Below are 115,343 nucleotides of genomic sequence, written 5' to 3' on the forward strand. Positions count from 1 at the left end.
TGGTGATCAGCCGGCGGCCGACGCCCCGGTTCTGGTGGTCGGGGTGGACGTGCAGCTCGGTGATGACGAAGGAGTCGTCCAGCCAGAACTCGTTCCGCCCGGCGCGCAGGTAGGGCTCCACGACGGTGGACCACCAGTGGCCGCGGGAGTTGGGCATGCCGTAGACGAAACCCACCAGGTGGCCCTGCGCGGTCGTCGCCCCCAGGGCCCGGGCGCCCGGGTACTGCATGTGGCGCTGGACGATCTGACGGCGTACGGCGACCTCCTCCGGGCCCAGCCCGAAGGCGAGGGCCTGGACGGACAGGGCCTCGTCGACGTGGGCTGCGAGGTCCAGGGGGCCGATCACGAGGTCCATGCCGGGAGGGTACAGGGGCCTCAGAAGAGGATGCTCATGAAGGCGCCCACCTCTTGGAAGCCCACCCGGCGGTACGTGCGCCGGGCCGCGGTGTTGAAGTCGTTCACGTAGAGGCTGACCACGGGCGCCACGTCGGCCAGGGCGTAGCGCAGCACCGCCGCCATGCCGGGCGCCGCCAGGCCCCGGCCCCGGTACTCGGGGGCGACCCACACACCCTGGATCTGGCAGGCCTGGGGGGTCGCCGCGCCGATCTCCGCCTTGAAGACGACGTTGCCGTGCTCGTCGAGGCGGGCGAAGGAGCGGCCGGAGCCGACCAGCTCGGCCACCCGGGCCTGGTACAGCAGGCCGCCGTCCCCGGCCAGCGGGGACACCCCCACCTCCTCGGTGAACATCGCCACGCACGCCGGCATGATCGTCTCCATCTCGTCCTTGCGGATGCGACGGACGTAGGGGTCCGGGGCGATGTCCTCGGGCATGCGGTCGGTGACCATCAGGGGCTGCTGGGCGCGGACCTCGCGGGCCGGGCCCCAGTTCGGTTCGAGCAGGCGCCAGAGCTGGGCGGTGGGGTCGGCGGGTCCCACGATGGAGGAGCAGCGGCGGCCGGCCCTGCGGGCACGGTCGGCGAAGGCGCGCACGGCGCGCGGGGTGGCGCAGATGGGGACGAGGTTGGCCCCGGCGTAGCAGAGGGACGTGAGCATGCCGTCCTCGTACCAGCCCCACATCTCGCCGCCGAGCCGCCACGGGTCGAGGCCCGCGACCTGCACCCGGGAGGTGACGAAGGCGTTCGCGACCGGCTCGCGGTGGAGAACGGCGAGCGCGGCGTCAAGGTCGCTCGGTTCGAGCACCCGGGAGGTGGTCTGGGTCAACACGGGCGGGGCCTCACGCTGGGGTTCTGCTGATCTCCGCACTGTACCTGCGGATTCCTGGCCGCGCCGCCCCCCGGTACCGGGCCCGGGCGGGCAGGGTCCGGGCGGGCAGGGTCCGGGCGGCGGCACGCCGTCGCGGGACACGGAGCGGCCCGCGGGCGAGGGCGGAGATGTCACAGGCAGCCGGCTTCCGGACGGCGGCGGCACCCGTTGGGCGCGGTTCCGGAACGCGGTGCCGTGACGGGGGAGGCGGCGGGGCGGGCCGCACGGGCGCCCGCGCCTCGCTCTCCGGCCCGGTGGCCTCCGAACCGGCCGGCCCCGCCGGGGCCGGGCCCGCGTCCGGTCGTGGTGGGAGTCCGCGGGGTCCCGGGGGCGGGGCAGGTCGGGGCTGCCCCGGTGCCCCGCCGCCTTCGCGCCGCCCGGGCAGCCGGACGCTCCGGGCCGGTCCCGCCCCGGAGGCGTCCGGCGGGACGTTCCGGCGCGGAGACCGGCGCGGGGCGTGCGGGAGGAGCGAGCGGACCGGCGCTCTCCGGGCCGGCCGGCGTGGGGTTCAGCCCGCCACCGAGATCTCGGGCTCGCCGGAGGCCACGCCGTCGGCCTCCATGGCCTCGGCGAGCTTCATGGCCTCCTCGATGAGGGTCTCCACGATCTTGGACTCCGGGACGGTCTTGATGACCTCGCCCTTGACGAAGATCTGGCCCTTGCCGTTGCCGGAGGCGACGCCGAGGTCGGCCTCGCGGGCCTCGCCGGGGCCGTTGACGACGCAGCCCATGACGGCGACGCGGAGCGGGACCTCCATGCCGGTCAGTCCGGCGGTGACCTCTTCGGCGAGCTTGTAGACGTCGACCTGGGCGCGGCCGCAGGACGGGCAGGAGACGATCTCCAGGCCGCGCTGCTTGAGGTTCAGGGACTCCAGGATCTGGTTGCCGACCTTGACCTCCTCCACCGGGGGCGCGGACAGCGAGACGCGGATGGTGTCGCCGATGCCCTGGGACAGCAGGGCACCGAACGCCACGGCCGACTTGATCGTGCCCTGGAAGGCCGGGCCCGCCTCGGTGACACCGAGGTGCAGCGGGTAGTCGCACTGGGCGGCGAGCTGCTTGTAGGCCTCGATCATCACGACCGGGTCGTTGTGCTTGACCGAGATCTTGATGTCGCGGAAGTCGTGCTCCTCGAACAGGGACGCCTCCCACAGCGCGCTCTCGACCAGCGCCTCCGGGGTGGCCTTGCCGTACTTCTGCAGCAGCCGCCGGTCCAGCGAGCCCGCGTTGACGCCGATCCGGATCGGGGTGCCGTGGTCCTTCGCGGCCCGCGCGATCTCCTTGACCTTGTCGTCGAACTGCTTGATGTTGCCGGGGTTGACACGGACCGCGGCGCAGCCCGCCTCGATGGCGGCGAAGACGTACTTGGGCTGGAAGTGGATGTCCGCGATCACCGGGATCTGCGACTTGCGGGCGATGGTCGCCAGGGCGTCGGCGTCGTCCTGCGTGGGGCAGGCGACCCGGACGATCTGGCAGCCGGACGCGGTCAGCTCGGCGATCTGCTGCAGGGTCGCACCCACGTCGGACGTACGGGTCGTGGTCATCGACTGGACCGAGACGGGCGCGTCTCCGCCGACCGCCACGCTGCCGACCTGGATCTGCCGGCTCTTCCGGCGCTCGGCGAGCTTGGTCGGAACGGACGGCATGCCGAGAGAAATCGCAGTCATCTGCTGTGCAACCCCAAGTCGTGGATCAACATCCGGTCCCGTGATCGGCGGGCTCCAGACTTCGAGATTACGGCACGGGCGCGGGCACGAGCACCTCCCACCCGGCAAACACGCTCAATGGGACGCGGCCCGGAACACGGTGTCCCGGGCCGCCCTCCGGCGTCCGGTGGCCGGGGCCGCGCCGGCCGGGGCCGCCCCGTCGCAAGCCCTCGACCGACGCGGCCCCGGTGCCGTGACGGGCACGGGTTCACCGGCTCGCGGCGCTAGGAGATCTTCACCGGGTTCACGACGTCCGCGATCAAGACCAGGATCGTGAAGCAGACGAAGATGCCCGCCACCACGTACGCCACGGGCATCAGCTTCGCCACGTCGAAGGGGCCCGGGTCCGGGCGGCGCAGCACACGGGCCACGCCGCGCCGCAGCGACTCCCACAGGGCGCCCGCGATGTGCCCGCCGTCGAGCGGCAGCAGCGGCAGCATGTTGAACAGGAACAGGGAGAGGTTGAACCCGGCGACCACGAACACGGCCATGGCGAGCTGCTGCGAGGCCGGGATGTCCAGCGTGGCGATCTCGCCGGTGACCCGGGCCGCGCCGACGATGCCCATCGGGGAGTCCGGTTCGCGGGGGCCGTCGCCGAAGGCGGCGTCCCACAGGGCGGGGATCTTGCCGGGCAGGGCGACGAGCGAGTCGACGGCGTCGCCCACGCGGTCGGTCATCCAGGTCACGGACTGGCCGAAGTCCTGTTTGACGACGCCGGTGGCGGAGCTGAAGCCGAGGAAGCCCGCCTTGACGTACTCGCCCTGGACGTAGGTGCCGCTGGAGTCCTTCCTGGCGACCTGGTTCGTGGCGATCTTCGCGTGCAGGGTGAGCTGCCGGCCGTCGCGGTCGACGACGATCGCGACGTCCTTGCCGGCGCTGTCCCGGATGAGGTCGGACAGCGTGTTCCAGTCCCTGGTCGGCGTGCCGGCGAAGGTGACGATGCGGTCGCCGTTCTTCATGCCGGCGGCCGCCGCCGGGGAGGCGGGGTCGGACTTCTTGCAGGTGTCGCGGTTCTCGCTCTGCGCGATGACGCAGGGTGAGACGGAGGCGACGGTGGTGGTCTGCTGCTGGATGCCGAAGCCCATCAGCACGGTGAGGAACAGCCCGATCGCGAGCACCAGGTTCATGAACGGGCCCGCGAACATGACGATGACGCGCTTCCACGGCTTGCGCGTGTAGAACATGCGCGTCTCGTCGCCCTCCTTCAGTTCCTCGAAGGCGGCGGAGCGGGCGTCCTCGATCATGCCGCGCCACGGGGACGTGGAGCGGGCCGAGACCCGGCCGGCGTCGTCGGGCGGGAACATGCCGATCATGCGGATGTAGCCGCCGAGCGGGACGGCCTTGATGCCGTACTCGGTCTCGCCCTTGGTACGCGACCAGATGGTCGGGCCGAATCCGACCATGTACTGCGGGACACGGATGCCGAAGAGCTTGGCCGTGGACAGGTGCCCCAGCTCGTGCCACGCGATGGAGACGAGCAGGCCGACCGCGAAGACCACTATGCCGAGGATGAACATCAAGGTCGTCATGCACGCGCCTCCGCGGTCCGGTCTGTCAGTTCGCGGGCCCGGGCCCGGGCCCAGGTCTCCGCTTCGAGGACGTCCGACACGGTCAGTGAGGTTCCCGTGACCGGGGTGCCGTGCTCCTCCACCACCCGGGTGACGGTCTCCATGATCCCGTTGAAGGGCAGTGCGCCGCTGCGGAAGGCCTCGACGCATTCCTCGTTGGCGGCATTGAACACCGCCGGGGCGGTGCCCGCGAGCCGCCCCACGTGGCGGGCGAGGTTCACCGAGGGGAAGGCCTCGTTGTCGAGCGGGAAGAACTCCCACGTGGAGGCCTTGCTCCAGTCGAAGGCGGGCGCCGCGTCCGGGACGCGTTCGGGCCAGCCCAGACCGATGGCGATGGGCCCGCGCATGTCGGGGGGCGTCGCCTGGGCGATCGTGGATCCGTCGGTGAACTCGACCATCGAATGAACATACGACTGCGGATGCACGACGACCTCAATGAGGTCGAAGGGAATGTCGTAGAGCAGGTGCGCCTCGATGACTTCGAGGCCCTTGTTGACGAGGGTCGCCGAGTTGATCGTGATCACCGGGCCCATCGCCCAGGTGGGGTGCGCGAGGGCGTCCTCGACGGTGACGTTCGCCAACTCCGCCCTCGTCCGGCCGCGGAACGGGCCGCCGGACGCGGTCACGACGAGCTTGCGCACGTCGGCTCGGGTACCGGAGGCGAGGGCCTGGAAGAGGGCGGCGTGCTCGGAGTCGACCGGGATGATCTGCCCGGGCTTGGCGAGCGCCTTGACCAGCGGGCCCCCGACGATCAGCGACTCCTTGTTGGCGAGCGCGAGGGTGCGGCCCGCCTCCAGGGCGGCCAGGGTGGGCGCGAGGCCGATGGAGCCGGTGATGCCGTTCAGCACGGTGTGGCAGTCGGAGGCGGCGACGTGGGTGGCCGCGTCCGGTCCGGCGAGGATCTCGGGCAGCGGCTCCGAGGCGCCGTAGAGCCCGGTCAGCGCCTCACGCAGGGCCGGCACCGCGGCCTGGCGGGCGACCGCGACGGTCCGCGCCCGCAGGCGGTGCGCCTGCTCCGCGAGCAGCGCCGGGCGGGCGCCGTTCGCGGAGAGGGCGGTGACCCGGAAGCGGTCGGGATGGCGCAGCACGAGGTCGATGGCCTGGGTTCCGATGGACCCGGTGGAGCCGAGGATCACCACGTCCTTGGGGCCGTCTCCCGCGAGCGGGTCGTACACGAGGTGCGGGTCGGCGAGGGGCGCGGGGCTGGCGGGACTGTCGGTCATCCCCCCATTGTCGCCGCAAGCCGCGGCCGTCCCGACAGGGCTCCCCCTCGAAAGTCCGCGTCACCGGTTTTCGTCGGCGGATGGGCCGGTCAGTCCCCCTCGCGTCCTCGCGTCTCCTTGTCCTCGCGTCTCCTTGTCCTCGCGTCTCCTTGTCCCCGTGCCCCTGGTGCGGGGCCGGCGTGCGGGGCGTGCGTGCCGGGAACGTCAACGGCGCGCCCGCGGGCACCGCCGGACCGGGTGAACCGGGGGGGGCGCGGCCACGGCCGAGGCGCGGGGCGGCGGGGCCGCCGAGGACACGACCAGCACGCCGCCCGGGTGCACCACGGCGTTCAGGGGAGGGCCGGCCCCGGGCCGCGGGTGACCGCCCGCCGTTCGCCCCCACGAGGCGGGGTTCACCCCGAAGGACACGGGCTGGAACCGCGTCCCGGACCGGGCACCTGGGCTCGGGAGCCCGGGCGGCCGGTCCGGGACGGTTGTGTTCAGGCGCCGTAGGGGCGCCGCTCGTTCGGCCGCGCGGACGGTCCGGGGGTCGCGTCGGCGATCCACGGGCCGTCCCCGGACGGGTCGATGACCCCCTCCTCGAGCCAGGTGTAGGCGCCGCCGAGGACCCCCTTGACCACCTTGTGGTCGAGGTCGTCGGTGTTGGCCCACAGGCGGCCGAAGAGTTCCTCGACCCGGATGCGGGCCTGCCGGCAGAAGGCGTCGGCGAGCTGGTAGGCCTCGCGGCCGTGCTCGCCCTCGCCGCGCAGCCGCTCGGCGCGGACGCAGGCCGCGCTCATCGCGAACAGTTCGGCGCCGATGTCCACGATCCGGCCGAGGAAGCCCTGCTTGGTCTCCATCCGGCCCTGCCAGCGGGACATGGCGTAGAAGGTGGAGCGGGCCAGCTTGCGGGCGTGCCGCTCGACGTAGCGCAGATGGCCGGAGAGGTCGACCTCGCGCTTGAACTCGCCGTACGAGGACGGGAGCTGTCCGGGGCCGGCGACCAGCCTCGGCAGCCACTTGGCGTAGAAGACACCGGCGTTCGCGCCGGCCTTCGCCTTGTCCGAGAGGGTCTTCTCGGGGTCGATGAGGTCACCCGCGACCGAGAGGTGGGCGTCGACGGCCTCACGGGCGATCAGCAGGTGCATGATCTCCGTGGAGCCCTCGAAGATGCGGTTGATGCGCAGGTCGCGCAGCATCTGCTCGGCGGGGACGGCCCGCTCGCCGCGCGCCTTCAGGGACTCGGCGGTCTCGTAGCCGCGCCCGCCGCGGATCTGGACCAGTTCGTCGGCCATCAGCCAGGCCATCTCGGAGCCGTAGAGCTTGGCGAGGGCGGCCTCGATGCGGATGTCGTTGCGGTCCTCGTCGGCCATCTGCGAGGACAGGTCGAGCACGGCCTCCAGGGCGAAGGTGGTGGCCGCGATGAAGCTGATCTTGGAGCCGACGGCCTCGTGCAGCGCGACCGGCTTGCCCCACTGCTCCCGCTCCGCCGCCCACTCCCGGGCGATCTTCAGGCACCACTTGCCCGCCCCGGCGCACATCGCGGGCAGCGACAGCCGGCCGGTGTTGAGGGTGGTGAGCGCGATCTTGAGGCCCGCGCCCTCCGGCCCGATGCGGTTGGCGGCGGGCACCCGGACCCGGTGGAAGCGGGTGACACCGTTCTCGATGCCGCGCAGCCCCATGAAGGCGTTGCGGTTCTCCACGGTGACGCCCTCGGCCGTGGCCTCCACCACGAAGGCGGTGATGCCGCCCTTGCGGCCCTCGGACTTCGGCACCCGGGCCATGACGACGAGCAGGTCGGCGACGACTCCGTTGGTGGTCCACAGCTTGACCCCGTCGATGACGTAGTCGTCGCCGTCGGGCACGGCCGTGGTGGCCAGGCGTGCCGGGTCGGAGCCGACGTCCGGCTCGGTGAGCAGGAAGGCGGAGATGTCGGTGCGGGCGCAGCGGGGCAGGAAGGCGTCCTTCTGCTCCTGGGTGCCGAAGATCTTCAGCGGCTGCGGTACGCCGATCGACTGGTGGGCGGAGAGCAGGGCGCCGACCGCGGGGCTGGCGGAGCCGGCCAGGGCCAGCGCCTTGTTGTAGTAGAGCTGGGTCAGACCGAGACCGCCGTACTTCGGGTCGATCTTCATGCCCAGGGCGCCGATCTCCTTCAGGCCCGTGATGACCTCGTCGGGGATGCGGGCCTCGCGTTCGATGCGGGCGGAGTCGACCGTCGACTCGCAGAAGGCGCGCAGTTCATCCAGGAACTCCTCGCCCCGTCGCACGGACTCGGCGTCGGGGAGCGGATGGGGGTGGATGAGGTCGAGCCGGAAGCGGCCGAGGAACAGTTCCTTGGCGAAACTCGGCTTGTGCCAGTCCTGTTCCCGCGCGGCCTCCGCCACCTGGCGGGCCTCGCGTTCGGTGACGTTGGTTCGTTGGGTGGTGGGGGCGGACATTGAGGCTCACCTCGCCGCGAAGAGGGATCATTGGGGGTCGTCCGTTACCGACCGGTGCTACTGGATCGTTGGTACCCGAAACGGGCCGACCCCACCACCCCTCGCGCGCCGTTCAGGTGGAACGGCCGCCGCGGGCCGGTGACGGCGAGAGCGACGGCCCGCGGGAGCCGGCCGGGCCGTGCGTTCCGTGCGGCCCGCTCCCCGCGGCCCTGGCGGGCGCTCCGCCGGAGACCACCGGGGGCCGTGCCCGGAGGGAGGGAGCGTCGCGACCCCGCGAGGCCGGTCCGGTCCGAACGGGGGGGTCCAGGAGAAGTGAGCCGGCCGGAGCCCTCGCACACTGGCACCCGCCGTGCCCCGCCGACCTGCCAAAACGCCGTGACCTGCGCGGACTGCCGCGCGTTCCGCCGTGCCTCCGCGAACTCCGCCGTCCGGCCACGCGGACCGCGTTCGTGTGGTGGCCGCCGCACCGGTGGAGCACCTCGGTCGGCCTCCGGCGAGAGGCCCGTGGGAGACCGGGCCCGGTCTGTTGCTGCTCCGCGCCGCGACTCGCCGCGACTCGCCGGGCCGGGCAGAGCGGAGCCTGCGGTGCGTGGGGACGTCGCGGTGTCGACGGGGCCGAGGACGGTGCCCGGGTCCACGGGCTCGGCCATCCCGGACCGGGCAGGGCGGCGGGCGAGCCGGATCGGGCGCGGACAGGCCGACGGCAGTACGCCTCCCGTCGATCGGGAGGCGTACGAGCAGCGCGACACCGTCGGGAGGCGCAGGAGGCGCATGGCCCCTTTGAGGCCGTGGCGCGGCATCGTCACCCGCTACGCGAGGACCGGGGCCCCATCCAGTTGACCGGACCCCGTGTCGTGGGAGGCTTCCGCCGGCCCGCCCGCTGATTCAACGAAACCGCCGGAGCACCCGTTGCGTTCGGCGCGCCGCGCGGTGGCTGCTGCCGCTCAGGCGCACTCGGACGAGCTGCTGCCGACGTAGAAGACGTATCCGCCCGACCAGTTGACGAGGTTCGACGTACCGGCCTCGTTCTTCATGAGCGCGGAGATGCCGACACAGCGTCCGCCGACCGCCTGGGTGCTGCTGTACACGGGGCCCGCGTATTGCGAGAAGGTGCCGTGGTCCCGGTCACCAGCCGCCTTGTTGTCGCCCGGCCAGATCCGCAGATCCATGTAGTTGGCCGCGCCACCCGTGTTGTTGTCGAGAATCGCGCAGGCACTGTCGCCCTTCATGTAGAAGAAGAGCGTCGCATAGCGCTTGCTGGCGCTGGGCAGGGCCTTGGCGTCGGCGAACTCGTAGCCGCTGCCGCACACGGTCGCGGATGCGGCGGCCGCCGGCGTGCTGGGTACTGCGACACCCATGGCCGCGACGGCCGAAGCCGCGACGCCGAGGCGCATCAAGTTCTTGCCAAGCGAAGACATATATCCCCCAGGATTTGATTGTTGTGCGTGGTCGACTGCACAAATGCACCATGACTCTAGTCACCGGGATTCCCCGCGGCCAACGGATACGGTCCGCGGCGGTCGGGGCGGGAGCGCAAAGAGTGATCAGCCGATCCGTGCGCTCGCGATTTTTCCTCGAAACCCCGTTATGCACCCTTTTTGGCAGCAACTCTCCGTGGCAATCCGGGATTGTGCTGTGCGCCACAGTCGTGCGGTCTCCGCTCCGCACAAACGACTGAAACCCTTAAATGCCCCGAAAATGGCCGGTACGCGATAATCGCAGACCGCATGGATTCGGGCTCGGCAGGTCGGTGGCCGCCTGGGGGGGGGGACGGCGTGGCCTGCTGGGTCCCGACGGGCGGCAGAACGGCCGGAGCCCCCGCACAGTGGGCTCCGGCCGTCTGGCCGACCTGTCCGTCCCAGGTCGGTCAGAGCGCGAGGCCGGTGAGGACCAGCACCCGCTCGTAGGTGTAGTCGTCCATCGCGAACCGCACGCCCTCGCGGCCCACACCGGACTGCTTGGCGCCGCCGTACGGCATCTGGTCGGCGCGGTACGACGGCACGTCGCCGATCACGACGCCGCCGACCTCGAGGGCGCGGTGGGCGCGGAAGGCGACCTGCAGGTCGTGCGTGAACACACCCGCCTGGAGGCCGTACTTGGAGCTGTTGACGGCGGCGAAGGCCTCGGCCTCGCCGTCCACCTTCTGCACCGTGAGGACCGGACCGAAGACCTCCTCGCAGGAGATCGTGGTGTCGGCGGGCACCTCGGTGAGGACGGTCGGCGCGTAGGAGGCGCCGTCGCGGCGGCCGCCCGTGAGGAGCTTCGCCCCGGCGGCGACGGCCTCGTCCACCCAGGACTCGACGCGCTTGGCGGCGTCCTCGCTGACCAGCGGACCGACATCGGTCTTCGCGTCGCTCGGGTCACCGGTGACCTGGGCCTCGACGGCGGCGACGACGCGCGGCAGCAGACGGTCGTACACGGAGGCGTCCGCGACGACCCGCTGCACGGAGATGCAGGACTGGCCGCCCTGGTAGTTGGAGAAGGTCGCGATGCGGGTCGCGGCCCAGTCCAGGTCCTCGTCGCTCGCGAAGTCGCCGAGCACGACGGCCGCGCCGTTGCCGCCCAGCTCCAGGGTGCAGTGCTTGCGCGGCACCGAGTCCATGATCGCGTAGCCGACCTTCTCCGAACCGGTGAAGGAGATCACCGGCAGGCGCTCGTCCTGGACCAGGGCCGGCATGCGGTCGTTGGCGACCGGCAGGATCGACCAGGAACCGGCGGGCAGTTCGGTCTCGGCGAGCAGGTCACCGATGATGAGGCCGGACAGCGGCGTGGCCGGGGCCGGCTTGAGGATGATCGGGGCGCCGGCGGCGATGGCCGGGGCGATCTTGTGGGCGCACAGGTTCAGCGGGAAGTTGAACGGCGCGATGCCGAGGACGACGCCCTTGGGGAAGCGGCGGGTCAGCGCCAGCCGGCCCTGGCCGCCGGCGTCGGTGTCCAGGCGCTGGGCCTCGCCGCCGTTGAAGCGGCGGGCCTCCTCGGCGGCGAACCGGAAGACGGAGACGGCACGGCCGACCTCGCCCCGGGCCCACTTGATCGGCTTGCCGTTCTCGGCGGAGATCAGCTGGGCGATCTCCTCGGTGCGCTCGACCAGACGCCTGCTGACGTGGTCGAGGGCGGCGGCGCGGACATGGGCCGGGGTGGCGGCGAAGTCCTCGCGGACGGCGTACGCGGCGGCCACGGCCTCCTCGACCTGGGCCTCGGTCGGCACGCTGACCTTGCCGACGAGACGGCCGTCCCACGGGGAGGTGACGTCGAAGGTGTCCTCGCCGGCGGCCTGGCGGCCGGCGAGCCAGAAGGCGTGGGTGGAAGTCATGTGAGTCGTCCCGGCCCTTCCGCGTTGTGGGTGTGCGTTCGGTTCGTGGTCCACGGTAGGGCGGGGGCGGGCGGGGGTCGCTTGTCCGAGTCGTAGCAGTAGCGGAGCGGGGTGCGCCCATTTGGCGCGGTGGGGCCGGTCACTGGGTCGACGTGGCCTTCAGGGCCAGCCACAGCTCCATGCGGACGTCGGGGTCGTCCAGGCTGCGGCCCAGGATCTCCTCGACGCGCCGCATCCGGTACCGCAGTGTGTGCCGGTGGACGCCCAGGTCAGCCGCCGCCGCGTCCCACTGGCCGTGCCGGGACAGCCAGGCACGCAGCGAGGCGACCAGGTCCCCGCGGCCCGTGGCGTCATGCTCGTACAGGGGCCGCAGCAGCCCGTCGGCGAAGGCCCGCACCGCGTCGTCGGCCAGCAGCGGCAGTACCGAGCCCACGGCCAGTTGGTCGTGCTCGACGAGCATCCGACCGCGCCGCCGGGCCACCGAGAGCGCCTGCTCGGCCTGCTTGTAGGCGGCGGCCGCCGCGGTCGGGCCGGCCGGCGCCGAAAGGCCGACGACCAGGTCGTCCTCCTGCGTCGCCCCCGGCTCGGGCACGGCCCGCGCGCCCTCCAGCGCCGACGCGTACCCGGTGCACGCGGCCACCGCCGCGCCCCCGTCGGCGACCAGCACCACCAGCCGCTCCCCCTCCGGAACCACCAGCACCGCCTCGCCGGAGCGCGCCGCCGCGGCCTCGACCGTCTCCGCGAGCGTGCCCAGTGGGTCACCGCCGGACACCGACTCGGCGACGACCATCCGGAACGGTGCGTCGAGCAGCCCGCCGTACAGGTCCCCGGCGACCGCCCGGGCGTGGTCGGGCTCGCCGGCGAGGAGCATGCGCAGCACGGCCGCTCCGATCCGCTGTTCGGCCGCGCGCAGCGAACGGGAGCGCTCGGTGGTGAGGGTGAGCAGCGCGATCGCGGAGTGCAGGGCGTAGCGCTCGGCGGTGCCCAGCGCGGCGGCCGTCCCGACGGCGAGCGCGTCCCGCGGACGCTTCCCCGTCCCCAGGGAGTGCAGCTCCACCCGGTCCTCGTTCTCCGGTCCGCCCACCACCGACGACGCCGGAGCGGGCCGTTCCCGCAACCGCTCCACCTCGGTGGTGAGCCGGGCGGCGCGGCGGCCCGCCCACTCGGGCGCGGCGGCGACGACGGCGCCCGAGGCGTCGTACAGCGCCGCCCAGCCGTCGATCTGCCCGGCGAGCGCGGCGAGCAGTCCCTCGGGGCCCGCGCTCAGCGCCTGCCGGGTCAGCTCGCGCTGGGCGGCGAAGCCGGCCGTGACGGCCCGGTACTGGTCGGCGGCGATCGCGGCGGAGACGGCCTTGCTGATGGCGAGGAAGGGTGTGCGGCGGGGCACCTCCAGCAGCGGCAGCCCCTCCTCCTCGGCGGCGTCGACGAGGGCCGCGGGGATCTCCTCGTAGTTGACGCCGACCGCGAAGCCCAGCCCCACCACGCCCGCGCCGGCCAGCCGGCGCACGTACCGGCGCATGGCCTGCGGGTCCTCCGCGTCCAGCTTGAGGGCGGTGATCAGCAGCAGCTCACCGCCCTCCATGTAGGGGACGGGGTCGGCCAGCTCGCTCACGTGTGCCCACCGCACGGGCACGTCCAGGCGGTCCTCGCCCGCGCGCACGGTCAGCTTGAGCGCGGAGTGGTGGACGAGCGAGGCGAGGGTCGGGGGCATGAGGCCTTCAGGTCGTGGTGCACCGGTCGGACAGGACGGCGTTGCGGTGACGGCCGGATCGGGGTCATTTGGCCGCCACGTATGAACAGCCTATGCCGATTCTGCCGCACCGTACGGTCCGCCGGTGGCCGTTCGGCAGGCCTCAGCCCCGCAGGTCCACCAGCAGCGGCGGCGCGTGCTCACCCCGCACGGTCGTCAGCGACAGCACCGCGTGCCCGGGCGGTACCCCGTGCGCCAGCTCGGAGGCGGACCAGCGCTCGCGCTCCACCTGGCGGACGGTGACGGCCCGGGCGGTGGGCGCCTGCCCGGTGATGACCCGGCGCAGCATGTGCACGGCCTTGCCGGCCGGGGTCTCGGCGATGATCTGCCGGTCGGTGACGTCCCTGGTCTCGGTCCACTCCTTGCCCCACACCTCGGCGAAGTCCTGCCCGTCCCAGGGGGTGAGCCCGGACAGCGCCATCCGGCATCCGGTGGAGCCGAGCAGCGGGCCGCGCAGCGGCCGGGGCACGTCGTCCAGGGTGCGCAGCGTCAGCACGGCACCCGCGCCCGCCGACCGCAGCCGCTGGATACCGCGGACCGCCTCGGGCGTGACCACGCCGGAGGCGTCGTCCAGCAGCAGGCAGGCGAAGAGCGACCGGTCCTCCCGCGCCGTCACACCCGCCGTGAACTGGGCGAGCACCAGGCGGGCCAGGATCCGGGAGGCGTCGGCGTGGCCGCGCTGCGGCAGGTCGATGCGGACCCGCACGGGGTGGTCGAGGGCCTGCAGCGAGAACGGCCGGGACTCCCCGGAGGTGTCGAAGAACGCGGCGAAGGCGGGCCGGTCGAGCAGGGCGACCCGGTCGGCGAGCACCGCCCCGACATCGCCGGGGTGGGCCATCTGCCGCTCGCGGGCGTCCAGTTCGCGCAGCAGCGAGGCATGCCCGCTGTCGGTGAGCGCCTTGCGCAGGGCGGCCAGCGGGCCGGGGGTGCCGTCGAGGAGCTGGCGCAGCTCGGGGACCGAGGGGAAGCGTCCGTGGACGGCCCGGAAGGGGCCGAGGAGCTGGCCGAGGACGGTGGTGGAGCGGCGGGTGTCGCTGCCCGGGTGCGGGTCCGCGAGGTCACCGACGAGGGCCTCGGCCAGTATGGCGGCGGCCTCGTCCGGGTCGGTGGTGCCGCCGTACAGGTCGAGGTCGTAGACGGAGTCGGGGTGCCCGACCCGCACGACGACGTCGTAGGACTCGGCCGGCCCGAGACCGGCGCCGGCGGCGCCGACGACCACGAGCGCGGCCTGCCCGGCGAGCGCGTGCAGGCACAGCGACTCGGCGAGCGGCCGGATCACGGAGCCCGTCTTGCCGGAGCCGGCCGGGCCGACGGCGAGCAGGGAGGTGCCGAGCAGCTCGGGTCCGAGGGCGAGTCCGGCGCCCCGGTACTGGTAGGGGTTGCGCGGGTCGTCGGCGGTGGTGCCGAGCCGCACCTGCCCCGTGACCAGGTCGTGCCGGGCCTGCCGGGCGGGCAGGTCACGCTCGCCGGAGGGGTGCGGGCAGGCGGCTGCGCCGTCCCTGAGCACGGCCCCGGTGAAGGCGGCGAGGCCGTGCGCGCCGGACCGCACGCCTTGCCAGGCCCGGCTGATCCGGGCGTGGTCGACGTCCCGCATCAGCCCGGCCCGTGCGTCGGCGGCCAGCCGCGCGGCGGCCTCGTGCGCGCCGGAGGCCCGGAGCTGCGGCCACTCGGCGGGGTCCTGCTCGGGCGCGGGGGGCGGTGGGGTCAGGGGCGCGGCCGGACGCCAGGCGGGCGGGCCGTAGCGCCGCCAGACCTCGCCCCAGCGGCCGAGCCGGCCGACGACGACCATGATGACGAGGGCGATGAGCGTGTAGTACGAGTACCAGAGGACGGCGTTGCCGAGGCGGCTGTTGCCCTGGCGCCAGGAGTCCGGGGTGAACAGCTCGAGCGGCAGCACCCACCAGCCGCCGAGGTAGCCGTTCCACAACAGGGACCACACCAGCCAGCCCACCAGGAACGCGATCAGCGCGCCGCTCAGCAGTTGCCGGGCGGGGATCGGCTCGGGTTCCTGCTCGGGCCGCGGCCGGTGCCCGAACCGCCACACGCCGGGCGCCGCCTGCGGCCTGGACGCCCGCAGCCAGGCGAGGAAGGCCGATCCGTCCGGCCGCGGGGGCGCGCCCGGCGGAACCGGGGGCATGGGCGGCAGGGCGGCGCCCTCCGGGGGCACCGCCGGGCGCGGCACCGGATTCGCATGCGCGGCGCGCGCGTCCCGCGTCCCGTCGCTGTCCATGGCCCTTTCCCCCCGACCTGCCGTTCCGTCCACCGTCAGCGAGCCAATCTAATGCCCCGGGAAGGGGAGTTCACCGCTTACGCGCCCGGGCGGACGGCCGGTCCCAGTGCGCCCGTCACCCACTGCTATGTCCACCACGGACAACGGGCCGCCCCGACAACGCCCACATGGAGCATGCCCACCCACCTTTCCCGGCCCTAGCCTGCGAAGAAGGAGACAAGCGTCCGAAAAACGCACCGTCCGAAACCCCCGGGAACACCCGGTACGCAAGATCACAGGGAGCCCCCATGACCGCACTTCCGCAGGAGCGCCGCCTCGCCACCGCCATCCCCGGCCCGAAGTCGCAGGAGCTGCAGGCCCGCCGCACCGCCGTGGTCGCGCAGGGCGTGGGCTCCACGCTGCCGGTCTTCGTCGCCCGCGCCGGCGGCGGCATCATCGAGGACGTCGACGGCAACCGCCTGATCGACTTCGGCTCCGGCATCGCCGTGACCTCGGTCGGCGCCTCCGCCGAGGCCGTCGTGCGGCGCGCGGGCGCCCAGCTCGCCGACTTCACCCACACCTGCTTCATGGTGACCCCCTACGAGGGCTACGTGGCGGTGGCCGAGGCCCTCGCCGAGCTGACCCCGGGCGACCACGCCAAGAAGTCGGCGCTGTTCAACTCCGGCGCCGAGGCGGTCGAGAACGCCGTCAAGATCGCGCGTGCCCACACCAAGCGCCAGGCGGTCGTCGTGTTCGACCACGGCTACCACGGCCGCACGAACCTGACCATGGCGCTGACCGCGAAGAACATGCCGTACAAGCACGGCTTCGGCCCGTTCGCCCCCGAGGTCTACCGCGTCCCGGTCGCCTACGGCTACCGCTGGCCGACCGGCCCGGAGAACGCCGGCCCCGAGGCCGCCAAGCAGGCCATCGACCAGATCACCAAGCAGGTCGGCCCGGACAACGTGGCCGCGATCATCATCGAGCCGCTGCTCGGCGAGGGCGGCTTCATCGAGCCGGCCAAGGGCTTCCTGCCCGCGATCCGCCAGTTCGCCGCCGACAACGGCATCGTCTTCGTCGCGGACGAGATCCAGTCCGGCTTCTGCCGTACCGGCCAGTGGTTCGCCTGCGAGGACGAGGGCATCGTCCCCGACCTGATCACCACCGCCAAGGGCATCGCCGGCGGTCTGCCGCTGGCCGCCGTCACCGGACGCGCCGAGATCATGGACGCCGCGCACGCGGGCGGCCTCGGCGGCACCTACGGCGGCAACCCGGTGGCCTGCGCCGGCGCGCTCGGCGCCATCGAGACGATGAAGGAGCAGGACCTCAACGCCCGGGCGCGGAACATCGAGGCGGTCATGAAGGCGCGCCTGGGTGCCATGGCCGAGAAGTTCGACATCATCGGCGAGGTCCGCGGCCGCGGCGCGATGATCGCCATCGAGCTGGTCAAGGACCGCGCCGGCAAGGAGCCGAACCCGGAGGCGACCGCGGCGCTCGCCAAGGCCTGCCACGCCGAGGGCCTGCTGGTGCTGACCTGCGGCACCTACGGCAACGTGCTGCGCTTCCTGCCGCCGCTGGTGATCGGCGAGGACCTGCTGAACGAGGGCCTCGACATCATCGAGCAGGCCTTCTCGCGCATCTGAGCGACTTCGTCGCACCTGTGAACCGTTCCTGCGGCAGGCCGTGTGAAGAAGGTGTGCGGGGTGGATGGCGGGACGCGTTTCCGTCTGCCCAAGCGCTCCGGCCTGCCGTAGGTTCTACCCAGATGAGAGATACACCCCGCCCACAGGGGACTGTGGGCGATCTCAGGCCGGGGCCTCCCCAGCTTCGACCTGGTCGTGCCCTCGCGCACACAACCGGGGCCTGACGGCTCCGGGATCTCCTCACCGATCGGACGGTCGCCGCCCCAAACCCCCCGGGGCGAGCGACGTTCCGGTCCGGACGGCCGCCCCGGAACCACCCCCCCCTGTTCCTGGGCGGCCGACCTCCTTCCCTGCCGAAACCTGCCAGTCTGTCCCTCATGGCTGTGTTCCTGGGGCTGTTCCTTCTCCTTCTTGTCCTCCTCTTCGCGGTGATCACCTGGCAGGTGGTCGCCGGCGGTCCGCTGACGGGTGTGGACGAACGGCTCAGCCAGGCCCTGGTGCACCCGGACCGGTTCTCCTCAGGCCTCTCCGACCTCGGCAACGTCGAGGTCGCTCTCCCCGTGCTGCTCCTGGTCGCCGGGTACGTCGCCTGGCGCGGCCGCGCCGCGGGCACGGACCTGTGGTGGCTGCGGCCGGCCGTCGCGGCCGCCCTGATGGCGCTGGTCCCGGCGATCGTGGTCCCGCTGAAGGAGTGGACCGCCCGCCCGGGAACACCCGTGGTGCCCCCGGGGACGGGCTACTACCCGTCCGGCCACACGGCCACGGCGGCGATCGCGTACGGCTCCGCGACCCTGCTGCTGCTTCCCTGGCTCCGCACCCCTGCCGCCCGCCGGGTCCTCGCCGGCGGCTGCGCGGTCCTCGTGCTCGGCGTCTCCTACGGTCTGGTCCGGCGGGGCTGGCACTGGCCGCTGGACGTGGTGGCGAGCTGGTGCCTGAGCACCGTGCTGCTGACCACCCTGTTCCTCGTACCCCGTGCCGTGCTCGGCCGAAGTACGCGTCGAAGCTTCTCCGGCACTCCCGGTTCGCGTAGCGGTCCCGGTTCACCGGCCACGCCGTCGGACCCCGCAGGGCGGGCCGGGTCCCGTGAGTCGCCTACGAACCGCAGTCCGTCCTCTTCGTGAGGCAGCCGGCGGCCTCGGCGACCTCGGTTCGTCGCGTCCGACGCGGTCCACGAGAGCCCCCAAGGCGTGGCGAGTCGGAGGGGCGGAGCGCCCTCGACCCGGTCCGGACCGATCCTGTCGTCAGGTTCCCGGGCCGCCGTCCGCTCCTCCCCCGCCCCGGGCCAGCTCCGCCGCCGCCTCGTGCATCGCCAGTTCCAGCAGCGCGGGGTCGGTCAGCGTCCCCGAGCCGTCGGGCGGCACCAGCCAGCGCACGGTCCGGGTCGCCCGGCCCGGGTACGGCACCACGATCCAGGTGCCGGATCCGGCGGTACGGATGCCGGTGCCCAGCCAGCGGGCCGCGGTGCCGGGCGGCACGAAGAAGCCGACCCGGCTGTCGCCGAAGTCGACGAGCACCGGCCCGGGCCGGTCGAGGACCCGGGTGAGCACGTCGAGGGTGGGATACCCCAGTTCCCCCGGCAGGATCAGCACGTCCCAGACCCGGCCGGCGGGCAGCAGCGTGACCCCGAGCGGATTGCGCTCCCAGGCCCAGCGGCAGGCCTCGGGATCCGGCGCCACGGCCACCAGCCATTCGATCGCCGTCTTGGCCGCACTCATCAAGAGGACCTCCTTCTTCCTTCTGGACGCGAGCGCGTCCAGAAGGAAGAAGGAGGTCGTCCGGGGTGCATTACGCGGGTTGCCGCCCCTCTTTCGAGTGAGCCGGGTCACCCGGTACCAGGTTCAGCTGTCGAAGCCGAGGCCCAGCCGGTCCATCGTGCGCAGCCACAGGTTGCGCCGGCCGCCGTGCGCGTCCGCGCGGGCCAGCGACCACTTGGTCAGGGCGATCCCGGTCCAGGCGAAGGGCTCCGGCGGGAAGGGCAGCGGCTTGCGGCGCACCATCTCCAGCTCGGTCCGTTCGGTGCGCTCCCCGTCCAGCAGGTCCAGCATCACGTCGGCGCCGAAGCGGGTGGCTCCGACACCGAGGCCGGTGTAGCCCGCCGCGTACGCCACCCTTCCCTGGTGCGCGGTGCCGAAGAACGCGGAGAAGCGCGAGCACGTGTCGATGGCGCCGCCCCAGGCGTGCGTGAAGCGGACGCCCTCCAACTGGGGGAAGCACGTGAAGAAGTGCCCGGCGAGCTTCGCGTAGGTCTCGGGGCGGTCGTCGTACTCGGCGCGCACCCGGCCGCCGTAGTGGTGGACCGCGTCGTAGCCGCCCCACAGGATCCGGTTGTCGGCGGACAGCCGGAAGTAGTGGAACTGGTTCGCCGAGTCACCGAGGCCCTGGCGGTTCTTCCAGCCGATGGAGTCCAGTTGGCCGGCGCTCAGCGGCTCGGTCATCAGCGCGTAGTCGTACACCGGGACGGTGTAGGAGCGCACGCGCCGCAGCAGGCTCGGGAAGACGTTCGTGCCGAGCGCGACCCCGCGGGCGCGGACCGAGCCGTACGGGGTGCGCACGGCCATGCCGGCGCCGTACTGCCTCAGGGTGAGCGCGGGCGTGTGCTCGTAGACGCGCACCCCGAGCTCGATGCACGCCCGCTTCAGGCCCCAGGCCAGCTTGGCCGGGTGCAGCATGGCCACACCCCTGCGGTCCCACAGGCCCGCCTCGAAGGTGGGCGAGTCGACCTGCCCGCGCACCGCGTCGGCGTCCAGGAACTCGATGCCGTCGGCGAGGCCCTTGGCCTCCAGTTCCCGGTGCCAGTCGCGCAGTTCCCGGGCCTGGTAGGTCTCGGTGGCCACGTCGATCTCACCGGTGCGCTCGAAGTCGCAGTCGATGCCGTACCGGGCGACGGCGGCCTCGATGCCGTCGAGGTTGCGCCGGCCCAGTTCCTCCAGCCGGTGGATCTCGTCCGGCCAGCGGGTCAGGCCGTTGGGCAGGCCGTGGGTGAGGGACGCGGCGCAGAAGCCGCCGTTGCGGCCGGAGGCGGCCCAGCCCACCTCACGGCCCTCCAGCAGGACCACGTCCCGCCGCGGATCGCGCTCCTTCGCGTTGAGCGCGGTCCACAGCCCGCTGTACCCGCCGCCGACGACCAGCAGGTCACAGGTCTCGGTGCCGGTGAGCGCGGGCTCCGGGTGGGGCTTGCCCGGGTCCTCCAGCCAGTACGGGACCGGCTGGGCCTCGGAGAGGGCGGCGATCCAGTTGTCCTTGCCACGACTCATGGCGCTCGGGGCCATGATTTCAACTCCCTACGGGGCTGCTACGCCTTCTGGCTGTTACGGCGGTTGGTGATGAGCATCGAGACCAGGACGAACAGCACGGCGACGAGGAACATGGCCGTGCCGATGACGTTGATCTGCACCGGCGTTCCACGTTGCGCCGAACCCCACACGAACATGGGGAAGGTGACGGTCGAACCGGCGTTGAAGTTGGTGATGATGAAGTCGTCGAAGGAGAGCGCGAACGACAGCAGCGCTCCCGCCGCGATGCCGGGGGCCGCGATCGGCAGGGTCACCCGCAGGAACGTCTGCACCGGCCCCGCGTACAGGTCCCGGGCCGCCTCCTCCAGGCGCGGATCCATCGACATCACGCGCGCCTTCACGGCGACGACGACGAAGCTGAGGCAGAACATGATGTGCGCGATCAGGATCGTCCAGAAGCCGAGCCGGGCGCCCATGTTGAGGAACAGGGTGAGCAGCGAGGCCGCCATGACGACCTCGGGCATGGCCATCGGCAGGAAGATCAGCGAGTTCACGGCGGACCGCGCGCGGAAGCGGTAGCGGACCAGGGCGAAGGCGATCATGGTGCCGAGGAGGGTGGCCCCGACCGTCGCCCAGAAGGCTATCTGCAGGCTGAGGGACAGCGAGCCGCACATGTCGGCGACGCCGCAGGGGTCCTTCCACGCGTCCGTGGAGAACTGCTGCCACTGGTAGTTGAAGCGCCCCTTCGGTTTGTTGAAGGAGAACACGGTGACGACGATGTTCGGCAGCAGCAGATAGGCGAGCGTGAACAGCCCGGCGATGACTACGAGATGGCGCTTGAGCCAGGTGACGAAGGGCATTTAGACCAGATCCTCCGTCCCGGACCGGCGGATGTAGACCGTGACCATGAGCAGGATCGCGGCCATGAGGATGAAGGACAGCGCCGCGGCGGTCGGATAGTCCAGGATCCGCAGGAACTGGGTCTGGATGACGTTTCCGATCATGCGGGTGTCGGTGGAGCCGAGGAGTTCGGCGTTGACGTAGTCACCGGCCGCGGGGATGAAGGTGAGCAGCGTGCCGGAGACCACGCCCGGCATCGACAGCGGGAAGGTCACCTTGCGGAAGGTGGTCGACGGCTTCGCGTACAGGTCGCCGGCCGCCTCGTGCAGGCGCCCGTCGATCCGCTCCAGCGACGTGTACAGCGGAAGGATCATGAAGGGCAGGAAGTTGTACGTGAGACCGCACACCACCGCCAGCGGGGTGGCGAGCACGCGGTCGCCGGACGTCCAGCCGATCCAGCTGGTCAGGTCCAGGACGTGCAGCGAGTTCAGCGCGTGCACGACCGGGCCGCTGTCGGCGAGGATCGTCTTCCAGGCCAGGGTGCGGATCAGGAAGCTGGTGAAGAACGGCGCGATCACCAGCACCATGATCAGGTTGCGCCAGCGGCCCGCCCGGAAGGCGATGAGGTAGGCCAGCGGGTACCCCAGCAGCAGGCACAGCACGGTCGCGGCGGCCGCGTAGAGGACCGAGCGCAGGAACTGCGGCCAGTACTCGACCAGGGCGTCCCAGTAGGTGGCGAAGTGCCAGGTGACCTTGTAGCCGTCCTCCAGGGAGCCCGTCTGCACGGACGTCGAGGCCTGGTAGATCATCGGCAGCGCGAAGAACACGACCAGCCACAGCAGGCCGGGCAGCAGCAGCCAGTACGGGGTGAGCCGGCCGCGCCCGCGCGGGGACTTCTTCGCGGGTTCGGCGGTGGCGAGGGGCGGTGGCGCCTCCTGGAGCGTCGACATGGTCAGGCGGCCTCTTCCTCGACGGTCTCCACACCTGCGTCGATGTCCTGGGTGGCGTCCAGGCCGAAGGTGTGCGCCGGGCTCCAGTGCAGGACGACCTCGGCGCCGGGGACCAGCCGGCCGTCGCGCTCGACGTTCTGGACGTAGACCGCCAGTTCGTCGCAGACGGGGCTGTCGATGACGTACTGCGTGGAGACGCCGATGAAACTGGCGTCGGCGATCCGGCCGGTGAGGCGGTTGCGGCCCTCGGGGATGGTGCCGGCGTCGTCGGCGTGGGTGAGGGCGATCTTCTCGGGACGGATGCCGACCAGCACCTTGCCGCCGGCGGTCGCCGGGGCGGAGCACCGCGCCCGGGGCAGTATCAGCTTGCCGCCGCCGGCCTTGAGCACGAGGTCGTCCCCGTTCCCGGTGCCGACCTCGGCCTCGATGAGGTTGGAGGTGCCGAGGAAGTTCGCCACGAAGGTCGTGCGCGGGTTCTCGTACAGGTCGCTGGGTGCGCCGAGCTGCTCGACCCGGCCGGCGTTCATCACCGCGACCGTGTCGGCCATCGTCATGGCCTCCTCCTGGTCGTGGGTGACGTGCACGAAGGTGATGCCGACCTCGGTCTGGATGCGCTTGAGCTCGAGCTGCATCTGACGGCGCAGCTTGAGGTCGAGCGCGCCGAGGGGCTCGTCGAGGAGGAGCACCTTCGGATGGTTGATCAGCGCGCGGGCCACCGCGACCCGCTGCTGCTGGCCGCCGGAGAGCTGGTGCGGTTTCTTGCGCGCCTGCTCGCCGAGCTGGACCAGCTCCAGCATCTCCTCCACCTGCTTCTTCACGCTCTTGATGCCGCGCCGGCGCAGGCCGAAGGCGACGTTCTCGAAGATGTCGAGGTGCGGGAAGAGGGCGTAGGACTGGAAGACCGTGTTCACCGGGCGCTTGTAGGGCGGCAGAAGGGTGACGTCCTGGTCGCCGAGGTGCACGGTGCCGGTGGAGGGTTCCTCCAGGCCGGCGATCATGCGCAGGGTGGTCGTCTTGCCGCAGCCGGAGGCACCGAGCAGGGCGAAGAAGGAGCCCTGCGGGACGGTCAGGTCGAGCGGGTGCACGGCGGTGAAGCCGTTGTCGTAGGTCTTGCTGATACCGGAGAGGCGGACGTCGCCGCTGTTGTCTGTCGTCATGGTCGTCACGCCCCTGTGAGCTTCGCGAACTTCTCTTCGTAGGCCGTCTCTTCCTTCTGGCTCAGCGAGCGGAAGGAGTGCGACCTGGCCTGCATGGCCTTGTCGGGGACGATCAGCGGGTTGTTCGCCGCGTCCTTGTCGATCTTCGCCAGGTAGGGCTTCACACCGTCGACGGGAGTCGCGTAGTTGATGTACGCGGCGAGCTCGGCGGCCTGCTCCGGCTCGTAGTAGAAGTCGATCAGCCGCTCGGCGTTCGTCTTGTGACGCGCCTTGTTGGGCACCAGCAGGTTGTCGGTCGACGTCATGTAGCCGCTGTCCGGGATGACGAAGTCGACGTCCGGGCTGTCCGCCTTGAGCTGGACCACGTCACCGGCCCAGGCCACGCAGGCGGCGATGTCGCCCTTGGTCAGGTCCGAGGTGTAGTCGTTGCCGGTGAAGCGGCGGATCTGGCCCTTGTCCACCGCCTTCTGCAGCCGGGCCACGACCGCGTCGAAGTCGTCGTCGGTGAACTTCGCCGGATCCTTGCCCATGTCGAGCAGCGTCATGCCGATGCTGTCGCGCATCTCGGAGAGGAAGGAGACACGGCCCTTGAGCTTCGGGTTGTCGAGCAGGTCGGAGACCGACCTCACCTCGACGCCGTCGAGCGCCTTCTTGTTGTAGGCGATGACCGTCGGGATGCCCTGCCAGGGGTACGAGTAGGCGCGGCCGGGGTCCCAGTCGGGATCGCGGAACTGCGACGACAGGTTGGTGTAGGCGTGCCGCAGGTTGGACGGGTCCAGCTTCTGGACCCAGCCCAGGCGGATCACCCGGGCGGCCAGCCAGTCGGTGAGGACCATCAGGTCGCGGCCGGTGGCCTGACCCGCGGCGAGCTGCGGCTTGATCTTGCCGAAGAACTCGTTGTTGTCGTTGATGTCCTCGGTGTACTTGACCGTGATGCCGGTCCGCCTGCGGAACGTCTCGAGCGTGGGGTGGTGCTTTCCGCTGTCGTCGACGTCGATGTACTCGGTCCAGTTGGAGAAGTTCACGACCTTCTCCTGCGCCGAGTGGTCCTGGGCGGACGTACCGCCCTGGGTCTTGCCGGCCGCGGGGATGCCGCAGCCGGTCAGTGCGCCGAGACCGCCGACCGTGAGCGCGCCGCCCGCGGAGGCGCGCAGCAGCGATCGGCGGGTCATCGCGGCCCTGCCGTTGCGCAGACTGCGCCGCATCGCGGCCGCTTGGACCGGGGTGAGGCGGTCGGGCTCGTACTGCTCCATGCGCGTGGTGCCCTTTCGATGGGGTCGGTCTGGTCTGCGGCCGGTCATTGCTGGCGGTCCCCGAACACGGTGCGGTGCCAGTCCTTCCCGGCGACCGCGGTGTTGTCGAACATTACGTGTTTGACCTGCGTGTACTCCTCGAACGAGTACGCGGACATGTCCTTGCCGAAGCCGGAGGCCTTGTAGCCGCCGTGCGGCATCTCGCTGATGATCGGGATGTGGTCGTTGATCCACACACAGCCCGCCTTGATCTCACGGGTGGCCCGCCCGGCGCGGTAGACACCACCGGTCCAGGCGGAGGCGGCCAGGCCGTACGGGGTGTCGTTGGCCAGCCGGATGCCTTCATCATCACTGTCGAACGGCAGGACCACCAGCACCGGGCCGAAGATCTCGGACTGGACGATCTCGCTGTCCTGGGCCGCGCCGGTGACCAGGGTGGGCCGGTAGTAGGCGCCCCGGCCCAGGTCCCCCTGCGGCGCCTCGCCGCCGGTCACCACGCGCGCGTAACCGCGCGCCCGGTCCACGAAACCGGCGACCCGGTCGCGCTGGGCGTGCGAGACGAGCGGCCCGAGGTCGGTGCCCGGCGCGAAGGGATCGCCGAGCCGCACGGTCTCCATCAGCGCGGCCGTACGCTCCACGAACGCCTCGTACAGCGGTCGCTGCACGTACGCGCGCGTGGCGGCCGTGCAGTCCTGGCCGGTGTTGATGAGCGCGGCGGCGACGGCTCCGTTGGCGGCCGCCTCCAGGTCCGCGTCGTCGAAGACGACGAAGGGCGCCTTGCCGCCCAGCTCCAGGTGGAGGCGCTTGACGGTGGCGGTGGCGATCTCGGCGACCCGCCTGCCGACGGCGGTGGACCCGGTGAAGGAGGTCATGGCCACGTCGGGGTGCCCGACAAGGTGCTCTCCCGCCTCCCTGCCGGTCCCGGTGACGATGTTGATCACACCGTCCGGGATGCCCGCGTCCTTGGCGGCCAGGGCGAACAGCAGCGAGGTGAGCGGGGTCGTCTCGGCGGGCTTGAGCACGATGGTGTTGCCGGCGGCGACGGCCGGGAGGATCTTCCAGGCGGCCATCTGCAACGGGTAGTTCCAGGGCGCGATCGATCCGACGACGCCGATCGGCTCGCGCCGGACGTACGACGTGTGGTCACCGGAGTACTCAGCGGCCGCCTGCCCCTGGAGGTGACGGGCGGCACCGGCGAAGAAGGCGGTGTTGTCGACGGTGCCCGGCACGTCGAACTCGCGGGTGAGCTTCAGCGGCTTCCCGCACTGCAGGGACTCCGCGCGGGCGAACTCCTCGGCGCGCTCCGCGAGCACGGCGGCGAACCGGTGCAGGGCGTCGGAGCGCTCACCGGGGGTGGCGCCGGCCCAGCCCGGGAAGGCCTCGCGCGCCGCTGCGACGGCCGCGTCGACATCGTCGGCGCCGGCCAGGTCGTAGGTGTACACCTCCTCGCCGGTGGCCGGGTCGACCACGGTGTGAACGCGGCCCGAGGTGCCCTTCGTCAGCCGGCCGGCGATGAACTGCGCGCCGTCCGCGAGGCGCTCCTGGGCGGGAAATCGTTCCGGGATGGCGGTGCTGCCCGGGTTGTGCATGTCGCTCTCCTCCGCCGTTCGTCCCGACCCTGAGGGCGGGTGGCGTAGCTCCAGCTCGATTTGAGTGCCGATCCTGACAGAGCAAGTGCACTCCAACAAGTGATTCCGTTGTTGCCTTTTGGTTAAGCAACGGAATCTGTCGACCAGGTGTCGAGTCGGCACGGGCTCCGCTCGACATGCTGCTCCGCGGCGCGGCCCGGACGGGCGTCGGTGGTGCGTGCCACAATCGCGGGCATGGGGATCGACGGGGTGGAGGCCCTGATCAGGGAGGTCCGGGCGGGTACCCGGATCAAGTACCTGCACTTCTGGGGCCACCGGCCGCTCCCGGACGGCCGGATCGGCGCGAGCTGCCTGAGCCAGTGGTGGCCGTCGCCCTTCGTGGTGGAGGGCGTCGGCTACGCGACGGCCGAGCACTGGATGATGGCCCGGAAGGCGCGACTGTTCGGGGACGCGGAGGCGGAGCGCCGGGTGCTGGCGGCGGGACATCCCGCCGAGGCCAAGAGGGCGGGGCGGCTGGTCCGGGGTTTCGACGAGGCGATATGGGCGCGGGAGCGCTTCCGGATCGTGGTCGAGGGCAGCGTGCACAAGTTCGCCGCGCACCCCGGCCCGGGTGCGTTCCTGCGCGCCACCGGCGACCGGGTCCTGGTGGAGGCGAGCCCCGTGGACCGGGTGTGGGGCATCGGTCTTGCGGCCGGCGACGAGGCGGCGTCGGATCCCGAGCGCTGGCGGGGGCCGAACCTGCTGGGGTTCGCGCTGATGCAGGCACGCGAGCGGCTGGCCGCGTCGGCGCGCTGAGCCCCGGGTGCCCCCGCCGGGGCACCCGGACCGGGTTCAGGCCGGGTCGGGTTCAGGCCGAGCCGGGTCCAGGCCGGGCCGGGTCCAGGCCGGGCCGGGTCCAGGCCGGGCCGGGTCCAGGCCGGGCCGGGTCCAGGCCGGGCCGGGTCTAGGCCGGGCCGGGTCTAGGCCGGGCCGGGCCGGGCCGGGTCCAGGCCGGGTTCAGGCTTGGGTCGGGTTCAGGCCCGGGTCGGCACGGGCGCCGGCACCTGGGGAGCGGAGTTGTAGTAGGGGTCGTCGTACTCGCTGTCGTGCTTCCTGTCCTCGTTGACGGCCATCACGATGGCGAAGACGATGAACGCGAGCGCGGCGAGCCCGATGATGGTGCCGATGATGCCCGTTATGAAACCGGCCTGAGCCTGGCCGTGGTTGGTGGCCTCGCCCCGCTCGACCCGCTTCTTGCCCTTGACGCCGAGCACCACCGCGATCACGCCGAGCACGATGGACACCACGCCGTAGATGCAGAACAGGCAGATGGACAGGATGCCCAGCACCATCGCCGCGGTACCCATGCCGTTCTGCGGGCCCATCGGCATGCCGGGCCACCCGTAGCCCTGCTGCGGGTAGGCGGGGTAGCCGTACCCGCCGGGAGCGGCGGGGCCCGGGCCGCCGGGCGCGGCGGGCGGGGGCGGCATGGCGGACTCGGTCCAGCCCTGGGCCGGTGGCGGCGGCACGGGCGGACCGTAGCCCGCGGGCGCTCCGAAGCCGGGGCCCGGCGCGGAGATCATGGTGGCCTGGTCGTGCACGGACGGCTGCGGCGCCGGAGGCTGCTGCGGACCGGCGGCCGGGGGCTGCGGGGCCTGACCGGGCGGCTGGTCCTGCGCCGGGGGCTGCTGCCCGGGCGCGCCGGGCTGCGGGCCCTTCTCCAGCGAAGGCTTGCTCTCGGGCGGCGCCCACGGGTCGAAGCCCCCGCCCGCGCCTCCGCCTGCGCCCTGCTGTCCCTGGTCCGCCACGTCCCCGCCCCTCCATCGATGGTCAGGCCATGGTAAAGCGTCGGTTCCGCGGCCCCGCGGCGGGTCGCCGCCGCCCCGGGGCAGCGCGGGAGCCGCCGCCGGCCCCGCCTACGATGACCCCCGACCCACCGATCAGCCGATCACCCGCGCCCGGACCACGGATCTCGGTCCGCGGGCGCCGTTCCGGGGAGGAACCCTTGACCGACCGCAGCGCCGCATCCAGCCCGGTACCCGCCGCCGGCCCGCCCGAGCGCGATCTGCACGCCTTCATCGCCGGACTGCCCAAGGCCGAACTGCACGTCCACCACGTCGGCTCCGCCTCCCCGCGCATCGTCTCCGAGCTGGCCGCCCGCCACCCGGACTCCACGGTCCCCACCGACCCCGAGGCCCTGGCCGACTACTTCACGTTCACGGACTTCGCGCACTTCATCCAGGTGTACCTGTCCGTGGTGGACCTCATCCGCACCCCGGAGGACGTCCGGCTGCTGACCTTCGAGGTGGCCCGCGACCTGGCCCGGCAGCAGGTGCGCTACGCGGAGCTGACCATCACCCCGTTCTCCTCGACCCGGCGCGGCATCGAGGAGACGGCCTTCATGTCCGCGATAGAGGACGCCCGCAAGGCGGCCGAGGCCGAGTTCGGGACCATGCTCCGCTGGTGCTTCGACATCCCGGGCGAGGCCGGTCTGCTGTCCGCCGAGGAGACCGCCCGGATGGCCACCGACGAACGGGTCCGCCCGGAGGGCCTGGTGTCGTTCGGGCTCGGCGGCCCCGAGGTCGGCGTGCCGCGCCCGCAGTTCAAGCCGTACTTCGACCAGGCCATCGCCGCGGGCCTGCACTCCGTCCCGCACGCCGGCGAGACGACCGGCCCGGAGACGGTGTGGGACGCGCTGACCGAGCTGCGCGCCGAGCGCATCGGGCACGGCACCAGCTCCGCACGGGATCCCCGCCTGCTCGCCCACCTCGCCGAGCACCGCATCGCGCTGGAGGTCTGCCCGACCTCCAACATCGCCACCCGCGCGGTCGCCTCCCTGGACGAGCACCCGATCAAGGAGTTCGTCCGGGCCGGCGTGCTGGTCACGGTCAACTCCGACGACCCGCCGATGTTCGGCACGGACCTCAACAACGAGTACGCGGTGGCCGCGCGCCTCCTCGAGCTGGACGAGCGGGGCCTGGCCGGGCTGGCGAAGAACGCCGTCGAGGCGTCCTTCCTGGACACTGCGGGCAAGGCGCGCATCGCGGCGGAGATCGACGCCTACACCGACGCCTGGCTCGCCCCCTGAGAGCTGTCCCGTGATCCCCGGTGGATCGGCGAAGCGCGTCGGACGCGGTGCGCCGCAAGGCGGAGGGTCGTCCTCGTACCGGGCGTACGCGGACGATCCGACGACGCGGCGAGGTGCCGTGGCCGTCGTCGTGCGCCCGCCGGGGATCGCGGGACGGCCTTCGGCGCGGGCCGGTCGAGGCCTGCCCGTCGCGCCGGGGCGAGCCCCGGCTGACGGGGCACCGGGCACGGCAACCGGGGGCCCCGCCACAATGGGGGTCATGCAGACCGTGACCGCCGTGGCCCACCGCGGCGCCCCCTACCGTTTCCGCGAGAACACCCTCGACTCGCTGCGCTGCGCGCCCGGCCTGGGCGCGGACGCGGTCGAGATCGACGTACGGCTCACCCGCGACGGCGTTCCCGTCCTGCTGCACGACGAGACGCTGGACCGGCTGTGGGGGCACCGGCGGCCGCTGCGCTCGCTGTCGGCCGCCGAGCTGAACGGGCTCACGGCGGGCGGGGTGCCGACGCTGGAGCGGGCGCTGGCCGCGACGGACGGCAGCCGGGTGATGGTGGACCTGTGCGGCCGGGTCGACCGCCGCACCGTACGGGCCGTCATGGACGTCGTCCGGCAGAGCGGCGCCGGGGACCGGGTGTACTACTGCGCGGGCGCCGAGGCCATGCTGGCGGTGCGGGCCGCCGATCCGGCCGCCGAGATCGCCCTGACCTGGACGACGCTCGCCCCGCCCCGGCCCGCGCTGCTGGACGCGGTGCGCCCCCGCTGGCTCAACTACCGCTTCTCCCTGGTCGACCGGGATCTGGCGGCCCACGTCCGCCGGGGCGGCCACCTGCTGTCCGTGTGGACCCCGGACACCCGTCGCTCGCTGCGCCGGCTGCTCGACCTGGGCGTCGACTCGATCACCACGAACCGGGTGGACGCGCTGCACGCCCTGCGCACCGCCGGCCGCCCCGGCGGGCGCTGACCCGACGGCCGGCTCGCGACGCCGGGTAACGCGCCGTGAACGGGCGCCCGGATCCCGGACGGGCGGGAGCCGGGCTCACCGCCCGACGGGCTGTCCGCCGTACCCGGTGCCCACCGCGGCACCGGCCGGGCTCATCCGCTCCAGCCGCTTCGTCTTCCTCCGTACGACGTACAGCGGCAGGACGCCGAACACCCCGAAGGACATGTCGATCAGCGTCCACCACAGGGGGATCCCGCGCACCGGGCCGCACACCAGGGCGAGCGGGACGATCCCGGCGCAGGCGATCATCCCGAACTCGACGACCCAGATGTTGCGCACCGGGTCGCGGTAGGGCCCGTAGAAGGCGACCGCGATGACGAGGTGCGCGAAGGCGAGCCAGTCGGTGCCGTAGAGCACGAACGGGTAGTCGGCGTCGACGGCGTCGAGCCCCTCGCGCACCCGGGTGATCCAGTCCATGAGCCCCGGCAGCAGATCCGGTACGGACAGCGCCCGAAGTGCGCCCTCCGTCCAGCGCAGTTCGTGCACCAGCGGAAACGCGGTGGCCCCGCTGAGCACGAGGCACACGACGAAGAGGACCAACCAGACACGGATGCCCCGGAGCAGGGCGGCTCTGTCGCTCATGGCAGCAGCGTACCCACTATTTGAACGCGTTCAAAACCTCTTCCCGGACGGAAACCGGCCGTTCCGTCAGGAATCGAGAAGCGCCGGGCCGGGGCGCGCGGCTAGCGTGCTGCGTGAACCGGTCCGGGCGACCCCGAGGGAGCCGCGCGGGCGGCGCCCCCGACGGATGGAGACACGAAGCATGGCCACGAGGACGGACGCCAGCCAGCGGCCCGCGCCGCACGTCGCCGACAGCCACGGCCTGATCCGGGTGCACGGCGCGCGCGAGAACAACCTCAAGGACGTCAGCATCGAGCTCCCCAAGCGCCGGCTGACGGTGTTCACCGGGGTCTCCGGATCGGGCAAGAGCTCACTGGTGTTCGACACCATCGCGGCCGAGTCGCAGCGGCTGATCAACGAGACGTACAGCGCCTTCGTGCAGGGCTTCATGCCGGCCCTCGCCCGGCCCGAGGTCGACGTGCTCGACGGGCTCACGACCGCGATCACGGTCGACCAGCAGCGGATGGGCGGCGACCCGCGCTCCACGGTCGGCACCGCCACCGACGCCAACGCGATGCTGCGCATCCTCTTCAGCCGGCTCGGTCGGCCGCACATCGGCTCGCCCAAGGCGTTCTCCTTCAACGTCGCCTCGATCAGCGGAGCGGGCGCGGTCACCGTGCAGCGCGGCGGGCAGACCGTGAAGGAGCGCCGCAGCTTCAGCGTCACCGGCGGCATGTGCCCGCGCTGCGAGGGCCGGGGCACGGTCTCCGACATCGACCTCACCCAGCTCTACGACGACTCCAGGTCGCTGAACGAGGGGGCGCTCGCCGTCCCCGGCTACAAGTCGGGCGGCTGGAACCACCGGCTCTACAGCGAGTCGGGCCTCGTTGACCCGGACAAGCCGATCAGCCGGTACACCGAGCAGGAACTCCGGGACTTCCTGCACCGCGAGCCGACCCGGATGAAGATCGCGGGCATCAACATGACCTACGAGGGTCTGATCCCGCGGATCCAGAAGTCGATGCTCGCCAAGGACCGGGAGGCGATGCAGCCGCACATCAGGGAGTTCGTGGACCGCGCCGTCACCTTCACCACCTGCCCCGACTGCGACGGCACCCGGCTGAACGAGGGCGCCCGGTCGTCGAGGATCGGCGGGGTCGGTATCGCGGACGCCTGCGCGATGCAGATCAGCGACCTGGCCGCATGGGTGCGCGACCTGGACGAGCCGTCGGTGGCGCCGCTGCTGGGCAAGCTGCGGCAGACCCTGGACTCGTTCGTGGAGATCGGCCTCGGCTACCTCGCCCTCGACCGGCCGGCCGGCACGCTGTCGGGCGGCGAGGCGCAGCGTGTGAAGATGATCCGCCACCTGGGGTCCTCGCTGACCGACGTCACGTACGTCTTCGACGAGCCCACCGCGGGTCTGCACCCGCACGACATCCAGCGGATGAACGAACTGCTGCTGCGGCTGCGGGACAAGGGCAACACGGTGCTGGTCGTGGAGCACAAGCCGGAGATGATCGCGATCGCCGACCACGTCGTCGACCTCGGGCCCGGCGCGGGTACGGCGGGCGGCGCCGTCTGCTTCGAGGGCACCCTGGAGGGCCTGCGGGCCAGTGGCACGCTCACCGGCCGCCACCTGGACGACCGGGCCGCCGTCAAGAAGGCGGTGCGCGAGCCGACCGGCACGCTGGAGATCCGCGGGGCCTCGGCGAACAACCTGCGCGACGTCGACGTCGACATCCCGCTCGGGGTGCTCACCGTCGTCACCGGTGTCGCCGGGTCCGGCAAGAGCTCCCTCGTGCACGGCTCGATCCCGGCCGGCGCGGGCGTGGTGTCGGTCGACCAGACCCCGATCCGCGGCTCGCGGCGCAGCAACCCGGCGACCTACACCGGGCTGCTCGACCCGATCCGCAAGGCGTTCGCCCGGGCCAACGGCGTCAAGCCGGCCCTGTTCAGCGCCAACTCCGAGGGCGCGTGCCCCACCTGCAACGGGGCCGGTGTCGTCTACACCGATCTGGCGATGATGGCCGGCGTCGCCACCCCCTGCGAGGAGTGCGAGGGCAAGCGCTTCGAGGCGTCGGTGCTGGAGTACCGCCTCGGCGGGCGCGACATCAGCGAGGTGCTCGCGATGCCGGTCTCCGAGGCCGAGGAGTTCTTCGCCGCCGGCGAGGCACGCACCCCCGCGGCGCACCGCGTCCTGGGCCGGCTCTCCGACGTCGGGCTCGGCTACCTCACCCTCGGCCAGCCGCTCACCACCCTGTCCGGTGGCGAGCGGCAGCGCCTGAAACTGGCCACCCACATGGGGGACAAGGGCGGTGTGTACATCCTCGACGAACCGACCTCCGGCCTGCACCTCGCCGACGTCGAGCAACTACTGGGCCTGCTCGACCGGCTCGTCGACTCCGGCAAGTCGGTCATCGTCGTCGAACACCACCAGGCGGTCATGGCACACGCCGACTGGATCATCGACCTCGGTCCCGGCGCGGGCCACGACGGCGGCCGCATCGTCTTCGAGGGCACCCCCACCGACCTGGTCGCCGCCCGCTCGACCCTGACGGGCGAGCACCTGGCGGCCTATGTCGGCGAGGGCGCGGGCTGACGTCCGGAGGGTGCCGCGAACGCCCCGCGCGGCGCCCGCGGCACCCGGCACGCAGGCCCACCGCGCCGGCCGAAGGCACGGTCGCACCCAGTGGTGCGTCGAGCGGACCGGGCGGTACCCGACACCCTGTCCACCGGCGTCGCGGTCCACCCGCTCGCACGCGCGGCCCCGGACGGGGAGGTGTCCCGTCCAGGGCCGTACGAGCCGGCACCCGGCTCACGGACCGGGCGCCCGGCCGTCGCAGGTCCGGGCGCCAGGGGCCCGGGCCTGCGGCGGGGCCCTGCGCGTCCGCGGGACCCTACGCGTCGAGCGACGTCATCACGTGCTTGATCCGCGTGTAGTCCTCGAAGCCGTACGCGGAGAGGTCCTTGCCGTAGCCGGACTTCTTGAACCCGCCGTGCGGCATCTCGGCGACCAGCGGGATGTGGGTGTTGATCCACACGCAGCCGAAGTCGAGCTTCTTGGACATGCGCATCGCGCGGCCGTGGTCCTTGGTCCACACCGAGGAGGCGAGGGCGTACTCGACGCCGTTGGCCCACTCGACCGCCTGGTCCTCGTCCGCGAAGGACTGGACGGTGATGACGGGGCCGAAGACCTCGTTCTGGATGATCTCGTCGTCCTGCTTCAGGCCGGAGACGACGGTCGGGGCGAAGAAGTAGCCCTTGTCGCCGACCTGCTGGCCGCCGGCCTCCACCTTGGCGTGCGCGGGCAGCCGCTCGATGAAGCCGGCGACCTGCTTGAGCTGGTTGGGGTTGTTCAGCGGGCCGAAGAGCACGTCCTCGTCGTCCGGCTGCCCGGTCTTGGTCTCGGCGGCGGCCTTGGCCAGCGCGGAGACGAACTCGTCGTGGATGGACTCGTGGACCAGCACGCGGGTCGCGGCCGTGCAGTCCTGGCCGGCGTTGAAGAAGCCCGCCACGGAGATGTCCTCGACGGCCTTGGCGATGTCGGTGTCCTCGAAGACCACGACCGGGGCCTTGCCGCCCAGCTCGAGGTGGACCCGCTTGACGTCCTTCGAGGCGGACTCGGCGACGGAGATGCCGGCCCGGACGGACCCGGTGATGGAGGCCATCGCCGGGGTCGGGTGCTCGACCATCAGGCGGCCGGAGTCACGGTCGCCGCAGATGACGTTGAAGACGCCCTTGGGCAGGATCGAGCCGAGGATCTCGGCGATCAGCACGGTCGAGGCGGGGGTGGTGTCCGAGGGCTTCAGCACGACCGTGTTGCCCGCGGCGATGGCCGGGGCGAACTTCCACACGGCCATCATCATCGGGTAGTTCCACGGGGCCACCTGGGCGCAGACGCCCACCGGCTCGCGACGGACGATCGACGTCAGCCCGTCCATGTACTCGCCGGCCGAGCGGCCCTCGAGCAGCCGGGCCGCACCCGCGAAGAAGCGGATCTGGTCGACCATCGGCGGGATCTCCTCGGAGCGGGTCAGCCCGGTGGGCTTGCCCGTGTTCTCCACCTCGGCCGCGATCAGGTCCTCGGCGCGCTCCTCGAAGGCGTCGGCGATCTTCAGCAGGGCCTTCTGGCGCTCCGCGGGGGTGGTGTCGCGCCAGGCCGGGAACGCCGCGGCGGCGGCGGCCATCGCGGCGTCCACGTCCGCCTGGCCGGACAGCGGCGCGGTCGCGTACGCCTCGCCCGTCGCGGGGTTGACCACCTCGGTGGTCCGTCCGTCGGCGGCGTCCCGGAACTCACCGTCGATGTAGTTGCGCAGACGACGCAGCTCGGTGCTCACTGCCGGCCTCCTGATCTGGTTCGAGGGTTCGAGCTGTCCAGCCCGGCCAGCCGCTCCGGCTGTCCGAAGACTGAGACACCCCACCCTAATCGGCGCGGCCACGTTTTCAACACCCCCGTCGCCATTGGTTCTGCGAAATCCGCAAGGTTCAGACGTGTAAACAACGAATTTCATCGCCGCAACCTTGCGAAACTATCGAGACGTCGTGCAGAGTGAGGTCGTGGCCAGTCGAAGCGCAGACCAGAGGGACTCGCCCCGCGAGTCCAGGAACGGCAACAGCCCCCAGCTTGACGCCGTCTCCCTCGCCATCATCCAGCAGCTCCAGGAGGACGGCCGCCGGCCGTACGCCGCGATCGGCAAGGCCGTCGGCCTCTCCGAGGCGGCCGTGCGCCAGCGCGTCCAGAAGCTGCTGGACCAGGGCGTGATGCAGATCGTCGCCGTCACGGACCCGCTCACCGTGGGCTTCCGCAGGCAGGCGATGGTCGGGATCAACGTCGAGGGCGATGTCGAGTCGATCGCGGACGCGCTGACCGGCATGTCGGAGGTCGAGTACGTGGTGATGGCCGCGGGCTCGTTCGACATCCTCGCCGAGATCGTCTGCGAGGACGACGACCACCTGCTGGACGTCATCAACAAACGCGTCCGGGCGCTGCCCGGCGTGCGCTCCACCGAGAGCTTCGTCTACCTGAAGCTCAAGAAGCAGACCTACATGTGGGGAACCCGATAACCGTGACCGAGAAGGACCTCAGCCGCACCGCGTACGACCACCTGTGGATGCACTTCACCCGCATGTCCTCGTACGAGAACTCCCCCGTCCCGACCATCGTCCGGGGCGAGGGCACCTACATCTACGACGACAAGGGCAAGCGCTACCTCGACGGTCTCGCGGGCCTGTTCGTGGTCCAGGCCGGTCACGGCCGCACGGAGCTCGCCGAGACCGCCTTCAAGCAGGCCCAGGAGCTGGCCTTCTTCCCGGTGTGGTCCTACGCCCACCCCAAGGCCGTCGAGCTGGCCGAGCGCCTGGCCCACCACGCCCCGGGCGACCTGAACAAGGTCTTCTTCACCACCGGCGGCGGCGAGGCCGTCGAGACCGCCTGGAAGCTCGCGAAGCAGTACTTCAAGCTGACCGGCAAGCCGACCAAGTACAAGGTCATCTCCCGCGCCGTCGCCTACCACGGCACTCCGCAGGGCGCCCTGTCCATCACCGGCCTGCCCGGCCTGAAGGCCCCCTTCGAGCCGCTGGTGCCCGGCGCGCACAAGGTCCCGAACACCAACATCTACCGCGCGCCGATCTTCGGTGAAGACCCGGAGGCCTTCGGCCGCTGGGCCGCCGACCAGATCGAGCAGCAGATCCTCTTCGAGGGCCCGGACACGGTCGCCGCGGTCTTCCTGGAGCCGGTGCAGAACGCCGGCGGCTGCTTCCCGCCCCCGCCGGGCTACTTCCAGCGCGTGCGCGAGATCTGCGACAAGTACGACGTGCTGCTCGTGTCGGACGAGGTCATCTGCGCCTTCGGCCGCCTGGGCACGATGTTCGCCTGCGACAAGTTCGGCTACGTCCCGGACATGATCACCTGCGCCAAGGGCATGACCTCGGGCTACTCCCCGATCGGCGCCTGCATCGTCTCCGACCGCCTCGCCGAGCCGTTCTACAAGGGCGACAACACCTTCCTGCACGGCTACACCTTCGGCGGCCACCCGGTGTCGGCCGCGGTGGGCCTGGCCAACCTCGACCTGTTCGAGCGCGAGGGCCTGAACCAGCACGTGCTGGACAACGAGGGCGCCTTCCTGCAGACCCTGCAGAAGCTGCACGACCTGCCGATCGTCGGCGACATCCGCGGCAACGGCTTCTTCTACGGCATCGAACTGGTGAAGGACAAGAACACCAAGGAGTCCTTCAACGACGAGGAGACCGAGCGCGTCCTGTACGGCTTCCTGTCCAAGGCGCTGTTCGACAACGGGCTGTACTGCCGCGCCGACGACCGCGGCGACCCGGTCATCCAGCTCGCCCCGCCGCTGATCTCCAACCAGGAGACGTTCGACGAGATCGAGCAGATCCTGCGCGCCACCCTCACGGAGGCGTGGACGAAGCTCTGAGCCTCCGGCGCGAACCCGGATCATCCGACCGGATGATCAGCACCGGCCCCGGTGTCGCCCGTTCGAGTGAGAACGGCGGCCCGGGGCCGTGTGCTGTCCGGGCTCCCACGGAGGGCTGCCTAGCGTGCAGTGACCGATCGGCCCTGCCTTCGTTCACCCGGACGAGCGATCAGGCACGGGAAAACGGATCAGAACCGAGGTGTACGCCATGGAGGCCCCGCCGGACAACGACGTGCTCTGGGCACGCACCCTGCACTTCAGGCACCCGGACGGCTCCCCCGGCCTCGCCGGGGTCTCGCTCGGCGTGCGGGTGGGCGAGATCCTCGCCGTCGCCGGCCCTCGCGGCAGCGGCAAGACGACCCTGCTGCACTGCCTGTCCGGACTCCTCCCGGTGCGTGACGGCGAGGTCTGGTTCAACAGCTCGCCCGTGCACACCATGGGCCCGACGGCCCGCGAGCGGCTGCGGCGCGACCACTTCGGCTGGATCGAACCGGCGCCGGTGCTGGTGCCGGAACTGAACGTCTGGGAGAACACCGCCCTGCCCCTGCTGCTGCGCGGCATCGGCCGCCGGCGCGCCAAGGTGGCCGCCCTGGAGTGGCTGGAGCGCCTCGACGCCGGCGAACACGCGCGCAGGCACCCGCGGGAGTTGCAGCAGGCCGAGCGCCAGCGTGTGGCCATCGCCCGCGCGCTCGCCCCGGGGCCCACGGTCCTGTTCGCGGACGAGCCGACGGCCCCGCTGCACCACGGCGACCGGGCGCATGTGCTGCGCACCCTCACCACGGCGGCCCGCTCGCACGGCATCACGGTCGTCCTCGCCACGCACGACGCCCGGACCGCCGCGCTCGCCGACCGCACCGTCTCCCTGCTGGACGGGCGGCGGGTACGGACCCTGCCGCTGCCGGAAGCCGCAGAGACGGAAGGCCGGGCCGCGTGCTCGCTCTCCGTCTGACCCGCGCGGCCCGGCCCGCCGTCCAGGTGCGCCGGCTGCTGGTGGCCGCGGCCTCGGCGGGCACCGGCTTCCTCCTGCTGTCCTGCCTCGGCTACGCACTGGCCCACCCCGGGGCGCCGGGCACGGCGGTGCCCCGGCTGGTCTGGTGCGTGGCGCCGCTCGCGGCCACGGTGTACTTCGCGCTCGCCGTGGCCCGCACGGATCCCGGCACCAGGCCGCGTCCGGGTCTGTCGGCCGTGGGGCTCGGCCCGGCGCGGCTGATGGCGGTCTCGGTCCTGACCACCGTGCTGTCCTGCGGCCTGGGGTCGCTGCTGGCCCTGATGCTCTTCCTGCAGCTGCGCGGCGATCTGGCGGGCACACCGCTCGACGGGGCCGCGGCCCGGTTCCTGGCCACGGACCAGCCCCTGCCGCTGCCCGCGGCGCTGACCCTGCTGACCCCGGTCCCGGCGCTCGCCGCCGCGACGGTCGCGGTCGCCCTGCGCCCCCGGGACCCGCGCCCGCCGGCCGGCCCCCCGCGCTCCCCCGGCCGCCCCGGCGCGTACGGCCACCCGGCGCCCCGGGAGACGTTCGGGGCGTACGGACGGTTCGGGGTGCGGCCGCGCACGCCCGCGGCGGCGAGGCAGGCCGCCGTACCGCCTCCGTCCCCCGGCGCCACCGCGACGACGGTCGACGAGCCCGACGAGAACGGGACGGGGGTCCTGGAAGCCGACGAGGCCGGCGCCCCCGGCCGCCTGCCCTCCCCGGCCGCCACCCCCGCCGGTCTCCCCTGGGGCATCGCGGCGGTCGCCGCCGGGCTCGCCGTACAGGCCTACTCCGGCCGGCCCGCCACCGGCCCGGCCCTCACCCATCTGCCCGCCGGGGCCACGGCCGTCCTGGCGGGCTGGGTCCTCACCGCCGCCGGGCTGGTGCTGGCCGCCCCCGGCCTCACCCACCTCTGCGGACGCCTGCTGCAGTCCGTCCGCCCCGGAGCACTCCGGCTGCTGGCCGGCCGCGCGCTCATGGCGGAGGCCCCCCGGATCGGCCGGCCGCTCGGCGTGGCCTGCGCGGCCGCCGCGGCCACGTACGCCATGACCGTCCTGTACGAGGGTCCGGCCACGTCCCGCGGCCCGCTCGCCGCGCTCGGCGCGCTCGTGGTCACCGGCTCCACCGCGGCGACCCTGCTGACGGCGGCCGTCGAGGCCCGCCAGTGCCGGGCCGAGACCACCGCGGCCCTGCTCCGGCTCGGCGCCCCGGCGGGCATGCTGCGCACCGCCGCCGTCCTGCGCGCGGTCGCCCTGCTGGCGCTGTTCGGGCCGCTCACCCTGGCGCTCGCCCATCTCGCGGCCCTGGCGTCGGCCCGCTGAGACCGGCCCTCGAACCGCCACGCCCCCGATCCGGGGCCGGACGGATGCACTCCTCCAGGGCCCACGGAGGGGTCGTCCTCGTCCCGTGCGTATGCGGGCGACCCGACAACGCGGCGAGGCGCCGCAGCCGTCGTCGTGCGCCCGCCGGGGTCCACCGGACAGCCCTTAGCCTGAGCGGGTGGATCAGATACCCGCCCAGCCGAACCGCGCCGCCCGCGACCGTGAGATCGAGTCCCTCGCCGAGTTCGACGAGGTGGTCACCGCACACGGCTCGCTCGCCCGATTCCGCCTGCAGGCCGTCGATCTGACGGAACGCACGAAAGAGCTGCTCACCGTCGACACCGCGGACGCCGTCTTCCTCGGCTGCCCGATGGACCCGGAGGCCGCCGCGCACGTGCGCTCGGCAGGCGCCCTGGTCTTCCCGCCGATACCCGGACTCCCCTTCGATCCGTACCGCGGTTTCGCCTACACACCCGGCGAGTTGTTCGAGTCGCTCGACGAGGGCTACGAGGCGACGCCCGACGCACGGGCCTACGCCTGGTCCCGGCGCACCAAGTCGGACGGCGACGTCTTCGCCTCGATGCTGCGCGCGATCCACGACGACTCGGTCTCCGACGCCCTGGACGAACTCCTCTCCGGCGCCCGGGTGGTGGGCGTCATGGGCGGGCACGCGTTGGCCCGCGGCACCACCGGGTACGCGGGCGCGGCCCGGCTGGGCCGCGAGCTGACCCGCGCCGGGTTCACCGTCGCCACGGGCGGCGGGCCGGGCGCGATGGAGGCGGCGAACCTCGGCGCGTACGCCGCGCCCTTCGCCGACACGATGCTCGAGGAGGCGCTCCTGCTCCTGGCCAAGGAGCCGTCCTTCCGGCCGTCGGTCACCGACTGGGCGCGCGCCGCCTTCGAGGTACGCGAACGCTGGCCCGGCGGCGGGGAGTCGGTGGGCGTCCCCACCTGGTTCTACGGCCACGAGCCGCCGAACGCCTTCGCCGCGCACATCGCGAAGTACTTCACCAACGCCATCCGCGAGGACGGGCTGCTGGCCCGCTCGACCGCCGGGGTGGTGTTCCTGCCGGGCGCCGCCGGGACCGTACAGGAGATCTTCGACGACGCGACGCCCAACTACTACGAGTCCCGGGGTGAGCCCACGCCCATGGTGCTCGTGGACGAGGAGCACTGGACACGGCGGCTGCCCGCCTGGCCGCTGCTGCGGTCACTGGCCGAGGGCCGGTCAATGGAGTCCCGAATCAGCCTCGTTGACCGGATCGAGCAGGCCCCCGAGGCGCTGAAACGTCTCCGCGGGCAATAAGAAGGCAAAGCCAACGAGCTTTGCAGGCATATGCATTGACACTTCTTATCGAACGCTTATAGACCTGTGAGTCTCGTGGGGGTGCTGGGACCACAGCTCATCCGTGTTCCTCAACTCCTCCTCAACCCCCCGCAGTTATGCACTCTGTAAAGGACAAACGTGCCCAAAACTCGCCGTAACGCACGTCGTTCCGTGCGCATCCTGGGTGTCGCCTCCGCCTCCGTCGCGCTGGCGCTCGGTGTCGCCGGCCAGGCACTCGCATGCAACATCAGTGAGTTCTCCGCCGAGGCCAAGTGCGATGGCGACAAGGGTGTCATCGTCGTCACCGACAAGGACCGCTCCGGCACCCCGGCCACCATCACGGTGTTCCTGAAGACCGACGCCGGTGAGACGCCGGTCGGTGAGCCTCAGGTGGTCAAGGGTTCCCGCGAGGGCGCCATGGTGACCTTCCAGGAGGACTGGAAGCCGGACGCGACGTACCGCATCCACGTCAAGACGGACCGGTTCAACGTCGACAAGGACATCGAGGGCGGGCTGACGACCCCGGCCACGGCCTGCAAGAAGGAGGAGTCCCCCTCCCCCAGCGCGCCGGACAGCCCGTCGTCGAGCCCGTCCCCCTCCGCGCCCGAGGAGTCCGAGTCCGCCACGCCGACCCCGTCGGCGTCGGAGAGCAGCACCGCCCCGGCGGGCACCTCGAACAACGCGCCGTCCCCGGCGGCCGGTGACTCGAACCTCGCCGAGACCGGTGCCAACTCCAACACCGGCATGATCGCCGGTGTCGCCGGCGCGCTGGTCGTCGTCGGCGGTGGCGCGGTCTTCTTCGGCATGCGCCGCCGTGGGGCGAAGAACGGCGGCTGACGCCCGACTTCGCACACCGCTCGTGCAACACCGCGGCCCGTCCCCGTATCCCCGGGGGCGGGCCGCGGTCGTGCGCGGCACAAGCCGGTCCGCTCGAGCCGGCGGTCCGGCACCGGGCACCCGGCCGGCGCTCGGGGACCGCGCGAGCGGCGCGACACCCCCGTTCCGGGCACCCGGTGATCAGCCGAGCACGACGATCTCGTCCGCGTCGAACGTCAGCCCCACCTCGTCCCCCGGCTCCGGCGCGACCCGGAGCGCGCAGGCCGCCTCCACGGGCGGTCCGCCGTCCCGGGGCAGCAGCCGTACGGCCACATGCGTGCCCCGGAAGGTGCGGGCGGTCACCACGCAGGGCAGCCCCTCCGCCGCCGCCACCAGCCGCACACCGGCGGGCCGGACCAGCAGTGGACGATCGCCCTGGACCGAGCCGTCGGGCACCGGCAGCTTGCCCCAGGGGGTGTCGGCGACGCCGTCGGAGACGGTGGCGGGCACCACGTTCTCGAAGCCGAGGAACCGGGCCACGAACTCGTCGGCGGGCCGTTGCCAGACCTCCAGCGGAGTCCCGGACTGGGCGATCCGCCCGTCCCGCATCACCACCACCCGGTCGGCCAGCGCGAACGCCTCGCCCTGGTCGTGCGTCACGGCGAGCACGGTGGTACCCAACCGGCCGAAGAGCTCACGGAGTTCCACCACGAGCCGGTCCCGGAGCGAGCGGTCGAGCTGGCCCAGCGGCTCGTCCAGCATCAGCAGCCGGGGCCGGGGCGCGAGCGCCCGGGCCAGCGCCACCCGCTGCTGCTCGCCACCGGACAGCCCGGCCACGGCCCGCCGGGCGGCGCCCGGCAGACCGACCAGCTCCAGCAGATCCCCCACCTCGGCGTCCCGCTGCCCCTTGGCGACCCCGTGCATCCGCAGCCCGAAGGCCACGTTGCCGCCGACGTCCCGCTGCGGGAAGAGCTGGTGGTCCTGGAACATCAGGCCGACACCGCGCCGGTGCGCCGGCACACCCGTCTGGTCCCGGCCACCGAGCAGCACCCGCCCCGAGTCCAGCGGCTGCAGCCCGGCCACCGCCCTGAGCAGCGTGGACTTTCCGCTGCCACTGGGCCCGAGCACACACACCACCTCGTGCTCGGCGACATCGAGGCCGACCGCGTCGAGCACGGGCCGCCCGCCCAGGCGCACGGTCGCGGCCTCGAGGCTCAGCAGCATCAGAACTCCCCCGTCCGGTCCGTGCGCAGCCGCTCCAGGACCAGCAGCGCGGCGGCGCACACCACCATCAGAATCGTGGACAGGGCCATCGCCTGCCCGTAGTTGAGCTCCCCGGGCCGGCTCAGCAGCCGGGCCACGGCGACCGGAAGCGTCGGGTTGTCGGGCCGCGCGATGAACACGGTCGCCCCGAACTCCCCCAGGGACACCGCGAAGGCGAACCCGGCCGCGATCAGCAGCGCCCGCCGCACCAGCGGCAGGTCGACCTCCCGCCACACCCGCCAGGGCGAGGCGCCGAGCACGGCCGCCGCCTCCCTGAGCCGGCCGTCCACCGCCCGCAGCACCGGCAGCATGGTGCGCACCACGAAGGGGGCGCCGACCAGCGCCTGGGCGAGCGGGACGAGGATCCAGGACTGCCTGAGGTCCAGCGGCGGCCGGTCCAGGGCGATCAGGAAGCCGAAGCCGACGGTGACGGCGGAGACACCGAGGGGCAGCATCAGCAGCGCGTCGAAGCCGCGCACCAGCCGCCCCGCGTCCCGGCGGGCCAGCGCGGCCGCGGCCAGCCCCCCGATCAGCAGGGCGATGCCGGTGGCGGCGACGGCGTACTCCAGCGAGGTCCACACGGCGTGCAGCGGCGCCACCAGGAAGGTGCCTCCGTCGGCGTCGGTCAGCGCCCGGTAGTAGCCGAGGCCGGGCGCGTCCAGGGAGCGCCGTACCAGGACGGCGAGCGGCAGGACGAGCAGCAGCACGACGGTGAGCAGGACCCCGGCGAGCAGCGCCCACTGCCCGGCGCCGCGCGGCCGGTGCGCGGTCGTCTCCGGGGCGACCAGGCGCAGCGCGCTCTCGCGCCGCCGCACCGTCCAGGCGTGCACGGCGAGGATCGTGCCCACCGCGACGAACTGGACGAGGGTCAGCACGGCCGCCGTGGAGAGGTCGAAGACCTCCGACGTCTGCCGGTAGATCTCCACCTCCAGGGTGGAGAACGTGGGGCCGCCGAGGATCTGCACCACGCCGAAGGAGGTGAAGGTGAACAGGAAGACCATCAGCGCGGCGGCGGCCACGGCGGGCGCGAGGGCCGGGAGGGTGACCGTGCGCCACGCCGTCAGCGGTGCGGCGCCCAGCATCCGCGCGGCCTGCTCCTGCCGAGGGTCGAGCTGGGCCCACAGCCCGCCGACGGTCCGTACCACGACCGCGAAGTTGAAGAAGACGTGCGCCAGCAGGATCGCCCACACGGTGGTGTCCAGCCGCACGCCCCACAGGTCGTCCAGCAGCCCGCCGCGTCCGACGAGCGCCAGGAACGCCGTGCCCACGACGACGGTCGGCAGCACGAAGGGGACCGTGACGACGGCCCGCAGCAACTGCTTGCCGGGGAAGTCGAGGCGGGCGAAGACATGGGCGGCGGGCAGCGCCAGCAGCAGGGTGAGCGCCGTGGAGGCGAGCGCCTGCCAGGTGGTGAACCACAGCACGTGCCGGATGTCCGGCTGGGTGACGACGTCCGCCATCCGCCCGAACCGCCAGACGCCGTCGGCCTTCAGCCCGCGCGCCACGATCGCGGTGACGGGCCAGGCGAAGAACACGGCGAAGAACACGGCGGGCAGGGCCATCAGCCCCAGCCGCGCCGCGCTCCCGCGTGCGGTGCCCTCGCGGGCCGCTACCTCAGTACGAGCGACGTCCACGACTTGACCCAGCTGTCACGGTTGGCGGCGATGGTGCCGGGAGCCATGGTCTCGGGGTTTTCGGCCTGCGGCCCGTACTTGGCGAAGTCCGGCGGGACCGCGGCGCCCTCGCGCACCGGGTAGACGAACATGTTGAGCGGCATGTCCTCCTGGAACTCCTTGGTGAGCAGGAAGTCGAGGAACGCCTTGCCGCCCTTGGCGTTCTTGGCGTGGCTCAGCAGGCCCGCGTACTCGGTCTGCCGGAAGCAGGTGCCCTGGGACACCCCGGTGGGGGCGGTGTCGGGCCGCTTCTTCGCGTAGATGACCTCGGCGGGCGGCGAGGAGGCGTACGACACCACCAGCGGCCGGTCCCCGCCGGCCTTCCTGCCCTCCGACGATCCGGAGAACTCCTGGTAGTAGGCCTGCTCCCAGCCGTTGACGACCTTGACGCCGTTTTCCTTGAGCTTCTTCCAGTAGTCCTGCCAGCCGTCCTTGCCGAACTTCGCGGCGCTGCCCAGCAGGAAGCCGAGGCCCGGGGAGGAGGTGGAGGCGTTCTCGGTGACGAGGAGGTTCTTGTAGGCGGGCTCGGCGAGGTCGGCGAAGGTCCGCGGCGGGGTCAGCCGGTGCTCCTCGAAGTAGGCCTTGTCGTAGTTGACGCAGATGTCGCCGGTGTCGACGGGCGTGACGCGGTGCTCGTCCTGGTCGACGCGGTACCCGGGCAGGACCCGGTCGGAGCCCGCCGGCTCGTAGGACTGGAACAGCCCGTTGTCCAGGGCGCGCGAGAGCAGGGTGTTGTCGACGCCGAAGAAGACGTCGCCCTGCGGGTTGTCCTTGGTCAGCAGCGCCTTGTTGACGGCCTGGCCCGCGTCGCCGCTCTTGAGGACCTTGACCTTGTACCCGGACCGCTTCTCGAAGTCCTTCATGACGCTCTTCGAGACGAGCCACGAGTCGTGGCTGACGAGGGTCACGGTCCCGGAGTCCGCGGCGGAGTCCTTGGCGCCCTGCGACCCGCACCCGGTCAGCGCGGGCAGCGCGAGAAGGCCGAGCCCGGTGGCCACGGCCACGAGAGTCTTGTTGTGCACTGGATGTCCTCCTGGGGTTGGCCAGGAAGAGACGCGGCCCCGCCCGGGCTCCGCGAGGGAGTCCCGGGCAGGGCGCAACAGCTTGAGTGATGACCGAACTTCCTACCCAGAATGACCTGGGCGAGGTTCAGAGGGTCTGCGGCCCGGTTGCCGCACTCTCAGCGCTGTGGCGCTCCCCTGTCGGAATATGCAGATGTGTTGACGTGGCCAGATTATCGCTCGGTCGCCGCGAGCTGACCACAGGCCCCGTCGATCTCCTGTCCCCGGGTGTCCCGGATGGTGACCGGTACCCCGTGGGCCGCGACGGCCTCCACGAACGCCTTCTCGTCCTCGGGCCGCGAGGCGGTCCACTTCGAGCCGGGCGTCGGGTTCAGCGGGATGAGGTTGACGTGCACGGGCTTGCCCCTGAGCAGCCGGCCGAGCCGGTCGCCTCGCCAGGCCTGGTCATTGATGTCCCGGATCAGCGCGTACTCGATGGACAGCCGGCGCCCGGACTTGGCGGCGTACTCGAACCCGGCGTCCAGCACCTCGCGCACCTTCCACCGGGTGTTCACCGGGACGAGGGTGTCGCGCAGCTCGTCGTCGGGCGCGTGCAGGGAGATCGCGAGCCGGCACTTGAAGCCCTCGTCGGAGAACCGGTGGATGGCCGGGACCAGCCCGACCGTCGACACGGTGATGCCGCGCTGCGACAGCCCGAGCCCGTCCGGGGCGGGGTCGGTCAGCGCCCGGACGGCGCCGACGACCCGCTTGTAGTTGGCGAGCGGCTCCCCCATGCCCATGAAGACGATGTTGGACAGCCGCGCGGGCCCGCCCGGCACCTCGCCGTCCCGCAGCGCCCGCATCCCGTCCACGATCTGGTGCACGATCTCCGCGGTGGACAGGTTCCGGTCCAGGCCGGCCTGCCCGGTCGCGCAGAACGGGCAGTTCATCCCGCACCCGGCCTGCGAGCTGATGCACATGGTGACCCGGTCCGGGTACCGCATCAGCACGGACTCCACGAGCGTGCCGTCGAACAGCCGCCACAGCGTCTTGCGGGTCGTCCCCTGGTCGGTCGACAGATGCCGCACGACCGTCATCAGCTCGGGCAGCAGCGCTTCCCGCAGCCTGCCGCGCGCGGCGGCGGGGATGTCGGTCCACTCCGCCGGATCATGCGCGTACCGCGCGAAGTAGTGCTGCGAGAGCTGCTTGGCACGGAACGGCTTCTCACCGATCTCGGCCACGGCGTCCTTGCGCTCGGCGGGCGTGAGATCGGCGAGATGCCGCGGCGGCTTCTTGGCTCCGCGGGGGGCGACGAAAGTGAGTTCTCCGGGCTTGGGCATGGTGGTACCAGTGTCGCAGATCCAAGCGGGGAGCCCAGGCCGGAGCGGGGTGGGGACGGTCACCACGGGTGCCTGCCGTCAGCTCCGGCCGGCCCCGCACGGCCCGGGAACGGCCCGGGGCTGCGTGCTCCAGAGGTGGGATGATCTTTCCATAGGAGTGCGAGTGGACATGCTTGAGCTGATGGAATGGCCGGCCGAGCGCGGGGTCACGACCGTCTTCAAGGTCGACGGTGACCGTACGGCGGAGCGGCGGACGGCATGGATGGTCATCGTCAGCGGTGGGCCGCTCGGCGAGGACTCGTTCTTCCGTGCCGACCTGCCCCGCCCGGAGGCATGCCTCGAATCCTTGCTCGCCCATCTGGAGAGCAGGGACCTGTCGCCGTTCGCGTGATCAGGATGTTCTCCGGGGCCGTTGCCGCCGCTCGTGGTTCCGCCGAGCCCGGGCCTCCCAAACGATCTTGAAAACTCTCGTGGGAGCGATGCCACGGAGGTTCCGGTCCCCCCTCCGCACGAGGAGCAGTGGGACCGTGGCGCCGAGACCTGGCGAGGTGACCTCCTCCTCCGGAAGCGACTTGCCGTGAGGCGGAGTCCTGGGCAGCTGCGGTTCCCACCTGCTCCGATGGTCCGCGGACGTCCGCGCTTGTCCGCCGTTGTTCATCTGCGTTGTCACGCAGATGAAGACTCAAGGCTGGGGGGGGCCGCGATACAGTGCGCGCCGTGGAGATACCCAGATGGTTCGTCTGGATCGCTTTCGGTCTGGCCGTCTTGCAGGCCCTCGGCCTCGTTCCCGTCATCCGCCGGCTGCGAGGATCCGACCCGTCGGCGCATTTCGAGGCCCGCCTTGACCTACTGGACGCCGTCGCTTCCCTGATGCTCCTTGGCGGCATGGTGCTGAGTCTCGCAGTGGCGGAGTCCTGGTTCTGGCTCACCTTCGCGGGCTTCGCAGCCATGACCGCCGTCTACGCCGTGAAGGGTGCTGTCCGGCTCCGAGCTCGCCGCCATCCCACGGCCTGATCCGAACGACAGGCTCAGACCGCTCGGCGCACCGCTGCTTCCCGTCCTGGGTCTTGCCGGGGATATAGGTGACCTCGTTTTCGCTGCTCAGGAGTGGTGGGCTCGGGCGCCTGGCCGTCGTCGTCGGTCGTCACCGGCCGCTCTTGAGTAACCTCGGAGGGCCCAGAGACGGCCCAGCTTCGGTGCGCTCGACCGGCACCGCCCACAGCTTGGGAAGCTGCGATCATTCCGCTCCTACTGGCGCGCTGACCTGGGAGAACGGCGACAGGGTGGCCTCTTCGAGCGGGGCTGCTTTCACCGTGGTTCTCCACTGTTCCCCACTCGATCTGGTGCGCTTGTGGTGCGGAGCTGCTTGAACGGTGCTGAAGAGCGCCTCATCCCTGGCATTCTTTCGCCGTTCGGTGCACCTGCACGCTGTCCACTTGAAATGAGCCTTGGGGGAGGCGATTCCCCAAGTCCCAAGCCTTGTTGGCAAGCCGACTGGTGAACTCATCTGTCAGGGTGTTGGTACGGACGAGGATCAACTTGTAATCCGCGCCAGCGTCCTTCTTGTTGCCGCCGACGACAGCCTGGACGTCCCACTTGCCGTAAGCGTCTGCTGACGAAGACTCGGCAAGCGTAGATGGCTCGATGTGGCGGCTCAGGTAGTAGGTGGACCAGGCGTCAGCGCCTCGCACCACCAGCCAGTAGGATTCGTCCTTTTGGAGCCGTGGGGTCACACCCCTGACCGCCGTGCACTGGTCGACTTTGTCTCCCTGGGTGGGGCTGACGATGAGCGCCGGCGGTGGGGCAGTCGATCGGACCGAGGCTGACGCCCCGTCGTGGCTTTCGGACCCGGGGCCGCTGTACTGGAGCCATCCGGCCATGAACGCCCCGGCAGCACTGATGATCGCGGTGACTACCCCGATCCAAGCAGCCTTGACTTCAGGGGCCGCCCTGACGCGATGGTCTGATGTCTCGCGATCGGCCTCGGGGTCGCTTTGCGCCGTCGTCACTCGGTCTCCACGTCTCATGGCCAAGCTCACGAGGGTCCTCTGGCCGGCCGACCCGAAACCAGTCACTCCCCCCTTGGCCAGCACCAAGCACTAGCTAGGTGGGTCACGCTAGGTCAATCGCTTGGCCTCAGCTCCGAAACGGACAGGCATTCACCCAGACGGGTGAGGGGCGCCTCACTTGTACGCCTTACAAATATCCCGATCCGCACTTGAGCCATCAACTTGGGAAGCTTGGGTGCTTCCGGGACGGGAACCTTGCTGACCTGCGACGGAGCGATGCCGACGCCCGATGAACGCGGACTTCTCTCCCCGGTGTTCCCCGTGGTCCCCGCAGGATCTGACCACCGCGTAAGGAATTCGATTCGAGCCCGCCCCGGCTGCTGTCGTCGGCGGGTGCAACAGCCTGACAGGGGTGTTGGTGTACGTCCCCGTCCAGCGTCGTTGATATCAGATCGCCGGCGACTTCGGCGTCCACCCGATCACGTTGTCGAAGTGGCTACGTCGTGCCGAAACCGGAGAGGGCGCCAGGCCCGCGGCGACGTCGGGTGAGTCGGCCGAGCCGCGCGGGGACCGCAAGCGGATCCGGTTGCTGGAGCAGGGGAATGAGGTGCCCAGGAGGGCTGCGGCGTATCTGGCGCAGGCGATCCCGCCGGCAGAATGATGTATCCGCCCGTCCCCGCGCGGGCTCGTGTCGCCCTCATCGGCCCGGCGGCCTTCCGTTAGCCTCGCTTCGTCCGAAGAGTCTCGATCCTCGCGGAAGGCGGGCCGGCGGAGATCAATCGAGAGCGCCTCGTCAGAACGCTGACGTTCTGGCTCCGGCCCGCGTTCGCGTTGCGGGTCATCAACCGGTTTCAGAAGATCGTGGGTTTCGACCGCTCGATGGCCCTCGCGTCCAGCGCCCTGACGGCGCTGGTGCCGGTCTCCATCCTCCTCGGCGCCGTCTTCGGGCAGTACGACGCCGCGGAGCGGATCATCCAGCGCTACCAGCTCACCGGTGCGGGCGCCGAGGCGGTCAGATCGTTGTTCTCCCCTGCCCAGGGGAACAGCGCGAGTGTGGGCGTCTTCGGGGTCGCGTTTCTGACGATCTCGACGCTGAGTTTCACCCGGGCCGCGCAGCGGCTGTTCGAGCAGGCGTGGGAACTCAGGCCCCTCAGTGTGCGCAACACCCGCAACGGCTTGTGGTGGATCCTCGCGCTCGGCGGCTACGCGACGGTCATCGCGGTGCTTTCCGCCCTCCTGGGCGGGCACGCGCTGGGTCTGGTCGCCTCGGTGTGCGAGGTGCCGGTGACCGCGGTGTTCCTGGTCTGGAGCGGCCGGCTCCTGTCGGCGAAGCGGATCGGCCTGCGGGACCTGGTGCCGTTCGGCGTCACCGGCGCCGCGCTGACGGCGCTGTACTCGGTGGGCGCGGCCATCTACCTGCCACGCCTGTTCAACTCCTCCGCCGCCCGCTACGGGGTGGTCGGTGCGGTCTTCGCGATGATCTCCGCCCTCTTCGCGGCCATGCTCGCCCTGGTCGCGTCGGCGGCACTGGGCCGAGAAGTACGGGACGAACTCGGCCGGATCCGTGCGGGCCACCGCCCGTCCGATCGCGAGGTCCGCCGGCAGTGGGACAAGGTGGTCGAGCAGACGCGGTCGCGGTGGCGCGTGGTCCGGGGCCAGGTCTCGCACCGTCAGGGCTCGGACCGCTGACGGGGGCGTCCCCGGCCACCGGCGGCGCCACGGCCGTTGCCGGTGGCCCGTGGTCCTCCCGGGTTCGCGGGATCCGTGGTGCGTCACATGTTCCGCCGGCCGCGCCGGAACGGCGGGAAGCCCCCACCGCGACAGTGCCGCGGACGCGCACCGGCTCCGGGCGGGGGAGCGTCCGGGCACCCCCTTGCTCAGGGGGTCTGTCCGAAGCCGCTCGTGTGGATGACGCGGCCGTGGCGGCGGTGTCCGTGGCGGTCCGGGTGACGGTGCAGGGCGACCAGGGCGGCGTCGTCGTTGAGGCGTCCGCGGGTGTGGGCCAGCAGATCGCGGTGGATGTGGTGGAGCAGCGACTCCGGACCGCTCCTGTTCCACTGGGCGACCCGCGTCTCCAGGGGGTAGAAGCGGCCGTCGCGGTCGCGGGCCTCGATGACACCGTCCGTGTAGAGCAGCAGGGTGTCGCCCGGCTCGAAGGAAGCCGCGTCGATGGCGTAGGCCTCGGGTCCCGTTTCCATGGTCCCCAGTGGTGGTGCGGGGTGGAGGCTGGGGACCGTGAGGGCGCTGTGCGGGCTGAGCAGCAGCGGAGGGGGGTGCCCGCAACTGATCATCCGGATGATGTGGTCGTCGTCGGGGAGTTCCAGCAGCAGGGTGGTCGCGAACCGCTCGCCGGCCTCCGCGGTCGGCTCGAAGTCGGCCAGGTACCGGGTCACGCTGTGGTCCAGTGTGGTGGCCAGGTCGGGAAGGGTGGCGTGCCGGTGGGCGGCCTCGCGGAAGGCGCCGAGGAGGAGGGCGGCCTCACCGATGGCGGACAGCCCCTTGCCCCGGACGTCCCCGATCATGATGCGCACGCCGCCGGTGATGCGGGTGGCCGCGTACAGGTCGCCGCCGATCTTCGCCTCGTCCTCGGCGGCCAGGTACAGACAGGCGATCTGCAGCGGCCCCATGCGCTCCGGCAGCGGCCACAGCAGGCCGTGCTGCGCGGCCTCGGCGACCGACCGCACCTGGGCGAGCTGGCGCTGGCGGCGCTCGCGCACCAGGCAGAAGACCACGCTCAGGGCCGAGAGCACCGCGAGGGCGAGGATCTGGACCAGCACGTTGCGCGAGAAGAGCACGCCGAAGTGCCAGCCGATGTACGCCTGTGCCGTCACCGCCAGGGCGCCGACCACGCCGGTGAGCCAGGCGCCGGTGAACGAGGCGGTGATCGCGGGGGCGATCACCAGCAGCGGGCCGAGGTGGACGTCCTCGGGGACCAGCTGGTCGACGGCCGTGATCACCACGATGAGGACGATCGGAATCAGCAGCAGCGCGTGACTCGACCGCCGTGGCTGCCACATACCGGCTGAGCTGTCCTCAGCTTTCACATGTTCCACATTGCCACCGTCGAGGACGCCCGACGAGCAGACGCCACCTCGGTCGCCCGGCGGCGGGCCGCGTGGCTCAGGAGCCCCGCGGGGGATCCAGCCGTCCCGGGGCGCCCAGGAGGGCTCCACCGCGCTCCGTATCCTCTGGGCCGCCAGGGCGCAGGTCGGCAGGGCGCAGGTCGGCAGGGCGCGGGTCGGCAGGAGAACGGCCCGGAGTCCGTAGAGGATCGCCGTCTGCGGCTCGTAGCCCGACGCCCCGTCCAGCCCCAGGAGCAGCAAGGACTGCATTGCCGCAGGATGGGGGCGGTGCCACGGGCGGCGCGGCGCAACGGGACACTCCGTTCCGACGGGCCCAGCCCGGGCCGCCGTGCTCCCCCGCGCGGCGTCGGCCGCCGCGGGTGCCGAACCGCAGAGCGGCCGAGGCGTCCACCATGAGCCGCAGGCCCGGGGCCGCTCCCCTCACCTGTGAAGTTCTGCTGGTGAACGGTCGGGTTTCCTGGTCGGGTCTTGCCGGGCCGGGCGCGCTGCCGTAGCAAGGTGCTCCATGAACCTTTTCGGCCGCAGTCCTTTCCAGCGGCGTCCGGAGGCGACCGCCTCCCCCGCCGCGCACACCGCATCGGCGTCCGGTGCCACCGCTGTCCTGCCCGATCCCGGTCTGGCATCCCTGACCGGGGAGTGGGCGATCGACCCCGCGCACAGCAGGATCGGGTTCTCCGTGCGGCACGCGATGGTGACCACGGTGCGCGGCGCCTTCACCGAGTACGAGAGCCGGCTCCACTTCGACGCCGCTGACCCGGCCCGCTCCCGGGCCGACATCGTGATGTACACGGCGAGCGTGGACACCGGTGTGGAGCAGCGTGACGCCCATCTGGTGGGCCGCGAGTTCCTGGACGCGGCGACGTACCCGCGGATGTCGTTCACGAGCACCGCCGTACGGCTCGCCGGCGAGGACGTCTACCGGATGGCCGGCGATCTGACCATCAAGAACATCAGCCGCCCCGTCGACCTGGAGCTCACCTACATCGGCCATGTGACGGACCCGTTCGGCTACGAGCGGGTCGGTTTCGACGGCACCACGACCATCAACCGGTGCGACTGGGGTCTGACCTATGACGCCAGGCTCGCCCAGGGCGGGGCCATGGTGAGCGAGAAGGTACGCCTCCAGTTCGACATCGCCGCCATCCGCACCGCCTCCTGAGCCCGCCGCCGTATGCGCTCCGGGCGGCTCAGGCCGAACCGACGAACAGCACCAGGAGGAGCCAGACCACCGGCGCCGTCGGCAGCAGCGAGTCCAGGCGGTCCATGATGCCGCCGTGACCGGGGAGCAGGGTGCCCATGTCCTTGATGCCCAGGTCACGCTTGATCATGGATTCGCCGAGGTCCCCGAGGGTGGCGCTGGCGGCGACGGCGAAGCCGAGGACGAGGCCCTGCCACCAGCGGCCGTCGTCGATCAGGAACTGCATGCACAGCGCGCCCGCGACCATGGCGAACAGCACCGCGCCGAGCAGGCCCTCACGGGTCTTGCCGGGGCTGATCCGCGGGGCGAGCTTGGTCCTGCCGAAGCGCCAGCCGACGGCGTAGGCGCCGGTGTCGCTGACGACCGTCAGGAGCAGGAAGGTCAGCACCCGCCAGGGGCCGTCGTCGGCGGTGAGCATCATCGCGACGAACGTGGCCAGGAACGGCACGTAGAACGCGGCGAAGACACCGGCGGTGACGTCCCTGAGGTAGCCCTCCGGCGGTTCCGTCATGCGCCAGACCAGGACCGCGAGCGCGGTCAGCGCCATCGCGACCCACGCGCCCTGGGCACCGCGGACGTACCCGGCGACCACCATCGCCGCCCCGCCCACCGCGAGCGGCACCAGCGGGGCCGCGATGTCCTTGCGCTCCCGCAGCCTGCTGGTCAGTTCCCACAGCCCGACGACCACCGCGACCGCGACGACACCCACGAAGACGGCCTTGACGACGAACAGGGACGCGATGATCACCACACCGAGCCCGACACCGACGCCTATGGCGGCGCTCAGGTCGCGGCCCGCGCTCTTCTTCTGCGGCGCGGGCGCCGGCTGCGGGGCGTCGGGCATGGGCTCCGGATTCTGCGTCTCGTTGCGGAACAAGGGGCCGCTCAGACGAGCGGCCCCCCGATCGTCGTCCTGGTCTCCGCCATGCGCGGGTACGTCGGGCACGATGGGCATGGGGCGAGTCTGCTGCGCCTCAGGCGCATCGTACGCGGGACCCGCCGGGGCAGCCCCCTGGACAGGCCCACCCTCGGTGGGCCCCCAGTAGCCGGTCTGCCCCGCCGTTGGCGGCGCCCCCCAGGAAGAGTGGCTCATCAGACTTCGAGCAGCTCCGCTTCCTTGTGCTTCAGCAGCTCGTCCACCTGGGCGACGTACTTCGCGGTGGTGTCGTCGAGCTCCTTCTCCGCACGGCGGCCCTCGTCCTCACCGACCTCGCCGTCCTTGATCAGCTTGTCGATGGCGTCCTTGGCCTTGCGCCGCACCGAGCGGATCGACACCCGGGCGTCCTCCGCCTTGCCCTTGGCGACCTTGATGTAGTCGCGGCGGCGCTCCTCGGTGAGCTCGGGGAACACCACGCGGATGATGTTGCCGTCGTTGCTCGGGTTGACGCCCAGGTCGGAGTCCCGGATCGCCTGCTCGATGTTGCGCAGCGCGCTCTTGTCGAACGGGGTCACGACCGCCATGCGCGGCTCCGGCACGGAGAACGAAGCCAGCTGGTTGATCGGCGTCGGCGCGCCGTAGTAGTCGGCCACGATCTTGTTGAACATCGCCGGGTGCGCACGGCCGGTGCGGATCGCGGCGAAGTCCTCCTTGGCGACCACGACGGCCTTCTCCATCTTCTCCTCGGCCTCGAGGAGGGTCTCTTCGATCACCACTTGCTCCTGCGTGTCTTGAGTGAGGCCCGGCTGCTGTTCCTCTGTCGGGCGGCGGCCGGCTGCGTCGCGTCTTCTTCCTGCACGGTTCCCGACCGGCAGGACATTGTCCATCCCCCGGCCAGGGCGCGTCCCGTCCGTCCCCCGGACAGGTGTCGTACCCCGGGCTCCCGGGGTGTGCCGGTCAGTCCCGGCTGCCCTGGTCACCCACCAGCGTGCCGATCTTCTCACCCTTGACGGCCCGGGCGATATTGCCTTCGGCGAGCAGCTCGAACACGAGGATCGGCAGGCTGTTGTCGCGGCACAGGGTGATGGCGGTGGCGTCGGCGACCTTGAGGTCCCGGGTGATGACCTCGCCGTAGCCGAGGGCGTCGAACTTGACGGCGTCGGGGTTGGTCTTGGGGTCGGAGTCGTAGACACCGTCCACGCCGTTCTTGCCCATGAGCAGGGCCTCGGCGTCGATCTCCAGGGCGCGCTGGGCGGCGGTGGTGTCGGTGGAGAAGTACGGCATGCCCATTCCGGCGCCGAAGATGACCACGCGGCCCTTCTCCAGGTGGCGCACGGCGCGCAGCGGGATGTACGGCTCGGCGACCTGCCCCATGGTGATGGCGGTCTGCACCCGGCTGTCGATGCCCTCCTTCTCCAGGAAGTCCTGGAGGGCGAGGCAGTTCATCACGGTGCCGAGCATGCCCATGTAGTCGGAGCGGGCGCGGTCCATGCCGCGCTGCTGGAGTTCGGCGCCGCGGAAGAAGTTGCCGCCGCCGATGACGACCGCGACCTGCGCGCCGTCCCGGACGACGGCCGCGATCTCACGGGCGATCTTGTGCACCACGTCCGGGTCCACGCCCAGGCCCCCGCCACCGGAGAAGGCCTCTCCGGACAGCTTCAGCAGAAACCGGCCGCGCACTTTGCCGTCGTCGCTCTTCTGGGCCTTGGTGGTCATGGAGATCCCGCCTCTTTCACGTGTTGCACATACGAAGAAGGCCATTGCCGGTGGGGTCGCTTTTCGCTCCCTTGCGCGGCAATGGCCTCCTCGTCAGATCTGCTGCCGTCCGCCACATGCCCGGGTGTGGCGGTGTGCGCGGACGACTGCTGTCGACCCTATCCGGGTCGCGCGTCGATCGCGGTACGGACTCAGATGCCGACCTTGATGCGCGTGAAGCGCTTCAGGGTGACACCGGCCTCGTCCAGCACCTTCTGGACCGACTTCTTGTTGTCCAGCGCGTACGGCTGGCCGAGCAGCGTGGCGTCCTTGAAGAAGCCGTTGACGCGACCCTCGACGATCTTGGTGATCGCGGCCTCGGGCTTGCCCTCGGCGCGGGTGGTCTCCTCGGCGATGCGACGCTCGGACTCGACGACCTCGGCCGGCACGTCCTCCTTGGCGAGGTACTTCGGCGCGAAGGCGGCGATGTGCTGGGCGAGGCCCTTGGCGACCTCGGCGTTCGGCTTGTCCAGCTCGACCAGGACACCGATCTGCGGCGGCAGGTCGGGCATGGTGCGGTGCATGTAGGCGGTGACGTAGCCGTCGGAGAACCGCGCGAAACGGTCCAGGACGATCTTCTCGCCGAGGTTGGCGTTGGCCTCGTCCACGAACGCCTGGACGGTCTTGCCGGCCTCGATCTCGGAGGCGAGCAGCGCCTCGATGTCGGCCGGGGAGGTCTTCGCGACGTGCTCGGCGATGGTCCGGGCCACGGCCTGGAACTTGTCGCCCTTGGCCACGAAGTCCGTCTCGCACTTCAGCTCGACGATGACGCCGGAGGAGTTGTCGTCGGCGATGATGGAGACCACGGCGCCGTTCTCGGCGGAGCGGCCCTCGCGCTTGGCGACGCCCTTCTGGCCCTTGATGCGCAGCGCCTCGACGGCCTTGTCGACGTTGCCGTCGGCCTCGTCCAGCGCCTTCTTGCAGTCCATCATGCCGGCGCCGGTCAGCTCACGGAGCTTCTTGACGTCGGCGGCGGTGTAGTTCGCCATGAGTCTGTGAGTCTTTCTCGAAGTCTTCGGAGATCGGAGACGGGCACGGTCCGTGTTCCCATTCCAGCCATGGATCACGGACGGCGTGCCGACCTACGGGTGAACAGTGGGGGCGGACTCACCCGCGCCGCGGCGCGATGGATTCCGCTCCGCCCCCACTGCCGACGCTGACGTCAGGCCTGCTCGGCCTCGGCGGCCGGAGCGGCCTCGGCGGGCTTCTCGGCCTCCGCGGCCGGAGCGGCCTCAGCCGGCTTCTCGGCCTCAGCCGGCTTCTCGGCCTCAGCCGGCTTCTCGGCCTCGGCGGGCTTCTCGGCCTCGGCGGCCGGAGCGGCCTCGTCGGCCTTCTTCTCGCCCTCGAGCAGGTCGCGCTCCCACTCGGCGAGCGGCTCGCCCGCGGCCTTCTCGCCCTTGTCACCGGTGGCGACGCGAGAGCGGGAGATGAGGCCCTCGGCGACGGCGTCGGCGATCACGCGGGTGAGCAGGGTGACGGAGCGGATCGCGTCGTCGTTGCCCGGGATCTTGTAGTCGACCTCGTCGGGGTCGCAGTTGGTGTCGAGGATCGCGACGACCGGAATGTTCAGCTTCCGGGCCTCACCAACGGCGATGTGCTCCTTCTTGGTGTCCACGATCCAGACGGCGCTGGGCACCTTCTGCATCTCGCGGATACCACCGAGGGTCTTCTCCAGCTTGGCCTTCTCGCGGGAGAGGACCAGCAGCTCCTTCTTGGTGAGGCCGGAGGCGGCCACGTCCTCGAAGTCGATCTGCTCGAGCTCCTTGAGGCGCTGCAGACGCTTGTAGACGGTCGAGAAGTTGGTGAGCATGCCGCCCAGCCAGCGCTGGTTGACGTAGGGCATGCCGACGCGGGTGGCCTGCTCGGCGATGGCCTCCTGCGCCTGCTTCTTCGTGCCGACGAACATGACCGTGCCGCCGTGGGCCACGGTCTCCTTGACGAACTCGTAGGCGCGGTCGATGTACGACAGCGACTGGAGCAGGTCGATGATGTAGATGCCGTTGCGCTCGGTGAAGATGAAGCGCTTCATCTTCGGGTTCCAGCGACGGGTCTGGTGACCGAAGTGGACGCCGCTCTCCAGCAGCTCCCGCATCGTGACGACGGCCATGGCCGTATCTCCTTGAATTTCTCGGTTGTGCCGCGACGGCCGGCCGGCCGTCGCGCCTGACGCCCGCGCTGCGCCGGTGCCGCGAGGGACCGAGGGGCGCTGATACGGATCGTCCGACGGACACCGTCCGACGAGACCCGTACCCGGGCGTGCGAAGTCGACCCGGTGACCCGGATCGCCAGAAGAAGTGTACGGGACCGCCGGGGCACCGGGTGACGCCGCTGTCCACAAGCGGGGCGCCGTCCACAGTTCCCGGCCATGATCACGCGGGTGCGGGAGGGTTCCGGCATGCGACGAGTGATGCGGTGTGCGGGTGCGTGGGCGGGCCTGGTGCTCGGTCTCGCGGCACTCGTGCCCACCCCCCTGGCCTCAGCGGACACCCCGGCCCCCGTGCCCGCACCGCCCTCCCGGGCACCGGTTCCGGCCATCGCCCGCACCTGGCCGGTCGGGGTCCGGCCGGTGGTGGTACGGGGCTGGGAGCCACCGGCGACGGTGTACGGCCCCGGGCACCGGGGGGTGGACCTGGGCGCGCCCGCCGGTGCGCCGGTACGGGCGGTGGCACCCGGCCGGGTGTCCTTCGCGGGGCGGGTGGCGGGCCGCGGCGTGGTGTCGGTGGAACTGGCGGGGACGGACCTGCGCACGACGTACGAGCCGGTGACCGCGTCGGTGCGGAAGGGGGACGAGGTGAACGCGGGTGACGTGGTCGGCACGGTGGAGGCCGCACCCGCGCACTGCTCCACCACCTGCGTGCACTGGGGCCTGCTGGACGGCGAGACCTACCTGAACCCCCTGGCCCTGCTGCCGCCGTGGCTGCTGCGCGGGGGTCCCTCCCGGCTGCTCCCGGTGCTGGAGGTGCCCGCTCGGCACGACGGGACGGCGAGGCTCCCCGTGAGCCCGGCGAGCCGCCTCGCCCACCGGCGGCACGGCACCCCGGCGGGAGCACGGCACCCCTGGAGCAGGGGAGCACGGAGCGGCCCGGGCCCCGCGCGGGCCGCTCAGTCCAGGACCCCCCGCAGAGCCATCCGCACCGCGGCGTCCGTGATCCGCGCCGGCTCCTCCGCCGCACCCAGCTCGATCCGCCGCACGGCCGCGTCCACGACCCCCTGCAACAGCATCGCCGCCAGCCGGGGCTGCTCGTGCCCCAGCTCCGCGAGCGCCTCGACGACCATCGCGACCAGCCCCCCGTGAGCCGCGCGGATCTTCTCGCGCGCCCCCGCGTCCAGCTCACTCGCCGAGATCGCCACGACGGCCCGGTGCCGCCGGTCCCCGACCAGCGCGAGCTGCCGGCGCACGTACGCCTCGACCTTGCCCTCGGGCGTCGCCGCGCGCTCCATCGCCGCCTCGACCTCGGCCGCCCATACGGGGAAGTCGACCTCGCACAGCTCCTCGACCACGGCGGCCCGCGAGCGGAAGTACTCGTACACGGACGACCGCGCCAGGCCGGTCCGTTCGGCCAGCGCGGGAAAGGTCAGCGCGTCGGTCCCGCCGTCGGACAGCAGGGACCGGGCCGCGTCCAGCAGGGCGGCTCGCTGCATCGACCGGTGCTCGGCCACGGAGGCCGCTCGAATCCTTGGCACGTCGACCACTTTACGGACGCACGCCGGCGAACGGGAGCGACTCAGCGTCCGAAGCTCGCCAGCTTCGCCCTCAGCTGGAGCACCGACTTCGTGTGGATCTGGCTGACCCGGCTCTCGGTGACCCCTAGCACATTGCCGATCTCGGCGAGGGTGAGCCCCTCGTAGTAGTAGAGCGTGACGACGGTCTTCTCCCGCTCCGGCAAGGTGTTGATCGCACGGGCGAGGAAGCGCCGCAGCTCCCGGTCCTCGGCGACCTCCACCGGGTTGTCGGCGGCGGTGTCCTCCAGCGTGTCCATGAGGCTGAGCCGGTCTCCGCCGTCGCCACCCACGTGCAGCAGTTCCTCCAGGGCGACCACGTTGGCGAGCGACAACTGACTGAACACGGCATGCAGGTCGTCCACCTCCATGTCCAGCTCGGCGGCGACCTCCGCCTCCGTCGGGGTCCGCCGCAGCCGCGCCTCCAGGGTGGCGTAGGCCCGTTCGACGTTGCGCGCCTTCTGCCGGACGGACCGGGGGATCCAGTCCAGCGCCCGCAACTCGTCGATCATGGCGCCCCGGATCCGGGTGATCGCGTACGTCTCGAACTTGATCTCCCGGTCGAGGTCGAACTTCTCGATCGCGTCGATCAGTCCGAACACGCCCGAGGACACGAAGTCGGCCTGCTCCACGTTGGGCGGGAGCCCGACGCTGACCCGGCCCGCGACGTACTTGACCAGCGGCGAATAGTGCAGGATCAGTTGCTCCCGCAGCCGGTCGTCCCCCGTCGCCTTGTACGACCGCCACAGTTCGTCGAGCGTCGAGGGAGCGGGCGGCCGCACGCTGCCACCGTCGCGGGCGGCCGGTGGGACCGCCGCCCGGTCGGAGCCGGAGGTGTGCTGGGGCATTCGTCGCCTTGTGCCGTTCTGCCGAGAAGTGCCGTGATCTGCCGTGAAGTGCTGTGGGGTGGGACGGGGTGCGGATGTGATGCGCGGTGACCCGTCACGAGTGGCGCGGGGCACCCGGGCGAGCTGTCGGTCCTGTGTCGGGTCGGCGCGGGCTGCGCCGGACTTCGTGAGCGTAGCGTGACTGCGGAGTCGCGGTGTGCGAACAACGAGGCACCACCCCTGCGCGGAGCTCCTCCACCGGCCGCACCGGCAGCATCGGAGGCTCGCTCTGCGTGACCACTCGGATGCGCCAACTCCGTGGAATCCCAAGGGCTTAGGGCGTTCCCCCGGACGGCCGAACACGCAGGGTCAGCACGGAGCCGGGCCGCCCCGGGCCGAGATCAGCGCCTGGCGTGTCAACTTCCAGCCGTCGCCGTGTCGTTCGACGTATCCAAGTGCTCGGAGTTCGTACAGTCTCGCGATCGCCTGGTCCAAAGTGGTCGGCGCGCCGCGCGCGATCTCCCCGGCGCCGGCCGGGCGGTCGCCGGGCAGCGCGGCGAGGACGGCCCGCGCGGCCGGGTCCAGCAGGTCGCGCGGGAGGACCGGGCCGCGCCGCGGCGGCGCCAGCTCGCCCATGTCGCCCACGAGTTCGACGACGTCCGCGGCATCGGTGACCAGCGTGGCCCCGCCACGCAGCAGTTCGTGCGCTCCGGCGGAGAGAGAGCTGGTGACGGGCCCGGGCACCCCCATCGTGAACCTGCCGAGCCGCTCGGCCGCCCGCGCGGTGGCCAGCGAGCCGCTGCGGCAGGCGGCCTCCACGACGACGGTGCCCCGGGTCAGCGCCGCGATCACCCGGTTCCGCAGGATGAACCGGCTCGGCGTCGGGTGGTCGCCGGGCGGCAGCTCGCCCACCACCAGGCCCTGCTCCGCGATCCGGTCGATCAACGCGGTGTGCCCGCGGGGGTAGGGCCGGTCGACGCCGCAGGCCAGCACGGCGACGGTGGCCCCGCCGGCGGCGAGGGCGCCCCGGTGGGCGGCCCCGTCGATGCCGTAGGCCCCGCCGGACACGACCACCCATCCCCGCTCGGCCAGTCCGGCGGCGAGGGTGGCGGCCACATGCGTCCCGTACTCGGTGCAGGCGCGTGCCCCGACCACGGCGACGGAGCCCAGCGCCCACGTCCGCAGACTGGGTGCGCCGCGCACCCACAGGCCCGTGGGCCTGCCGTCGCCCAGGTCGTCGAGCGGGCCCGGCCACTCGATGTCGCCCGGGCACACGAACCGCACACCGGCGTTCCGCGCCTCCCGGAGGTCGCGCTCCGGTTCGGCCCGGGCGGCCCGCGCCACCAGGCCGGCCCACCGCTCACCGCTCACCCCCGGCGGCCGGCGCCCGCCGTCACGCAGCCGCCGGACCACCTCCGCCACCCCGAGCTCCCGCAGCCACCGCCCGCCGGCCTCGTCACCCGGCTCGATGACCCGGGTGAGCAAGACCCGCCCCAGCCGCTCCTCCCCGGCGTCCGCCCCCGCGCTCATGTGGGGACCCCGAGGGCCATGGGCACGCCCCGTGGGACACCGGTGCGCAACTGCAGGGCGAGGCGGACATCTCCGGCGTCCGGGCGGTCGTGGCCGGCGAGGTCGGCGACCGTCCAGGCGACGCGCAGCACCCGGTCGATGCCGCGGGCCGTGAGCACGCCCCGCTCGAGGCTGCGCTCGGCCTCGTCCATCGCGCCGCCGGCGGCGTGGAAGCGGCTGCGCAGCTCCCTTCCGGGCACCTCGCTGTTGGCACCCCAGGGAGTTCCGGCGAGGCGGGCCGAGGCCCGCTCCCGGGCCGCCCGGACCCGGGCGGCGACGGCCGCCGAGGACTCGCCGCGCGCCCCGCGTCCGGTGAGCTGGGCACGGGTGACCGCGTCGGCCTCGACCCGCAGGTCGACGCGGTCGAGCAGCGGGCCGGACAGCCGGGCCTGGTACCGGCGGATCGCCGACGGCGGGCAGTCGCACAGGGAGTCCCGCTGCGAGAAACGGCCGCACGGGCAGGGATTGGCCGCCAGGACCATCAGGAACCGTGCGGGGTACCGGACCACGCCCGCGCTGCGGGCGATCACCACGTGCCCGGACTCCAGCGGCTGGCGCAGGGCGTCCAGGGTCTGGCCGTGGAACTCGGGCGCCTCGTCCAGAAACAGGACGCCCCGGTGGGCCAGGGAGACGGCGCCGGGCCGTGCCACGCCCGGGCCGCCCCCGACCAGGGACTGCATCGTGGCCGAGTGGTGCGGGGCACAGTAGGGGGCGACCTCGACCAGCGGTTTGCCCGGGGGCAGCAGGCCGGCCACCGAGTGGACCGCCGTGACCTCCAGTGACTCCTGCCGGGTGAGCGGGGGCAGCACGGTCGGCAGCCGCTCGGCGAGCATCGTCTTGCCCGCGCCCGGCGGGCCCTCCAGGAACAGGTGGTGCCCGCCCGCGGCGGCCACCTCGACGGCCGTGCGCGCCGAGGTCTGCCCCACGACGTCGGCCAGGTCGTGGTCGGGCTGGGCGCCTCCGCCGCGCATCCCGGTGGCCGCCCCGGTGCCGGGCACGCGCAGACCCGCCAGCAGCGGGTCCGGGCGCCCCTGCCCGTCAGGCGCCTCCTCGGGTACGGGCTCGTCGGTGAGGACGGCGACCAGTTGCCGCAGGCTGCGGACGCCGAGCACGGACACTCCGGGGACCAGGGAGGCCTCGGCGGCGGCGCTCTCGGGTACGACCACCTGCTCGTACCCCGCGTCGGCGGCGGCGAGGACGGCGGGCAGGATGCCCCGCACCGGCCGCACCCTGCCGTCCAGTCCCAGCTCGCCGATCATCACGATCTCGGCGAGGACCCGTGGGTCGATCCGCTCGGCGGCACCGAGCACCGCGCAGGCGACGGCCAGGTCGAAGCCGGAGCCGGCCTTGGGCACGGACGCCGGGCTCAGTCCGACGGTGAGCTTCTTCTGCGGCCATTCCCCGCCCGAGTTCACCACCGCGGCCCGGACCCGGTCCCGGCTCTCCGTCAGGCTCTTGTCCGGCAGGCCCACCAGGGTGAAGGCCGCCACCCCGGGTTCCAGGTCGGCCTGCACCTCGACGAGCACGCCCTCGACGCCGACGAGGGCGACGGAGCACGTACGGGCGAACCCCATCTCAGGCCACCCCCCGGGCGTGCTCGACGGCCGGGGCTCCCCGGCGGGGCAGCAGCACCCCGACCAGGTCGATGCGGACGCCGCCCGGCGGGGCTCCGCCGTGGGCCTGGATCCAGCGTTCGGCGAGGCCGTGCAGGCGCCGTGCCTTCTCGGGTGTGAGGGCGGCCATCGGGTGCTGGAAGCCGCCCGCCCTGCGGGTCTTCACCTCGCAGACGACCAGGGTGTCCCCGTCCCGGGCCACGATGTCGATCTCTCCGGAACGACCGCAGCGCCAGTTGCGCCGCAGGATGGTCATCCCCGCCTCGGTCAGCCGCCGCGCTGCCAGATCCTCGCCGTACCTGCCGAGCCCACTGCGTGCCCTGCTCATGTCGGCACCACCTCCGGCACCCACGGTCACGCGGCACGGGAACAGAAGTGGATCTTGGTGGGCTACTGGCCGGTTGTGGAGAACCCCGTCACCCGTGCGACGGAACCGGGGGCGGTCAGCCGCCCGGCAGCTCCAGGTCGCTCTTGTTCAGCTCCTCGATGTTCACGTCCTTGAACGTGAGGACGCGCACCTGCTTCACGAACCGGGCCGGCCGGTACATGTCCCAGACCCAGGCGTCCGCCATCGAGACCTCGAAGAACACCTCACCCTGGACCGAGTGCACCTGCATCTCGTAGTCGTTGGTGAGGTAGAAGCGCCGCTCGGTCTCGATCACGTATTTGAACAGACCGACGACATCTCGATACTCCCGGTAGAGCTTCAGCTCCATCTCGGTCTCGTACTTCTCGAGGTCCTCGGCGCTCATGGCATGTTCCCCTTCAGCCGTGCGATCCCCCCATTGTGCGCCAGTCCGACGGGCCCTCAGACGATTTCCGTGTCCAGAGTCACGGGCCTGGCGGGGGGACCTTCGTCGAGCAGCGTGCGCAGCAGCCCGGCGAGTCTGGTCGGATACACCGTCTCATGTGCCCGGGTCAGTTCCCGGCACGTCCACCAGCGCGCTCCGGCGACACTGCGCCGCTCCAGTTCGGTCAGGCCCAGGGCCGTGACGGCCGTCTGGCTCGTGCGGGCCAGGTAGTACCACTCGTCCTGGTCCCAGCGCCGGCCGGCGAACGGGAAGGAGCAGCGCCGGCGCCACAGCACGGGGCCGAGGGCGACATCGGTGATGCCGGTCTCCTCGGCGAGTTCCCTCAGCGCGGCCTCTTCGCGCGTCTCGTCGCCCTCCAGACCGCCGCCCGGGGTGAACCACCAGTCGTCGGACGGGTCGTCCGGCTCGTGGCCGTGCAGCAGGAGGATGCGGTCGTCGGGGTCGAGCAGGACCACCCGGGCCACCCTGCGCGGTCCACCCCCGTGGCCGTTCTCGCCCGGCCGGGCGGTCTCAGCGGGCACCGGCCGGCCCCGGGCCGTTGCGCCCGCGGCCCAGTCGCTTGGCGACCGAGCCGTACGCGCCGCCGCCGAGGACCAGGACGGCGCCACCGACGATCATCAGCTCGATGGTCCTGAGCGGACCCGGCCGGGACAGGGCGCCCAGCGTCTGGAATCCGGTGGGCCGCTCGAGCATGCCGTCCATGGGCCAGACGACGGAGTCGACACGTGCGGAGACGGCGCCGCGCGCCACCGTGCCCTGCGCGGCGTCGGTGAGGTGGGCGGTGGAGTCCAGGGAGCCCTGGCGTTCGTCGCCGAGGAGGAACAGCCGGCCCTTGGGGACGGTGATGGCCGGGAAGTTCGTGATCTCGGCCGGGCTGCCCGCGGGCAGGTAGGGCTCGTCGATCTTCTTGCCGTTGACGGTGAGCCTGCCGTCCGTGCAGCAGGAGACGGTGTCGCCGCCCACCGCGACGACCCGCTTGACCACGTTGGCGTCGGTGATCCAGTTCTTGTCGCGGAAGACGACGACGTCGCCGCGGCGCACCTCGGTGCCGTCGACACGCTGGGCCAGCACCCGGTCACCGGCGTCGATGGTCGGCGCCATCGAGCTGGTCGGTACGGTGTACGGCCGGTAGACCACGGCACCCCAGGCGAAGCCGCCGAGGAACAGCACCAGGCCGAGCGCCATGGCCACCCCGGACAGCCGCTCCCCGAGCCGGCCGCCGCCGGCCGGTTCCGTGCCCCCGGTGCGCGGGGCCGTACGCGTGGTGCTCTCGCCGCTCATGGACCCGCACCCTACCTGCCGGTACCGAACGGGGGCAGCCCCTCTTTCAGGACCCTGGGAACAGCTTTCCCGGAGTTTCACAGAAGGGCCCCACTCGCATGGTGGGCGGGCTCAGCGCCTCCCCGTGGCCGCCGTGGCCTGGACGTCCGTCCGCAGCCGGCCCGCGCCGCGTCCGCGCCGCCGGACCGCCACCACCGGCAGCACGGCGGCCAGCGCCACGCCCTGCGGTGCCACGGTCAGGGACGCCGCCGCGGAGCTCTGCCGGCCGAGGCCGGGCTGGTCGAAGGTGTCCGGCACCGGCAGCGTGCCCCAGCGGTTGATGGGCCAGGCGCGCACGATGGCGCGGCCGACGACCTGGTCGACGGGGACCATGCCGTGGTGGCTGTCGGACTGGTTGTAGCGGGAGTCACGGGAGTTCTGGCGGTGGTCGCCCATCACCCAGATGTAGCCCTTGGGGACCTTCACCTTGAACTGGCCGCCCTGGTCGTCCAGGCTGCACGGCGTGTTGCCCGGGTAGACGTACGGCTCGTTCAGCGCCTTGCCGTTGACCGTCAGCGGGCCGGTCTTGTTGCACTCGATCGTGTCGCCGCCGACCCCGATCACCCGCTTGATGAGGTCCTTCTCCTCGGCGGACGGCATCAGGCCGATCCAGCTCAGGACCTTCTGCACCGGGTTCGGGTTGGGGGCGGGCTCGCCCGCCAGCCAGTTGTCCGGGTCGTGGAAGACGACGACCTCGCCGCGCTCGGGCTCGGAGCCGAACCACGGGGTGAGCTTGTCGACCAGGACGCGGTCACCGCGCTGGAGGGTGTTCTGCATCGAGTCCGAGGGAATCGAGAAGGCCTGCACCAGGAACGTCTTGATCAGCAGCGCGAGGACCAGCGCGATGCCGATCAGGATCGGCAGCTCCTTCCAGAACGAGCGCGGCTTCGCCGGCCGGTTCGCCGTCCCGTCCGCGCCTTCCGAGTCGCTCTGGAGCCGGTGCTCCTCGGGCCCGCCGTCCTCGGACGCCGAGAAGGAGTTCCCGGGCGTCACAGCGCCGTCCGGACCGGGGGCGTTCGCCTCCACGGGGTGCCCGCGGTGCTCTTCGCCGTCGTGTCCCGACCGTGCGCCTACCGCCACATCCCCCACGCCAACTCCTTACTCTCTGCCGCTGCCTGCGCCATCCACGATGCAGGCCCACCACTCCCATAACGAGCGGTAGTTCCGCAGGGGTCGGGAGGCGGGTCGTTCCGTTCGGATCGCCGTAGGCAACCCTATGCGACGACGGAGGGGCCGCGGTCGACCCCGACACGGAGTTGGCGACGCTTGCGAAGGTTTTAGGTTCGTCGAGGCTGGTCCAGTGGCCGATGGGCCAGCCGATCACCATCGCGCGGCCCACCACGGAGTCCTCGGAGACCGTGCCGCCGTACGGGGTGTCCTGGTGCGCGCGGGAGTCGGCGGAGTTGTCGCGGTGGTCGCCCATCACCCACAGCCGCCCCTGCGGAACGGTGATGTCGAAGGGCGTGACGGACGGCGCGCTGCCCGGATTCAGGTAGCCCGTCTCGCTGAGCGGGCTTCCGTTGACGGTGACCCGGCCCTGCGCGTCACAGCACTTGACATGGTCCCCGCCGACTCCGATGACCCGCTTGATCAGGTCCTTCTCGTTGTCGGAGGGCAGCAGGCCGATGAAGGTGAGGCCTTCCTTGAACTGTTTGACGACGATCGGGTCGTCCTTCTTCTGGGTGGTCTGCTCGTCGGCCAGCCAGCCGCCCGGGTCGTGGAACACGACGACGTCCCCGCGCTGCGGCTTCGAGCCGAACCACGGGGTGAGCTTGTCGACCAGGACCCGGTCCCCGATCCGGATCGTCTGCTCCATGGAGCCGGACGGGATCACGAAGGCCTGCACGAGGAACGTCTTGAGGACCAGGGCTATGAGGACCGCGACACCGACCAGAAGGGGGATCTCCCGAACGGCTGACCGCCTGCGCTTGCGCTTCACCTTGCGCTGGAGCTTGCGCCGCTCCGCGCGCGTGCGGCCGCCGCCCGTCCCGGGGCCGGTACGCCGGGTCCCGGTGGGCAGCAGGCTCTCGGCGGCGGTCGCCGGCGCTCCGCGCGGCTTGCCACGGTTACCCATGCGCGCCCTCCGCGGGTCCGGCCGCGGGCACGCGCGCGTAGGCCGTCGGCCGCGTCAGGTGCCGCCAGTGACCGTACGGCCAGGCGACCCAGTCGGCCCGGCCGATGACGTCGTCCACCGGGATCATGCCGCCGCCGGGCGAGCCCAGGTGGTCGCGCGAGTCGCTGGAGCGACTGCGGTGGTCCCCGAGCACGAACAGCCGGTCCGCGGGCACGGCGACGTCGAAGGGGACGCTGGAAGGGCTGTCCCCGGGATGGAGGAACGACGTCTCGTCGACCGGCCGGCCGTTCACCTCGAGCCTCCCCTCCTTGTCGCAGCAGACCACATGGTCTCCCCCTACCCCCACAACGCGCTTGATGTAGTCGGCGTCCCCGAAATACCCGGTTCCGTCGAAGACAACCACGTCACCGCGGAGCGGCTGGGCACCGAAACGGTACGCCAACTTATTTACGAGGACGCGGTCGCCGATCCTCAATCCCTGTTCCATCGATCCGCTCGGGATCTGGAACGGTCGCACCACGAACGCGTTGAGGACGAGCAGGAACACGAGGCAGACGAGGAGGGTGAGGGTGACCCGGCCGCCGGGCAGCCGCGCGGTGACGCGCGGCACCGACGCGAAACGCGACCGCCCCTCCGTCCCCGTGGTACCGGGTCGGGAGGAGCGGTCGCGCTGCGTCGGCTGTGCTTCGGTGTCCATCGGAGCCAGATGCTATCCGCCCCGACGCGACCGAAGGAAAAGCGCTCAGTTCTCGCGCTTCTCCTTGATCTTCGCGGCCTTGCCGCGCAGCTCGCGGAGGTAGTACAGCTTCGCGCGGCGCACGTCACCACGGGTGACCAGCTCGATCTTCTCGACGATCGGGGTGTGCACCGGGAAGGTGCGCTCGACGCCGACGGAGAACGAGACCTTGCGGACCGTGAAGGTCTCGCGGACACCGGAGCCCTGGCGACGGATCACAACGCCCTTGAACTGCTGCACACGGGAGCGGTTGCCCTCGATGACGCGGACGTGGACGTTGACGGTGTCACCCGGGCGGAAGGCGGGGAGGTCGCTGCGCAGCGACGCGGCGTCGACGGTGTCGAGCAGGTGAGACATTTCGTCTGCTTTCTTCGCTGATGCCACAGGTCATCAACGGGAACTAGGTTTCCAGGAGGACTGCCGTGCGGGTCGGTGCGGGCGTCGTGTCCCCCTGTGGCAGGGGCGCACGCCGGACGGACGCACAACAGCCGCCTATTCTTCCATGCCGTCGGCCCGGCGCCAAAACCGGCCGTACGGCTCCCCTTCGGGGTCCGGCTCCCAGCCCAGGATGGACAGCATCTCCCGGTCCTTCTTGTCGAAGGCCTCGGGGTCGCAGCGCTCCACCAGGTCGGGCCGGTGGGCCGTGGTGCGCCGCAGGGCCTCGTCGCGGCGCCAGCGGGCGATCCGGCCGTGGTGGCCGCTGAGCAGCGTCTCGGGGATGTCGCGGCCGCGCCAGACGGGCGGCTTGGTGTACACGGGGCCTTCGAGGAGGCCGGCCATCGCACCGGGCGCGAAGGAGTCGTCCCGGTGGGACTCGGCGTTGCCGAGGACGCCGGGCAGCAGCCGGGCCACGGCCTCGGTGACGACCAGGACGGCCGCCTCGCCGCCGGCGAGCACGTAGTCGCCGATGGAGACCTCGTGGACGGGCATCCGGGTCGCGTACTCGTCCATGACGCGCCGGTCGATGCCCTCGTAGCGGGCCGGTGCGAAGAGCAGCCAGGGGCGCTCGGAGAGTTCGACCGCGAGTTCCTGGGTGAAGGGGCGGCCGCTGGGGGTGGGCACGATCAGCGCGGGGGACCGGGCACCGGCCTCGTAGCCGTCGGCGAGCACCGTGTCGAGCGCGTCGCCCCAGGGCCCGGTCTTCATGACCATGCCGGGGCCGCCGCCGTAGGGCGTGTCGTCGACGGTGTTGTGCCGGTCGTACGTCCATCCGCGCAGGTCGTGCACGTGGACGTCGAGCTGCCCGCGCGCGCGTGCCTTGCCGACGAGGGAGACGTTCAGCGGCTCGAGGTACTCGGGGAAGATCGTGACGACGTCGAGTCTCATGCGTCCTCTTCCCGGGACGAGGCGATCTCGGCGGCGTCGTCGATCAGACCCGGCGGGGGCGTGATCACGGCCTTCTGCTCCTCGAGGTCGATCTCGGTGACGATCTCCTCCACGAAGGGGATCATCACCTCGCTGCCGTCCGGGCGCTCGACGATGAACAGGTCCTGGGAGGGCAGGTGGGAGATTTCGATGATCCGGCCCACCTCGGTGCCGTCCTCGGTGACCACGTCGAGGTCCATGAGCTGATGGTCGTAGTACTCGTCCTCGCCCTCGGGCATTTCCTCGGGGTCGATCTCGGCGATCAGCAGGGTGTTGCGCAGGGCCTCCGCGGCGTTGCGGTCGCCCACGCCCTCGAAGCGCAGCAGGAGGCGGCCGCTGTGCACCCGGCCGGTGGCGATGGTGAGCGGTCCGGCGGAGGCCGGGTCGGTGGCCAGAACGGCTCCCGGGGCGAGCCGCAGCTCCGGCTCGTCGGTACGTACCTCGACGGTGACCTCGCCCTTGATGCCGTGGGCGCGGCCGATCCGTGCGACTACCAGCTGCACTGTGCTTGATCTCCTGTCATACGACTACGGGCCGGGGACGGCCCAGTGGCCCTCCCCGGCCCGAGCCGGTGCTGCGATAAGCGTCAGCGGACGTGGTCCACGTCGACGAGGTCGACGCGGACACCGCGGCCGCCGATGGCGCCCACGACGGTGCGCAGAGCACGCGCGGTACGGCCGTTGCGGCCGATCACCTTGCCGAGGTCGTCGGGGTGGACCCGGACCTCGAGAACGCGCCCGCGGCGCAGGTCACGCGAGGCGACCCGCACATCGTCAGGGTTGTCGACGATGCCCTTCACGAGGTGCTCAAGCGCCTCTTCGAGCATGCTGCTCAGGCCTCGGTCGACTCGGACTCGGCAGCGGCCTCGTCCTTCTTCTCAGCCTTCTTCTTCTGGGTGATCGCCTCACCCTTGCCCTCGTCGTCACCGCCGAGGGACTCGAACGACGGGCGCGTCGACTTCGACTCGGCCACGAGCAGCGGCGCGGGAGCCGGCTCGCCCTTGAACTTCTGCCAGTCGCCGGTCTTCTTCAGGATGGCGAGAACGGGCTCGGTCGGCTGCGCGCCGACACCCAGCCAGTACGCCACGCGCTCGGCGTCCACCTCGATGACCGACGGGTTGTAGGTCGGGTGGTACTTGCCGATCTCCTCGATGGCCCGGCCGTCACGGCGGGTACGGGAGTCGGCGACGACGATGCGGTAGTGAGGCGAACGGATCTTGCCCAGACGCTTCAGCTTGATCTTGACTGCCACGGGAGTGGATTCTCCTGGTTTTGACGTGGTTGGGCACGGCGAGTTGCCGCGTGGGGTTGCGGTACCCGAATGCCCGATGGACGCGTCAGCCGGAGGAGAGAGGGGTCCTGTGCGGCTGTCGAGTACAGCTAGACATTGTGCCACACCCGTCGGGCCGCCCTCCGCCACGGGGTACGGACCGGACCAGGGCATGCCGGAGCGGCACCCGGCGCGGAGGGTGAGATCGCGTCGGGTGCGTCGCCCGGCACCGCCCGGCGCCCATCGGCGGCCACGCGGGGACGAGCCTGCTGCCGGCACCCACGAGATGCCGGTACGCGCGGCTCGCCGCTAGGCCGCTCCCACGACCTCCGGGATCCGGAACGGCTTGCCGCAGCCGCCGCACATGATGGGGGCCTGGGCCAGGACCGAGGGCACCACCCGGACGTTGCGGCCGCAGTCGCAGACCGCCTTGACCCGGACACCGCCGCCGGAGGAGCCGTGGCGGGCGGCGGGGCCGCGGAAGGTACGGGAGGTGTCGGCCGAGGTGGCCGCCAGGTGTGCCTTCAGGGCGCGCTGGAGGCGCTCGATGGTCGGACGGTAGCGCCGCTTCGCTTCCGGATTGAGCGTGACCAGCGAGAAGCCGCTGCTGGGATGCGGTTCCTCGGGGTGGTCAAGGCCCAGTTCCTCGGCGATGGCGAGGAAGCGGCGGTTGTGGTAGCGGCCGGCGCGGGAGGTGTCGCGGACACCTCGCGCGGCGGCGACGCCGTGGACGGCCTCGTGGAGCAGGCGCTCGAAGGAGAGTTCGTGACCGCACGCGGACGACGACTCCCCGATCAGGGACTCTGGCGCGGCAAGGTCCGGCAGCTCGGGGTGGTACCGCTGAATGTCGGCCCACGCCTGTGCCAGCTCTGCGGCGAGAACAGGTGGTGTCTGTGTCGTGCTCACGTAATGACAACGAGCGTGGGTGCCACTGTGTTCCTATTCCGGGGCATCCCAAATAATTTGCACTTACCCGTCAGTTGCCACTGATGCGTCCTGACGAGGGCGGGTGCGCTGATCTGCGGAGAAGCCTCGCAGCTCATACCAAGCCGGTGCGTAGCCCGACGTACGACGCGGCGTGCAAGCGGCGTCATGACGGTGGGCGGCGGATGCGCAAGATGTGATTCGGACGCTCTCGCCTGAGGCCGTCACCTCTGTCAGCGTCCGCGCGGGTCGTGACGTTACCGGGCGGGGCCGAACCCCTCGTCACCGGCCCGTTCCCCGCCGAAAGGGACACGGTACGGCCGCCCGGGTTGCGCGGATGTGAATTCTCGCCACTTGTGCGCTCAGTCCCCAAGCGGGGCCCCACGACCCCTGGACGGCATCGCGAGCCGGGAGTTACCTGACATAGGTGGAGGGTGCGAGCGATCGGCACGGGGGCCTCGCAATCGGGCACTGCGACGAACTGTCGGCGGATTGGGGCGCATACCTATGACACCTACGCTCGTGCGGGAGCACTTGTCACACCCGGGTTCGGCACCACCCGGCGTGAACCCGTGCGCACGCGCGCGTGACTGGTCCGAGATACAGGAGCGGATGCTGGTCCCGCTCTACGCGGCCGTCCACGAGCGGATCGAGGTGGGCCCGGCGACCCGGCTGCTGGGCCTGCGCTGCGGTTCCGGTCTCGCCCTGCTGATGGCCTCCTCCAGAGGGGCCGCCGTGACCGGTGTCGACTCCTGCCGCGAACTGCTCGCCCTCGCGCGCGAGCGCCTGTCGCCGGACGCCGCGCGCGGCGCGCACGCGCGTCCGGCCGGGGCGACGGTCGCGGGCGCCAGGCTCGTCGAGGACCTGCCGGGCGTCACGGCCGGCGCCCGGCCGCCCGCGTACACCCTGGTGACCGTCTTCGAGCCGATCGGCTGTCTGGCGGGCGACTCCGAGGGGGTCGGCAGCCTGCTGGCGGGCGCGCTTCCGCTGGCCGCCCGCGGGGCGGCCGTGGTGCTGACCGGCTGGGGCCCGCCGGAGCGCTGCGCCACCTCCTCGGTGCTGCGGGTGGCGACGAAGCTCGCCGATCCGCTGCGCAGCCCGGGAAGCTGGCGGCCCGCCCGCCGGGACGACCTGGAGGAGGTCGCCCAGCGGGCCGGGCTGAAGCCGGACGGCTCGGGACGGGTGGCCTGCCCGTTCGGGTACGCCGACGCCGCCAGCGCCGTTCGCGGCCTGCTGTCGACCGGACTCTTCGACGCGGCGATCGCGGCCACCGACGGCAAGCAGGTGGACAAGGAACTGACGGAGGCGCTGCACCCCTACCGGCGCGCCGACGGGACGGTGTGGATGCCGAACGTCTTCCGCTACCTGGTCGCCCGCGTGCCGTAACGAACGACGCGTCCCCGGACACCGCGGGGAGGCCCTCAGGCCTCCGCGTCCTTGGTCAGGCGGGTGATGCCGGCGATCCGGTAGGCGTCCGCCTCCTCCAGCGTCTCGTTCTCCAGCAGCGCGTGTGCCAGTGCGTCCAGTCGGCCGCGGTGGTCCCGCAGCTTCTGGCGCGCCTCCTCGTAGCACTCGTCGACGATCCGGCGCATCTCGGCGTCGATCACGTCGAGGGTCTGCGGGGCGGCCGACAGTCCGTACGCCTGCTGGGCGTCGCTGGGGAGCGCGGAGAACCGGCCCACGCGCTCGCTCATGCCCCAGCGGGCCACCATCCCGCGCGCGATGTTGGTGACCTGCTCGAGGTCGCTCTCCGCGCCGGTGGTGACGACTCCGTACACGACCTCCTCCGCGGCCATGCCGCCGAGCGCCCCGATGATGCGGCCGCGCAGATAGCCCTCCGAATGCGCGTACCGCTCCACCTCGGGCGTGGACATGGTCACCCCGAGCGCCCGGCCGCGCGGCACGATGGTGATCTTGCGGACCGGGTCGGCACCGGTCTGCAGCATGCCGAGCAGGGCGTGGCCGCTCTCGTGGTAGGCGGTGCGGCGGCGGTCCTCCTCGGGCATCACCAGGGTGCGCTCGGCGCCGAGCTGCACCTTCTCCAGCGCCTCGGACAGGTCCGCCCGCGTCACCCGGTCCTGCTTCGCCTTGACCGCGAGCAGCGCGGCCTCGTTGGCGAGATTGGCCAGATCCGCACCCGTCATACCCGGCGTCACCCGCGCCAGCTGGGCGAGGTCCACGTCGCCGGCGAGCGGCATCTGACGGGTGTGGATCCGCAGGATCGCCTCGCGCCCGCCCCGGTCCGGGGGGGACACGCTGACCACCCGGTCGAAGCGGCCGGGCCGGGTCAGCGCCGGGTCGAGGATGTCCGCGCGGTTGGTCGCCGCGATGACGATCACGCCCTCGGAGCCGGAGAAGCCGTCCATCTCGGTGAGGATCTGGTTCAGGGTCTGCTCGCGCTCGTCGTGGCCGCTCATCGAGGCGCCACCGCCGCGCACCCGTCCGATGGTGTCGATCTCGTCGATGAAGATGATCGACGGCGCCACCTTGCGGGCCTCGGCGAACAGCTCACGGACCCGGGACGCGCCGACACCGACGATCATCTCGATGAACTCGGACGCCGAGGCCGAGAAGAACGGCACGCCGGCCTCGCCCGCGACCGCGCGCGCGAGCAGCGTCTTCCCGGTGCCCGGGGACCCCGCGAGCAGGACTCCGCGGGGCAGCTTGGCACCCATCCTGCGGTAGGTGTCGGGGTACTTGAGGAAGTCCACGACGTCGTCGAGCTCGCCCTTGACCTCGTCGATGCCGGCCACGTCGGCGAAGGTGGTGCGCCCCGTGCCGGGCCGCAGCTCGACCGGTCTGGGTGGCGTCTTGCGCCCGAACATGCCGCCCGCGCCGCCCAGCCCCGAGCCGACCCGCCGGGCGATGAAGATCCACACCGCGACCAGCAGCACGATCGGGATCAGCGAGATCAGCAGGTTGGAGAGAAGTCCGCGCTCCTGGACGACCGGACGCGCCGTCACCGTGACGCCGTGGCTGCTCAGGTCCTGCCACAGCTTGTCCTCGGCGAAGGCGGGCCGCTGCGTATGGAACTTGGTGTAGTCGCCGCCGCCGTCGGGGTTGGCCCGGGGGCTCTTGAGCTGGCCCTGGATCGCGTCGCCCTTGGAGTAGATCTTGGCGACGTTCCCGGCGCCGACCTCCCGGCTGAACTCCGTGTAGGAGATCGTCGGCTCGGTGCCCCGGCCCAGGTAGTTCAGTCCGACGTAGGCCAGCAGGAAGACGATCACCGCGGTGACGAGCAGGCCCCACCATTTGCCGCCGCGCAGTCCGCCGCCGGCCCCCCGGCGCTTCTCGTCCGGCGTGCCCTCGGCGCGCCACGGCTGGTCAGGGGCTTTGCGGGGTGGCGCCGCATTGCTCATACCTGGACGTTACGGCACCACGCCTGCCTCGGCATGCGCTGAGGGCGCCCCCTGGACCAGGGGGCGCCCTCAGGCGGGTGACCGCGGGGATCAGCCCATGAACTTCTTGAACTCGTCCGGCAGCTCGAACTCCTGGCCGCCCTGCTGAGGCAGCCCGAAGGCGCCGCCCTCGGCGGCCGCCGCGCGCCGGGCGGCCTCCTCCTGCTCCTGCTGCTTGCGCTTCATCGGGTTGCCGGAGCGCTGCTTGCCCTTGGCCTTCTTCGGCTGCTTCTTCGTGCGGCCGGGGCCACCGCCCATGCCCGGGATCCCCGGCATGCCGGGCATGCCGCCGCCCTGCGCCATGCGGGACATCATCTTGCGGGCCTCGAAGAACCGCTCGACGAGGTTCTTCACCGCGCTGACGTCGACACCGGAACCCTTGGCGATGCGGGCGCGGCGGGAGCCGTTGATGATCGTCGGGTCCTGGCGCTCGACCGGGGTCATCGACTTGATGATCGCGGCGGTGCGGTCCACGTCCCGCTCGTCCAGATTGCTGATCTGGTCCTTGATCTGGCCCATGCCCGGAAGCATGCCGAGCAGCTTGGAGATGGAGCCCATCTTCCTGACCTGCTCCATCTGGGCCAGGAAGTCGTCCAGGGTGAAGTCCTGGCCCTTCTTGGACGCCAGCTTCGAGGCCATCTTGGCGGCCTCTTCCTGGCTGAAGGTCTTCTCCGCCTGCTCGATCAGGGTGAGGAGGTCACCCATGTCGAGGATGCGCGAGGCCATCCGGTCCGGGTGGAAGGCGTCGAATTCGTCGAGCTTCTCGCCGTTCGACGCGAACATGATCGGCTTGCCGGTGATCTGCCGGATCGACAGGGCGGCGCCACCGCGGGCGTCGCCGTCGAGCTTGGAGAGCACCACGCCGTCGAAGCCGACGCCGTCGCGGAAGGCCTCGGCGGTGTTGACCGCGTCCTGACCGATCATCGCGTCGACGACGAACAGGATCTCGTCCGGGGAGACGGCGTCGCGGATGTCCGCGGCCTGCTGCATCATCTCCTGGTCGATGCCGAGCCGGCCCGCGGTGTCCACGATCACGATGTCGTGGACCTTGGTCCTGGCGTGCTCGATGGAGTCCTTCGCGACCTTCACCGGATCGCCGACGCCGTTGCCCGGCTCGGGCGCGTACACGGCGACGCCGGCGCGCTCGGCGACGACGCCGAGCTGGTTCACGGCGTTCGGGCGCTGGAGGTCGGCGGCGACGAGCAGCGGCGAGTGGCCCTGCTCCTTCAGCCACCGGCCGAGCTTGCCCGCGAGGGTGGTCTTACCGGCACCCTGCAGACCCGCGAGCATGATCACGGTGGGCGGCTGCTTGGCGAAGCGGAGCCGCCGGGTCTCACCGCCGAGGATGGTCACCAGTTCGTCGTTGACGATCTTGAGGACCTGCTGGGCGGGGTTGAGTGCCTTGGAGACCTCGGCGCCGAGCGCGCGTTCCTTGACGTTCTTGATGAACGACCGGACGACGGGCAGGGCCACGTCGGCCTCGAGCAGTGCGATGCGGATCTCGCGCGCCGTGGCGTCGATGTCCGCTTCGCTCAGTCGGCCTTTCCCACGGAGGTTCTTGAAGGTCGCGCTGAGGCGGTCGGAGAGGGTATCGAACACGGCGGCGTCGGTCCTCGGAAGTCGGGGGCGTCTGGGCTGCCCTCCAGGATATCCGCCCGGGGAGCGGATATCCCCCGCCCGCCCCGGCACAGGGCGGACGGGGGCCGGAGGCCCTCGTCATCCGCGCAACGTCTCCTCCAGCGCCTTGGCCGTCGAGGCCGCGTCCTCCGGCGGCAGCGGCGCCCCGGTCCCCGTCGTGACGTAGAAGGCGTCCACCGCGTTGGCGCCCAGGGTGCTGACGTGCATGCTGCGCACCCGCACCGCCGCCTTCTCCAGGGCCATCCCGATCCGGTGCAGCAGCCCGGGGGCGTCCTGCGCGCGGACCTCGATCACCGTGGCGTGGTGGGAGGCCGCAGGGGCCACCCTCACCCGCGGCGGTGGCGCCACCCAGCCGCGGCGGCGCGGGTAGGCCGCGTCCCGCTCGGCGAGCCGGCCGGCGATGTCGAGGGAACCGTCGAGGGCCCTGACCAGGTCCGCACGCAGCCGGGTGGCCTGCGGCAGGGAGCCGTACTCGGCCGCGACGCGCCAGTTCAGCAGCAGGACCGACCCGTCCTCGACGTCGTGGGGCAGGCGCAGGGCGCGCAGCTCCGCCGTGCGGACGGTCAGCCGGTGCACGGCGAGGACACCGGCGACCGCCGGCAGCACGGCCGGCTGGTCCGGTACGGCGATGAGCAGCTCGACACCGAGCGGCTCGGGCTCGCCGGGGGCCTCGTCCCCGGGCCCCGGTTCGGTCTGCGCGCGCAGGGCCAGGACGGGGCCTGCGGTGCGGAAGGCCTCGATGGCGAGGCGCTCCTGCTCGGCGCTGGGCGCGGCGGGCTCCGGTTCCTCGGCCGCGTCGCCGGCGAGCACGGCGGCCACGCGGCGCACCAGGTCGGCGACGAGGGAACCGCGCCAGGTCGACCAGGCAGCGGGGCCGGTCGCCAGCGCGTCGGCCTCGGTGAGGGCGTGCAGCAGCTCCAGGGTGCTCTGGCTGCCGACGGCCTCGGCGACCGAGTGGACCGTGGCGGGGTCGTCCAGGTCGCGCCGGGTGGCCGTCTCGACCAGCAGCAGATGGTGCCGGACCAGCGTGGCGAGTACCGCGACGTCCGCTTGGTCGAAGCCGATCCGCGCGGCCACGTCCCTGGCGATGATCTCGCCGGCCACGGAGTGGTCGCCGGGCCAGCCCTTGCCGATGTCGTGCAGCAGCGCGGAGACGAGCAGCAGGTCGGGACGGCTGACGCGGCGGGTCAGCTCGGAGGCGCGCACCGCGGTCTCGATCAGGTGCCGGTCCACCGTCCAGACGTGGACGGCGTTGCGCTGCGGCCGGCAGCGCACCCGTTCCCAGTCCGGCAGGAGCCGGCTGATCAGGCCCTCCGCCTCCAGTGCCTCCCAGACGTCGATGGTCGGGCGGCCGGAGCCGAGCAGTGTGACCAGTTGCTCGCGGGCCTCGGCGGGCCAGGGCGCGGGCAGCGGACGTGTGGTGGCGGCCAGGCGGCGCACGGCGTGCAGGGAGAGCGGAAGGCCGGCCTGGGCCGCGGCGGCCGCGGCGCGCAGCGGCAGCACGGGGTCGCGTTCGGGGCGTGCGGCGCGGGCGAGCACCACCTCGCCGTCCTGCTCGACCACGCCCTCGGCCAGCGGCGACCGCTCGGTGACCGGTTTCCCGCCGCCCAGCATGGCGCGCAGGCGCGGGCGGACCGCGCGCGAACGCAGCACCCGCCCCACCTCGCGCCAGGTGACGTCGCTGGCGTACGAGATGACGCGCGCCGCCTCGTACACCTGGCGCAGCAGGGTGTCGGCGTCCAGCAGGCCCAGCCCGGCGGCGACCTGGTCCTGCTCCTGGAGTGCGAGCCGGTCGGTGGCGCGGCCCGTGGCCAGGTGCAGGGCGTCCCGGACGTCGAGCAGGCGCCGGCGGGCGTCCGCGAGGCCCTCGCGCGGGGCGTCCGCCAGCCAGGAGGCGGCCACGGCGCGCAGGGCGGTGGCGTCCCGGAGACCGCCGCGGGCCTCCTTGAGGTCGGGTTCCAGGAGGTACTGCAGCTCGCCCTGCCGCTCGGCGCGTTCGGCGCAGAGTTCCTGCAGCTCGGGGAGGCGTTTGGGCGCCTGGTTGCGCCAGTCGGCGAGGACGGCGGTGCGCAGTCCGGCGGTGAGGCCGAGGTCGCCGGCGAGGTGCCGGGCGTCCAGCAGGCCGAGCTGGACCTTGAGGTCCTCACCGGCCGTCCGGCGGGCCTCGGCCGGGGTGCGCACGGAGTGGTCGAGGGCGAGACCGAGGTCCCAGACCGGGTACCAGAGGCGGTCGGCCAGGGCGGCGATCGCGCCGGGGTCGCCGCCGTCGTGCAGCAGCAGGAGGTCCAGGTCGCTGCGCGGGGACAGCTCCCCGCGGCCGTAGCCGCCGACGGCGACGAGCGAGACGCCTCTGAGTCCCCCGGCGGCGGCCGTGAAGAGGCCGGAGAGCCAGTCGTCGGTCAGCTCGGCCAGGGCGGCACGGCGCGGCGGCCCGGACCGCGCCTCCTCGGTGAGGAGGCGCAGCCGGGCCGCCGCGTAGCCGCCGGGTCCCGAGTCGTCCGTCTCTTTCCGCACATCCGTACCCGTCACCCAACGACTCCTGTCCTCGCGTCGTGTCAGAGCGCGTCCGGGCCGCGCTCGCCGGTGCGGACCCGTACGGCCGTCTCCACCGGCAGCGACCAGACCTTGCCGTCACCGATCTTGCCGGTACGGGCCGCCTTGACGATGACCTCGACCAGCTGCTCGGCGTCGTCGTCCTCGGCCAGTACCTCGATGCGGATCTTCGGAACCAGGTCGACGGTGTACTCGGCACCGCGGTAGACCTCGGTGTGGCCCCGCTGACGACCGTAACCGCTGGCCTCGGTGACCGTCAGTCCGTGGACGCCGAAGGCCTGCAGGGCCTCCTTGATCTCATCCAGCCGGTGCGGCTTGACGACGGCGGTGATGAGCTTCATGCGTCCACCTTCTTGGAGGGCTTGGCGGCCGCGGCCGGGCCGGGGGCGGGGGCGGCGGAGCCGATGACACCGCCGCCGGTGCCGCTGAAGTCGTAGGCGCTCTCGGCGTGCTCGGCCTGGTCGATACCGGAGATCTCCTCGTCCTCGGCGACCCGCATGCCGAGCGTCCTGTCGATCAGGAAGGCGAGGACGGCGGAGGCGACCAGGGAGTAGGCGAGGACCGCGAAGACACCGGCGCACTGCTTCCAGAGCTGGTCGAAGGAGTGGTCGCCGTAGAAGACGCCGGTGGCGTCGGACTGGCCCTTGCCGGTGGCGAAGAAGCCGATGAGCAGCGAGCCGATGACACCGCCGACCATGTGGACGCCGACCACGTCGAGGGAGTCGTCGTAGCCCCACTTGAACTTCAGGCCGACCGCCGCGGCACAGGCGACACCCGCGATGGCGCCGACGGCGATCGCGCCGAGCGGGGAGACCGCGCCGCCCGACGGGGTGATCGCGACCAGGCCGGCGACCGCGCCGGAGGCGGCGCCCAGCGTGGTGAACGCGCCGTGCCGGATCTTCTCGTAGGCGAGCCAGGCCAGCATGGCGGCGGCGGTGGCGACCTGCGTGTTCACGAACATCAGCGCGCCGACGCCGTCGTCGTTGCCGAGCCAGGAGCCGGCGTTGAACCCGAACCAGCCGAACCACAGCAGACCGGCGCCGAGCATGACCAGCGGCAGGCTGTGCGGGCGCATCGGGTCCTTCTTGAAGCCGACCCGCTTGCCGATGACCAGGATGACGCCGAGGGCCGCGGCACCGGCGTTGATGTGGACCGCGGTGCCACCGGCGAAGTCGATCACGCCGAGCTCGAAGGCCCAGCCGTCGGCGCCCCAGACCCAGTGGGCGACCGGGACGTAGACGATGGTGGCCCACAGCGCGATGAACAGCGACCAGGCCGAGAACTTGACCCGGTCGGCGAGTGCGCCGCTTATCAGGGCGGGCGTGATGATGGCGAACATCAGCTGGAAGACCATGAAGACGAAGACCGGGATGGTGTAGCCGTCCCAGAGCTCCGTCAGGCCGATGTTGCTGAGGCCGAGCCAGTCGGCGTTCCACCCGATCAGGCTGGATCCCGAGCCGAAGGCGAGGGAGAAGCCGTAGAGCACCCAGAGAATGGTGACGATGCCCATGCTGATGAAGCTCATCATCAGCATGTTCAGGGTGCTCTTGACGCGGACCATGCCTCCGTAGAAGAAGGCCAGGCCCGGGGTCATGACGAGCACCAGGGCGGAACAGATGAGCATGAAGCCTGTGTTCGCGGCGGACAACTTGGGTGCCTCCGCGGCAAGCGTGATGGCTGAAGCCATCGGCGTCTCCTCGTCGGTTGGTACGGCCCCGTGCGGGCGGTGCCTGAGCGGTCCGGTCGGGTGAGGGGTGGGCCGGTTATGCGCCATGAGACTGGCGCAGCGCGGTTTCGGCGGAAGCCCCTCGTTGTTTCGCCGGGGTGACGAAGGCGCCCTGTGTGTTACACGTCGGTGAAGAGCGGGATGTCCGGCTGCGGCATCGTTATCGTGGCGCAACCTTCCCGGAGTGAGGAAAACCGGCCGCGGCGGGCCTCTCCGATGACCTGGCGCGGGGGAGCCGAGTCGGGCGGTTCGGGAGGACCGGCCGCGGCCGGCGTATTGGGGTGTCCTGCGGGGTCAGACGGCCTCGGCGGCCTCCGGCAGGTCCACGGCGAGCTGTTCGGTGAGGTCGACGACGGCGGTGAGGTCGCCGAAGTCGCGGACGGCGGTGTCCACCGTCTTGCGGATCCGGGTGTTCACCCGCTCGGAGCGCACCTTCCTGGCGACCCGCATGGCGTCGGAGGCGTACTGGGTGCTCTGCTCGGGTTCGCGGCGCAGCAGGTGCACGGTGGCCATGCCGATCAGGTTGAGCGCGTAGGAACGCTGGTGCTCGTGGTCCTCGGCGAACAGCTCCACGGCCCGCTCCATCAGCGGCTGGGCCAGTGAGGCGTAGGTGGGGCTGCGGCCGGCCACGTAGGCGAGGTCGCGGTAGGAGTGCGAGTTCTCCGCGAACAGCTCCGCCTCGGAGAAGAAGCGGATCCAGTCGGGGTCCGGCTCGTCCCACTCGTCGGCGTCGGCGAAGGTGTCCTCGGCCATGCGGACGGCCCGCTTGCACTTCCCGGGCTGGCCCATGTTGGCGTAGGCGCGGGCCTCCATCGCATACAGCATGGCCTGGGTGCGCGGACTGGCGCAGTCGCGACTGCCGTACTGCGCGAGATGGATCAGCTCCAGGGCGTCGTCGGGCCGGCCCAGATGGATCATCTGCCGGCTCATGTTGGACAGGACGTAGGAACCGAGCGGCTTGTCGCCGGCTTCCTTGGCGGCGTGCAGGGCGAGGACGAAGTACTTCTGCGCGGTGGGCTGGAGGCCCACGTCGTACGACATCCAGCCCGCGAGCTCGGCGAGTTCGGCGGCGACCTTGAAGAGCCTGCGGCCGGTGCCCTCCGGCTGGGGTTCCTGGAGCAGGTCGGTGACCTCGTGGAGCTGGCCGACGACCGCCTTGCGGCGCAGGCCGCCGCCGCACTGGGCGTCCCACTGGCGGAACATCTGGGTGGTGGACTCCAGCAGGTCCAGCTCGGGCTTGGACAGCCGGCCGGGCCGTCGGGAGTCGGCGACGGTCTCCGGCTGCGGCGGGAGCGGCGAGGCGGGGGCCGGCACGAGCCAGCGCTGCAGGGGCTCGACCAGGGACGGGCCCGCGGCCAGGGCGAGCGAGGTGCCGAGGAAGCCGCGCCGCGCGAGCATCAGGTCGCTGCGTGAGAACTCGCTCAGCAGCGCCACCGCCTGCGGACCCGTCCAGGGCAGGTCGACACCGGTCGCGGAGGGCGACTGACGGGCGGCCCGCAGGCCGAGGTCCTCGATGGACACGACACAGCCGAAGCGCTCGGAGAACAGCTCGGAGAGGATCCGCGGGATCGGCTCGCGCGGGTTCTCCCCGTCCAGCCAGCGACGCACCCGCGAGGTGTCCGTGGAGATGTGGCCGGCACCTAACTGGCGTGCCCTGCGGTTCACCTGGCGGGCCAGCTCGCCCTTGGACCAGCCGCTGCGCACGAACCACGAACCGAGCAGTTCGTTGGGGCGCTTGTCAGCGTTCGTCCCGCCTCCGCCATTGCCGCCCACTGGCACGCCCCCATCCCTGAGACCACTTGTCGCCGAGTGCGCCAAGCCCTATCAGAATGCCGGTAATCAGGGCCTCCCGTCCGCCGGTTCCCACCCTTCGAACGAACCGACGGCTTGCCTCCGGCATACCCGTGAGTGCATGTGCCCTCAGGCCTCACACACTCACAGTAATCCCACGATCACCCGCCCAGCCACGGCGAACCTTGAAACGCCACCATTCGCCACCCCTTCGAATGAACTCACGATCGGCGCAACGCGATTCACTTGACATAGGACGACAGGGCGTCGGCGGGGTGATGCACGCGGGGGCGCGTGAGCCCCCACGCACCACCCTTCACGCTTCGACGCGCCGCCTCGGCCTCACGGAGCGAGCGGAACCGCGGCCGTAACGTCACGTTCCGCTTCCGTCTCGTTCCGCGTCGTAACCACCGGCGCGCCGGACCCGTTGGAGGGGGCATGGGCTTCACGATCGGCGGCATTCGCGAGATCCGCTCCGGCACGCGTCGGCGCGGCCGTTCGTCGGAGTGCACCGCCGTCGCCGAGTTCACCGGGCTGTGGGGCTGGGACGTGGTGCCGGGCGCACGGGCCGTGGCGGGCGTCTGCTCCTGCGGGCAGACCGGCTGCCGGGCCCCGGGCGCGCATCCGCTCGACTTCGCGCGGCCGGTGCCGGCCGGCGCCACGCTGGACGAGGTGACCCGGGCCTGGGCCGAGTTCCCGGGCGCCTCCGCGATGCTCGCCGTCGGCCGCTCGTTCGACGTCATCGAGGTGGCCGAGTCCGCCGGGCGCAACGCACTGGTCCGGCTCGAGCGCATGGGCCTGCCGCTCGGCCCGGTCGCCGCGACTCCCGACGGACGCGCCCACTTCTTCGTCTCCCCCGGCGCCGCCGCCGATCTCCCCCGGCTCCTCTACCGCATGGGCTGGGACGACCCGTCGGCGCTGGACCTGCGCGGCCTCGGCCCCGGGACCTGCATCACCGCGCCGCCGTCCGACCGGGGCGGGCTCGGTGCGGTGCGCTGGCTGCGCCCGCCCGCGCTGGACTCGGCGACCCGGCCGCCGGCCGCCCGGCTGCTGCTGGGCACGCTGGCGTACGTGGCCCACCGCTCGCGGGCACGGGCCTGAGGGCCCACCGGTCGCGCGCGAGCGTCCGAAGGCTCACCGGTCACGGGCGAGGACCCGAAGGCTCACCGGTCGCAGGCGAGGACCCGAACACTCATCGGTCACGGGCGAAGCCCGAGCGCCACGCGTGCGGGGCCCGCACACCGAACGGCGTCGCAGTGAGGGCCCACCGCCCGAGCGCCCACCCCCCGGGGCGCCCTCCGCCCGAGGGCCCGGCGCGTGACCGCCGTCCCCGCGAGCGCCGTACCCGCGGCCGCCGCGTGGCGGAGTGCCGGAAAGGGCGAAGCGCCCGCCCCGGTGTCCCGGGGGCGGGCGCCGCTTCGTTCCGGCGGGCGAGCACACCGCGCCGTCAGTCGCCGATGAGCGCATCCACGAACGCCTCCGGCTCGAACGGCGCCAGGTCGTCCGCGCCCTCACCGAGGCCGATCAGCTTGACCGGGACACCCAGCTCGCGCTGGACCGCGACCACGATGCCGCCCTTGGCGGTGCCGTCGAGCTTGGTCAGGACGATGCCGGTGATGTCCACGACCTCGGCGAACACGCGGGCCTGCACCAGACCGTTCTGGCCGGTGGTGGCGTCCAGGACCAGCAGCACCTCGTCCAGCGGCGCGTGCTTCTCGACCACCCGCTTGACCTTGCCCAGCTCGTCCATGAGGCCGGTCTTGGTGTGCAGCCGGCCGGCGGTGTCGATGAGGACCACGTCGACCCCCATCTCCTTGCCCTCCTTGACCGCGTCGAAGGCGACGGAGGCGGGGTCGCCGGCCTCGGGGCCGCGCACGGTGTAGGCGCCGACCCGCTCGCCCCAGGTCTGGAGCTGGTCGGCGGCGGCGGCCCGGAAGGTGTCGGCGGCGCCCAGCACGACGGTGCGGCCGTCGGCCACGAGCACCCGGGCGAGCTTGCCGGTGGTGGTGGTCTTGCCGGTGCCGTTGACCCCGACGACCATCACGATGCCCGGCTTGCGGTCCTCGGGCTCGGTCCTGACCGAACGGTCCACCTCGGTGCCGACCAGCTTGAGCAGTTCCTCGCGCAGCAGGCCGCGCAGTTCCTGCGGGGTGCGGGTGCCGAGCACCTTCACCCGCTCACGCAGCCGCTCGACCAGTTCCTGGGTGGGCGCCACACCGACGTCGGCGGTGAGCAGCGTGTCCTCGACCTCCTCCCAGGTGTCCTCGTCGAGGTGCTCGCGGGACAGCAGCGTCAGCAGGCCCTTGCCCAGGGCGTTCTGCGAGCGGGAGAGACGGGTGCGCAGGCGGACCAGCCGCCCCGCGGTGGGCTCCGGGATCTCGATCTCGGGAGCCTCGACGGTGGGCGGCTCCTCGACGACGACCGGGGCGGGGCCGCCGGGAAGATCCACCTCCTCGATCGTCCGGCGCGGTTCGTCGCGCGGCGTCTCGGCCTCTTCGCCGACGTGCGGCTCGGCCGGGGGCGCGGTGATGTCGGGCGTCCTGGGCGGCGGCGGGGGCAGCGACTTGCGGCGCCGGCTGCCGACGATGAGCCCGCCGAGCGCGCCGAGGACGACCACGGCGATGACTACAGCAAGGATGATGGTTTCCATAACGCGTCCAGTATCGGCCATGGGTCCGTCGCCGCCGGGTTCGTGACTTCCTCCGAGAGACAAAAGCCACTGGAAGGCAGGAGTCGGATCAAAGTACGGTGGCACCGGCTCCGTCCACGCGCGTAGAGTCCCCGACGTCCCGTCCCCCCACACCGAGGCACCCTCTTTCATGAGCAAGACAGTCGAGGCCGAAGGCGCTCTCGAGACCCGTGGCATCGAGCAGGTACCCGACCACGAGCGGACCGCGAGGACCCGCGAACTGTTCCCGACCTGGGTCGGGGCCAACATCAGCGTGCTGCTCCTCACCATGGGCGCGAGCCTGGTGGTGGCCTACGGCCTGAACATCTGGCAGGCCCTGGTCGTCGCGGCCGCCGCGCCGGTCGTGGCGTACGGGCTGGTCGGCCTGATCGGCATCGCCGGCAAGCGCGGCGGCGCCCCGGGCATGGCGCTGTCGCGGGCGGTGTTCGGCCAGCGCGGCAATCTGCTGCCCGGCTCACTGATCTGGGTCGCCCGCTGGGGCTGGGAGACGATCAACGCGGTGACCGGCGCGTACGCGATGCTCACGATCCTGGACATCGTGTTCGGCATCAGGGCGAACAGCGTCCTGGACATGGTGATGCTGCTGGCCTTCGTCGTCGCGACCTTCGCGATCTCCGGTCTCGGCATCAACGCCGTGCAGAAGTGCAACAGGTACGCGGCCTATGTCTTCGGCGTCTTCTCCGTGCTGGTCCTGGGCTACCTGGCCGTGACCACGGACTGGTCGAGGGTGATGCACCACGGCGCCGGCTCCACCGCCGCCGTGATCACCGGGATCGGGATGATCGCGGCGGGCGGGGTCAGCTGGATCCCGTCCGCGCCGGACTTCACCCGGTACCTGCCGCGCACCGCGTCGTCGAAGGCGATCGTGGGCACGGCGGTGGGCGGCGCCGGGATCGTCGTGCTGCCGATGGTGCTGATGGGCGCGGTCATGGCGGTCTCGACGCCCGACCTGGCCTCGGCGGCGGACCCGGTCTCCTTCCTCGGCGAGATCCTGCCGACGTGGATCGCGGTGCCGTACCTGCTCGTCGCGCTGATCGGCATGCTGCTGATCAACTCCATGTCGATGTACTCGGCGGGCTTCACCGCGCAGACCCTGGGCTTCAGGGTGCCGCGCCACTGGGCGGTCTCGGTGAACGCCGTGATCTCGCTCGTCCTCGGCGGGGTGCTGATGCTGGTGGCGACGAGCTTCATGGGCTCGTTCATCGCCTTCCTCTCGCTGCTGGCGGTCGCCTTCTCGGCCTGGGTCGGCGTGTTCGGCGCGGACATGCTGCGGCGCGCGGAGTACGACGGCCGGGCCATGGCCGACACCACGCGCACCAGCGCCTACTGGTACCGGGGCGGCTTCTCCCCCGCCGCCGTGGCGGCCTGGGCGGTCGGTCTCGTCGCGGGTCTGCTGTTCACCACCTCGGACTGGTTCACGGGCCCGCTGGCGGACAACAACGTCATCGGCGAGTACGGCCTCGGCTGGGTGGCCACGGTCGTGATCTCCGGCCTGCTCTACACGGCCCTGCCGAAGCCCGCGGTGGTGCGCCCGGCGCCGGCCGGCGAGACCGCCTCCGAGGCCGGGCAGCCCGTGACCGCGGGCATCTGACCGGCCGCCGCGCCCGGCCGCGTCGGCGGCCCTGCGGCATCCCGACGGTGTCCCCCCTTCCCCCGCCCGGGTGAAGGGGGGACGCCGTCGTGCCCGTATCGGTCGTACGTCCCGACCCGGCCGAGCCCGGCGCCGCCCCGCCTTCCTCCCCGCGCCACCGGATGGCGCCGGAGCCGGCCCCGCACGCCGGCGGGCGCGGACTCTCACCACCGTGCGGGCCGAGGAGCACCAGGGCGCCGACGGCCGAAGGCGTGCACCGGCGAGCAGTTCGGCCACCGCGGCCGCACGGTGCGGATCGCGCCGCGCCCGCGCACCGCGCCGCACTGCCGCCGCTGGTCGGCGTTCCGCTCCCGGGCCGCCGACCGCCGGGCCGCCCGGCTGCGCGGGTACGGGCCCGGACGGCCTCGTCCCGCGTCCGCCGGTGGGTGGGACCGCGCGGCCGGAGGGCCGGCGGAGCCCGCCGCGCTTCGCGGAGGGGACCGGAGCCGGCCGGCCGGGGCGAGACGGCCGCCCACCGGCGGGACCGGCGGGCGGCGTTCAGCGAAGAGCCGCCCCCGCCCGGGCAGTGACCGGGCGGGGGCGGCGGGGGTTCGAGGAGAGGGCAGCGGGGACTTGGCCCTTCTCCTCGGGACTCGGCGGGGCGGTTACCCCATCTCCTCCAGCGTCTTGCCCTTGGTCTCCCGGACGAACCTCAGGACGAACGGGATGGAGAGCGCGGCGAAGACCGTGTAGATCACGTACGTGCCGGACAGGTTCCAGTCGGCCAGCGACGGGAAGCTCGCGGTGATCGCCCAGTTGGCGATCCACTGGGCGGCGGCGGCCACGCCCAGGGCGGCGGCGCGGATCCGGTTCGGGAACATCTCGCCGAGCATGACCCAGACGACCACACCCCAGGACAGGGCGAAGAAGAGCACGAAGACATGGGCGGCGACCAGGGCGACCCAGCCCTGGGTGGCGGGCAGCTTGCCGTCGACGAGGTGGTGCGAGAACGCCCAGGCCTCCAGCGCCAGGCCGGCGGCCATGCCCACGGAGCCGATGAGGGCGAGCGGCTTGCGGCCGACGCGGTCGACGAAGATCATCGCGATCACGGTGCCGACGATGTTGATGATCGACGTCGTGAACGAGTAGAAGAACGAGTCCGTCGGGTCGACGCCGACCGACTGCCACAGCGTCGAGGAGTAGTAGAACGCGACGTTGATGCCGACGAACTGCTGGAACACCGACAGGCCGATACCGACCCAGACGATCGGCTTGAAGAAGAAGGCGCCGCCGAGCAGGTCCTTGAAGGTGGACCTGTCCTCGCTCTTCATCGCGTGCTCGATCTCACCGACGCGGGCGTCCAGGTCCACGCCCTCGCCCTCGACCTCGGCGAGGATCGCGCGGGCGCGGTCGCGCTTGCCGACGGAGAGCAGGAAGCGCGGGGACTCGGGGATCGCGAAGGAGAGCAGGCCGTACAGGACGGCGGGGACCACCATGACGCCGAGCATGACCTGCCAGGCCTCCAGGCCCATCAGCGTGCCGCGCTGGTCGCCGCCGGCGGCGTTCAGCAGGCCCCAGTTGACGAGCTGGGAGATGGCGATGCCGACGACGATCGCGGCCTGCTGGAAGGAGCCGAGCCGGCCGCGGTAGGCGGGCGGGGCGACCTCGGCGATGTAGGCCGGGCCGATGACGGAGGCCATGCCGATGGCGAACCCGCCGACGATGCGCCAGAACGCGAGGTCCCACAGCGCGAAGGGCAGCGCGGAGCCGACGGCGCTGACCGTGAACAGCGCGGCGGCGATCTGCATGCAGCGGATGCGGCCGATGCGGTCGGCTATCCGGCCGGCGGTCGCGGCGCCGATGGCGCAGCCGATCAGGGCGACGGCGATCACCTGGGCAAGGGCGGCGGACCCGATGTCGTAGCGGTCCCGGATGGCCTCGACGGCGCCGTTGATCACGGAGCTGTCGTAGCCGAACAGGAAACCGCCCATGGCGGCCGCCGCCGCGATGAAGATGACGTGCCCGAGGTGATCGGGGTGAGCCGTCCCGGCTCTCGACTGGGGTTCCTGCGCTGTGCTGGTCACGAACAACTCCTCGGGCCACGGCAACGCCGCCGTGTGGGGGGGGCGAGCCCTTACAGGTATCCCGTGGCGCCGCGTTCACACCACTTAGACCTGAAGGTAAAAGCAACGTTGCAGAGACTATGCCTTCAAGTTTCGAAGTCAATACCCGGACTGGTGTGAGCTATGAGACGCGCTGGATCACATCGTGTTCATAAAATGAACACAAGGTGAGTTCATCTTGGAGTGGGGATCAGCGCAGGCGCTGCGAGATGACCTTCGACACGCCGTCCCCCTGCATCGAGACGCCGTAGAGCGCGTCGGCGACCTCCATCGTGCGCTTCTGGTGCGTGATCACGATGAGCTGCGAACTCTCCTGGAGCTCCTGCATGATCCGGATCAGCCGCTGGAGGTTGGTGTCGTCCAGGGCCGCCTCGACCTCGTCCATGACGTAGAACGGGCTGGGCCGGGCCTTGAAGATCGACACCAGCAGCGCCACGGCGGTCAGCGAGCGCTCACCGCCCGAGAGCAGGGACAGCCGCTTGACCTTCTTGCCCGGCGGACGCGCCTCGACGTCCACGCCGGTGGTGAGCATGTTGTCCGGGTCGGTCAGCACCAGGCGCCCCTCACCGCCCGGGAACAGCCGACCGAACACGCCTTCGAACTCCCGGGCGGTGTCCCGGTAGGCCTCGGTGAAGACCTGCTCGACCCGCTCGTCCACCTCCCTCACCACCTGGAGCAGGTCGGCGCGGGTCTTCTTGAGGTCCTCGAGCTGCTCGCTGAGGAACTTGTGGCGTTCCTCCAGCGCCGCGAACTCCTCGAGCGCCAGCGGGTTGACCTTGCCGAGCTGCTGGTAGGCGCGCTCGGCGGCCTTGAGCCGCTTCTCCTGCTCGGCCCGCGCGAACGGCCGGGGCCGGTTGCGCGGGTGCTCCGGATCCTCGGGCAGTTCCTCGCCCTCCGCGGGGAGCGAGGGCGGCACGAGCTGGTGCGGGCCGTACTCCGCGACCAGCCCCGCCGGCTCGACCCCGAGCTCCTCCAGCGCCTTCGTCTCCAGTTGCTCGATCCGCAGCCGCTTCTCGGCGCCGAGCACCTCACCCCGGTGCACCGAGTCCGTGAGCTTGTCGAGTTCCGACTTCAGGTCGCGGCCCGCGTTCCGGGCGGCCGCCAGGTCCTGCTCCCGCCGGGCCTTCGCGGCCTCGGCCGCCGTCCGCTCCTCCTCCGCCCGTCCGAGGGACACCTCGACGTGCGCGAGCAGCTGCCGGGCACCGGAGGCGACGGCCTGCGCCACGGCGGCCTCGTGCCGGAGCCTGGCCCTGCGCTGCTCGGCACGCGCGCGTGCCTCGCGCTCCGCGCGGGCCGCCCGGTCCAGTGAGTCCGCGCGCCCCGCGAGCCCCTTGACCCGTTCCTCATGCGTACGGACCTGGAGGCGGGCCTCCATCTCGGTCTGCCGTGCGTTGGCCCCGTCGGCGGCGAGCCGGTCCCGCACCGAGGCGTCCGGCTCCTCGTCGACCGGCATCTCCTCGGCCACGGCGAGCCGTTCGGCCAGCTCCTCGGCCTCCTGCACGGCCTTGTCCAGCGCCTCCTGCGCGCGTGCCGCGGCCGACGCCGACCGCTCGGCCTCTCCCGCCGCGCCCCGCGCCTGCCCCGCGAGCCGCCCGAGCTGCTGGGCCACGGCAGACTTCTCCCGGTCGGCGGCCCGGCGCCGCTCCCCCAGTTCCTCCACGAGCGCGGCGGCTTCGGAGCGCCGCCCGGCAGCCGTGCGCTGGGCCTCGGACAGTTCCTCGCAGCGCACGGCCAGCTCCGCCAGCTCGGCGGCCGCCTCGTCCACGGAGGCCTGCACCTCCAGCAGGCTGGGCGCGCCGGCCGAGCCACCGTGCGCGAAGTGCGCTCCGAGCAGGTCGCCCTCCGCGGTGACGGCGGTCAGCCCGGGGTGGGCCCGGACCAGGTCCTCGGCGTCCTCCAGGGTGCTGACGACCACGGTCCCGCGCAGCAGCCGCCGCACGGCGGGCATGAGCGCGGCGGGGCCCCGCACCAGGTCGGCGGCGTGGAGTAGGCCGGCGCGGCGCCCGTCGCCGGGGGCGCCCGGGGCGCCCGGACCGCCGTCGGAGGGCTCCCCGGCGCCGGTCAGGAGGAGGGCCGCGCGGCCCCCGTCCTGTTTGCGCAGGAGGCGGATGGCCTCGGCCGCCGACGCCGGGGACGTCACGGCGACCGCGTCGGCCGCGGCGCCCAGGGCCGCGGCCAGCGCGACCTCGTGGCCGGGGGCCACGTCGAGCAGTTCCGCCGCCGGGCCCAGGACTCCGCTGATGCGGTCCCGGGCGCCCAGGAGCAGGCCGCTGCCGTCCTTGCGCCGCAGGCCCAGAGCCAGCGCCTCGTGCCGGGCCTGGGTCGCGGCGCGCCGGCGTTCCGCGGCGGTGGCCGCCTCGCGGGCCTCGGTCAGCGCGGACTCCGCCTCGGCGAGCGCCCGCCTGGCCGTCTCGTGCCGCTCGGCGAGGTCGGCGTCGTCGGCGTCGAGTCCGTCGACCTCCGCCTTCAGTGCCTCGTACTCCTCCTGGGCCCGGAACGCGCGTTCCTGGGCCTCGTCCCGGCCGGCGGCCAGCCGGTCGATCTCGGCCTGGGCCGAGGCGGCGCGCGAGCGGGCCGCGTTGACCTGCCCGGAGAGGCGGGCGAGTCCCTCGCGGCGGTCGGCGATGGCGCGGGCGACGTCCTTCAGCCGGCGTTCCTCGACGGCGAGTTCGCGCTCCAGCTCGGCGCGGTGGGCCACCGTGTCGTCCAGGGCCCGCTGGGCGGCCTCCAGGGCGGCCTCCAGTTCGGCCTCCTGCTCGCGGATGCGGGAGGCCTCGCGCTCCATGTCCTCGGGGTCGCGGCCGCGTCGCTCCTCGGGGGGCGCGGAGGTGGCGCTCTTCACCCGGGCGTCGGCCAGCGAGACGGTGCCGCGGACCCGCTCGGCCAGCTGGGACAGCTCGTACCAGGTCTGCTGGGCGCGCCGCAGGCGCGGCGCGAGCCGCCGCACCTCGTCCTCCAGCAGGGACTCCCGCTGGAGCGCCTTCCTCAGCTCCCGCTCGGCGGACTCCTTGCGTTCCTTCAGGGCCGCCTCGTCGGCGATCTCGGACCGCAGGGCCTCACGCAGACGCACGAGGTCGTCGGCGAGGAGGCGCAGCCTGGCGTCGCGGAGGTCCGCCTGGATGACGGCGGCGCGACGGGCCACCGCCGCCTGCCGGCCGAGCGGCTTGAGCTGGCGGCGCAGTTCGTCGGTGAGGTCCTGCACGCGCGCGAGGTTCGCCTGCATCGCGTCGAGCTTCCGCAGCGCCTTCTCCTTGCGCTTGCGGTGCTTGAGGACGCCCGCGGCCTCCTCGATGAACGCCCTGCGGCCGGCGGGGTCCGCGTGCAGGACGGAGTCGAGCTGGCCCTGTCCGACGATGACGTGCATCTCGCGGCCGATGCCGGAGTCGGACAGCAGGTCCTGGATGTCCAGCAGACGGCAGGTGTCCCCGTTGATCTGGTACTCGCTGCCGCCGTTGCGGAACATGATCCGCGTGATGGTGACCTCGGCGTACTCGATGGGGAGGGCGCCGTCGGAGTTGTCGACGGTCAGGGACACCTCGGCGCGGCCCAGCGGCGGACGGCCGGTGGTGCCGGCGAAGATGACGTCCTCCATCTTGCCGCCGCGCAGCGACTTGGCGCCCTGCTCGCCCATGACCCAGCTCAGCGCGTCCACGACGTTGGACTTGCCCGAGCCGTTCGGGCCGACGACGCACGTGATCCCCGGTTCGAACCGGAGCGTGGTCGCCGAGGCGAACGACTTGAACCCGCGGAGAGTCAGGGCCTTGAGGTGCACGCCGCCGGACTCTACCCGCCGCCGCTATCTCACTCCACGGACACTCGCAACAGCACGGTTTCGCCCTTGAACACGCAGGGCAAACCAAACGTTAAAGACGGTGAAAGGATGCACAGGGCAAAGGAAGAAGGGACGCCGAAGCGTCCCTTGCAACTCTGGCGACCGGGTCGCGGTCGCCTTCGACTAGTGCGGTTGGTACGGGCACCCCAACCGCTGCGCCTGCTGTCGTGGAGCGATGCAGCGATCAGGTGAGCGCAGGCTCCGCCTGGTGTGCGTCGATGCTCTCCATGATCCTGTCCTGAGAGGCGGCAGCCGCCAGCGCGTCGTTCTCCGCCTGGATCCGTACGAGCTCGGACTCCAGGTCCTGTACACGCTGCTGCAGCCGTCGCATCTCGGCGAGGAGTCGAGGGTCGGAGCCGCCGACGTAACCGAGAAGCGCCTTTGCCATGATGGATGGTCCTCCACAATGAGTGACCGACCGATGCGGTGTGGGTCGTGAGGGATTCGCACCCGCGGTGCTTGACACACTCGAGTGTTGCTCTGCGTTCCTACATGCCAAACAGCCAAGGTGCGCGGGGCTTTCAGCGTCTCACCAAAAAGTTTGACGGTCAACACGATCACGCCCCGTATTGACGGGCGAACCCGGGGCGCACGGCCACCGTGCGGGTGGCGCTGCGTCTCCTGCGGGGCCCTCGGGGCGTGGCGATCAGCTGTACCAGCGGAGCCTGCCACGTGGCGCTCTTCTTGGCAACCACCAGCCTATTTCTGCTGCGGGCATGTGCCAGGAGCAGGTCGCCGCGCCATGGCCTGGGCGTCTTTACAGAATCGGTTCAGCGGATGGCGAAGCCGTCGTAGCCGCCGCGGGGTGTGTCCCAGATCTCGGTGACACCGTCGACGCGGCCGGGCGTGTCGCCGTCCTGGAGCCAGTCCAGCAGGCCCTCGCAGCCTTTCCGGGGCCCCTCGGCGACGACCTGGACGCGGCCGTCGCCCAGATTGAGAGCAAAACCACTCAGCCCGCCGATCTCCAGCGCCTTGGCACGCGTGAACCAGCGGAAACCCACACCTTGGACGCGTCCCCGCACCCAGGCGACCAGTCGAACATCCTCGCTCATGGGGGCAACCTAACCGGCCGATGTCACCGGGGACACACCCCGCCCCGAAGGCATGCGGTACCGTCCCGACCCAATGAATCTCATATGAAACTCACTCCTTCGAGTGAGTGGAGTTGGCCATACGGAGTCACTCACCACGTGGCGCCGGGTCGACCGCGAGACGAGGAAGAGGGCAAGGACATGGGACGCCACCGACGCTCCGCCGCCGGACGCGCCACCACCGGCCGGGCCACGGACGGCGAGTACCCGCGGGCTCCGTACGCGGGCGAGGGCGCACCCCTGGGCATCGCGCCGTACCTGCACCCGGAGGCGTACGCCGAGACCACCGCCCCGACCGCGGCCTACTCGTTCTCGATGGACGACGAGCCCGCGCGGCCGCCCGGCGGCGACGGCTACACCCCGGTGGGCGGGCCGTCCCACGGCAGGCGGCGCAAGAAGAAGGCCGCCGCCCCGATGCGCACCGGCCTGCTCGGAGTCTCCGCCGCCGTGGCCCTCGGCACCGTGGCCGTGGCCACCGGCGCGGTACCCGGCCTGGAGAACTACCGGCTCGGCGGCGGCACGAACACCACCGGCGGCGACCGGGTGCAGGCGGCGGACTCCCCCGGCAACAGCGCGTCGGAGCAGGGCGGCAGCTCGGGCGGCGCGGACAGCCGCGGCGGCGGCTCGGCCACGAGCCGTGACGCCCAGCGGGCGACCTCGCCGGCCCCCTCCGACACCGCGTCCGCGTCCGCGTCCGCCCCGGCATCCCCCACCCCGACGAAGCCGCCGTCGGAGAAGCCCTCCCCCACGGCGAAGGCCCCCGAGCGCGAGAGCACCCCGTCGCACCCGGCGGCCAAGGCCCCGGTGCGGACCTCCGCACCGGTGACGGTGTCGACGCAGTCCGCCGTCGAGGCCGAGGTGCTCAAGCTGGTCAACGAGGAGCGGGCCAAGGTCGGGTGCAGCCCGGTCTCGGCGAACTCGTCGCTGACCGCGCTGGCCGAGGCCTTCAGCGACGACATGGCCGCGCGGGGCTTCTTCGACCACACCGACCCGGACGGGGCGAGCCCCTGGGACCGGGCCGGGAAGGCGGGCATAACCGACCTCGGCGGCGAGAACATAGCGCGCGGCCAGACGGACGCGGCGGCCGTGATGGAAGCCTGGATGAACAGTCCCGGCCACCGCGCCAACATACTGAACTGCGACTTCAAGACCCTAGGCGTCGGCGTGCACATGGGCTCGGGCGGCCCCTGGTGGACGCAGGACTTCGGCTATTGAGAAAGCCGCAGGTCAGCACCCTATGGGGCGCCCTGGGCCGTCATCGGCAGCCGAGTCGTCGCCACACGACATGTCCGCTTCGATGTTGGCCGGCCACGTCTCAGCCTTGCGCCTCTGCTTGTCCGGCAGGCTCTTGGACTTCTCCGTCCCGTCCGGGCCGATGCAGCGCGCGCGATGGCGCAGGCCCACTCCATGACGGTCAGTCCATAGGGTGGCTACCGGTACCAGTCGCCATCGCCCGCGAGGGAGCGGTGCAGGTAGTCCTCCAGCTCGCGCGCAGCCCACAGCCGACTGTCATTCTCGTGGTCCCAGACGAAGATGTCCGGACGCTCAGGCGTCAGCACGAAGGCGAACTGGTCGCCCCCGCCGTTGTCGCCGAAGAACAGCAGCGGATCGAAGGGCATGTACAGGCCGGGGAACGTATCGGGGGACCAGAACAGCAGGTTCTGCTCCACAATCCGATCCAGCGACCATACGACGTCAGTCCCGTACTCGCCGACCATCCCGTTGGTCTCCATCAGCAGAGCAGTCAGCTGCGCCGGCAAGCCTCGGCCGAGGTGCCGCTCCGCCTCGGCTAGAGCGGTCGCCTCAACGGGTGCGCGGAACTCGACCTCGGGCAAGGCTTCGGCAGCGGCTTCCTTCCACATGGGCGCAGCCTAGGCCGAAGGGCTGACCGCCCCGACAACAGGCGCCGTACAGCAGTGAGGTACAGCAGTGAGGTACAGCAACCACGGCAACCGCCCCCGGTCGGCGACGGGCGCCGTCCGGTGCGAGCACGAGCCCGGCCGCGCTGGCCGGTCTTGAGGGCCCGACCGCCAGCGCCGTGCGCCCTGAGCGGCGGGGGTCAGTCGTCACCCCAGCCGCGGAAGGCGCCCGAGTCGTCGGCCGCGTCGGCGAAGTCGGCGAAGTCCATGTTCGCGATGCTCAGGTTGGCGGAGACGTCCGGGTACCACCGGGCCGGGACCCGGCACGTCCGTCCGGGCTCGTCGTAGAGGTCGACGGCCAGGAGTGGGCACGAAGGGTCGGCCATGGTGGTCGCATCCGCGAGGAACAGGTAGGTGAGTCTGCCGTCCTCCGCGGTGGCGGCCTCCTCCTCGATCAGTGCCTGGACCGTCGCGCCGTCGAAGCGGGGATCGCTGACACAGGTGGCGTGCGGGGAGCCGTCTGCCGCGTCGATCGCCGCTTGGACCGCGGACCAGGCCGCGTCATCGCTGAAGTCGGTTCGCAGGATCGTCGAGGTCAGGTCCTTCGGCATGGGCAGGGGCATGCCGACCATCCTGCCACCCCGGTACCAGCGGTCGGAGCCGGGTCGCCTCGAGGGCACACGAGGCGCTCGCCGGCGACCGGCACCGACCGCCGGCGACGACCGAGCCGCGGGTCGCAGCATTGATCGATCACCCACCCGCAGCCCGTGGCCCCGGCCCGCCCCCCTCGGCCACGGAGCCGGCCCCCGCGCGCCCGGTCAGTGCCGGGCGCGCGGGCGGTCCTCCGCCCGCTCAGGACGCCGCGCGACCGCGGGCCAGTACGCGGGCCGTGTCGGTGACCCGGCGGCCCAGGTGTTCCGCCGTGGCGATGTCCGCCTTGTGCACGGCGTCCGGGCCCTCGTCCACGTTGGTCTGCGCGGCCGCGCCCGCGAAGACGCCGAGGCGGTTGAGGTCGTACTCGGAGCCCTCGCTGTTGTTCCAGCCCGGGTGCAGGCCCAGGTTGACCCAGTGCATGCCGTGCTGTCCGGCGAGGATCTGGAAGAACTGCAGCGTGTGCAGCTTGTCGCCGCTCTTGGAACCGGAGTTGGTGAAACCGGCCGCCAGCTTGTCCTTCCAGTCCTGCCCGAACCAGCGCTTGGAGGACGCCTCGGCGAAGACGTGGAAGGCACCGGAGGCGGTGCCCATGTAGGTGGGCGAGCCGAAGACGATCGCGTCGGAGCGGTCCAGCGTCTCCCACTGCTCGTCGGTGATCTCGTCGACCTTGATGAGATGGACCTCGGCACCCGCCTCCGCGGCACCGGCACGGACGGCCTCGGCGAGCACGGCGGTGTGGCCGTAGCCGGAGTGGTAGGCGATGGAGACAACGGGCGTGGTCATACGGACTCCTGAAATTCCTCGAAGGGGCAGCTCGCCGGGCGATGACAAAAGGAAAGCACTAACTTATGGTTAGTGCAACCTGGTGGGGTGCGCTGCGTTCACGTACGCTTGTGCTATGAGTGCAGACCGGCGGCCCGTCATCGAGGACGATCTCGCGTTCAACGTGTTCGCCAAGGCGTGCCCCTCGCGCGGCACGCTCGAGCACGTCACGGGCCGCTGGGGCGGGCTGACGCTCGGCGCGCTGCAGGAGGGCTCGCTGCGCTTCAACGAGCTGCGCCGCCGGGTCGACGGAGTGAGCGAGAAGATGCTGTCCCAGACGCTGCACGCGCTGGAGCGCGACGGTCTGGTGCACCGCGAGGCCCAGCCGACCAACCCGCCGCGGGTGGACTACGAACTGACCCCGCTCGGCCACCGGGTCGCGGAGCGGCTGCTGGCCCTCATCCACTGCGTGGAGGGCTCCATGGACGACGTGCTCGCCGCCCGCGCCGCCTACGACGCACGCCAGCCGTCGTAGTGCCGCGTCAGTGGCCGGTACGGGTGCCGGCTACCGGCCGCGCGGGACCCGCTGGCACTTCGGGCAGAAGTAGCTGGACCGGTTCATCCACGGGCGCCGCCGCATGGGCGTGCCGCACCGCTTGCAGGGCAGGCCCTCACGGCCGTACGCGTCCAGGGACCGGTCGAAGTAGCCCGACTCGCCGTTCACGTTGACGTAGAGGCTGTCGAAGCTGGTGCCGCCGACGGCGAGGGCCGCGTTCATCACGTCCCGGACGTGGCCGAGGAGTTCGGTGGTGCACGGCCGGGTGAGGCCGGCCGTGGGGCGTTCGTAGTGGAGGCGGGAGCGCCACAGGGCCTCGTCCGCGTAGATGTTGCCGACCCCGCTGATCAGCGACTGGTCCAGCAGGGCCCGCTTGATGGTGGTGCGCTTGCGACGCAGGGCCTGGTGGAAGGCCTCGTCGTCGAACAGCGGGTCGAGGGGGTCGCGGGCGATGTGCGCGATGACGTCGGGCAGGCCGTCGGGGGTGTTGTCGTGCAACGAGAGTCCGCCGAAGGTCCGCTGGTCCACGAAGCGCAGTTCGGTGCCGAGGGAGTCGGCGAACCGCACCCGGATGCGCAGGTGCTTCTCGTCCGCCGCCTCGTGCGGCTGCACCAGGAGCTGGCCGCTCATGCCGAGGTGGGCGAGGACGGACTGGTTGGTCTCCTCCAGCGGCAGCCACAGGTACTTGCCGCGCCGGCTGGGCGTGCCGATGTGGTGGCCCTTGAGCCGGTGCGCGAAGTCCTCGGCGCCCGCGACGTGCCGGCGCACGGCGCGGGGGTGCAGTACCTCGGCCTCGGCGACCGTGCGGTGGGCGACCCACCGCTCCAGACCGCGCCGGACGACCTCGACCTCGGGCAGCTCGGGCATCGTGACCCCCGTGGGAACCGTGGGATGAAGGCGAGCGCCCGCCCCATTGCGAACAGCGGGGCGGACGCTCGGTGTTGCTCTCGTCAGGCGGGCGCGGACGACGTGTCGTCGTCCTGGACGGCCTTCTCGGCCGCCTTGGCGCGCTCGTCCGCGGCGGCCCGGATGGCCCGCCAGGCGGACTCGGCGGCCTGCTGCTCCGCCTCCTTCTTGCTGCGGCCGGTGCCGGTGCCGTACGAGACGCCTCCGACGCGGGCGGCAGCAGTGAAGGTCTTCTCGTGATCCGGGCCGGTCTCCGTGACCAGGTACTCGGGGACGCCGAGCCCTTCGGTCGCGGTCAGCTCCTGGAGACTGGTCTTCCAGTCCAGGCCGGCACCGAGGTTCGAGGACTTCTCGATCAGCGGGTCGAACAGGCGGTGCACCAGTTCGGAGGCCGCTTCGAGGCCCTGGTCGAGATAGACCGCGCCGATCACCGCTTCCAGGGTGTCGGCGAGGATGGACGCCTTGTCCCGGCCGCCCGTGCCCTCTTCACCACGGCCGAGCCGGATGAAGGCGCCCAGGTCGAGGCCGCGGCCCACCTCCGCCAGCGCACGCGAGTTGACCACCGCGGCCCGCAGTTTGGCCAGCTGGCCCTCGGGCAGGTCGGGGTGGGTGCGGTACAGCGTGTCCGTGACGACGAGGCCGAGGACGGAGTCCCCGAGGAACTCCAGCCGCTCGTTCGTCGGCAGACCGCCGTTCTCGTACGCGTAGGAACGGTGGGTCAGCGCTCGCACCAGAAGGGCGGACTCGAGCTTGTAGCCGAGCCGCCCTTCCAGAAGCGTGTGGGACGAGGCCTGGTTTTCCGCCGCCTTCTTGGGACTGGACACAGTGCCTCTCACCAGCCCGCTCAGACTTCGAGGACCTGGCGCTTGTTGTAGGTGCCGCAAGACGGGCACGCGATGTGCTGCTGCTTGGGCTCGTGGCAGCGCTCGCACGCAACCAGGGTGGGGACCGCAGCCTTCCACTGCGACCGGCGGTGGCGCGTGTTGCTGCGCGACATCTTCCGCTTCGGAACAGCCACGGCTACTTCTCCTGCTTCTCGTCGACGCCCGCTTCGGCGCCGCTCATCTCGTCCTTCTCGCCGTCCTGCATGGTGCCGGCGAGTCCCTGCAATGCCGCCCAACGAATGTCGACGGCGTCGTGGTGGTGGTCCGGGTCGTCCGCGAGCCGCGCTCCACACTCGGAGCACAGGCCCGGGCAGTCGTCCTGGCACACCGGCTGCATCGGCAGTGCGAGCACCACCGCATCGCGCAGCAGAGGTTCGAGGTCGAAGAGTCCGTCCTCGAGGAAGAACCTGTCCTCGTCGTCCTCGACGTCGTCGCCCGGTTCCGCGATCACACGGCCCCGGTCGTCGGCGTCAGGGTACGAGAACAGCTCCTGGAAGTCCGCTTCGAGCTCCAGCCCGAGCGGCTCCAGACACCTTACGCACTCCCCCTCGGCCTGTGCACGGGCGGTGCCTGTGACGAGCACCCCTTCCATGACCGACTCGAGCCGGAGTTCGAGCTCCACCGGGGCGCCTTCCGGCACTCCGATGACTCCCTGCAGACCCAGGTCCCCGGGGGCGTCGATCGTGCGGTTCAGGCGCTGCAGCGCGCCAGGCCGCCGACCCAGCTCGTGCGTGTCGAACACGAGGGGGTTGCGGTGGTCGTGGCGGGCGTTGGAAGCCATTCCTGCTTTCGATCTTCGAACTCGGAGGGACGCCACCCGTCGGTGTTCCGGGCAGCGGTGATCGCGGACGTACACGCGACCGAAGAGCCAGGATACTGGACCTTTCGCTCAGGGCCCAATCCGGTGGTGGCTCCGGGGCACCGGCTACAGGCCGCGGCCCTGCTCGTACGCCCGTAGCTGCTCCGCGCTGATCATGCTGGTGTCGAAGAGACTGGTCTCCTCGAGGGCGTAGCCCTGCTGGTCCTGCGTCTGCTGGGGCTGCTGGGACCGGTGACCGTGCTGCGGGTCGTACGCGGCCTGCTGCGGGTCGTACGCGGCCTGCTGGGACTCGTAGGCGCCCTGATAGGCGTAGGGGTCGGCCTGCTGGTAGCCGTACGGGTCCTGCTGCGCGTAGTCGGGCTGCCGCGGGAAGTCCCCGTACGGGTCGGGCTGCTGACCGCCGGAAGCCGCCGGAGCGTAGCCGGGGGTGGGCGGATAGGCCGGCTGCGGCTCGTACGACGGCTGCGGTGGCTGCTGGGCCGGCGCGGGACGCTCGGCCGGGGTGTCGGCGAGAGCCGCGAGGTCGGCCAGGTAGTCGGCGTCGCTGGAGTGCTGGAAGGTCGTGGTGTCGTCGGCGAGGGCGCCGAGGTCGTCCGTGGCGATGCGGCCGTGCAGCTTCTGCCGGCCGCGGCCGACCGCGTCCAGGGTCTTGGCGAGGACCGCCTCGAAGGCGCCGAGCTTGACGTCGACGTACGCGTCGGCGTTGTGGCGCAGGGTCTCGGGGTCCTGGCTGCGCTCGGGCGCGTCCTCGTCCTCGTAGCCGTTCTCGTCCAGGCCGGGGCCGGTGCCGAGCAGCTTCTCCCGCCCGCGGCCGACCGAGCCGAGGGTCTTGGTGAGGACGACCTCGAAGTTGGCGAGCTTGGAGTCGACGTAGTCGTCGGCCTCGGCGCGGATCTCCTCGGCCTCCGTACGGGCCTCGGTGAGGATCCGGTCGGCCTCGGCCTGGGAGCGGCGGGCGACCTCGGTGTCGGAGATCAGCGAGCCGCGCTCGGCGTGGGCGCTCTCGATGATCCGCCCGGCCTCGACGCGGGCCTGCTCGACCATCTGCTCACGGTCGCCGATCAGCTCCTGGGCCTGCGCGAGCGAGCCGGGCAGTGCCTGGCGCACCTCGTCGAGGAGCGCGAGCAGCTCGGCGCGGTTGACCACGCACGAGGCCGACATCGGCATGGACCGGGCGCCGGTGACCGCGGCGACGATCTCGTCGAGCTTCTTCTGGACGTCCACCTGTGCTCGCCACTCTCTACTGCTGTGTTGGAGACGGACGGGACGACTGTAGTCCCATCAGCCCTTGTGGAGACGCCCGTTCAGGGCCTCGAGAACCGCGGGCGGCACCAGGTGGGAGACGTCGCCGCCCCAGGCCGCGACCTCCTTGACCAGCGAGGAGGAGAGGAAGCTGTAGGTGGGGTTGGTGGGCACGAACAGCGTCTCGACGCCGGTGAGGCCGTTGTTCATCTGGGCCATCTGCAGTTCGTAGTCGAAGTCGCTGACCGCGCGCAGGCCCTTGACGATGGCGGGGATGTCGCGCTGCTTGCAGAAGTCGACGAGGAGGCCGTGGAAGGCCTCGACCCGGACGTTTCCGTACTCGGCGGTGACCTCGCGGATCAGCTCGATCCGCTCCTCGATCTCGAACAGGCCCTTCTTGGACTGGTTGATCATCACCGCCACGTAGACCTCGTCGTACAGACGCGAGGCGCGGGCAATGATGTCGAGGTGTCCGTTGGTGATCGGGTCGAACGACCCGGGACAGACGGCGCGGCGCACTTGTGTTCCCTCGCTCTCCGGTCCGGTCATCGTGCGTCTTCGCACGTAGAGGCGGCGCGACCGTACCAAAACGTTCCCTCGCCGTAGCGACGGGACCGGATCGCCTCGAAGCCGTCCGGCCACTCGAATCGGCCGCCCCTGGTGCTGCGCTCCACGGTGACGAGGGCTTCCTCGGCGAGCCACCCCTGCGAGCGGAGTGTGAGCAGGATCTCCCGAAGATCGTCGTCGGTGACGGCGTACGGGGGGTCCAGGAAGGCCAGCTCGTAGGGGACGGCCGGGGGCGCGGTTCTGATCACTTGTTCCGCTCTGCCCGCCCTCACCTCGGCGCCGGGCAGGCCCAGGCTCCGCACGTTGTCCCGGACGGTCCTGGCCGCGCGGGCGTCCGCCTCGACCAGGAGGGTGTGGCCCGCGCCCCGGGAGAGCGCCTCCAGGCCCACGGCGCCGGATCCGGCGTAGAGGTCGAGGACGCGCTCACCGTCCAGGGGGCCGCCGAGCAGGGACTGCCAGGTGGAGAAGAGACCCTCGCGGGCGCGGTCGGACGTGGGGCGGGTTCCGGTGCCGGGTGGCACTGACAGACGCCGTCCGCCGGCCCGGCCGGCGATCACGCGGGTCATGTGGGGTCCTTCTCCGTGGTCGGTGGTACGCCTCATTGTGGCCGGTCGCGCCCGCGCCGCGGTAGCCGCACACCGAGTACGGCCCGCCGCCCCTCCGGGCGGGCCCGCGTCAGCCCTTCTCCAGGTACTGCTCCCGCTCCTCGTCCAGCAGCGCGTCCAGGGCGGTCCGCAGTCCGGGCAGGCCCTCCAGGTCCGGGTCGGCGGCCACCACCGCCGCCGCCTCCTGCCGGGCCTCGGTGATGAGTTCCTCGTCCTCGATGACCGCGAGGACGCGCAGGCTGGTGCGGGCGCCGGACTGGGCCTGGCCGAGGACGTCCCCCTCACGGCGCTGCTCCAGGTCGATGCGGGAGAGCTCGAAACCGTCGAGGGTTCCGGCGACGGCGTTCAGGCGCTGCCGGGCGGTGCCGGCCTCGGGTGTCTCGGTGACCAGGAGGCAGAGGCCGGGGGCCGAGCCGCGACCCACCCGGCCGCGGAGCTGGTGGAGCTGGGAGACGCCGAAGCGGTCGGCGTCCATGATCACCATCGCGGTGGCGTTGGGCACGTTGACGCCGACCTCGATGACCGTGGTGGCGACCAGGACGTCCGCCTCGCCGGCCGCGAAGCGGCGCATGACGGCGTCCTTGTCGTCCGGGTGCATCCGGCCGTGCAGCACCTCGACCCGCAGGCCCTGGAGCGGGCCGCGGGCGAGCTGGTCGGCCACCTCGAGCACCGCGAGCGGCGGCCGCTTCTCGGCCTCGTCCCCGGCGGACCTCTTCGCGCTCTTCCCGGGGCCGTCCTCCTCGTCGCCGATCCGCGGGCAGACCACGTAGGCCTGGTGGCCGTTCTCCACCTCCTCGCGGACCCGCTCCCAGGCACGGGCGAGGAAGTGCGGCTTGTCGGCGGCCGGCACGACGTGGCTGGCGATCGGCGAGCGGCCGGCCGGGAGCTGGTCGAGGACGGAGGTCTCCAGGTCGCCGAAGACGGTCATGGCGACCGTGCGCGGGATGGGCGTCGCCGTCATGACCAGCAGGTGCGGGGGCTGCTTGCCCTTGCCGCGCAGGGCGTCGCGCTGCTCGACACCGAAGCGGTGCTGTTCGTCCACGACCACCAGACCGAGGTCGTGGAACCGGACCTTGTCCTCGATCAGGGCGTGCGTGCCGATGACCAGGCCGGCCTCGCCGGTGACCAGGTCCAGCAGGGCCTGGCGGCGGGCGGCCGCGCCCATCGAGCCGGTGAGCAGCACCACCTTGGTGGCATGCTCGGCGCCGCCCAGCGTGCCTCCCTCGGCCAGCTCGCCCATCATCTCGGTGACGGAGCGGTGGTGCTGCTGGGCGAGGACCTCGGTGGGCGCGAGCATCGCGGCCTGGCCGCCCGCGTCGACCACGGCGAGCATGGCGCGCAGCGCGACCAGGGTCTTGCCGGAGCCGACCTCGCCCTGCAGGAGGCGGTGCATCGGGTGTTCGGTGGCGAGGTCGTCGAAGATCTCCTCGGAGACCTTGCGCTGGCCCTCGGTGAGCGTGAACGGCAGGCGGTCGTCGAAGGCCGCCAGGAGGCCGTCGGACCCGGGTCTGCGGGCGACCGCCGGGAGCTGGGCGTCGGCGTGGCGGCGGCGGGCGAGGGCGACCTGGAGGACGAAGGCCTCGTCCCACTTCAGGCGGGCCCGGGCGTCGGCGATGTCGGCCGGGGTGTGCGGGCGGTGGATCTTGAGCAGGGCCTCCGGGAGGGTGACCAGGCCGCGGCCCTGCTGGAGGGAGGGCGGCAGGGGATCGACGGCTTCCCGGGCGCTGGGCAGCACCGTCTGGACCGCCTTGCCGATCTTCCAGGACTCCAGTCTGGCGGTGGCGGGATAGATCGGGATCAGGGCGCCGGCCCAGCTCTCCACGGTCTCCTCGCCGTCGCCGCGCAGCAGTTCGTAGGCCGGGTGGGCGAGCTGGAGACGGCGGTTGAAGACGGAGACCTTGCCGGCGAACATCGCGCGCGTGCCCGGCAGCAGTTCCTTGTGGGGCTTGTGCACACCGTTGCCGAAGAAGACGAGCTGGAGCCGTCCGCTGCCGTCGGTGATGGTGACCTCCAGGCGCTGCCCCTTGCCGCGCGGGGCACGGGACGAGGCGAAGCTGTGCAGGCGGGCGTCGGCGACCTGGGCGACCACCGTGACATGCTCGTCCATCGGGAGCTCGGCCAGCGGGGTGAGCCGGCCGCGCTCCTCGTATCTGCGCGGATAGTGGTGCAGGAGGTCGCCGACGCAGACCAGGCCGAGGTGCTCGGCCATCACCTTCGCGGTGGCGGGGCCGAGCACTGACTTCAGGGGCTGCTTCAGTGGTTCTTCCAGTGCGGGCACGAGATCCATTGCACACCACCGCACCGACAATGCCGTAGAGGCCGCCCGGCGGCTTCGGCCCCGCGGACCGTACAGGTTCGGGAAACCGCTGGTCAGGTAGCCCGCTCCGGCCCTAGGATGGCGCGCTCCGGCCATCCCCCGCGGTCACCGCCCCACCCGGGACCGCCCGACCCCGCGCCGAACGCACGCTCCCCCCGCCGGCGCTGCGACGATGGACTCCCAGACCTCACAGGCATCCCAGGCACCCCAGTCACCCCACACGTTCCAGGTCGACCTGCGCGGTCTGGTGGACCTGCTCTCCCATCACCTCTACTCCAGTCCCAAGGTCTATCTGCGCGAGCTGCTGCAGAACGCGGTGGACGCCATCACGGCCCGGCGGGCCGAGGATCCCGGCGCACCGGCTCGGGTGCGGCTGCACGCGGCGGACGGGACGCTGCGGGTGGAGGACAGCGGCGTCGGGCTCACCGAGTCGGACGTGCACAGCCTGCTGGCGACCATCGGCCGCAGCTCCAAGCGGGCGGACGGCCTGCAGGAGGCACGGTCCGACTTCCTCGGGCAGTTCGGCATCGGCCTGCTGGCCTGTTTCGTGGTCGCCGAGCGGATCCGGGTGGTCAGCCGCAGCGCCCGTACGCCCGGGGCCCCGCCGGTGGAGTGGACGGCCCGCGACGACGGCTCGTACACCGTGCGCACGCTGCCGGACGCGGAGCGGCCCGAGCCGGGCACCACCGTGCACCTGGTGGCGCGGGCCGGTGCGGCGCAGTGGCTGTCGCCCGGCCGGGTCCGGGAGCTGGCCCGGGACTTCGGTTCGCTGCTGCCGTACGACGTCCGGGTGGGCGAGGAGGCCGTCACCGACCTGCCGGCGCCCTGGGACCGCCCCTACCCCTCCCCGGCCGCCCGGCGGGTGGCGCTGGCCCGGCACTGCCACGAGCTGTTCGGGTTCACGCCCCTGGACTCCATCGGCCTGGACGTACCGGTCGCCGGGATCCGCGGCGTGGCGTACGTGCTGCCGTCGGCGGTCAGCCCGGCGCAGCGGGCCACGCACCGGGTGCACCTGAAGGGCATGCTGCTCACCGAGCGGGCCGAACAGCTCCTGCCGGACTGGGCGTTCTTCGTGCGCTGTGTGCTGGACACCGACAGCCTGCGGCCCACGGCATCGCGCGAGGCGCTCTACGAGGACGAGACGCTGGCGGCCGTGCGGGAGGCCCTCGGCGAGCGGATCAGGTCCTGGCTGGCCGGGCTGGCGGCGGGCGACCCGGAGCGCCTGGCGGCGTTCCTCGCCGTGCACCACCTGGGGGTGAAGTCCCTGGCCCGGCACGACGCGGACATGCTGCGCACGATGCTGCCGTGGCTGCCGTTCGAGACCACCGACGGCCGTCTCTCCCTGGAGGAGTTCGCACAGCGGCACCCGGTGGTGCACTTCACGCGCACGGTCGAGGAGTACCGGCAGGTCGCGCCGATCGCCTCCGCGCAGGGCGTCGGGGTGGTCAACGGCGGATACACCTACGACAGCGAGCTGGTGGAGGCACTGCCTTCGGTGCGGCCGGGCACGGTGGTCGCCGAACTGGACGCGGACACGGTGACCGCGCACCTGGACGCGGTCGATCCGGAGCAGGAGCTGGCGCTGTCCGGGTTCCTGGCGGCGGCGCGGGCGAAGCTCGACCCCCTGGGCTGCGATGTCGTCCTGCGCGCGTTCCACCCGCTGTCGGTGCCAGCGCTGCACCTGGACGACCGGACCGCCCGGCACGAACAGGCCAGGGCCGAGGCCGAGGAACGGGCCGACGACCTGTGGGCGGGCATCCTGGGCTCGCTGCGCGGCGGCGCGCCGCGCGCACGGCTGGTGCTCAACCACCTCAACCCGCTGATCCGGCGGATCGCCTCGGTCCGGGATCCGGAGCTGATCGGCACCGCCACCGAGTCGCTGTACGGGCAGGCACTGCTGATGGCGCAGCGCCCGCTCAGGCCCGCGGACTCGGCCCTGCTCAACCGGGCGTTCATCGGCCTGCTGGAGTGGGCCACACACGGGGAGAACGGTCGCTGATGGGCGAGATCACGGACCTCGACGCGCTGCGCCGGGCGATGGCCGAGAACTCCGGGCAGCCGGAGGGGCCCGCCCGGAACGCGCGCGCGGAGCAGTTGCTCGCCGAGGCCGAGCGGCTGGCCGTCCCGCTCGCGGTGATCGAGGCGCTCGGACACCAGCTCAAGGTGTACAACTACAGCTCCGAGAAGGACAGGATGTTCGTCCCGTTCGCGCGGCTGCTGCGCATGTGGGACGAGCGCCCCGAGGACTTCGACGCGTACGAGACGCACTCGCTGCACTGGGTCTTCAAGTGGATGTCGGCGGGCATGCTGGACCAGCCGCACGTCCCGCTGGCCTCGGTCGAGAAGTGGCTCGGCGAGATGGCGCACCGCTACCGGCTCGCCGGTCACTCCGAACGGGCCGTGCACGCTGCCGAGTTCAGCGTGGCCGCGCACATCGGCGACCTGGCCAGGGCCGGGCGGGCGTACACCGCCTGGCTGGCCGCGGACCGGGACCGGATGGCCGACTGCCACGCCTGCGAGCTGCACGGGCAGGGCACCTGGCAGGTCCTGTGCGGCGAGGACGACCGGGCGCTGCGGCTGTGGCGGCCGGTGCTGGAGGGCGAGTACGCCTGCGCCCACGAGCCGCACACCGTGCTGGCCTCCTCGCTGGCGCCGCTGCTGCGGCTGGGCCGGACGGACGAGGCGCGCGCCCACCATCTGCGCGGCTTCCGCCTGGTGCGGACCATGGAGAGCATGCGCGGCGCCTACGCCGACCATGTCGAGTTCTGCGCGCTGAGCGGCAACGAGGCGCGGGGTCTGGAGCTGCTGGCCGAGCGGCCCGCGTACTTCACGGACACCGGGCATCCGCGCAGCCGGCTGGACTTCACGGCCGTGGTGGCCCTGCTGATGGACCGGCTGACCGCCCTCGGGCTGGGCGGGCAGCGGGTGCCGGGGCCGGCCGGGCGGGCCTGGACCGCGGGGGAACTGGCCGCCCACGCGCGCGCGGAGGCGCTGGAACTCGCGGCGCGGTTCGACGCGCGCAACGGCACGCCGTACGTCGGCGAGCGCGTGCGCGCCCGGATGGCCCAGGAGCCGCTGGTGGAGCGGCTGCCGCTGGGGGTGCGCACGGCGCGCTCCCACCGGGCGCCGGTGGCCGCGCCGCCCGCACGGCCGGGGGGCACCGGCGCCCCTTCCGGCGGCGGACGCCCCGGCGGTGTGGTCGGCGCCATGGGCGCACCGGGCGGCTCGCGCCCCGGCGGCACCAACGGCTCCGGCCTGACCGGGGCCACCGGCGGCCCCGTGGCCCCGGGACATGGCGGCGGCACCGGCTCCTTCGACGTGACCGAGGCACTGGCCGCGGGCTCGCGCGGCGGCGCCCGCTCCGGCGGCGGCGATGAGCCGAGCCGCGACGACCTGCCGTTCTTCTCCGAGGGCGCGCCGAGCGGGTTCGACGGCCCCGGCGGCGGCCCCGCGGGCGGTACCAGCGGGCTCGGCGGCCCGGGCGGCCCCCGCGGCTTCAACGGGCCGAACGGCCAGGGCGGCCGCGGTCCCAAGGGCCCGGCGGGCCCGACGAGCGGACCGGTCACCGGCGACGGGCCGAGGATTCCGCCGGCCGGCCCCGCGAACCCGCTCAGCGACCCGGACCGGGATCTGGGCGAGTCCTTCGGCGGCTACGGCGACACCGGCAGTCACCGGCTGCCCGGGGACACCGGCAGCCACCCGCTGCCCGGCGGTGCGCACGGCCAGGGCGGCCCGCTGGCCCCCGGCGCCCTCGCCGGCCCCGGCGGCGGCCTCAGCGACGACACCGCGATCCTCACCCCGCAGAAGCCGGCCCCCGAACCGGGCACGCCCGGGTACCGCGCCGCCGGCAACGTCTCCGGGCAGACCGTCACCAGCGGCATCCCGGTCGTCCCGTCCGCCGGGAACGCCCCGTTCGGTTCCGGCACCCCCACCGACGGTCCGGTGCCGCGCCAGGCACCCAAGCCCGCCCCGGCCCCGCAGCCCAAGGCGGCGGCCCGGCCGAAGAAGGGCCGCAGCAAGCTGGTGCTGCTCGCCGTGGGCCTGGTCGTCGTCGCGGCCGGCGCCTACGGGGCCGGGCTGCTGATGAACCACACCGACGTGCCCAAGGGCACCACGGTGCTCGGCGTCGACATCGGCGGCGGCACCCGCGACGAGGCCGTCAAGAAGCTCGACGACGCCTTCGGCGGGCGGGTCGGCAAGCCGCTGAAGCTGGCCGTGGGCGGCAAGACCGTCTCCGTCGAGCCGGACAACGCGGGCCTGCAGTTCGACTTCGCGGCGACGGTGAGCGACGCCGCGCAGAGCGACTACAACCCGGTCTCGGTGATCGGCTCCCTCTTCGGGCAGAAGCGCGAGGTCGAGCCGGTCATGCCGGTGGACGAGGAGAAGCTGCAGGCGGCCCTCCAGCAGACCGGCGGCGGCTCGGGCTCCGTGGTCGAGGGCGGCGTCGAGTTCCGCGCCGGCAAGGCCGTGGCCGTGTACGGCAAGGAGGGCAAGGCCATCGACGCGGCCGGCTCGACCCGTGCGGTCGCGCAGGCCTACCGCACGCTGGTGGAGACCGGCACCGCCATGCCTGTCGCCGTACCGACCGCCACCAGGCAGCCGACGGTCTCCAAGGCCGAGGTGGACCGGGAGATGAAGGAGTTCGCGGAGCCGGCGATGTCGGCCAACGTGACGGTGCAGACCGACGCCGCGCACTCGATCGCCCTGAGCCCGCAGAAGTCGCTGTGGAAGTTCCTCCGGGTCACGGCCACACCCGACGGCAAACTCACCGACAAGCCCGACCTGGACGCGCTGCAGCAGCTCTACGGCCAGACCTTCGACGGCGTGCTCATCACCCGGGGCACCGGCAAGAAGACGGCGGTCACGCCCCAGGACGTGTACGTCGCCCTCCGCCAGGCGCTGACCAGCCGGACGAACCGGGTCGCGGTCATCGACACGAACCCGAGCTAGTGCTGTGACCGGAAGGGTCTGACGGAAGGCTCGCGGCGTCCGGTGCGGTGCAGCGCAAGGCGGAGCGTCGTCCGCGTACCGGACGTACTCGGGTGATGCGGCGACGCGGCGAGGTGCCGTGCCGGGCGCGCGAGCCGGTGAACCCTTCCGGTCGCAGCACCAGCGCCGCGCCGGCCGGGGTCCGCCCCGTCGCAAACCCTGACCGGCGACCGGGGTCCTTGGTCCGGATCGGGCCGGACCCCGCCGGCCCGGCACGGTCCGGACGAACGGCCCCGGCGGGGCCGGACGGGAACCGGGGGCGTCCGCGGTCCGGACGCCCCCTCCGCCGTGCCACCGCACCCGCATGGCGGTCGTGTCACCGCACCCGCATGACATCTGTCATACGGCACTGAGGACCGCCGACACTGCCGGGGCCACGTCCCGCCCGGCCAGCATGGGGACATGACAACGACAGCGGCGCCGCCCACCACCACCCCGGTGGTCGGGTTCGACCAGGTGACCAAGACGTACGAGAGCGTGCGGGCCGTCGACGGCCTCTCGCTCCGGCTGCATCCGGGGGAGACCGTCGCCCTTCTCGGCCCGAACGGCGCCGGCAAGTCCACCACGCTCGATCTCCTGCTCGGGCTCAAGCACCCCGACAGCGGAACGGTCGGCGTGTTCGGCACCAGCCCGCGCGAGGCCATCGTCGCGGGGCGGGTCGGGGCCATGCTGCAGAGCGGCGGGCTGATGGACGAGGTCACCGTCGCCGAGCTGGTGAAGCTGGCCTGCTCACTGCATCCGAGGCCGTACCGGGCCGCGGACGTCCTCGCCCGCGCGGGCATCACACAGATCGCCGACCGCAAGGTCAACAAGCTCTCCGGCGGCCAGGCCCAGCGCGTCCGCTTCGCCCTCGCCACGGCCGGCGACAGCGACCTGATCGTCCTGGACGAGCCCACCACCGGCATGGACGTCTCGGCCCGCCAGGCCTTCTGGGCCACCATGCGCGAGCAGGCCGACCAGGGCCGTACGGTCCTCTTCGCCACCCACTACCTCGAAGAGGCCGACGCCATCGCCGACCGGGTCCTGGTGCTGCACCGGGGCCGGCTCCTCGCCGACGGCACGGCCGCCGAGATCAAGGCCCGCGCCGGGGCCCGCCGCATCTCCTTCGACCTGGAGGGGAGCATCGACGAGCGGGCCCTGCGCGACCTTCCGTTCCTGACCGCGCTCGACGTCTCCGGGCAGACCGTCCGCATCCAGTCCTCCGACGCCGACGCCACCGTCCACGCCCTGTACGGTCTCGGTGCCTACCCCCGCAACCTCGAGGTCGCCGGGCTCGGCCTGGAGCAGGCCTTCGTCGCCATCACGGAGGCCGAGGAGGCCAAGCAGTCATGAACTCGCTGATCAAGCTGGAACTGACCCGCTCCCTGCGGAACAAGAAGTTCCTTTTCTTCTCCGTGCTCTACCCCTCGTTCATCTACCTGATCTTCTCCAGCAGCGCCGGCTCCGGGCAGCGCGTCGACGACACCGGCTTGACCGTCGCCACCTACCTGATGGTCTCCATGGCGTCCTTCGGCGCCCTGACGGCCGTCCTCATGGGCAACAGCGAGCGCATCGCCAAGGAGCGCGAGAGCGGCTGGGTGCGGCAGCTCCGGCTGACCCCGCTGCCGGGGCGCGGCTACGTCCTCGCCAAGACCGCGAGCGCGGCCGTGGTGAGCCTGCCGTCCATCATCGTGGTGTTCCTCGTCGCAGCCGCCTTCAAGGACGTGCGCCTGGACACCTGGCAGTGGCTCGCCCTGACCGGGGTCATCTGGGCGGGCAGCCTGGTCTTCGCGGCGCTCGGCGTGGCCATCGGCTACGTCGCCTCCGGGGACGCGGTCCGCCCGATCACGATGATCGTCTACTTCGGTCTGTCGATCCTCGGCGGCCTGTGGATGCCCTCCACCACCTTCCCGCGGATCCTGCAGGACATCGCCGAGTGGCTCCCGACGCACGCGTACGCTGCACTGGGGCGGGCGATCGAGCGGAGCGAGGCCCCGCACACGACGGACGTCGCCGTCCTCGCCGTCTACTTCGTCCTCTTCGCGGGCGGCGCGGCCTGGCTGTACCGGAAGGACACGCTGAAGGCGTGAGCGCGATGACGACCGAGGACCGGCCGCGCGGCCCGGAGCGGGCGACGGGCCTGGGGCAGCCGCCCCGCAACCGCCGGGAACTGCTGCGCAAGCTCGTCTGGATCGGCGTCTGGCTCGTCTTCATGAGTTCCCCGGTCCACGACCTGGCCGCCGGCCACCACACGCCCTCGGGCACGGCGGCCGGCTGGCTGGGCCTGACGCTGTTCGCCGGGGTCTACCTGCTGCTGGTCTTCCGGAACATGGGGCATCCGATGCGCCGGCCCCTGGTCGCCGGCCTCATCGTCGGCCTCTGCCTGCTGGCCGTCACACTGTGCCTCACGCTCGGCGCCGACTGGCTCGGCCTGTTCTGCTACGTCTCCGTCGCCTGCGGCGCCGCCCTGCCGCTCCGGGCGGCCTACTGGGCCGTCCCGGCGACCGGCGCGGTGATGATGCTGGTCGGCCTGGCCACCGACGCCACGCAGGCGTGGAACCTGCTGCTGGTGGTGGTGCTCATCGGCTTCGCGATGGCGGGCGTCGTCCAGCTCATCCGCACCACGGTCGAGCTGCGCGAGGCCCGGGCGACCGTCGCCCATCTCGCCGCCAACGAGGAGCGGCTAAGGCTCGCCCGCGACCTGCACGACCTCCTCGGCCACTCGCTCTCCCTGATCACGCTCAAGAGCGAGCTGGCCGGCCGCATGCTGCCCGGGCACCCGGACAAGGCCGCCCAGCAGGTCGCCGACATCGAACAGGTCAGCCGCCAGGCCCTGGTGGACGTCCGGGAGGCCGTCACCGGGTACCGGCGCCCGCGCCTGTCCGCCGAGCTGGCCGGCGCCCGGGTCGCGCTGACCGCGGCCGGGGTGAGCGCCGAGCTGCCCGCCGGACCGGACCTCGCCGGCGCCGGGGAGGACAGCGAGGCCGCGCTCGCCTGGGCGCTGCGCGAGGCGGTCACCAACGTGGTCCGGCACAGCGGCGCCCGCCGCTGCGTCGTGCAGCTCCTGCACCGGCAGACCCTGGACGGCCCGATGCTCGAACTCTGCGTCGAGGACGACGGCTCCGGCGGCTCCGGCGCCCCCGGCAACGGTCTGACCGGCCTGGCGGAGCGGCTGGAGAAGGCCGGCGGCATGCTGGAGGCGGGGCGCGCCGGGCAGGGCTTCCGGCTGGTCGCCCGTGTGCCGCCGGCGCGTCGAGGGCAATAGGATCCCGGGCATGAGCAGCCCGATCAAGGTTCTCCTCGCCGAGGACCAGTCGATGGTCCGTGAGGCGCTGGCAGCCCTGCTCGGCCTCGAGGACGACATCGAGGTCGTCGCCCAGGTGGCGCGCGGCGACGAGGTGCAGGCGGCCGTCGGCGCGCACGGCGTGGACGTGGCCCTGCTCGACATCGAGATGCCCGGCTGCACCGGCATCGAGGCGGCGGCCCGGGTGCGCCGGGAGTTCCCCCAGGTGAAGCTCGTCGTGCTCACCACCTTCGGCCGCCCCGGCTATCTGCGCAGCGCCATGGAGGCCGGCGCCGACGCCTTCCTGGTGAAGGACGCGCCGGCCGCCCAACTCGCCGCAGCGGTACGCAAGGTGCTCGCCGGGGAACGGGTCATCGACCCCACCCTGGCCGCGGCCGCCCTCGCGGAGGGCGCCAACCCCCTCACCGACCGCGAACGCGAGATCCTGCGCGCGGCGGCCGACGGCTCCACCAACGCGGAACTGGCGGCGGCCCTGCACCTGTCCCAGGGCACGGTCCGCAACTACCTCTCCACGGCCATCCAGAAACTCGCGGTGCGCAACCGGACGGAGGCGGTCCGGATGGCCCGGGAGAAGGGCTGGCTCTGAGGTTCCGGCCGCGCACGGCCCGCGTTCCGGCCCGGCACCGTCCGGACGGAGGCGCCTGGCGCCGCGTCGGCCGGGGTTCGCCCCGACGCGGCGAACCCCGGCCGACACGGCACCGGTGCCGCATCGGACAACATTCGCCCGACTACGACGCGGACGGTCTCGGCTCGCTCCACCCGAGGCACAGGGGTGGGCGGTCGAGGGCGTTCTCGCTGCCGGAGCGCCGGGAGATCAAGAGGATCCCCGAGTCCGGGCCGGTCGAGCACGGCCTGCCGCTCTCGACCTGGAGTCCGGCCGGGCCGGCGGACTCCCTGGTCGCCGAGGGGGTGGCCGACGGCATCAGCCAGGAGGGCCGTGCGCCCGACTCCACGGGGAGGGCGAACCGGGTGTCCGTGCGACCGGCCCCGCCGGGGTCGACTCACCCGCGTCCGGTGCGCGGGCGCGTCCGGCGTTCAGGCCGCGGCACGCAGGACGTACGCCGTCATCGGGGCGCTGACCGGACCCGGGCCCAGACGGGCCGTCATCTCATCGATGACGGTGGCCCGGACGGCGGGTCCGCCGCCGCGCTCCTCAACGGCCGTGCGCACCGGTGTCCCGGTGAGGTACCCGGTGGCAAGGTCGGCGGTCGACGCGGCCCGCCCCTGAAGCGTCAGCTCCCGCACGTCCTCGACGGCGAACCCGGCGGCCGCCAGATCGGCGGCCACGACAGCGGGGTCGGCATAGCCGTGCGGAACCGTCCGGAAGAACTGCGGCGGGTCGACCGGGAAGGCCCGCTCCAACCCGGCCTGCAGCGCGACTTCGAAGGCGTGCGTCCCGAGCGGGCCCCAGGTGTTGAACAGGAACCGGCCGCCCGGGGCCAGCACCCGGCGG

Annotated in this window: 96 protein-coding genes and 3 pseudogenes (2 of these 99 cut by a window edge); 28 read left to right on the forward strand and 71 right to left on the reverse strand. The window is 72.1% G+C overall.

Annotation, left to right across the window (positions count from 1 at the left end):
* The 10 genes from MXD57_RS03545 to MXD57_RS03590 all read right to left on the reverse strand — a co-directional run.
* Positions 1-355 carry the 5' portion of a GNAT family N-acetyltransferase gene (locus MXD57_RS03545; RefSeq protein ID WP_250399783.1) on the reverse strand. It extends 179 nt beyond the left edge of the window, so only the first 355 of its 534 coding nucleotides appear in the window; it begins with the start codon at positions 353-355; its stop codon lies beyond the left edge, outside the window.
* 20 nt (positions 356-375) lie between these two features.
* Positions 376-1,224, reverse strand: a complete 849-nt coding sequence (locus MXD57_RS03550; protein WP_250399784.1) for a GNAT family N-acetyltransferase — start codon at positions 1,222-1,224, stop codon at positions 376-378.
* 547 nt (positions 1,225-1,771) lie between these two features.
* Positions 1,772-2,929: a flavodoxin-dependent (E)-4-hydroxy-3-methylbut-2-enyl-diphosphate synthase gene (gene ispG, locus MXD57_RS03555; protein WP_250399785.1), complete on the reverse strand. Its 1,158-nt coding sequence runs from the start codon at positions 2,927-2,929 to the stop codon at positions 1,772-1,774.
* Positions 2,930-3,192: 263 nt separating this feature from the next.
* Complete coding sequence (locus tag MXD57_RS03560) at positions 3,193-4,497, reverse strand: M50 family metallopeptidase (RefSeq protein ID WP_250399786.1); 1,305 nt, start codon at positions 4,495-4,497, stop codon at positions 3,193-3,195.
* Positions 4,494-5,759, reverse strand: coding sequence for a 1-deoxy-D-xylulose-5-phosphate reductoisomerase (gene dxr, locus MXD57_RS03565; protein WP_250399787.1), 1,266 nt, complete (start codon positions 5,757-5,759; stop codon positions 4,494-4,496). The genes MXD57_RS03560 and dxr overlap by 4 nt, the downstream gene beginning before the upstream one ends.
* Positions 5,760-6,238: 479 nt before the next feature.
* Positions 6,239-8,176: an acyl-CoA dehydrogenase family protein gene (locus MXD57_RS03570; protein ID WP_250399788.1), complete on the reverse strand. Its 1,938-nt coding sequence runs from the start codon at positions 8,174-8,176 to the stop codon at positions 6,239-6,241.
* 944 nt (positions 8,177-9,120) lie between these two features.
* Positions 9,121-9,594, reverse strand: coding sequence for a hypothetical protein (locus MXD57_RS03575; protein ID WP_250399789.1), 474 nt, complete (start codon positions 9,592-9,594; stop codon positions 9,121-9,123).
* Positions 9,595-10,043: 449 nt separating this feature from the next.
* A complete protein-coding gene (locus tag MXD57_RS03580) occupies positions 10,044-11,489 on the reverse strand; it encodes an aldehyde dehydrogenase family protein (RefSeq protein ID WP_250399790.1) in 1,446 nt (481 codons plus the stop codon).
* Between the two features lie 139 nt (positions 11,490-11,628).
* Positions 11,629-13,200: a PucR family transcriptional regulator gene (locus MXD57_RS03585; RefSeq protein WP_250399791.1), complete on the reverse strand. Its 1,572-nt coding sequence runs from the start codon at positions 13,198-13,200 to the stop codon at positions 11,629-11,631.
* 142 nt (positions 13,201-13,342) lie between these two features.
* Positions 13,343-15,469 (reverse strand): ATP-binding protein, encoded by a 2,127-nt coding sequence (locus MXD57_RS03590; protein WP_250399792.1) that lies wholly within the window; start codon positions 15,467-15,469, stop codon positions 13,343-13,345.
* Between the two features lie 287 nt (positions 15,470-15,756).
* Between MXD57_RS03590 and gabT the strand changes: the two genes are divergently transcribed.
* Entirely contained in the window at positions 15,757-17,091 is a 1,335-nt protein-coding gene (gene gabT / locus MXD57_RS03595) for a 4-aminobutyrate--2-oxoglutarate transaminase (RefSeq protein WP_250399793.1), read from the forward strand.
* Between the two features lie 377 nt (positions 17,092-17,468).
* Positions 17,469-18,212: a phosphatase PAP2 family protein gene (locus MXD57_RS03600; RefSeq protein ID WP_250399794.1), complete on the forward strand. Its 744-nt coding sequence runs from the start codon at positions 17,469-17,471 to the stop codon at positions 18,210-18,212.
* A 120-nt stretch (positions 18,213-18,332) separates the two neighbouring features.
* Here MXD57_RS03600 and MXD57_RS03605 read toward each other — a convergent pair whose 3' ends face one another.
* The 7 genes from MXD57_RS03605 to MXD57_RS03635 all read right to left on the reverse strand — a co-directional run bounded on the left by MXD57_RS03605 (position 18,333) and on the right by MXD57_RS03635 (position 26,113).
* A complete protein-coding gene (locus MXD57_RS03605) occupies positions 18,333-18,806 on the reverse strand; it encodes a bifunctional DNA primase/polymerase (protein WP_250399795.1) in 474 nt (157 codons plus the stop codon).
* A 123-nt stretch (positions 18,807-18,929) separates the two neighbouring features.
* On the reverse strand, positions 18,930-20,360 hold the full coding sequence (locus MXD57_RS03610) for an NAD(P)/FAD-dependent oxidoreductase (protein ID WP_250399796.1): 1,431 nt from the start codon (positions 20,358-20,360) through the stop codon (positions 18,930-18,932).
* A gap of 23 nt (positions 20,361-20,383) precedes the next feature.
* Complete coding sequence (locus MXD57_RS03615) at positions 20,384-21,184, reverse strand: ABC transporter permease (protein WP_250399797.1); 801 nt, start codon at positions 21,182-21,184, stop codon at positions 20,384-20,386.
* Positions 21,185-22,114: an ABC transporter permease gene (locus MXD57_RS03620; protein ID WP_250399798.1), complete on the reverse strand. Its 930-nt coding sequence runs from the start codon at positions 22,112-22,114 to the stop codon at positions 21,185-21,187.
* 2 nt (positions 22,115-22,116) lie between these two features.
* Positions 22,117-23,280, reverse strand: coding sequence for an ABC transporter ATP-binding protein (locus MXD57_RS03625; protein WP_250399799.1), 1,164 nt, complete (start codon positions 23,278-23,280; stop codon positions 22,117-22,119).
* On the reverse strand, positions 23,277-24,524 hold the full coding sequence (locus MXD57_RS03630; protein ID WP_250399800.1) for an ABC transporter substrate-binding protein: 1,248 nt from the start codon (positions 24,522-24,524) through the stop codon (positions 23,277-23,279). The genes MXD57_RS03625 and MXD57_RS03630 overlap by 4 nt, the downstream gene beginning before the upstream one ends.
* Positions 24,525-24,568: 44 nt before the next feature.
* The gene (locus tag MXD57_RS03635; protein WP_250399801.1) at positions 24,569-26,113 is read right to left on the reverse strand and encodes a gamma-aminobutyraldehyde dehydrogenase; all 1,545 of its coding nucleotides are present in this window, start codon (positions 26,111-26,113) and stop codon (positions 24,569-24,571) included.
* 234 nt (positions 26,114-26,347) lie between these two features.
* Between MXD57_RS03635 and MXD57_RS03640 the strand changes: the two genes are divergently transcribed.
* Positions 26,348-26,908, forward strand: coding sequence for an NADAR family protein (locus MXD57_RS03640; protein ID WP_250399802.1), 561 nt, complete (start codon positions 26,348-26,350; stop codon positions 26,906-26,908).
* A 218-nt stretch (positions 26,909-27,126) separates the two neighbouring features.
* Here the strand turns inward: MXD57_RS03640 and MXD57_RS03645 are convergent, their stop codons facing one another.
* On the reverse strand, positions 27,127-27,900 hold the full coding sequence (locus tag MXD57_RS03645) for a DUF4190 domain-containing protein (RefSeq protein WP_250399803.1): 774 nt from the start codon (positions 27,898-27,900) through the stop codon (positions 27,127-27,129).
* Positions 27,901-28,039: 139 nt separating this feature from the next.
* On the opposite strand from MXD57_RS03645, the pseudogene MXD57_RS03650 reads away from it, so the two are divergent.
* Positions 28,040-29,180: pseudogene (locus MXD57_RS03650) on the forward strand (adenosine deaminase).
* A gap of 259 nt (positions 29,181-29,439) precedes the next feature.
* Entirely contained in the window at positions 29,440-30,141 is a 702-nt protein-coding gene (locus MXD57_RS03655; RefSeq protein WP_250399805.1) for a glycerophosphodiester phosphodiesterase, read from the forward strand.
* Between the two features lie 75 nt (positions 30,142-30,216).
* Here MXD57_RS03655 and MXD57_RS03660 read toward each other — a convergent pair whose 3' ends face one another.
* Positions 30,217-30,762 carry a hypothetical protein gene (locus MXD57_RS03660; protein WP_250399806.1) on the reverse strand — a complete coding sequence of 182 codons (546 nt, stop codon included), beginning with the start codon at positions 30,760-30,762 and terminating at the stop codon, positions 30,217-30,219.
* Positions 30,763-30,943: 181 nt separating this feature from the next.
* On the opposite strand from MXD57_RS03660, the gene MXD57_RS03665 reads away from it, so the two are divergent.
* Positions 30,944-33,340 carry an ATP-binding cassette domain-containing protein gene (locus tag MXD57_RS03665; RefSeq protein WP_250399807.1) on the forward strand — a complete coding sequence of 799 codons (2,397 nt, stop codon included), beginning with the start codon at positions 30,944-30,946 and terminating at the stop codon, positions 33,338-33,340.
* Between the two features lie 298 nt (positions 33,341-33,638).
* Here MXD57_RS03665 and MXD57_RS03670 read toward each other — a convergent pair whose 3' ends face one another.
* On the reverse strand, positions 33,639-35,078 hold the full coding sequence (locus MXD57_RS03670; protein WP_250399808.1) for a gamma-aminobutyraldehyde dehydrogenase: 1,440 nt from the start codon (positions 35,076-35,078) through the stop codon (positions 33,639-33,641).
* Between the two features lie 205 nt (positions 35,079-35,283).
* On the opposite strand from MXD57_RS03670, the gene MXD57_RS03675 reads away from it, so the two are divergent.
* The 6 genes from MXD57_RS03675 (at position 35,284) to MXD57_RS03700 (ending at position 41,628) form a co-directional block, all read left to right on the forward strand.
* Positions 35,284-35,805: an Lrp/AsnC family transcriptional regulator gene (locus tag MXD57_RS03675; RefSeq protein ID WP_250399809.1), complete on the forward strand. Its 522-nt coding sequence runs from the start codon at positions 35,284-35,286 to the stop codon at positions 35,803-35,805.
* Positions 35,790-37,172, forward strand: coding sequence for an aspartate aminotransferase family protein (locus tag MXD57_RS03680; RefSeq protein WP_250399810.1), 1,383 nt, complete (start codon positions 35,790-35,792; stop codon positions 37,170-37,172). Before MXD57_RS03675 ends, MXD57_RS03680 begins: the two co-directional genes overlap by 16 nt.
* A 208-nt stretch (positions 37,173-37,380) precedes the next feature.
* Positions 37,381-38,121, forward strand: coding sequence for an ABC transporter ATP-binding protein (locus MXD57_RS03685; RefSeq protein WP_250399811.1), 741 nt, complete (start codon positions 37,381-37,383; stop codon positions 38,119-38,121).
* Complete coding sequence (locus tag MXD57_RS03690) at positions 38,103-39,464, forward strand: hypothetical protein (protein WP_250399812.1); 1,362 nt, start codon at positions 38,103-38,105, stop codon at positions 39,462-39,464. The genes MXD57_RS03685 and MXD57_RS03690 overlap by 19 nt, the downstream gene beginning before the upstream one ends.
* A gap of 178 nt (positions 39,465-39,642) precedes the next feature.
* Positions 39,643-40,770 carry an LOG family protein gene (locus MXD57_RS03695; RefSeq protein WP_250399813.1) on the forward strand — a complete coding sequence of 376 codons (1,128 nt, stop codon included), beginning with the start codon at positions 39,643-39,645 and terminating at the stop codon, positions 40,768-40,770.
* 159 nt (positions 40,771-40,929) lie between these two features.
* Positions 40,930-41,628, forward strand: coding sequence for an LAETG motif-containing sortase-dependent surface protein (locus tag MXD57_RS03700; RefSeq protein WP_308290647.1), 699 nt, complete (start codon positions 40,930-40,932; stop codon positions 41,626-41,628).
* Positions 41,629-41,808: 180 nt separating this feature from the next.
* On the opposite strand, the gene MXD57_RS03705 is transcribed toward MXD57_RS03700, so the two are convergent.
* From MXD57_RS03705 to rlmN, 4 genes are all read right to left on the reverse strand, one after another.
* Entirely contained in the window at positions 41,809-42,831 is a 1,023-nt protein-coding gene (locus tag MXD57_RS03705) for an ABC transporter ATP-binding protein (RefSeq protein WP_250399815.1), read from the reverse strand.
* Complete coding sequence (locus tag MXD57_RS03710) at positions 42,831-44,432, reverse strand: ABC transporter permease (protein ID WP_250399903.1); 1,602 nt, start codon at positions 44,430-44,432, stop codon at positions 42,831-42,833. The genes MXD57_RS03705 and MXD57_RS03710 overlap by 1 nt, the downstream gene beginning before the upstream one ends.
* A 47-nt stretch (positions 44,433-44,479) precedes the next feature.
* Positions 44,480-45,565, reverse strand: a complete 1,086-nt coding sequence (locus MXD57_RS03715) for a thiamine ABC transporter substrate-binding protein (RefSeq protein WP_250399816.1) — start codon at positions 45,563-45,565, stop codon at positions 44,480-44,482.
* A gap of 212 nt (positions 45,566-45,777) precedes the next feature.
* Complete coding sequence (gene rlmN, locus MXD57_RS03720; RefSeq protein WP_250399817.1) at positions 45,778-46,884, reverse strand: 23S rRNA (adenine(2503)-C(2))-methyltransferase RlmN; 1,107 nt, start codon at positions 46,882-46,884, stop codon at positions 45,778-45,780.
* Between the two features lie 169 nt (positions 46,885-47,053).
* On the opposite strand from rlmN, the gene MXD57_RS03725 reads away from it, so the two are divergent.
* Entirely contained in the window at positions 47,054-47,275 is a 222-nt protein-coding gene (locus tag MXD57_RS03725) for a hypothetical protein (protein WP_250399818.1), read from the forward strand.
* Positions 47,276-47,601: 326 nt separating this feature from the next.
* Entirely contained in the window at positions 47,602-47,898 is a 297-nt protein-coding gene (locus MXD57_RS03730) for a hypothetical protein (RefSeq protein WP_250399819.1), read from the forward strand.
* 374 nt (positions 47,899-48,272) lie between these two features.
* Here MXD57_RS03730 and MXD57_RS03735 read toward each other — a convergent pair whose 3' ends face one another.
* A complete protein-coding gene (locus tag MXD57_RS03735) occupies positions 48,273-48,893 on the reverse strand; it encodes a hypothetical protein (RefSeq protein ID WP_250399820.1) in 621 nt (206 codons plus the stop codon).
* An 861-nt stretch (positions 48,894-49,754) separates the two neighbouring features.
* On the opposite strand from MXD57_RS03735, the gene MXD57_RS03740 reads away from it, so the two are divergent.
* Positions 49,755-50,582, forward strand: a complete 828-nt coding sequence (locus tag MXD57_RS03740; protein WP_250399821.1) for a YhjD/YihY/BrkB family envelope integrity protein — start codon at positions 49,755-49,757, stop codon at positions 50,580-50,582.
* Positions 50,583-50,770: 188 nt separating this feature from the next.
* On the opposite strand, the gene MXD57_RS03745 is transcribed toward MXD57_RS03740, so the two are convergent.
* The gene (locus MXD57_RS03745; protein ID WP_308290648.1) at positions 50,771-52,225 is read right to left on the reverse strand and encodes a PP2C family protein-serine/threonine phosphatase; all 1,455 of its coding nucleotides are present in this window, start codon (positions 52,223-52,225) and stop codon (positions 50,771-50,773) included.
* 256 nt (positions 52,226-52,481) lie between these two features.
* On the opposite strand from MXD57_RS03745, the gene MXD57_RS03750 reads away from it, so the two are divergent.
* A complete protein-coding gene (locus tag MXD57_RS03750) occupies positions 52,482-53,135 on the forward strand; it encodes a YceI family protein (RefSeq protein ID WP_250399822.1) in 654 nt (217 codons plus the stop codon).
* 28 nt (positions 53,136-53,163) lie between these two features.
* On the opposite strand, the gene MXD57_RS03755 is transcribed toward MXD57_RS03750, so the two are convergent.
* The 5 genes from MXD57_RS03755 to rpsB form a co-directional block, all read right to left on the reverse strand.
* Positions 53,164-54,267: a phosphatidate cytidylyltransferase gene (locus MXD57_RS03755; protein ID WP_250399823.1), complete on the reverse strand. Its 1,104-nt coding sequence runs from the start codon at positions 54,265-54,267 to the stop codon at positions 53,164-53,166.
* Positions 54,267-54,824, reverse strand: a complete 558-nt coding sequence (gene frr, locus MXD57_RS03760) for a ribosome recycling factor (protein ID WP_067041614.1) — start codon at positions 54,822-54,824, stop codon at positions 54,267-54,269. Before frr ends, MXD57_RS03755 begins: the two co-directional genes overlap by 1 nt.
* Before the next feature lie 184 nt (positions 54,825-55,008).
* The gene (gene pyrH, locus MXD57_RS03765) at positions 55,009-55,767 is read right to left on the reverse strand and encodes a UMP kinase (RefSeq protein ID WP_250399824.1); all 759 of its coding nucleotides are present in this window, start codon (positions 55,765-55,767) and stop codon (positions 55,009-55,011) included.
* Between the two features lie 191 nt (positions 55,768-55,958).
* The gene (tsf, locus tag MXD57_RS03770) at positions 55,959-56,795 is read right to left on the reverse strand and encodes a translation elongation factor Ts (RefSeq protein WP_250399825.1); all 837 of its coding nucleotides are present in this window, start codon (positions 56,793-56,795) and stop codon (positions 55,959-55,961) included.
* Positions 56,796-56,968: 173 nt separating this feature from the next.
* Positions 56,969-57,913, reverse strand: coding sequence for a 30S ribosomal protein S2 (gene rpsB / locus MXD57_RS03775; RefSeq protein WP_250399826.1), 945 nt, complete (start codon positions 57,911-57,913; stop codon positions 56,969-56,971).
* 288 nt (positions 57,914-58,201) lie between these two features.
* Here rpsB and MXD57_RS03780 point away from each other — a divergent pair.
* Positions 58,202-58,771 (forward strand): annotated as a pseudogene (locus MXD57_RS03780) (peptidoglycan DD-metalloendopeptidase family protein); the annotation flags it as partial.
* Between the two features lie 137 nt (positions 58,772-58,908).
* On the opposite strand, the gene MXD57_RS03785 reads toward MXD57_RS03780, so the two are convergent.
* From MXD57_RS03785 to MXD57_RS03865, 17 genes and pseudogenes are all read right to left on the reverse strand, one after another.
* Positions 58,909-59,466: a TetR/AcrR family transcriptional regulator gene (locus tag MXD57_RS03785; RefSeq protein ID WP_250399905.1), complete on the reverse strand. Its 558-nt coding sequence runs from the start codon at positions 59,464-59,466 to the stop codon at positions 58,909-58,911.
* A 65-nt stretch (positions 59,467-59,531) separates the two neighbouring features.
* Positions 59,532-60,374, reverse strand: a complete 843-nt coding sequence (gene whiG / locus MXD57_RS03790; RefSeq protein ID WP_250399827.1) for an RNA polymerase sigma factor WhiG — start codon at positions 60,372-60,374, stop codon at positions 59,532-59,534.
* Between the two features lie 348 nt (positions 60,375-60,722).
* Positions 60,723-61,883, reverse strand: coding sequence for a DNA-processing protein DprA (gene dprA / locus MXD57_RS03795; RefSeq protein ID WP_250399828.1), 1,161 nt, complete (start codon positions 61,881-61,883; stop codon positions 60,723-60,725).
* Positions 61,880-63,496, reverse strand: a complete 1,617-nt coding sequence (locus MXD57_RS03800; protein WP_250399829.1) for a YifB family Mg chelatase-like AAA ATPase — start codon at positions 63,494-63,496, stop codon at positions 61,880-61,882. The genes dprA and MXD57_RS03800 overlap by 4 nt, the downstream gene beginning before the upstream one ends.
* Position 63,497: 1 nt before the next feature.
* Positions 63,498-63,893, reverse strand: a complete 396-nt coding sequence (locus tag MXD57_RS03805; protein ID WP_250399830.1) for a YraN family protein — start codon at positions 63,891-63,893, stop codon at positions 63,498-63,500.
* Between the two features lie 85 nt (positions 63,894-63,978).
* Entirely contained in the window at positions 63,979-64,287 is a 309-nt protein-coding gene (locus tag MXD57_RS03810; protein WP_003965949.1) for a DUF2469 domain-containing protein, read from the reverse strand.
* A 56-nt stretch (positions 64,288-64,343) separates the two neighbouring features.
* The gene (locus tag MXD57_RS03815) at positions 64,344-64,868 is read right to left on the reverse strand and encodes an NUDIX hydrolase (RefSeq protein ID WP_250399831.1); all 525 of its coding nucleotides are present in this window, start codon (positions 64,866-64,868) and stop codon (positions 64,344-64,346) included.
* Positions 64,858-65,628, reverse strand: a complete 771-nt coding sequence (gene lepB / locus MXD57_RS03820; RefSeq protein WP_250399832.1) for a signal peptidase I — start codon at positions 65,626-65,628, stop codon at positions 64,858-64,860. The genes MXD57_RS03815 and lepB (MXD57_RS03820) overlap by 11 nt, the downstream gene beginning before the upstream one ends.
* A gap of 111 nt (positions 65,629-65,739) precedes the next feature.
* A complete protein-coding gene (gene lepB, locus MXD57_RS03825; RefSeq protein ID WP_250399833.1) occupies positions 65,740-66,756 on the reverse strand; it encodes a signal peptidase I in 1,017 nt (338 codons plus the stop codon).
* Positions 66,647-67,741: pseudogene (gene lepB, locus MXD57_RS03830) on the reverse strand (signal peptidase I); the annotation flags it as partial. The pseudogene lepB (MXD57_RS03830) and the gene lepB (MXD57_RS03825), both read right to left, overlap by 110 nt.
* Entirely contained in the window at positions 67,734-68,438 is a 705-nt protein-coding gene (lepB, locus tag MXD57_RS03835; protein WP_250399834.1) for a signal peptidase I, read from the reverse strand. The pseudogene lepB (MXD57_RS03830) and the gene lepB (MXD57_RS03835), both read right to left, overlap by 8 nt.
* 45 nt (positions 68,439-68,483) lie before the next feature.
* Positions 68,484-68,834 carry a 50S ribosomal protein L19 gene (gene rplS / locus MXD57_RS03840; RefSeq protein WP_250399835.1) on the reverse strand — a complete coding sequence of 117 codons (351 nt, stop codon included), beginning with the start codon at positions 68,832-68,834 and terminating at the stop codon, positions 68,484-68,486.
* A 135-nt stretch (positions 68,835-68,969) separates the two neighbouring features.
* On the reverse strand, positions 68,970-69,803 hold the full coding sequence (gene trmD / locus MXD57_RS03845) for a tRNA (guanosine(37)-N1)-methyltransferase TrmD (protein WP_250399836.1): 834 nt from the start codon (positions 69,801-69,803) through the stop codon (positions 68,970-68,972).
* Positions 69,800-70,345: a ribosome maturation factor RimM gene (rimM, locus tag MXD57_RS03850; protein WP_250399837.1), complete on the reverse strand. Its 546-nt coding sequence runs from the start codon at positions 70,343-70,345 to the stop codon at positions 69,800-69,802. Before rimM ends, trmD begins: the two co-directional genes overlap by 4 nt.
* An 83-nt stretch (positions 70,346-70,428) precedes the next feature.
* Complete coding sequence (locus MXD57_RS03855) at positions 70,429-70,668, reverse strand: RNA-binding protein (RefSeq protein ID WP_109381758.1); 240 nt, start codon at positions 70,666-70,668, stop codon at positions 70,429-70,431.
* Positions 70,669-70,673: 5 nt separating this feature from the next.
* Positions 70,674-71,093 carry a 30S ribosomal protein S16 gene (rpsP, locus tag MXD57_RS03860; RefSeq protein ID WP_250399838.1) on the reverse strand — a complete coding sequence of 140 codons (420 nt, stop codon included), beginning with the start codon at positions 71,091-71,093 and terminating at the stop codon, positions 70,674-70,676.
* A 327-nt stretch (positions 71,094-71,420) separates the two neighbouring features.
* Positions 71,421-72,017: a hypothetical protein gene (locus MXD57_RS03865; RefSeq protein ID WP_250399839.1), complete on the reverse strand. Its 597-nt coding sequence runs from the start codon at positions 72,015-72,017 to the stop codon at positions 71,421-71,423.
* Between the two features lie 525 nt (positions 72,018-72,542).
* Here MXD57_RS03865 and MXD57_RS03870 point away from each other — a divergent pair.
* Positions 72,543-73,421: an SAM-dependent methyltransferase gene (locus MXD57_RS03870; RefSeq protein ID WP_250399840.1), complete on the forward strand. Its 879-nt coding sequence runs from the start codon at positions 72,543-72,545 to the stop codon at positions 73,419-73,421.
* A gap of 35 nt (positions 73,422-73,456) precedes the next feature.
* Here MXD57_RS03870 and ftsH read toward each other — a convergent pair whose 3' ends face one another.
* The 6 genes from ftsH to nsdA all read right to left on the reverse strand — a co-directional run bounded on the left by ftsH (position 73,457) and on the right by nsdA (position 83,123).
* Complete coding sequence (gene ftsH, locus MXD57_RS03875) at positions 73,457-75,394, reverse strand: ATP-dependent zinc metalloprotease FtsH (RefSeq protein WP_250399841.1); 1,938 nt, start codon at positions 75,392-75,394, stop codon at positions 73,457-73,459.
* A 90-nt stretch (positions 75,395-75,484) separates the two neighbouring features.
* A complete protein-coding gene (ffh, locus tag MXD57_RS03880; protein ID WP_250399842.1) occupies positions 75,485-77,032 on the reverse strand; it encodes a signal recognition particle protein in 1,548 nt (515 codons plus the stop codon).
* Between the two features lie 117 nt (positions 77,033-77,149).
* A complete protein-coding gene (locus MXD57_RS03885) occupies positions 77,150-79,600 on the reverse strand; it encodes a [protein-PII] uridylyltransferase (RefSeq protein ID WP_250399843.1) in 2,451 nt (816 codons plus the stop codon).
* Positions 79,601-79,626: 26 nt separating this feature from the next.
* Complete coding sequence (locus MXD57_RS03890; RefSeq protein ID WP_100828472.1) at positions 79,627-79,965, reverse strand: P-II family nitrogen regulator; 339 nt, start codon at positions 79,963-79,965, stop codon at positions 79,627-79,629.
* Positions 79,962-81,311, reverse strand: a complete 1,350-nt coding sequence (locus MXD57_RS03895; protein ID WP_250399844.1) for an ammonium transporter — start codon at positions 81,309-81,311, stop codon at positions 79,962-79,964. The genes MXD57_RS03890 and MXD57_RS03895 overlap by 4 nt, the downstream gene beginning before the upstream one ends.
* Positions 81,312-81,644: 333 nt before the next feature.
* Positions 81,645-83,123 (reverse strand): transcriptional repressor NsdA, encoded by a 1,479-nt coding sequence (gene nsdA / locus MXD57_RS03900; protein WP_250399906.1) that lies wholly within the window; start codon positions 83,121-83,123, stop codon positions 81,645-81,647.
* A 456-nt stretch (positions 83,124-83,579) separates the two neighbouring features.
* On the opposite strand from nsdA, the gene MXD57_RS03905 reads away from it, so the two are divergent.
* A complete protein-coding gene (locus MXD57_RS03905) occupies positions 83,580-84,242 on the forward strand; it encodes a bifunctional DNA primase/polymerase (RefSeq protein WP_250399845.1) in 663 nt (220 codons plus the stop codon).
* 346 nt (positions 84,243-84,588) lie between these two features.
* Here MXD57_RS03905 and ftsY read toward each other — a convergent pair whose 3' ends face one another.
* Positions 84,589-85,791, reverse strand: a complete 1,203-nt coding sequence (gene ftsY / locus MXD57_RS03910) for a signal recognition particle-docking protein FtsY (protein WP_250399846.1) — start codon at positions 85,789-85,791, stop codon at positions 84,589-84,591.
* A gap of 169 nt (positions 85,792-85,960) precedes the next feature.
* On the opposite strand from ftsY, the gene MXD57_RS03915 reads away from it, so the two are divergent.
* Positions 85,961-87,421, forward strand: coding sequence for a cytosine permease (locus MXD57_RS03915; RefSeq protein WP_250399847.1), 1,461 nt, complete (start codon positions 85,961-85,963; stop codon positions 87,419-87,421).
* Between the two features lie 644 nt (positions 87,422-88,065).
* Here MXD57_RS03915 and MXD57_RS03920 read toward each other — a convergent pair.
* The 4 genes from MXD57_RS03920 to MXD57_RS03935 all read right to left on the reverse strand — a co-directional run bounded on the left by MXD57_RS03920 (position 88,066) and on the right by MXD57_RS03935 (position 94,407).
* Positions 88,066-89,484: a sugar porter family MFS transporter gene (locus MXD57_RS03920; protein WP_250399848.1), complete on the reverse strand. Its 1,419-nt coding sequence runs from the start codon at positions 89,482-89,484 to the stop codon at positions 88,066-88,068.
* Positions 89,485-89,713: 229 nt separating this feature from the next.
* A complete protein-coding gene (smc, locus tag MXD57_RS03925) occupies positions 89,714-93,295 on the reverse strand; it encodes a chromosome segregation protein SMC (RefSeq protein ID WP_250399849.1) in 3,582 nt (1,193 codons plus the stop codon).
* A 244-nt stretch (positions 93,296-93,539) separates the two neighbouring features.
* Positions 93,540-93,743 (reverse strand): hypothetical protein, encoded by a 204-nt coding sequence (locus MXD57_RS03930; RefSeq protein ID WP_018544743.1) that lies wholly within the window; start codon positions 93,741-93,743, stop codon positions 93,540-93,542.
* Between the two features lie 382 nt (positions 93,744-94,125).
* The gene (locus MXD57_RS03935; protein WP_250399850.1) at positions 94,126-94,407 is read right to left on the reverse strand and encodes an acylphosphatase; all 282 of its coding nucleotides are present in this window, start codon (positions 94,405-94,407) and stop codon (positions 94,126-94,128) included.
* Between the two features lie 180 nt (positions 94,408-94,587).
* On the opposite strand from MXD57_RS03935, the gene MXD57_RS03940 reads away from it, so the two are divergent.
* Positions 94,588-95,661, forward strand: a complete 1,074-nt coding sequence (locus MXD57_RS03940) for a CAP domain-containing protein (RefSeq protein WP_250399851.1) — start codon at positions 94,588-94,590, stop codon at positions 95,659-95,661.
* Positions 95,662-95,876: 215 nt separating this feature from the next.
* On the opposite strand, the gene MXD57_RS03945 is transcribed toward MXD57_RS03940, so the two are convergent.
* The 3 genes from MXD57_RS03945 to MXD57_RS03955 all read right to left on the reverse strand — a co-directional run bounded on the left by MXD57_RS03945 (position 95,877) and on the right by MXD57_RS03955 (position 97,742).
* Positions 95,877-96,308, reverse strand: coding sequence for an SMI1/KNR4 family protein (locus MXD57_RS03945; protein WP_250399852.1), 432 nt, complete (start codon positions 96,306-96,308; stop codon positions 95,877-95,879).
* A gap of 197 nt (positions 96,309-96,505) precedes the next feature.
* Positions 96,506-96,928, reverse strand: coding sequence for a DUF6924 domain-containing protein (locus MXD57_RS03950; RefSeq protein ID WP_250399853.1), 423 nt, complete (start codon positions 96,926-96,928; stop codon positions 96,506-96,508).
* A 229-nt stretch (positions 96,929-97,157) separates the two neighbouring features.
* Positions 97,158-97,742: a flavodoxin family protein gene (locus tag MXD57_RS03955; RefSeq protein ID WP_250399854.1), complete on the reverse strand. Its 585-nt coding sequence runs from the start codon at positions 97,740-97,742 to the stop codon at positions 97,158-97,160.
* Positions 97,743-97,857: 115 nt separating this feature from the next.
* Between MXD57_RS03955 and MXD57_RS03960 the strand changes: the two genes are divergently transcribed.
* A complete protein-coding gene (locus MXD57_RS03960) occupies positions 97,858-98,256 on the forward strand; it encodes a winged helix-turn-helix transcriptional regulator (RefSeq protein ID WP_250399855.1) in 399 nt (132 codons plus the stop codon).
* 30 nt (positions 98,257-98,286) lie between these two features.
* Here the strand turns inward: MXD57_RS03960 and mutM are convergent, their stop codons facing one another.
* The 8 genes from mutM to recG form a co-directional block, all read right to left on the reverse strand.
* A complete protein-coding gene (mutM, locus tag MXD57_RS03965; RefSeq protein WP_250399856.1) occupies positions 98,287-99,144 on the reverse strand; it encodes a bifunctional DNA-formamidopyrimidine glycosylase/DNA-(apurinic or apyrimidinic site) lyase in 858 nt (285 codons plus the stop codon).
* A gap of 83 nt (positions 99,145-99,227) precedes the next feature.
* Entirely contained in the window at positions 99,228-100,019 is a 792-nt protein-coding gene (gene rnc, locus MXD57_RS03970; protein WP_374114649.1) for a ribonuclease III, read from the reverse strand.
* 8 nt (positions 100,020-100,027) lie between these two features.
* Positions 100,028-100,201, reverse strand: a complete 174-nt coding sequence (gene rpmF, locus MXD57_RS03975) for a 50S ribosomal protein L32 (RefSeq protein WP_003951102.1) — start codon at positions 100,199-100,201, stop codon at positions 100,028-100,030.
* A gap of 2 nt (positions 100,202-100,203) precedes the next feature.
* Positions 100,204-100,848 carry a YceD family protein gene (locus MXD57_RS03980; protein WP_250399858.1) on the reverse strand — a complete coding sequence of 215 codons (645 nt, stop codon included), beginning with the start codon at positions 100,846-100,848 and terminating at the stop codon, positions 100,204-100,206.
* Between the two features lie 144 nt (positions 100,849-100,992).
* Entirely contained in the window at positions 100,993-102,111 is a 1,119-nt protein-coding gene (locus MXD57_RS03985; protein WP_250399859.1) for an ATP synthase F0 subunit B, read from the reverse strand.
* Between the two features lie 57 nt (positions 102,112-102,168).
* A complete protein-coding gene (gene coaD, locus MXD57_RS03990) occupies positions 102,169-102,648 on the reverse strand; it encodes a pantetheine-phosphate adenylyltransferase (RefSeq protein WP_250399907.1) in 480 nt (159 codons plus the stop codon).
* 26 nt (positions 102,649-102,674) lie between these two features.
* The gene (gene rsmD, locus MXD57_RS03995) at positions 102,675-103,262 is read right to left on the reverse strand and encodes a 16S rRNA (guanine(966)-N(2))-methyltransferase RsmD (protein WP_250399860.1); all 588 of its coding nucleotides are present in this window, start codon (positions 103,260-103,262) and stop codon (positions 102,675-102,677) included.
* A gap of 109 nt (positions 103,263-103,371) precedes the next feature.
* Positions 103,372-105,588 (reverse strand): ATP-dependent DNA helicase RecG, encoded by a 2,217-nt coding sequence (recG, locus tag MXD57_RS04000; protein ID WP_250399861.1) that lies wholly within the window; start codon positions 105,586-105,588, stop codon positions 103,372-103,374.
* 202 nt (positions 105,589-105,790) lie between these two features.
* Here recG and MXD57_RS04005 point away from each other — a divergent pair, with 202 nt between their 5' ends.
* From MXD57_RS04005 to MXD57_RS04030, 6 genes are all read left to right on the forward strand, one after another.
* Positions 105,791-107,617: an HSP90 family protein gene (locus tag MXD57_RS04005; RefSeq protein WP_250399862.1), complete on the forward strand. Its 1,827-nt coding sequence runs from the start codon at positions 105,791-105,793 to the stop codon at positions 107,615-107,617.
* Positions 107,617-110,568: a hypothetical protein gene (locus tag MXD57_RS04010; protein WP_250399863.1), complete on the forward strand. Its 2,952-nt coding sequence runs from the start codon at positions 107,617-107,619 to the stop codon at positions 110,566-110,568. The genes MXD57_RS04005 and MXD57_RS04010 overlap by 1 nt, the downstream gene beginning before the upstream one ends.
* Before the next feature lie 441 nt (positions 110,569-111,009).
* A complete protein-coding gene (locus tag MXD57_RS04015; RefSeq protein ID WP_250399864.1) occupies positions 111,010-111,939 on the forward strand; it encodes an ABC transporter ATP-binding protein in 930 nt (309 codons plus the stop codon).
* Positions 111,936-112,676 carry an ABC transporter permease gene (locus MXD57_RS04020; protein ID WP_250399865.1) on the forward strand — a complete coding sequence of 247 codons (741 nt, stop codon included), beginning with the start codon at positions 111,936-111,938 and terminating at the stop codon, positions 112,674-112,676. The genes MXD57_RS04015 and MXD57_RS04020 overlap by 4 nt, the downstream gene beginning before the upstream one ends.
* A 5-nt stretch (positions 112,677-112,681) precedes the next feature.
* Entirely contained in the window at positions 112,682-113,851 is a 1,170-nt protein-coding gene (locus MXD57_RS04025) for a sensor histidine kinase (RefSeq protein WP_250399908.1), read from the forward strand.
* Between the two features lie 10 nt (positions 113,852-113,861).
* Positions 113,862-114,476, forward strand: a complete 615-nt coding sequence (locus MXD57_RS04030) for a response regulator transcription factor (protein ID WP_250399866.1) — start codon at positions 113,862-113,864, stop codon at positions 114,474-114,476.
* Between the two features lie 449 nt (positions 114,477-114,925).
* Here MXD57_RS04030 and MXD57_RS04035 read toward each other — a convergent pair whose 3' ends face one another.
* Positions 114,926-115,343, reverse strand: the 3' portion of a protein-coding gene (locus MXD57_RS04035) for a class I SAM-dependent methyltransferase (protein WP_250399867.1). Its footprint extends 389 nt past the window's final position; only the last 418 of its 807 coding nucleotides appear in the window; its start codon lies beyond the right edge, outside the window; its stop codon occupies positions 114,926-114,928.

Source organism: Streptomyces cellostaticus (assembly GCF_023630175.1).
GTDB lineage: Bacteria > Actinomycetota > Actinomycetes > Streptomycetales > Streptomycetaceae > Streptomyces > Streptomyces cellostaticus_A.

Coding starts and splice junctions, on each gene's coding strand:
- ispG (WP_250399785.1), bottom strand. CDS start 2,929: ATGACTGCGATTTCTCTCGGCATGCCGTCCGTTCCGACCAAGCTCGCC.
- MXD57_RS03560 (WP_250399786.1), bottom strand. CDS start 4,497: ATGACGACCTTGATGTTCATCCTCGGCATAGTGGTCTTCGCGGTCGGC.
- dxr (WP_250399787.1), bottom strand. CDS start 5,759: ATGACCGACAGTCCCGCCAGCCCCGCGCCCCTCGCCGACCCGCACCTC.
- MXD57_RS03570 (WP_250399788.1), bottom strand. CDS start 8,176: ATGTCCGCCCCCACCACCCAACGAACCAACGTCACCGAACGCGAGGCC.
- MXD57_RS03575 (WP_250399789.1), bottom strand. CDS start 9,594: ATGTCTTCGCTTGGCAAGAACTTGATGCGCCTCGGCGTCGCGGCTTCG.
- MXD57_RS03580 (WP_250399790.1), bottom strand. CDS start 11,489: ATGACTTCCACCCACGCCTTCTGGCTCGCCGGCCGCCAGGCCGCCGGC.
- MXD57_RS03585 (WP_250399791.1), bottom strand. CDS start 13,200: ATGCCCCCGACCCTCGCCTCGCTCGTCCACCACTCCGCGCTCAAGCTG.
- MXD57_RS03590 (WP_250399792.1), bottom strand. CDS start 15,469: ATGGACAGCGACGGGACGCGGGACGCGCGCGCCGCGCATGCGAATCCG.
- gabT (WP_250399793.1), top strand. CDS start 15,757: ATGACCGCACTTCCGCAGGAGCGCCGCCTCGCCACCGCCATCCCCGGC.
- MXD57_RS03600 (WP_250399794.1), top strand. CDS start 17,469: ATGGCTGTGTTCCTGGGGCTGTTCCTTCTCCTTCTTGTCCTCCTCTTC.
- MXD57_RS03605 (WP_250399795.1), bottom strand. CDS start 18,806: ATGAGTGCGGCCAAGACGGCGATCGAATGGCTGGTGGCCGTGGCGCCG.
- MXD57_RS03610 (WP_250399796.1), bottom strand. CDS start 20,360: ATGGCCCCGAGCGCCATGAGTCGTGGCAAGGACAACTGGATCGCCGCC.
- MXD57_RS03615 (WP_250399797.1), bottom strand. CDS start 21,184: ATGCCCTTCGTCACCTGGCTCAAGCGCCATCTCGTAGTCATCGCCGGG.
- MXD57_RS03620 (WP_250399798.1), bottom strand. CDS start 22,114: ATGTCGACGCTCCAGGAGGCGCCACCGCCCCTCGCCACCGCCGAACCC.
- MXD57_RS03630 (WP_250399800.1), bottom strand. CDS start 24,524: ATGGAGCAGTACGAGCCCGACCGCCTCACCCCGGTCCAAGCGGCCGCG.
- MXD57_RS03635 (WP_250399801.1), bottom strand. CDS start 26,113: ATGCACAACCCGGGCAGCACCGCCATCCCGGAACGATTTCCCGCCCAG.
- MXD57_RS03640 (WP_250399802.1), top strand. CDS start 26,348: ATGGGGATCGACGGGGTGGAGGCCCTGATCAGGGAGGTCCGGGCGGGT.
- MXD57_RS03655 (WP_250399805.1), top strand. CDS start 29,440: ATGCAGACCGTGACCGCCGTGGCCCACCGCGGCGCCCCCTACCGTTTC.
- MXD57_RS03660 (WP_250399806.1), bottom strand. CDS start 30,762: ATGAGCGACAGAGCCGCCCTGCTCCGGGGCATCCGTGTCTGGTTGGTC.
- MXD57_RS03665 (WP_250399807.1), top strand. CDS start 30,944: ATGGCCACGAGGACGGACGCCAGCCAGCGGCCCGCGCCGCACGTCGCC.
- MXD57_RS03685 (WP_250399811.1), top strand. CDS start 37,381: ATGGAGGCCCCGCCGGACAACGACGTGCTCTGGGCACGCACCCTGCAC.
- MXD57_RS03705 (WP_250399815.1), bottom strand. CDS start 42,831: ATGCTGCTGAGCCTCGAGGCCGCGACCGTGCGCCTGGGCGGGCGGCCC.
- MXD57_RS03710 (WP_250399903.1), bottom strand. CDS start 44,432: ATGGCCCTGCCCGCCGTGTTCTTCGCCGTGTTCTTCGCCTGGCCCGTC.
- rlmN (WP_250399817.1), bottom strand. CDS start 46,884: ATGCCCAAGCCCGGAGAACTCACTTTCGTCGCCCCCCGCGGAGCCAAG.
- MXD57_RS03725 (WP_250399818.1), top strand. CDS start 47,054: ATGCTTGAGCTGATGGAATGGCCGGCCGAGCGCGGGGTCACGACCGTC.
- MXD57_RS03745 (WP_308290648.1), bottom strand. CDS start 52,225: ATGCAGTCCTTGCTGCTCCTGGGGCTGGACGGGGCGTCGGGCTACGAG.
- MXD57_RS03750 (WP_250399822.1), top strand. CDS start 52,482: ATGAACCTTTTCGGCCGCAGTCCTTTCCAGCGGCGTCCGGAGGCGACC.
- MXD57_RS03755 (WP_250399823.1), bottom strand. CDS start 54,267: ATGAGCCACTCTTCCTGGGGGGCGCCGCCAACGGCGGGGCAGACCGGC.
- pyrH (WP_250399824.1), bottom strand. CDS start 55,767: ATGACCACCAAGGCCCAGAAGAGCGACGACGGCAAAGTGCGCGGCCGG.
- tsf (WP_250399825.1), bottom strand. CDS start 56,795: ATGGCGAACTACACCGCCGCCGACGTCAAGAAGCTCCGTGAGCTGACC.
- rpsB (WP_250399826.1), bottom strand. CDS start 57,913: ATGGCCGTCGTCACGATGCGGGAGCTGCTGGAGAGCGGCGTCCACTTC.
- whiG (WP_250399827.1), bottom strand. CDS start 60,374: ATGCCCCAGCACACCTCCGGCTCCGACCGGGCGGCGGTCCCACCGGCC.
- dprA (WP_250399828.1), bottom strand. CDS start 61,883: ATGAGCGCGGGGGCGGACGCCGGGGAGGAGCGGCTGGGGCGGGTCTTG.
- MXD57_RS03800 (WP_250399829.1), bottom strand. CDS start 63,496: ATGGGGTTCGCCCGTACGTGCTCCGTCGCCCTCGTCGGCGTCGAGGGC.
- MXD57_RS03810 (WP_003965949.1), bottom strand. CDS start 64,287: ATGAGCGCCGAGGACCTCGAGAAGTACGAGACCGAGATGGAGCTGAAG.
- lepB (WP_250399832.1), bottom strand. CDS start 65,628: ATGAGCGGCGAGAGCACCACGCGTACGGCCCCGCGCACCGGGGGCACG.
- lepB (WP_250399834.1), bottom strand. CDS start 68,438: ATGGACACCGAAGCACAGCCGACGCAGCGCGACCGCTCCTCCCGACCC.
- rplS (WP_250399835.1), bottom strand. CDS start 68,834: ATGTCTCACCTGCTCGACACCGTCGACGCCGCGTCGCTGCGCAGCGAC.
- trmD (WP_250399836.1), bottom strand. CDS start 69,803: ATGAGACTCGACGTCGTCACGATCTTCCCCGAGTACCTCGAGCCGCTG.
- MXD57_RS03855 (WP_109381758.1), bottom strand. CDS start 70,668: ATGCTCGAAGAGGCGCTTGAGCACCTCGTGAAGGGCATCGTCGACAAC.
- MXD57_RS03870 (WP_250399840.1), top strand. CDS start 72,543: ATGACACCTACGCTCGTGCGGGAGCACTTGTCACACCCGGGTTCGGCA.
- ftsH (WP_250399841.1), bottom strand. CDS start 75,394: ATGAGCAATGCGGCGCCACCCCGCAAAGCCCCTGACCAGCCGTGGCGC.
- MXD57_RS03890 (WP_100828472.1), bottom strand. CDS start 79,965: ATGAAGCTCATCACCGCCGTCGTCAAGCCGCACCGGCTGGATGAGATC.
- MXD57_RS03895 (WP_250399844.1), bottom strand. CDS start 81,311: ATGGCTTCAGCCATCACGCTTGCCGCGGAGGCACCCAAGTTGTCCGCC.
- MXD57_RS03905 (WP_250399845.1), top strand. CDS start 83,580: ATGGGCTTCACGATCGGCGGCATTCGCGAGATCCGCTCCGGCACGCGT.
- ftsY (WP_250399846.1), bottom strand. CDS start 85,791: ATGGAAACCATCATCCTTGCTGTAGTCATCGCCGTGGTCGTCCTCGGC.
- MXD57_RS03915 (WP_250399847.1), top strand. CDS start 85,961: ATGAGCAAGACAGTCGAGGCCGAAGGCGCTCTCGAGACCCGTGGCATC.
- MXD57_RS03930 (WP_018544743.1), bottom strand. CDS start 93,743: ATGGCAAAGGCGCTTCTCGGTTACGTCGGCGGCTCCGACCCTCGACTC.
- MXD57_RS03935 (WP_250399850.1), bottom strand. CDS start 94,407: ATGAGCGAGGATGTTCGACTGGTCGCCTGGGTGCGGGGACGCGTCCAA.
- MXD57_RS03940 (WP_250399851.1), top strand. CDS start 94,588: ATGGGACGCCACCGACGCTCCGCCGCCGGACGCGCCACCACCGGCCGG.
- MXD57_RS03945 (WP_250399852.1), bottom strand. CDS start 96,308: ATGTGGAAGGAAGCCGCTGCCGAAGCCTTGCCCGAGGTCGAGTTCCGC.
- MXD57_RS03950 (WP_250399853.1), bottom strand. CDS start 96,928: ATGCCCCTGCCCATGCCGAAGGACCTGACCTCGACGATCCTGCGAACC.
- MXD57_RS03955 (WP_250399854.1), bottom strand. CDS start 97,742: ATGACCACGCCCGTTGTCTCCATCGCCTACCACTCCGGCTACGGCCAC.
- MXD57_RS03960 (WP_250399855.1), top strand. CDS start 97,858: ATGAGTGCAGACCGGCGGCCCGTCATCGAGGACGATCTCGCGTTCAAC.
- mutM (WP_250399856.1), bottom strand. CDS start 99,144: ATGCCCGAGCTGCCCGAGGTCGAGGTCGTCCGGCGCGGTCTGGAGCGG.
- MXD57_RS03980 (WP_250399858.1), bottom strand. CDS start 100,848: ATGGCTTCCAACGCCCGCCACGACCACCGCAACCCCCTCGTGTTCGAC.
- rsmD (WP_250399860.1), bottom strand. CDS start 103,262: ATGACCCGCGTGATCGCCGGCCGGGCCGGCGGACGGCGTCTGTCAGTG.
- recG (WP_250399861.1), bottom strand. CDS start 105,588: ATGGATCTCGTGCCCGCACTGGAAGAACCACTGAAGCAGCCCCTGAAG.
- MXD57_RS04005 (WP_250399862.1), top strand. CDS start 105,791: ATGGACTCCCAGACCTCACAGGCATCCCAGGCACCCCAGTCACCCCAC.
- MXD57_RS04010 (WP_250399863.1), top strand. CDS start 107,617: ATGGGCGAGATCACGGACCTCGACGCGCTGCGCCGGGCGATGGCCGAG.
- MXD57_RS04015 (WP_250399864.1), top strand. CDS start 111,010: ATGACAACGACAGCGGCGCCGCCCACCACCACCCCGGTGGTCGGGTTC.
- MXD57_RS04020 (WP_250399865.1), top strand. CDS start 111,936: ATGAACTCGCTGATCAAGCTGGAACTGACCCGCTCCCTGCGGAACAAG.
- MXD57_RS04025 (WP_250399908.1), top strand. CDS start 112,682: ATGACGACCGAGGACCGGCCGCGCGGCCCGGAGCGGGCGACGGGCCTG.
- MXD57_RS04030 (WP_250399866.1), top strand. CDS start 113,862: ATGAGCAGCCCGATCAAGGTTCTCCTCGCCGAGGACCAGTCGATGGTC.